This is a genomic window from Streptomyces sp. NPDC093568, assembly GCF_044764945.1.
Classification (GTDB): Bacteria; Actinomycetota; Actinomycetes; order Streptomycetales; family Streptomycetaceae; genus Streptomyces.
On the sequence record NZ_JBIWJD010000009.1, the window covers coordinates 240,995 to 353,532 of the forward strand.

The window sequence follows — 112,538 nt, forward strand, 5'->3', positions numbered from 1 at the left end:
GTAGGGCCGGTGCGGACCGACGAACAGCACGCCGCCCCGGCGGTGGTCGACTCGGGGGTCGGAGTACAGCAGGTAGGCGGAGCGGTGCAGGGCGACGACCGTCTTGCCGGTGCCCGGGCCGCCGTCGACGACGAGCGCGCCGCGGGAACCGGCCCGGATGACGGCGTCCTGGTCGGCCTGGATGGTGCCGAGCACGTCCCGCATCCGGGGCGAGCGGTTGCTGCCGAGGCTGGCGATGAACGCGGACTGGTCGTCGAGCGCGGCGTGCCCGGCGAAGGCGTCCGGGGCGAACACCTCGTCCCAGTAGTCGCTGATCCGGCCGCCGGTCCAGCGGTACCTGCGGCGGCTGGCCAGGCCCATCGGGTTGGCGTGGGTGGCCCCGAAGAACGGCTCGGCGGCGGGGGAGCGCCAGTCGACCAGCAGCCGGCGGCCCGTGCTGTCGGTCAGGCCGAGCCGTCCGACGTACACCGGCTCGGGGCTGTCCGTGCCGACCATGCGGCCCAGGCACAGGTCCAGGCCGAAGCGGCGCAGGGTGCGCAGACGGGCCGTCAGCTGATGGATCTCGATGTCCCGGTCCATCGCCTCCCGGCCCAGACCGCCCGGCGCCCTGCGCGCGGCCGCGAGCCGGTCGGACAGCTCGGCGATCGACTGCTCCAGGCACTCCGCGATGGCGGCGAAGCGCTCCTCGTCGGCGGCGATCAGGGTCGGGTCGGCCTTGGGGGAGAGGCGCTCGGGGAGGGCGAAAGCGCTGGTGGTGAGGGGGTTCACGGCATGACTCCGAAAGTCGGTCGGATACGACCAGGGGGTACGGCGAGGTGGTGCTGGTGCTGGTGCCGGTGTGTTGGTGCCGGTGTTGGGGCTGGGGCCGAACCGGCGCGGTTCACGCGGTCGTCACGGGCCGCTCGTCCCGGGCGATCGCCTCGAGCACCAGCCGCGCGGCCACGTCCGCCCCGTCGGTGCGGATGGTGCCCGCCACGGCCGTCGCACGCGTACGGGTCTCGGGGGTCAGAGCGGCGCGGAGCGCGGCCGACAGGGACTCGAAGGTCGGGGTCGGACCGTCGTGTGCCGCGCCGATGCCCAACTCGGCGACCCGCGCGGCCCACAGCGGCTGGTCCACGATCTGGGGGACCACCACCTGAGGCGCTCCGGCCAGGGCCGCCGCCGTCGTCGTGCCCGCGCCCCCGTGGTGCACCACGGCGGCCACCCGGCGGAACAGCTTGTGATGGTCGGCATCGCCGACGGTGAAGCAGTCGTCGTCACCGGTCGGGGCGAGGCCGGCCCAGCCGCGGGAGACCAGGACGCGGCGGCCCTGCGCACGGACGGCCTCGACGGCGATCCGGGCGATGTCCGGTGCGTCGCGCATCGGCATGCTGCCAAAGCCCACGTACACCGGCGGCTCGCCGGCCTCCAGGAAGGCCTCCAGCTCGGCCGGCAGCGGACGTTCGTCCTTGAAGATCCAGGCGCCGGTCTGCACGACGTCGATCTCCTCGGGCTCGTCCCACGGGGCGAGCACCGGGTCCGTCGCCAGCCACGGCCGGTCGGTGAAGACGTGGTCGCGGACGTTGTCCACCGGCGGCAGTCCGATCGCCGCCCGGTGGGAGTTGAGGGGCTCGCCGTACAGGGCGTTCACCTTCTCGGCGTCCAGCTTCCACAGCACCCGGTTGTCGGTCACCCCCGGCGGGAACGGCCGGCCCGGCCGCGGCAGCGGACGGCGGGCGGGCGACGGCAGGGTCCACGGCTGGAAGCACGCGCAGACGTAGGGGATGCCCCGCTTCTCGGCCACCGACCGCACACCGGCGGGCAGCAGTCCGCTCGCCACCACCGCGTCACAGTCCTCGGCCGCCGCGCCGACCGTCTCGAAGTGCGCGGCGACCAACTCTGCCGCGACCTCCGGCGCGCTCTTCGACGGGCGCTCGGCCGAGTTCACCAGCGCGCGCACCGACCGGCCGAACGGCACCATCGGCACACCGACACCGGCCAGCAGCCGGGCGAACTCCTCGTCCGGTGGGGCGCATACGCGGGCTTCGGCGCCGCGCTCCCGCAGCGCCACCGCGAGCGCCGCCATCGGTGCGACGTCCCCGCGCGATCCGTACGACATCAACAGCACACGCACGTTTATGACTCCCGTTTCCGCAGGTCTTCGGCTCAGGCCGGAGATTCTGCGGTACGACGGGGGCCTTGCCGCAAGCCCCCCGGTGCGCTATATGTTGAGAGTGGCAAGGAGGGGACGAACTCCTTGCCCTTGTTTTTTGCGCGTGTGCTTCCGCGCGACACGCGTCTTGCCTCGACTTCTCTCGACTTCTCGCGCTCGCATCCGCGAGGTCGGTCAGCCCTCCCCGCACGGGTCCGGAACCCGATCTTCACCCGTCACGGTGAGTGTTGTTCGCACATCCATGCGCGGTAACTCACCGTGTGCGAAAGCGACCTGAGCGTGTAAATGGGCCCGAGCGTACTCCTGTCCCGTGCCCCATTTCAGGTGCTTGCTGAATATGACATGGCGATGATCCGGTCGGACTAAGCTCGCCCGCAGCGCACCGAGTTGAGGCGTATTCGTGCGCTTGTTCCCAAACAAGCAGAAGATCCCGACATACCCATGACGTACCCCGCTGCAAGCTCCCCCTACACCCATCCGATCAGTTTCAGAGGGCCCACATGGTGAGCGTTCAATCCCCGCCCCGTCGCCGTGAACTGCCATATGCGCGCGTGCTGTTGCTGCCGGCCATAGTGATGGCCGCGGCGACCGGAGCCGCCGTCGCCGTGGTGGCGGAGCCGGCCCGGACGGCCGTCGGCGTGTGCGGAACCGTGGCCATCCTGCTCGTACTGGCCGCCGCGGCCGAAGCGGTGCGCCGCGGTCGCGCCCTGCGGGACCTGCGTGCCGAGTACGCCCGTGACACCGCGTACATGGAACAGCGCATCGCCGCCCATGAACAGGACATGGCCCGCCTCGCCACGGAGATCACGCCGGCCGCCATCCACCGGCTCCAGTGCGGCAATTCGCCCTATGAGGTGATTCGAGACCTCGGCAAGATCGACCCGTCCTACGCCCATCTCTCCCGTACGGAGATCGCGTTCGTGCAGTCGATGCTCGACATCGTCGACCACGAGGAAGCCCTCCGCGACTCCGCCCAGCGCTCGTTCGTCAACATCGCCCGCCGCGTCCAGGCCATCGTCCACCAACAGGCCGTGGAACTCCGGGAGATGGAGGAGGACCACGGGCGTAACCCCGAGGTCTTCGACGACCTGCTGCGCATCGACCACGGCACCATGCTGATCGGCCGCCTGGCCGACTCCATCTCCGTGCTCGGCGGCGGCCGCCCCGGCCGCCAGTGGCCCGAACCCGTTCCGCTGTACAGCGTGTTGCGCGGCGCCATGTCGCGCATCCTCGAGTACCGCCGCATCAGCCTGGACTCCATCGCCCAGGTCAACATCGCCGGCATCTCCGTGGAGCCGATCATCCACGCCGCGGCCGAACTCCTCGACAACGCGACGCGCTACTCGCCGCCGCAGACCAAGGTGCACGTCACCGCCACCGAGGTGCAGACCGGTATCGCGATCGAGATCGAGGACTCCGGCGTCAGCCTCAGCGAAGAGGCGCGCGCCCGGGTCGAGGGCATGCTCGAACGCGCCAAGCAGGGCACCGACCTCCAGGACCTGGGCGAGTCCCCGCGTCTCGGCCTGGCCGTCGTGGGCCGCCTGTGCACGGCGTTCAACATGCAGGTCTCGCTGCGGACTTCCGCGTACGGCGGTGTGCGCGCCGTCCTCGTGGTCCCGCGCGAGATGATGACCAACGACCCGGCGCCCGGACTCGCCCACGGCATCGGCGCCGCCGCGGCGCCCAAGGCCGACCCCGATGCCCTCGAGGGACCCAAGCGCGCCCCCAAGACGCGGCGTCCGACCAGCCCGAAGATCCCCGCCACGGTCACCATGGAGGACGACGTCCCCGTGGTCACCGAATGGACCGCGGGCGGACTGCCCCAGCGGCGCAGCCGGGTCAAGACCCCGCTCAGCAAGCGCATCGCCGAGCAGGCCGCCATCGAGGAGGCCGAACGGGAGGGCCGGCCGACCGTCTGGTCGACGCGCAGGGCCGAGCCCGAGCCGGAGCCGGAGAAGGACGACGAGCCCGCACCCGGAGCGTGGGTCGAGGCGTTCTGGAACGGACTCAAGGACAAGCCAGACCCCTACACACTCCAGCCGCGAACTCAACCGGCCCGCCCCGAGGCCGACGACGAGGGGGACACCAAGTGATCCAGCAGCGCGCCAACTTCGACTGGATGCTCAAGGAGCTCCACGACGGCGTACCGGGCATCGAGATGATCGTGGTGCTGTCGGCCGACGGGCTGCGCATCGCGCGCTACGGCGGTGACCCCGACACCGCCGACCGCGTCGCGGCCGCGTGCGCGGGGCTGCAGAGCCTGGCGAGCGCCGTCGCCACGGAGATCCCGAACAGCGACGGCACGATGAAGATGGTCCTGATCGAGATCAAGGGCGGCTACTTCTATCTGATGGCCGCCGGGGCCAACGCCTATCTCGCCGTGCTCTCCGACACGTTCGCCGAGCCCGGCCTGATGAGCAACCGCATGTGCGACCTCGTCGCCCGCATCGGCGCCCATCTCACCAGTCCGCCCCGGCGCAACGGGCAGACCGTATGACTCCTCCGCAACGCCAGCGGCGATTCCCCAAGGACAATCCCCCGTCACCACCCCCGGCCCCCGGGACCGGGAAGCAGAAGAACCCGGAGCGGCTCTTCGTGGTGGCCGGACCCGACGGCGGCAACCGTGACCGCGACCTCGACCTCGTCACCTTAATCGTGGCGCGCGCCGACCCTCCGCCTTCCCCCACGCCCGAGCAGTCGGCGCTGCTCCGGCTGTGCAGCACCCCCCTGTCCGTGGCCGAGCTGTCGGCCTATCTCAACCTGCCGTTCAGCGTGATGACGGTGCTGCTCACCGACATGCTGACGGCCGGCCTGGTGACGGCACGCAACCCGATCGTGCGCCGGACCGTCGCCGACCGGTCAATCCTCGAAGCGGTGATGCATGGACTTCAAAGGCTCTGACACCGTCCCCGGCCCACGGACCGAGGACCAGCTGCCGCACACGGCCGAGGCCGCGGTCAAGATCGTGATCGTGGGCGGCTTCGGTGTCGGCAAGACCACCATGGTCGGCTCGGTCAGCGAGATCAGGCCGCTGACCACCGAAGAGACCATGACGCAGGCGGGCATCGGCGTCGACGACAACTTCGGCTCGGACACCAAGACGGCCACCACCGTGGCGATGGACTTCGGCCGTATCAGCATCACCGAGCAGCTCGTGCTGTACCTCTTCGGCACGCCCGGCCAGGAGCGCTTCTGGTTCCTGTGGAACGGGTTGTTCGACGGAGCGCTGGGCGCGGTCGTACTGATCGACACCCGTCGCCTGGAGGTCAGTTTCGACGTCATGGGGCGGCTGGAGGAGCGGGGTGTGCCCTTCGTGGTCGCCGTCAACACCTTCCCGGACGCGCCCCGTTACCCCGTCTCCGAACTCCGCACGGCGCTGGATCTGCCCGAGGAGATCCCCATCATCGAGTGCGACGCGCGGCGGCGGGCGTCCAGTCGGGATGTGCTGATGACGTTGCTGCGGTTCCTGCACGCGCTGGCATTGGCGAAGGCGCCGGCTTGAGCCACCCCCACAACCCAATCCCCCCGTTTCTCTGTTCCGCCCATTCCCCCCTGACACCGGATTCACTTCAGCTTCGGAGCGACCATCGTGACGCCTGAATCCCTCTCAACGACCGGCATGGACGACCCTACGGTCACCCCACCTCCCGGCTGCCCGGCGCATGGCATCGGCCCTGGCGGGCTGCGTCGCTTGCACGGCCCTGAGGCAGAGGATCTGGGAGCCGTGTACGAGAAACTCCGTGCCGAGCACGGCCCTGTGGCTCCCGCACTCTTGCACGATGACGTGCCGGTCTGGGTGGTGCTAGGCCACACCGAGAACATGCACATGGTCCGCACGCCCTCGCAGTTCTGCCGTGACAGCCGACTGTGGACCGCCGTGCAGGACGGCACGTTGAAGCCCGACAACCCGCTCATGCCGCACATCGCCTGGCAGCCCATTTGCTGCCACGCCGAGGGTGATGAGCATGTGCGCTTGCGCGGTGCGGTCACCGACGCCATGGCGACCATCGACCACCGGGGTATCCGCCGCTATATCAACCGCGCGACCCAGCAGCTCGTCAACAAGTTCTGTGAGACAGGCAGAGCCGACCTGGTCAGCCAGTTCGCCGAGCACCTGCCCATGGTGGTCATGTGCGAGATCCTCGGCATGCCCGACGAGTACAACGATCGACTCGTGCAGGCGGCCCGCGACCTGCCCAAGGGCACCGAGACCGCAATCGCCAGCAACGCGTACGTCATGGACGTCCTGATGCGGCTCACCGTCAGCCGTCGGGCCCAGCCCAAGGACGACTTCACCAGCCGTCTCGTCAGCCACCCGGCGCGGCTCACCGACGAAGAGGTCGGCCAGCACCTGCGCGTCGTTTTGATGGCGGCGTACGAGGCAACCGCCAACCTCCTCGCCAACGTCCTGCGCGTGGTGCTCACCGACCCGCGGTTCCGCGCCCAGCTCAGCGGCGGTCAGATGACGGTGCCTCAGGCGGTCGAGCAGTCCCTCTGGGACGAGCCGCCGTTCAGCAGTGTCCTGTGCTACTACGCCAAGCAGGACACCGAGCTGGGTGCCCAGCGCATCCGCAAGGGTGACGGACTCCTCATGGGCATTGCGCCAGGCAACGTGGACCCGCGCGTCCGTCCCGACCTCAAGGCCAACATGAAGGGCAATCGCTCCCACCTTGCCTTCAGCGGAGGTCCCCACGAGTGTCCAGGGCAGGACATCGGCCGCGCCATCGCCGATGTGGGCGTGGACGCCTTGCTGAGCCGCCTCCCGGATGTCCAGCTGGCATGCGAGGAGCACGAACTGCAGTGGCAGGCGTCCATTTTCAACCGGCACCTGGTGGAACTACCAGTGAAGTTCGCGCCCAAGCCCCAGCAGGATGCCATGGCAGGACCCACGCACCCAGGGTCGCTCCATCGTCCCAGCAATAGCCAGGTCAGCGCGCCCCAATCGCATGCGGCGGCAACTCCGGAGTTGGTCGTTCCGGCCACGGATCCGACGCTGGTGCCGGAACCTGCCCCCCGACCGGGCATGTTCCGACGCCTGCTGCGCTGGTGGCGTGGCGAGTGAGCTGACCCGGCACGGTGCTATCCGGCCCACTCGTCGTACGACGACCAGGCCCGAAGCACACGCCGGCTGACGAAGCGGTGATCGCACCCCGTGATCGGATCGGTGAACTCCAAGACCCGCGCCAATAGTTGGAGGGGACGCCGGAAGTCACCGGCCGCCACGGGGTCGGTCACCACCGGGTAAAGGGGATCGCCAAGGATCGGCACCCCCAACGCGCTCATGTGGACCCGCAGTTGGTGCGTCTGCCCGGTATGCGGTACGAGACGGTACCGGGCACGCCCCGCCTGATGCTCCAGCAGCTCGACCCGGCTGACGGCGTTAGGCTCACCCTCGACCTCGCGGGCTGCCATCACCCCAGGCTCCTTGACGATCCGGCTGCGTACGGTGCGCGGCAGGTCCAGTGCGGGGTCGTACGGGGCCACGGCCTCGTATTCCTTGGCCACCCGCCGGTCGCGGAAAAGTGACTGGTAGGCGCCGCGCTCCTCGGGCCGCACGATGAACAGCATCACCCCCGCTGTCAGCCGGTCCAGACGGTGCGCGGCGCCCAGCGTCGGGAGGCTGAGCTGCTTCCGCAGCCGCGCCAGGGCCGTCTCGGCGACGTGGCTGCCGCGCGGGGTTGTGGCCAGAAAGTGCGGCTTGTCGGCCACCACCACGTGCTGGTCCCGATAGATGACGTCGACCTCGAACGGCACCCGCACCTCGTCGGGCAGGTCGCGGTGGAACCACACGTACATTCCCGGGACGTACGCCATGTCCCGCGGCACCGGATGCCCTGCTGCATCTACGATCTGCCCCGCGTCGAGCATCCCGTCGATCACTCCGGCCCCGGCCGCGAGCCGTGCTACGAGGTGATCCCGTACGGTCGCCCACGCGTCGCCGGCCGGCAACTTCACCCGCACCGGATCCACCCCGTCGCGCTGCGGCAGGGGAGAGGGCGGGGTTGGATTACGGCGTCTCATCACGATCAAGCCTACGAGGCGTTGACAGCGAGGCGACGAGGCGGCGCTCCTGGAGGGGTCGCGTGCTCCTTCCACTCTCTCGGCGGGATACCGAGGGCGCCCGGCCGTCCATGAGATGTTCCACGAATCGGAATCGGCTTCCAGTGCCCGAACCGACGGACGTGGTAGACATTGTGGCGTCTTGCGCGTTGCCGCTTTAGTCTTGATAGCCAATGCGAGAGTTTGCCGGTTCTTTGATGTTCCGGCATGAGAGCAAGGGCGCAGTGCCGTTTCAGCGGGGCGTATGGGGGCGAGGTGCTGCTAGGGCACGTCCCGTAGGGGCAGGTACAGCGTGCGACCCCCTTCAGGGGCGCGCGTCTTAGACGTGTACGCATCAGCGCCTGGAAGCGTGCGCCTTCCCCCGTGGGCCAGTGGCTGGCACAGTCGTAGAACTCGTCCAGATCGTACAAGCGGCCTCGGAGCGGTGTGCGCTTCCTCTAGGTCGGGCGTGTGGGGTGGTGCCTGTGGACGAGAATACAACTGCGGGACTGTCGCTGTCAGCGGAGCGACTTGGCCAACTGGCAGCCGAGATCGGCGCGTTTCTGGCGAAGGGGTGCGACGCGCGCGGGCATCTGAGCCCGGAACTGAGCGTGGTCGCGCCGACTCCTGCTCTCGGCGCTTGCGCAGGCGCGATGCCTTTCGTGGCGCTGGAAAACTTGGGGAGCGTGGCGCGGCGGCCGGTGCCCGTAGGCCTCAACGACAAGAGCGGCTCTTACGAGTCGACTGTCGGGGGCTGGACCGCGGACCTGGCAGGCCCGCTGGAGGGGGGCGACCCGAACCGCCGCCGCCTCTTCATCGTCACCGTGGCCATGCTGCGGACTGCTGCGCAGGTCGTCGTCGATGAGATGGTCGCCAACCATCATGCGGCCACCTCTGTCGCCGGCCGGTTCATCTTGGCGCAGGACCCCGCCGGGATAACTAGCCCTGATGCGCCGAACTCTCACGGCATCAGGCGCGAGGGCCAGCAGCCCGTCTCATCATCGCGGTGCCCGCGATCGAATCGACGAGGTCGTCGGCCAACGAAGCGAAAGGGCCACCCCGGCAACTCGAGGCCACCGCGCCGATCGCACCCCAGAGCGCGTCCCACGCGTGCCGACTAGCGAACATCACCACCGGAGGACGTCATGAGCGCACGCGGCAAGTGTGTCCTGCTCGCAGTGCGGGCCGCCCGCGGCTTCTGCTCCATCGCTGTCCGCGCCCTCCAGACCGTCTAGTAAGCGCTGGACCGTGAGGGTTCCCACCTCCTTGGCCACGAAGTCGTGCACAAGTACGTAAGTCGTTCAGGGGTTTGAAAAAGGAGGGTGCGATGTTCAGCTATGAACCAGGCAGCTCGTGCACCGACGCTCCCGTACCCGAGCATCCCCGTTCCTCAGGAGGGAAAGATGTCCCCGTTCCGCATACCCGACTTCGACATGCCGATCGCGCCAAGCGGTCTCTCACCTGCGATGGACGCGGTCGAACCCGACATGTGGGCATGGGCTGACGCCCATCATCTCGTGCACGGTGAAGCGATGCGCCGGCATCTGGCCCGCACCCGACCGCAGTGGGCCACCGCGATCTACCTGCCGGGCGCCGACGAAGAGCATCTGCGTGTACCGAACCGGTTCATGATCTGGGCCTTCATACTCGACGACAACCTCGACGACAGCATCAGCGAGGGACGTATCGAGCCCGTCACCTATCTGCTGGACGAACTCGTAGCCGTCTGCCGCAACCTGAACACCCCGATCACCAACGAAGGGCGGGCTCTCAAGGACGTCCTCGACGACCTGGCCCGAGGCCGCTCGAAGGTCTGGCGCAATGTTCTCGGCGAATCCGTGGTGCGCTGGCTGAACACCTTCCTGCCGGAGGCCCGTGCCAGCCGGGCGGGCCGCGTCATGACCATCGACGAATACCTGCCCCACCGCCGCAACGGAGTCTGCGAGTTCATTTTCGCCCACCTGCAGGAATACGTCCGTGACGTCGAACTGCCGGAGGGTGTGCGCAACCTGCCCGCGATGGAACAGGCCCGCAACCTTGCCTGCGAGTGGACCGGTCTCTACAACGACATCTACTCCGTCGAGAAGGAGGAGTCGGTCGGCTACCTCCACAACGCCGTTCTTGTCACTCGCACTCACCGCGGCTGTTCCACCCAGGAGGCCGTGGACATCGTCGCGGCAATCACCAACAGCCTCCTCCATCAATTCCTCGCCGCCTGCGAAGCGGCTCCCGCCCAGATCCGCGCCGCGGCCGACTACACCCCCACGGTCCTCGCACACGCCCGCGACGTGATCGCCGGTTACCGGGACCTTGTCCGCGCGAACTACGACTACCACCGCGGCGCCGCTCGCTACAACGACGTCGCCAAGTACATGCCGGAAGCCATCACCACGAGCGGATTACGACCTGACTGGAGCTGCACCCCCACCATCACCCACTCCTGACTCGGCTCCGGCACCAGGGTGTTGTGTCAACTTAGCGGGTGATCACAGCGAGCATGGGTCGAATGGGTTGTCTCGTTCCGCATCGGCACGTGGCTGCGGTGGGTTCGAGACCGTCGACAGGCAGAGACTCGCGATATATCGTGTCTCTTGACGGCTCCCGCCCACTCGCGATATGTTCGTCCACGGATATTCGTAAGCGAGGTGGACGTCATGGCCCTGAGGCGCCGCAAGCTCGGCAACCCGCTCGCGCTGGCCGTGCTGACGACGCTGTGGCAGAAGCCGATGCATCCGTACGAGATCGCTCAGACCCTGCGTCAGCAGGGCAAGGACGCCAGTACGAAGATCAACTACGGCTCGCTGTACACCGTCGTGCAGAACCTCCAGAAGCACGGCTTCGTCGAGGTGACGGAGGTGCAGCGGCAGGGGAACCGGCCCGAGCGCACCGTGTACGGGCTCACCGAGGCCGGTCGTGAGGAGATGACCGAGTGGTTGTCGGACCTCATGGCGGTGCCCGCCAAGGAGTACCCGATCTTCGAGACCGCGCTCTCCCTGATGGGCGCACTGCCGCCGGATGAGGTGGTGCGGTTGTTGGAGGAGCGGGTGAAGGCCCTGGAGGTGCAGGCCGCGAGCGGCCGGGGGGCGTTGCACAAGCTCTACGAGACGCTGCCTCGGCTCTTCCTGGTCGAGACCGAGTACCAGTTGCACATGGTCGAGGCGCAGGCCGAGTGGGTCCGCGGCTTCCTGGAGGAGATCAGGAAGGGCACCCTGCCGGGCGTGGACCCGTGGCGGCGGTATCACGAGACAGGGGAGATGCCACCCGAGTTCACCTAGCGACGTACAGGCCACCACGTACAGGCCGCGTCGTACAGGCCACGACGTGTAGGCCGCGTCGTACAGGCCACGACGTGTAGGCCGCCATGTACAGGCAATCGCGTACACGCCATCACGTACAGACGAAATCGACCCCGGCGGTGCTGTTGCAGCAGCCCCGCCAGGGTCTCGAACCCCGAACCGGCTCCGCCGTGGGGCGCAACCGGGCGATCGAGGTGCGGCACACCCAGGATAGCCCGGCCCTCCTCACGCGGAACGATCACGTATCCGCTCATCAGGAGAGCAACTGTCATGAGCAGTACCAGCCCTGGCACTCGTGCGCCCGCGGTCGAGGCGCGCCAACTGACCAAGACCTACGGCGAGGTCACCGCCCTGAACGGGATGGACATCACCGTCGAGCCCGGCACCGTCTTCGGCCTTCTCGGGCCCAACGGCGCCGGAAAGTCCACCACCGTCAAGATCCTCACCACCCTGGCCCGCCCCGACTCGGGCGCGGCCACCGTCGCAGGCCACGACGTGCTGCACCACCCGGACCGGGTGCGCCGCGCCATCGGCGTGGTCGCCCAGAACTCCGGCGCCGACCCGGTCGCCACCGGGCGGGAGAATCTGCGACTCCAGGGGCGGCTCCACGGCTTGAGCCGCGCCGAACTGGGCCGTCGTGTCGCCGAGTTGCTCGACCGCTTCCGGCTCACCGACGCCGCCGACCGTCCGGTCAAGGGCTACTCCGGCGGGATGCGCCGCCGGCTCGACGTGGCCCTCGGTCTGGTGCACCGGCCCGAGGTGCTCTTCCTGGACGAGCCCACCACCGGTCTCGACCCCGAGACCCGCGCCGCGATGTGGGACGAGATCGGGCGGCTGGCCGGCGAGGACGGCATGACCGTCCTGCTCACCACGCACTACCTGGAGGAGGCGGACCGGCTCGCCGAGCGCGTCGCGATCGTCGACCGCGGCCGGATCGTCGTCGCGGGCACCCCGGACGCCCTCAAGGGCGAACTCCGCGGTGACGCCGTGCATGTGGAACTGCGTCAGTCGGTCGGGGAGGCGGGGCGTACGCTCCTGGTCGGCGCGCTCGGCGGACTGCCGGGCGTGCACGAGGTGCTGGTCGACGGGCGCCGCGTCAGTGTGCGGGCCGACGAAGGTGCGGCGGCGATGCCCGCGCTCCTCGCCGCGCTGGAACGCGCCGGGGTCGGCGTCGCCACGGCGACCGTCGCCCGCCCGTCCCTCGACGACGTCTATCTCCGGTACGCGGGCCGTCGTTACGCCGAGGCCGAAGCCGACAGCTCCGACAACCTCGTCCTCGCCGGGGCCGGAGGGGCGCGATGAGCACCGCGATCTCCCAGACCTGGTACATGACGCAGCGCCAGCTCATGGTGTTCGTACGGCAGCCGGCCTACGCGATCATCACGCTGATCCAGCCGGTGATCTGGCTGTTCCTGTTCGGCAGTCTCTTCAAGAAGGTCGTCGAGCTCGGTGGCTTCGGCACCACCTCCTATCTCGATTACCTCGTGCCGGGCGTCGTCGTGATGAGCGCCCTCAGCTCCAACATGTGGGCCGGTATGAGCACGCTCGACGAGATCCAGCGGGGCACGCTCAACCGGTTCCTGACCACCCCGGTCAGCCGGGCCGCACTGATGAACGGCAATGTCGTCAACAACGGCCTGGTCACCGCTCTCCAGTCGGTCGTCATCGTGCTGCTCGGCCTGCTCGGAGGCGCGGACTACCCCGGCGGCGCCGTCGGCATCGCCGTCCTGGTCGTCGCCGCGGTCCTGCTCGGCACGATCTTCGGGGCGCTGTCCAACGCGCTGGGCATGCTGGTGCAGGAGCGTGAGTCGATCATCGGCATCAACACCTTCCTGCTGCTGCCGCTGACCTTCCTGTCCTCCGCCTTCATGGCGCCGTCGCAGATGCCGGGCTGGATGCGGCACATCGCCGACTTCAACCCGCTCAACTGGGCCATGGTCGCGGGGCGTTCGGCGATGTCCGACCACCCCGACTGGGGTGACGTCCTCACCCGGGGCGGCGGGCTGCTGGCGCTGGCCGTCGGCGCGGTGTGGCTGTCCATCCGGACGTTCCGCTCCTACCAGCGCTCGGTCTGACGGCAGGCGGAAGGGGCGGCACCCCGCGAGGGTGCCGCCCCTTTCCCACGTTCGCTGAAGAGCTACGCCGCCGGCGCCGCCCCCTCCTGCTCCGCCTCGATCCGCGCGTTCCAGTCCCGCTTGGACGCCTGCCAGCCGTCCTCGTTGTGGCCCAGGCGCCAGTAGCCGGAGATCGAGAGGTCCTCGCGGGGTACACCGTGATCCACCCGCAGCAGCCGGCGCAGCTGCTTCACGAAGTGTGCCTCGCCGTGGACGAACGCGTGCAGCCGGCCCTCCGGGAACTCCAGTGCGCGTACGGCCTCGACCAGTGCCTCGCCGACCGGGCGTGAGCCGCGGTGCAGCCAGATGACGTCCACGTCGGAGTCGATCTTCTGCTCCTCCCCGGGGCCGGCGATCTCCACGAAGGCGTACGCCGTGGCGCCGTCGGGCAGCGACTCCAGGGAGCGGGCGATGGCGGGCAGGGCGCTCTCGTCGCCCACGAGCAGATGCCAGTCGGCGTCCGGGTCGGGGGCGTAGGCGCCGCCGGGGCCCAGGAAGCGTACGGTCTCGCCGGGCTGGGCGCGCATCGCCCACGGGCCGGCCAGGCCCTCGTCGCCGTGCAGCACGAAGTCCAGCGTCAGCTCGCGGTGTTCCGGGTCCCACGCCCGCACGGTGTACGTCCGCGTCACGGGCCACTGCTCACGCGGCAGTTCCTCGCGGATGCGTTCGAGGTCGAAGGGTTCGGGGTAGTCCACACCGGACGGGGAGAACAGCATCTTGACGTAGTGGTCCGTGCAGGTGTCCGCAGTGAACTCGGCGAGTCCGTCACCGCCCAGCACCACACGCTGCATGTGCGGGGTCAGCCGTTCGGTACGGATGACCTGCGCGCAGTAGGGCTTCCGCGGCTTGCGGGCAGGGCGAAGCGCCATCACTGGCCTCCCTCGTTCCAAGCTTAGGTTTACCTAAGTTAGCACCTCCCCCCGATGAATGCCGCTATGAACGTTCATGAAATGGTGCATGTCGCTCACACAGGGAACGAATTCCCCGTGGCACGAGCCCCATGTGTGCAATCGGGACGCTGTTCGCGCCCTCGGTGCGCTCACGCCCCCAGCGTCACGAGCAGCCGCTGCAGCGACCCGCCGAGCCCCCAGCGCACGGCCAGCTCGTCCAGCCCCGCCGGATCCCGGGGCGTACGCGGCAGCGTCGTGTCCACGTCCGGCAGAGGTACATCGCCAGCCACTCGGACCACCTTCGGTGCGACGGACACGTACGGCCGCGACTCGTCCAGCCGCTTGCGCTGCGAGGGTGTGAGCTTCGCCTTCGGGTCGTCGACCGCCGCCATGATCCCGGCCAGGTCGCCGAACTCGGTCAGCAGCTTCGCGGCCGTCTTCTCGCCGATCCCCGGCACGCCCGGCAGGCCGTCGCTCGGGTCGCCGCGCAGCAGTGCCAGATCGGCGTAACCGCGGCCGTCGACGCCGTACTTCTCGCGCAGCCACGCCTCGTCGGTGAGCTGGAGGGTGCCGACGCCCTTGAGCGGGTACAGCACCCGCACCCCGCGCTCGTCGTCGACCAGCTGGTACAGGTCGCGGTCGCCCGTGACGATGTCGACCGGGCCCTTCGCGCGCGCCGTGAACGTGCCGATCACGTCGTCCGCCTCGTATCCCGCGACGCCCACGCGTGCGATGCCCAGTGCGTCCAGGACGGCCTCGATCACCGGCACCTGCGGCGACAGCGTGTCCGGCACCTCCTCCTCGTCCGGTCCGACCTCGCGCTCCTCGGCGACGCGGTGAGCCTTGTAGGAGGGGATCAGCTCGACCCGCCACTCGGGCCGCCAGTCGGCGTCCATGCAGGCCACCAGCGCGTCCGGGCGGTGGTCCTTGACCAGGCGGTCGATGAAGTCGAGAAGTCCGCGCACGGCGTTCACCGGCGTCCCGTCCGGGGCCTTCACGGAGTCCGGGACGCCGAAATAGGCGCGGAAGTAGAGCGAGGCGGTGTCGAGGAGCATCAGTCGTCCGGTCACGCCACGCATCATGCCGTACGGCACTGACATCGAGCCGTCATGCCGTACCGCACCGACAGCGACCCGCTCGGTGAGCGCCGCGTTGCGCTGCGTACCCGCCCTGTGGGCTGGCCCACTTGTGTGTTTGTGCCCGGGCAACCAGGGCAGGCGCCAGCCCGGAGCGATGCCCCCTGCGCAACTGTTGCGCCAGTCGCTCCCTTCATTTTGCCGTCGAGACAAGAGGTACCCGTGTCATCCAGGCTTGAGGCCGACCATCTCTACAAGGTGTTCGGCAGACGACCGGACGAGGCTGTCGAGCGGCTCCGCAAGGGAGCCGACCGGGAGGAGCTGCGCGCCGACGGCACCACCGCCGCCGTGATCGACGCCTCCTTCACCGTGGAACCCGGCCAGATCTTCGTCGTCATGGGCCTGTCCGGATCCGGCAAGTCCACCCTGCTGCGCATGCTCAACGGGCTGCTGGAGCCGACCGCGGGTCAGGTCCGCTTCGACGGCCAGGACCTGACCGCCATCGGCGACCGCGAGCTGCGCCAGGTCCGCGCCCAGAAGATCAGCATGGTCTTCCAGCACTTCGCGCTGTTCCCGCACCGCAGCGTGCTGGAGAACGCCGCCTACGGTCTCGCCGTGCAGGGCGTGCCCCGCGCCGAGCGCGAGAAGCGCGCCGCCGAGGCCCTTCAGCTGTGCGGTCTGGGCGGCTGGGAGAAGTCCTGGCCCGACGAGCTGTCCGGCGGTATGCAGCAGCGCGTGGGCCTCGCCCGCGCCCTCGCCACCGACGCCGACCTGCTCCTGATGGACGAGTCCTTCAGCGCGCTCGATCCGCTGATCCGGCGCGACATGCAGGACCAGCTGCTCCAGCTCCAGCAGACCCTGAAGAAGACGATCGTCTTCATCACCCACGACCTGAACGAGGCCATGCGCCTCGGCGACCGCATCGCGGTCATGCGCGACGGCCGGATCGTCCAGACCGGTCCGGCCGAGGACATCCTGCTGCGCCCCGCGGACGACTACGTCGCCTCCTTCATCCAGGACGTCGACCGCTCCCGCGTCCTGACCGCGGGCGCCCTCATGGACACCTCGGTCACCGCCGACGCCCCGCTGTGCACCTGCGAGACCGCGACCCGCGAGACCTCGTTCGTGGAACTGTGCGCGATCAGCGCCCGCCTGTCCCACCGCGTCACGGTCGTGGACGAGGACAACCGCGTCATCGGCGTCGTGCCGCGGCAGCGGCTGGTCGGCTTCCTCGGCGACGAGAGCGCCGGCCCCGCGCCCTGCGACAGCCCGGAGGGCAAGGTGATCGCCCATGCCTAGGCTCCCGCTCGGCGACTGGGTCGACTCCGGCGTGGACTGGCTCGTCGCCCACATGGGCTGGCTCTTCGACGCGATCAAGACGGTCGTCGAGGGCATGTACGACGGTGTCAACGCCGTCCTGACCGCACCCGAGGCGCTGCTCCTCGCGGGCATCTTCGCCGTGCTCGCCTGGTGGCTGCGCGGCGTCGTCGCGGGCGTCCTCGCCTTCGGCGGGTTCGCGCTGGTCGACTCGCTCGGCCTGTGGGACCGGGCCATGTCGACGCTGGCCCTCGTCCTGGTCGCCACCGTGATCGCGCTGGTGATCTCGATCCCGCTCGGCATCTGGGCGGCCCGCTCCAAGGCCGTCAGCGCGGCCGTACGACCCGTCCTGGACCTGCTCCAGACGATGCCGTCGATGGTGCTGCTGATCCCGGCCATCCTCTTCTTCGGGCTCGGTACCTCCGCCGGCGTCATCGCCACCCTGATCTTCGCGCTCGCCCCGGGCGTGCGGATGACCGAGCTCGGCATCCGGCAGGTCGACGCCGAGCTGGTGGAGGCCGCCGAGGCGTTCGGCACCACACCTCGCGACACCCTGCTGCGCGTCCAGCTGCCGCTCGCGCTGCCGACGATCATGGCGGGCGTCAACCAGGTGATCATGCTGAGCCTGTCGATGGTCGTCATCGCCGGCATGGTCGGCACCGGCGGCCTCGGCGGCGCCGTCAACGAGGCCATCGGCCAGCTCGACATCGGCTTCGGCTTCGAGGCGGGCGTCGGCATCGTCGTCCTCGCCATCTACCTGGACCGCGTCACCGGCGCGCTCGGCGCCCAGATCTCCCCGCTGGGCCGCCGCGCCGCCGCCAAGGCGCGTGCCGCCGGCGGCATCAAGGTCTGGAACCACCGCCCCCGCCCGGTCGTCGCCGTCGCCGGTGTGGCCGCCCTGGCCCTCGTCGCGGGTGGCATGGGCGTCTTCGGCCCCACCTCCGGCACCGCCGAGGCCTCCGCCACGAACGTCGGCAAGGGCAAGGAGATCAAGCTCGGCTACATCCCGTGGGACGAGGGCATCGCCTCCACGTACCTCTGGAAGGAACTGCTGGAGCGCCGCGGCTTCAAGGTCAGCACCACCCAGTACGCCGCGGGACCCCTGTACACGGGCCTCGCCACCGGCCAGATCGACTTCGAGACCGACTCCTGGCTGCCCACCACGCACGCCGAGTACTGGGAGAAGTACGGCAAGCAGCTGGATGACCTCGGCTCCTGGTACGGCCCCACCTCGCTGGAGCTCTCCGTCCCCTCGTACGTCAAGGGCGTGGACTCCCTGGAGGACCTCAAGAACAACGCGGCCGAGTTCAAGGGCAAGATCATCGGCATCGAGCCGAGCGCCGGGATGATGGGCATGCTCAAGGACAAGGTCCTCAAGGAGTACGGCCTGGAGGGCACGTACGAGGTCGTGGACGGCTCGACGCCCGCGATGCTCGCCGAGCTCAAGCGCGCCTACGCCAAGAAGGAGCCGGTCGTCGTCACGCTCTGGTCGCCGCACTGGGCGTACAGCGACTACGACCTGACGAAGCTCAAGGATCCCAAGGGCGCCTGGGGCAAGGGCGACGGCGTGCACACCCTCTCCCGCAAGGGCTTCGCCGAAGACAACCCCGAGGTCGGCGAGTGGCTGAAGAACTTCTCCATGACGGAGAAGCAGCTCACCGGCCTGGAGTCGCAGATCACCAAGGCCGGCAAGGGCAAGGAGCAGGACGCCGTGCGCACCTGGCTGAAGCAGAACCCGGGCCTGCTGGACAAGTGGGCCCCGCTCGCCGGCGCGGGCGACAAGAACCAGGCGGCCGGGTGACCTGACGGCCCCGGACCGCCACCCGAGGGGTGGGTCACGCCGTACGTTTTTCCCCTCCGTACGGCCGGCCCACCCCTCGTGGCGTCCGCGCATAGTCACCCGGCATGCCTACGGGAAGGATCCGGCCAACCACGCAGCGCTATCCCCCCACCTGAACCGGGGCCATCGAACTCCCCGCCGCCGACACCGACTTCCGCTCCGGGCGGATGGCCCGTCATCACCCCTCTGACCAGGCCCGCCACTCGAAGCGAAAAGGGGAACACGGGGGAGTGCCGGAACATTGAAGGGAACAGCGGCTCTCGCACGCTGAGCGGGAGTCAGGGCCGGCGCGGAGGCTCTCGGTACCCGCGGGAAGTTTTTCCGCTGGCGCGAACCAGTGGGTCGTACTCCCGCCGATGTGTCGTCGATGTGACGGCCGCATGAAACGGTTTGCCGAACATGCGTAGGGTGCAAGGAACTCAACAGAAGGTGTGCGCCGGGCGGCGGGCGCGAGGACAGTGGACCGACGAGCGAAGGAGGGAGCCGGAGCGATGGGCGACCACAAAGAACAGCCCCTTCGAGTGGGCGCGGCCGTACGGCGGCGGCGCCGTGCGCTGGACCTCACCCTCGCCGTCGTGGCCGAACGCAGCGGCCTGTCGGTGCCCTTCCTGAGCCAGGTCGAGAACGACCGGGCGCGCCCGAGCAGAAGCTCCCTCGAAAAGGTCGCCGACGCGCTGCGGACGACCGCCGTCGAGCTCCTCGCCGCGGCCGACCCGGCGTGCAGCGTCGACGTGGTGCGGGCCGACACCACCGAACTCGCGCCGGAACCACGCGCCCGCTCCCTGGTGCGCGGTCACCATCAGATGCATGCCTCGGAGTTCACCGGCGACCATGACGCGGGCCGTGAATTCCAGTACCGCAACGACCAGTTGATGTACGTCGCCGACGGTGCCGTGGAGATCGAGGCGGAGGGCCGCGCCTACCGGCTGGGCCGCGGCGACACCCTGTACCTCACCGGCGGGGTCCGCCACCGCTGGCGGGCGACCGTGCCGGACACGCGCGTGGTCGTCGTCGCCGTGGCCGAGCACATCGAGGCGGTCCGGGACCGGCCGGGGCGCTGATGCGGGTCGTCTCGCTGGTGCCGTCCCTGACGGAGGCCGTGGCCGTCTCGGCGCCCGGTGCCCTGGTCGGCGCCACGGACTGGTGCAGCCACCCCGCGGACCTCGCCGTCACCCGCGTCGGCGGCACCAAGAACCCGAAGACCGACCGCGTCCTCGGCCTCGCCCCCGACCTGGTGATCGCCAACGAGGAGGAGAACCGCGCCCCCGACCTCGACGCCCTGCGCGCGGCCGGCGTGGAGGTCCTGGTGACCGAGGTGCGGGACGTGCCGCAGGCCTTCGGCGAGCTGGCCCGCGTGCTGGACGCGTGCGGGGTGGGGTCCCGCCGCGATGGCTGGACGAGGCGGAGGAGAACTGGTCGTCGCCGCCGCTCCCCGAAGGCCGTACGACGGCTGTCGTCCCGATCTGGCGCCGCCCCTGGATGGTGCTCGGCCGTGACACCTTCGCCGGCGACGTACTGGCCCGCCTCGGCGTGGACCACCTGTACCGGACGCACGAGGACCGCTACCCCCGCATCCCCCTGGACGAGCTGCGGGCGGCGGCCCCGGACGTCGTGGTCCTCCCCGACGAGCCCTACCGCTTCACGGCGGACGACGGCCCGGAGGCTTTCCCCGGACTGCCCTGCGCCCTGGTCAGCGGACGGCACCTGACGTGGTACGGACCGTCGCTGGCCGAGGCGCCGGCAGTGCTGTCCGGGGCGCTGCGAGCAGCACGCCGCTGAGCAGACCCCGGACGGTGTGGAAGGCCGTCACGGCCCAGGCCCCGACGAGCACGGCGTAGAGCCCGACCGCGAGCCCCTCGTAGGCGACGAGCCCGGTGTGCCGGGCCAGCGCCGTGGCACCGGTGACACAGGTGCCGACCGGGAAGGTGAACGCCCACCAGGTCATCGCGAAGCCCATGCCGTGCCGCCGGGCACGCAGGACGTGGGCGGTCGCGAGCCCGAGCCACAGCAGCGCGAAGCCCATGACGGGCACGCCGTACAGCACGGCCAGAATCCCGAAGCCCTCGCTGTACGGCGCCGGGACCACACCCGGGGCGACGTCCGCGAAGCTGCCCACGGCGGTGGTGGACTGCCCGAGCGGGCCCAGCACCAGGAACAGCGTCGGGGTGAGGGCCAGGGGCAGCGGGCCGCCGGTGATCAGCCGGGCGAAGACGAGCGGCAGCATCAGCATGGTGGCGAGCAGACTGAGCCCGAACATCGCGACACAGGCGAGCAGCAGCGTCTCCCGGGCCTGCCCCGCCGGCAGATGGGGCACCAGCAGCGGACCGACCGCGGCGGCCACCATGGGCGCGACGAGCGGCAGCAGCCATACGGGCGTGGCCTGCGCCGGCTCGATCCGATGGCGTACGGCCATCAGGTACGGGACGGCGACGGCGGCCGCCAGCCCGACGGCCGTACCGGCGGTGAACAGCACGGCGTCGAGCGCGACCGCCGCGCCGGCACCGATCCAGTCCTCCCCGACGGTGACGGCACCGCCGCCGACGGCCAGCAGGGCCATGGACAGACAGCCGTAGAAGGGCGCCACCGAGGCGTCGAGGAGATGGGCGCGGGCCTGGTCGCGGTGGTGGGTCCAGTGCAGGGCACGGGCGGTGAGCAGGGTGACGAGCAGGACGAGGGAGAGCGCCCAGACGGCCGCGCAGGTCGTGCGCAGGCCGGGGACGCTCAGCGGCAGCCCGGCTCCGGCCGTGGCGACGGCGGCGGTGCCCATGACGGCGGCGTACCAGTTGGGTCCGAGGTGACGGACGGCGGTGAGCATGCGTTCAGGGTCGCGGCGGGGGTCGCCCACCACCAGGGAGTTCGCCTCTATGGCGACATAAACTGGGCTTATGACAGAGGCGGCGGAGGGACAGTTCCGCGCGGGATCCCTGGCGCACCGCGTACCGGAACTCGGTGCGCTGGAGTTGCTGCTGGCGGTGGCGCGGCTCGGGAGTCTCGGTGGGGCGGCGCGTGAGCTGGGGATCACCCAGCCCGCGGCGAGCAGCCGGATCCGGTCGATGGAACGCCAGCTGGGGGTGGCGCTCGTGGACCGGTCGCCGCGGGGCTCGCGGCTGACGGACGCCGGGGCGCTGGTGACGGACTGGGCGCGGCGGATCGTGGAGGCGGCGGAGGCGTTCGACGCGGGGGCGCAGGCCTTGCGGGACCGGCGCGACTCGCGGTTGCGGGTGGCGGCGAGCATGACGATCGCGGAGTACCTGCTGCCGGGGTGGCTGCTCGCGCTGCGGGCCCAGCGGCCGGACACGGCGGTGTCGTTGCTGGCGGGGAACTCCGCCGCGGTCGCCGAGCGGTTGCTGACGGACGAGGCGGACCTGGGGTTCGTGGAGGGGCTGTCGGTGCCGACGGGGCTGGACTCCGTGGTCATCGCCCACGACCGCCTGATCGTGGTGACGGCGCCGGGGCATCTCTGGTCGCGTCGGCGGCGGCCGCTGGAGGCGTCGGAGCTGGCCGGGACGCCGTTGATCCTGCGGGAGAAGGGGTCGGGGACGCGGCAGGTGCTGGACGCGGCGCTGGGGGGTCTGGCCCGGCCGCTGATCGAGCTGTCCTCGACCACGGCGGTCAAGGCGGCGGCGGTGAGCGGGGCAGGGCCGGCGGTGCTGAGCGAGTTGGCCGTGGGGGAGGAGCTGTCGATGCGGCGGCTGGTGAGTGTGCCGGTGGCGGGTGTGTCGCTGGCCCGGGATCTGCGGGCGGTGTGGCCTACGGGGCATCGGCCGGTGGGACCGGCGCGGGATCTGCTGGCGCTGACCCGGGGGTGAGTTTCCTCGCCCCCGCCGCCCCTACCCGCCCCGTCCCCTGGGGGCTGCCGCCCCCAGACCCCCGCTGTCGGCCCTGAACGGGCCTTGTCCTCAAGCGCCGGACGGGCTGGTTATCCGGCCGTCCCTACCCGTCCCGTCCCTTGGGGGCTGCCGCCCCCAGACCGCCGCTGTCGGCCCCGAATGGGCCTTGTCCTCAAGCGCCGGACGGGCTGGTTATCCGGCCGCCCGTACCAAACCCCGCACCACCCGCAAGTCCTCCCCCATCTCCGGATGCCACTGCACCCCCAGCACCCACCCGGCGGCCTTCGGCAGTTCCACCGCCTCCACCGTTCCGTCCGCCGCGTACGCCGACGCCACCAGGCCCTCGCCCAGTCGGTCCACGGCCTGGTGGTGATACGTCGGCACCGCCGTCTCGTCCGGCACGAGACCGGCGTAGAGACTTCCCGGCACCGGCTTCACCGTGTGGCTGCCGAAGGCGCCGACCACCTCCGCGTGGCCTTCGATGTGCTGGACGAGCGTGCCGCCGAGGGCGACGTTCAGGAGCTGCATGCCGCGGCAGATGCCCAGCAGCGGCACGCGGGCCGACAGCGCCGCGTCGATCAGGGCCAGCTCCCAGGCATCCCGTTCCCGGGCCGGCGGCCCGGTGCGCGGCTCGCGCTCGGCGCCGTAGTGGACCGGCTCGACGTCCGGACCGCCCGCGATCACCAGCCCGTCGAGCCGGGCCACGGTCTCCGCCGCGAGCGCCGGCTCGTCCGGCGGCAGCATCGCCGCCAGGCCGCCCGCCCGCTGGACCAGCCGTGGATAGCCGACCGGCAGCAGCGCCGCCTCCAGCTCCCACACGCCCCAGCGCGCACCGGACTCCAGATAGGTGCTGATCCCGATCAGCGGCCTGGTCACAGCGACTCCCTCTTCTTCATCTTGCTCTTGCTCGACTGCTCAGTCCCGTGCCAACTCTGCCTCGGCCGCCGCCAGCGCCGCGAACTCCTCCTCCGGCGCCTTCGCCACCAGGTGCCTGCGGCTGTAGAGGCCGAAGTAGGCGATCGCGACCACGTACACCACCAGCGCGATCACCGCCGCCGTCACATCCACCAGGAACGTCGCCACCAGCGCCGCACACGCCAGCACCAGGGCGACCGAGGACGTCAGCACGCCACCCGGCGTACGGTACGGCCGCGCCAGCTCCGGCTCCCGGCGGCGCAGCACGATGTGCGACAGGGACATGAGCGCGTAGGAGATGGTCGCGCCGAAGACCGCGACGTTCAGCAGCCGCGCCCCGTCGCCCGTCACCGCCGCCAGCAGGAAGCCGATCGTGCCGGGCACCAGCAGGCCCAGGTACGGCGCCTTGCGGCGGCTGGTGAGGGACAGGAAGCGGGGCAGATAGCCCGCGCGGGACAGGGCGAACAGCTGGCGCGAGCCCGCGTAGATCAGCGAGAAGAAGGACGCCACCAGGCCCGCAAGGCCCGCGTAGTTCACGATCCGGCTCAGGGCCGTGGCCTTCCCGTCCGGCTGGAGCGCCTCCACCAGCGGGTTGCCCGCCTCCTGGACCGCCGCCGAGCCGCGCGCGCCGGCCGCCGCGAAGAAGGTCATCACGGCCAGGACCACGAGGATGGCCATCGACCAGCGGATCGCCTTCGGCAGGGTACGGGCCGGCTCCTTGGTCTCCTCGGCGGCCAGCGGCACCCCCTCGACGCCCAGGAAGAACCACATGCCGAACGGGAACGCCGCCCAGATGCCGAGCAGGCCGAAGGGCAGCCAGGAGTTCGACCCGGCCGCCGAGGTGTCGACCGGGATGTCGTCCAGCGCACCGATGGAGAAGTCCGGCAGCGCCGCCAGCACGAACACGATCAGGGCCGCCACCGCGATGCCGGTGACGACGAAGCTGAAGCGCAGCGCCTCGCCCACGCCCCAGAGGTGGATGCCGAGGAAGATCGCGAAGCAGGCCAGGTACACCGGCCAGCCGGACTCCAGGCCGAACAGGCCCAGCGACTCGACGTAGTCCCCGATGAAGATGACGATGGCGGCCGGCGCGAGGACGTACTCGATGAGGATCGCCGTGCCGGTCAGGAAGCCGCCCCACGGGCCGAGGGCGCGGCGGGCGAAGCCGTAGCCGCCGCCCGCCGTGGGCAGGATCGAGGACAGCTCGGCCAGGGCGAAGACCATGCAGGCGTACATGGTGCCCATGAGGACCATGGCGATCGCCAGGCCGCCGAAGCCGCCTTCCGCCAGGCCGAAGTTCCAGCCGGAGTAGTCGCCGGAGACGACGTACGCGACGCCGAGTCCGGTCAGCAGCACCCAGCCGGCGCTGCCGCGGCGCAGGGCTCTGCGCTCCAGATAGTCGTCCGCCTCCGGGGCGGCGGGAGGTGTGTTCGTGGATTCCAGGGACATGGCCAACTCCCCACGTGCGGTGGACACCGGGCGTTTCCGGGCACGGTGGGGTGGTCGACCGGGCTCCGGTTCAATGGAATGGATGCATACCTTTGCCGGGCTGGTCGCCCGAGCGCAATACCCTTGCGTTAATCGCCGGTAAATCCACCCGCACCGGGGACCGGGCGCCGCTCAGCCGAGGAAGCCCCGCAGCAGTGCCGCCGTGCCCCCGCAGTGCTCGCGCATGATCTCCCGCGCGCACTCGGCGTTGCCCTCGATCACGGCCTCCACCAGCGCCGTGTGCTGGCGCTGCGAGTGCTCCAGGTTGCGCACCAGCAGCGGGATGCAGTCGAGCAGGTCGTTCACGGTCGCGCGCACGGCCGCGTACTGGGCGGTCAGGGTGGGGGAGCCGGACAGTTCGGCGAGGGTCAGATGGAGCAGGGTGTCCAGCCGGCGGTAGTCGGCGAGCGGGGCGTCGTGCGTGTGCGCCAGGGCCTCCCGCAGCCGGTTCGCCTGCTCCTCGTCCAGCCCGTGTGCCGCGCACAGCCCGGCCGCGCCCACCTCCAGCACCTCGCGGAAGCGCAGCGTGTCCTCGACGTCGACGTCCTTCAGGCGGCGGCGCAGCTCCTCCTCGCCGGGCGTGACGGAGCGCGGCAGCACGAACGTTCCGCCGTAGCGGCCGCGCCGCGACTCGACCAGACCCTGGTCCTGGAGCACCTTCAGCACCTCGCGCAGCGTCACCCGGCTGATCCCCAGCCGGTCCGCCAGCTCGCGCTCGGCGGGCAGCCGTTCGCCGCCCGGCACCAGGCCGAGCCGGACGACCTGGAGGATCTGCTCCAGGGCCTCCTCGAAGCCGTTGCCGGCCCGCACCGGCCGCAGCACCGACGTCAGCCGGTCGCCGGCCCCGGGCGCCCCGTGCTCCGTGTCCGCCTGCGACATATGGCCGGACCCCCTTCCCAATCAATGGTCCTTGGCAATACCTTATGGCTCCCGGCTGACCGAAGTAGCCGAATGGAGGCTCTCCCGTGGCAGACCGCACACCCCCGCTGAGCGTCGAGGAGCTGCACGCCCTCGTAGCGAGCGGTGAGATCGACACTGTCGTCCTGGCCTTCCCCGATATGCAAGGGCGGCTCCAGGGCAAGCGGTTCGCCGCCCGCTTCTTCCTGGACGAGGTCCTTCACCACGGCACCGAGGGCTGCAACTACCTCCTCGCCGTCGACACCGAGATGAACACCGTCGAGGGCTACGCCATGTCGTCCTGGGACCGCGGCTACGGCGACTTCGCCATGCACCCCGACCTGGCCACGCTGCGCCGCGTGCCCTGGAACGCGGGCACGGCCATGCTGATCGCCGACCTCGCCTGGAACGACGGCTCCCCGGTGGTGGCGGCCCCGCGCCAGATCCTGCGCCGCCAGCTGGAGCGCCTCGCCGAGCTCGGATACACGGCCAAGGTCGGCACCGAGCTGGAGTTCATCGTCTTCAAGGACACCTACGAGCAGGCCTGGGACGCGAACTACAGAGGGCTCACCCCCGCCAACCAGTACAACATCGACTACTCGGTGCTGGGGACCGGCCGGATCGAGCCTCTGCTGCGCCGCATCCGCAACGAGATGGCCGGAGCCGGCCTCACCGTCGAGTCCGCCAAGGGCGAGTGCAACCCCGGGCAGCACGAGATCGCGTTCAAGTACGACGACGCCCTGGTCACCTGCGACCAGCACGCCATCTACAAGACCGGCACCAAGGAGATCGCCGCCCAGGAGGGCGTCTCGATCACCTTCATGGCCAAGTACAACGAGCGCGAGGGCAACTCCTGCCACATCCACCTCTCGCTCGCGGACGCCGCCGGCGACAACGCCATGGCCGGTGACGGCGAGGGCGGCATGTCGGACGTCATGCGGCACTTCCTCGCCGGTCAGCTCGCCGCCCTGCGCGACTTCTCACTCCTGTACGCCCCCAACATCAACTCCTACAAGCGGTTCCAGCCGGGCTCCTTCGCGCCGACCGCCGTCGCCTGGGGATACGACAACCGCACCTGCTCCCTGCGCGTCGTCGGCCACGGCCGCTCGATGCGCTTCGAGAACCGGCTCCCCGGCGGCGACGTCAACCCGCACCTGGCCGTCGCGGGCCTGGTGGCCGCCGGCCTGTACGGCATCGAGCAGAAGCTGGAGCTGCCCGAGCCCTGTCCCGGCAACGCCTACGCCGCCGACTTCGAGCACGTCCCCACGACCCTGCGCGAGGCCGCCGAGCTCTGGGAGAACAGTCCCATCGCCAAGGCCGCCTTCGGCGACGAGGTCGTCGCCCACTACCGCAACATGGCGCGCGTCGAACTGGACGCCTTCGACGCCGCGGTCACCGACTGGGAGCTGCGCCGCTCCTTCGAACGCATGTGAGGCCATCCTTGTCCGACCAGCTCCAGGTACTGAACCCCGCCACCGAAGAGGTCGTCGCCACCGTCGCGGCCGCCACCGCGGCCGACGTGGACGCCGCGGTCGTACGGGCCACGAAGGCGCAGGCGGTGTGGTCGGCGCTCGCGCCCGGCGAACGCGCCCGACTGCTGCGCCGGTTCGCCGTCGCCGTCGACGAACACCTCGAAGAACTCGCCCGGTTGGAGGTCAGGGAAGCCGGGCACACCATCGGCAACGCCCGCTGGGAGGCGGGCAACGTCCGCGATCTGCTCGACTACGCGGCCGGGGGAGTGGAGCGGCTGACGGGCCATCAGATCCCGGTGTCCGGCGGCCTCAACGTCACGATCCTCGAACCGCTGGGCGTCGTCGGCGTCATCGCCCCCTGGAACTTCCCGATGCCGATCGCGGCCTGGGGTACGGCCCCGGCGCTCGCGGCCGGCAACGCGGTCCTCCTCAAGCCCGCCGAGACCACCCCGCTGACCGCTCTGCGGCTCGGGGAGCTGGCCCTGGAGGCCGGACTCCCCGAGGGCGTGTTCCAGGTCCTGCCCGGCCACGGCCCCGTCGCGGGCAACGCCCTCGTCGAGCACCCGGGCGTCGCGAAGATCGTCTTCACCGGCTCGACGGCCGTGGGCAAGCAGGTGCTGGCGAAGGGCTCCGCCCTGCTCAAGCGCGTCACCCTCGAACTCGGCGGCAAGAGCCCCAACATCGTCTTCGCCGACGCCGACCTCGAAGCCGCCGCGGCCGCCGCCCCCATGTCCTTCCTCGACAACTCCGGCCAGGACTGCTGCGCCCGCACCCGCATCCTCGTCCAGCGCTCCGCGTACGACCGCTTCCTGGAGCTGCTCAGCCCCGCGATCGAGGCGGTCACCGTCGGCGACCCGGCCGACGAGACGACCGACATGGGCCCGCTGATCTCCAAGACGCAGCTGGAACGGGTGCGTTCGTACGTCGACGCGGGCGCCGAGGGCATCCGCGGCAAGGCCCCCGAGGGCCCCGGCTTCTGGTTCCCGCCCACCGTCCTCACCGGCGTCGACCCGCACGCGCGCGTGGCCGTCGAGGAGGTCTTCGGCCCCGTCGCCGTGGTCCTCCCCTTCGAGGACGAGGCGGAGGCCGTCTCCCTCGCCAACGCCACCGACTACGGCCTCTCCGGCTCCATCTGGACCCGTGACGTCGGCCGCGCCCTGCGCGTCTCCCAGGCGGTCCGGGCCGGCAACCTGTCCGTCAACTCCCACTCCAGCGTCCGCTACTGGACCCCCTTCGGGGGCTTCAAGCAGTCCGGCATCGGCCGCGAGCTGGGCCCGGACGCCCTGACCGCCTTCACCGAAACCAAGAACGTCTTCATCAGCACGGAGGGTCCCGCACAGTGACCGAAGAGAACATCTGCAGGCGTCTCGTCGGCCGCACGGCCGTCATCACCGGCGCCGGCAGCGGCATCGGCCTCGCCACCGCCCGCCGCCTCGCCTCCGAGGGCGCCCACGTCGTCTGCGGCGACGTCGACGAGCAGCGCGGCAAGGCGGCCGCCGAGGAGGTCGGCGGGATCTTCGTGAAGGTCGACGTCACCGACCCCGAGCAGGTCGAGGCGCTGTTCAAGACGGCGTTCGACACCTACGGCAGCGTCGACATCGCCTTCAACAACGCGGGCATCTCACCGCCCGACGACGACTCCATCCTGGAGACCGGCCTGGAGGCCTGGAAGCGCGTCCAGGAGGTCAACCTCACCTCCGTCTACCTGTGCTGCAAGGCCGCCATCCCCTACATGCGGCAGCAGGGCAGGGGCTCCATCATCAACACGGCGTCGTTCGTGGCGAGGATGGGCGCCGCCACGTCCCAGATCTCGTACACGGCCTCCAAGGGCGGCGTCCTCGCCATGTCCCGCGAGCTCGGCGTGCAGTTCGCCCGCGACGGCATCCGGGTCAACGCCCTGTGCCCGGGGCCGGTCAACACCCCGCTGCTGCAGGAGCTGTTCGCCAAGGACCCGGAGCGCGCCGCGCGCCGGCTGGTGCACATCCCCGTGGGCCGCTTCGCCGAGGCCGAGGAGATCGCCGCCGCGGTCGCCTTCCTCGCCAGCGACGACTCCTCCTTCGTGAACGCCACCGACTTCCTGGTCGACGGCGGAATCTCGGGGGCGTACGTCACGCCGCTGTAGGCCGCCCTACAGTTGCCGGAATGAGCATGACGCCCCCGCCCGGCTGGTACCGCGACCCCTCCGCCCCGCACGTGGAGCGCTGGTGGGACGGAACGGCCTGGACCGAGCACCGGCGCGCCCCCGAGGCGACGGCACCACCGTCCCCGGCGCCGCCGGTGCCCGGTGCGCAGGGGTACGGCCCGCCGGTGTACGGGTCCGAGGGCCACGGGGCGCACATGACCGCGCCGATGACGCCCGGGCCACCGGCCGCCGCCGGTGCCTCCGGGCGGGCGCCCAGGATCGTGGCGCTCGTCGCCGCCGGAGCCGTCCTGCTCACGGCGATCGTCACGGGGGCGGTCGTCCTCGGCGACGACGGGGGCGCGGACGTGGACACCGCGCCGACGCTCGCGACCTCGGCGCCGGTGGACCGCGAACCGGCCTCCGACAGTCCCACCCCCTCGGACTCGGCCTCGGAACCCTCCGCCGACGACCCCGCCGTGGTGACGGACCAGCTCAACGGGATCACCCTGCCGCTGCTCGACGGCTGGGTCAGGCCGCGCAACGTCACCGAGGCCGACGTCCTCATGACGACGAGCGGCAGCTACGAGTGCCCCGGCGACTTCGGCTTCTGCCGGCACGGCAAGGTCAGCTCACGCACCGCGACCGCCGACGACGGATCGTCCCCCGAGGCGATCGCCAAGGCGGACGTCCAGGACGCGGCCGACGACGCCTACGACCGCGACCTCGTCGGACGGCGGCCCTTCGGCGGCGTCGAGTCCCACAAGGTCGTGGGGTCCGGCCCGGTCACGGTGGCGGGCAGCGCCGGCTACTTCGTGCGCTGGCGGGTCACGACGGCCGAGGGACCGGGCGGTTACGTCCAGTCCCTCGCCTTCCCCTCCCGCGTCGGCACCGGGTCGCCGGTCGTCGTGCGCTACGTCTTCGACGCGGGCGAGGACGGGCCCCCGCTGACCGACATGGACCGCTTCACCAAGGGCATCCGGTCCACGGCGGACTGAGCCAGGGGCCGCTCCGGAGGAACGTACGCAGCGAGAGGCCGCTCTAGAGGAACGTGTGGCCCTCGCCCCGGTACGTCGGCACGGTCGCCGTCACCGCGTCCCCCTCGACGAGATGCAGCGCGTCGAACCGCTCGCACATCTCACCGGCCTTGGCGTGCCGGAACCACACCTTGTCGCCGAGCAGCAGATCGTCGGCCGGCGCGCCCATCAGCGGCGTCTGCACCTCGCCGGGCCCCTCCTGGGGGTCGTAGCGCAGCCCTTCCGGCAGATACGGCACCGGCAGCCGGTCGCTCCCCGCCGCCCCGGAGGCCGGATACCCACCGCCGAGGACGGTCACGACCCCGACGCCGGGCCGGCGCACGACCGGCTGGGCGAACAGCGCGGCCGGACGCCCGCTGAAGGACGTGTAGTTGTCGAACAGCCGCGGTACGTACAGCCCCGACCCGGCGCCGATCTCGGTCACCGCGTCCTCGGCGGCCGTGAACTGCACACTGCCGGTCCCGCCGCCGTTGACGAACTCCAGCTCCGGCACGACGGCCCGGACCGCCCGCACCACCTCGGCCCGGCGCTCGGCGAGCTCCCGGCGGGCGGTGGCCTGCATCAGCCGTACGGCGCGCGACCGCAGCGGGCGCCCCGCCACGGAGTCCCCGACGCCGGCGATGTGCCCCTCGTACGCCATGATCCCGACGAGCTGGAACCCCGGCCGCCGGGCGACGGTCCGCGCCATGTCGGCGACCTGCGCGGGGGAGTGCAGGGGCGAACGCCGGGCGCCGACGCGCACCCGTCCCCCGAGCAGCTTCAGGGAGGTGTCCAACTCAAGGCAGACCCGGACCACTTCCCGGCCGCCGGCGCGCGCCCCGTCGATCAGCCGCAGCTGCGCCGGATCGTCGATCATCACGGTGACCGCGGACGCGAGCTTGGGATCGCCGGCCAGCTCGGCGAACCCGGCGCGGTCGGCGGACGGATAGGCGAGCAGGACGTCGTCGAACCCGGAGCGCGCCAGCCAGAGGGACTCGGCGAGGGTGAAGGACATGACACCCGCGAAGCCGTCCTTCGCGAGGACGCGTTCCAGCAGGGCCCGGCAGCGTACGGACTTGCTGGCGACACGGATGGGCTTTCCGCCGGCCCGGCGGCGCATGTCGTCCGCGTTGGCGTCGAAGGCGTCCAGGTCCACGATCGCGAATGGGGCTTCGAGATGGGCGGTGGCCCGGTCGTAACGGGCCCGGTCAGCGGCGCGCGCAGTCATGAACGAAGCCTGCCAGACGGGATTACCGCAGGGTAGGGGGACGTTCCGGGCAGATGTGCACGGGGTCGTGGACTGGTTCCCGTTCGCGCAGGTTCAACCCGTAGAGTGACGCGCACGCGCTCGCGCCGGGATGACGCTCCTTCGGTACGGGTATGCGTGCCTGGTCGGAGCAGTCCGCACCGGGTGGGGCAGACCGAACGACGGCCCGCGCACGAGGATCGGCCCGGGTACGAGGAAACGGGGGGTGCATGAGCACGGAAGCGCGTCGCGCCCCCATCCCCCCGCGCCCGCAGACCCCGCCCCCGCCCGCCGCCCCGCCCCGCCCGACGACACCGCCCAGACCCGCGGAGCCGCCGCGGAACGGCGACATCCGGGAAGAGCAGACGGACGTACCGACCGAGGGTGCGCGAACGGAGGGCTCGGTGCCTACGCCCGCAAACGGCGCGGACGTCCCCGCCCCGCGCCGCGACGCCGCAGGAGCCGCGCAGTCCCACCCGAGCACGCGCGTGCAGGCCCCTGGAGCCGGCACGGCCCCGCCCCCGCCACGAGCCTCGGCCCGCTTCCCGGACGCACCCCCGACGGCCGGCCGCGCGGATTCCGGCCGCACCGACTCCGGCCGCACCCACTCCGGTCAGGCGGCGCCTGCCGCGACGCCGCCCCGCCGTACCGAGCGCCCTTCGCCTCCCCGGCGTACGGGCGCCCCCGCCGAGACGGCGGCGGAGACCACCTTCCGCCTGCGCCCGATCCCCGCGGATCCGTCACCCGCCCCGGGCAACCGCCCCTCCACCGACCGGGAATCGGGCACCCCCGGCGCTGGTGGTACCGGCCAGGGCTCCGTCGGCACGCCGCCGCGCCCGAGTGCCACCCCGGCGCAGGCCCCGGCCCAGCCGCCCCGCGCCGGCGTTTCCGCCCCCCTGCCGCCCCTGCGCCCGGCGCCGCAGCCCCCTGTCGGCAGGACGGCGTCCGGGTACGCGGGGCCGACGCCCGCCGATCCCTCCCGGGGGATGCCGCATCCCACGCCGCCCGGCGCAGCCCCCGGCTCCTCCGCCGCCTTCTCCCCGGACCCCTCCCTCTCCTGGAGCGCCCCCATGGCGCCCGCTTCCGGGCGGCCCGTCGTGTCGTTCGGGGAGCCCGAGGGGTACGACGAGCAGGCCAGGCCGCGTCCGCTGGGGATGCGCCTCCGGCCCCGGATCGCGGTGGCCGCCGCCTGTGTCGTGCTCGGCGTCGGACTCATCGGCGGGGCGCTGACCGGCAGTTGGCTGGTCGGCGAGCCCGGTGACGGCGGTGCGCGGGACACCTTCGCCGCGGCCGGGAGCCTGTGGCACAGCGTGCCCGTCGACCGGCTCTTCCCGCCCACCGTGAGCGGCACGGGCGCCGGCCCCGGCGGCGCCGACCGCACCTGGACGCGGATCGCCGTCGCGCCCGACACCGGCTGCGCGGACGCCTTCGACCCGCTGCTGCGCAAGGCCCTCGCCCCCGTCGGCTGCCAGCGCCTGCTGCGTGCCACCTACATCGACGCCACCCAGAGCTACGTCACCACCGTCGGCCTGCTCTTCACCAAGGCCGACGCCACCGCGATGCGCTCGCTCGACGCCCGCTTCGCCAAGGAGGGCCTCGACCGCCGTACGGACCTCATGCCCCGCCCGTACGCCGCGAAGGGCACCCTGGCCGCCGGGTTCGGTGACGAGCAGCGCGCCTCCTGGACGGTCTCCGTGCTCACCGACGCCCCCGTCGTCGTCTTCGCCGTCTCCGGCTGGGCCGACGACCGCGGCGTCGACGATCCCCAGTCCGCCGAGGAGGCCATGGACGCCGGCGCCACCACGGCAGTCGCCCAGGCCGGCCTCGGCCACGAGGCGCAGGGTCTCGCCGACCGAGTCGAGCGCGCCCTGCGCAAGAACGTCGGCCCGTCCACGGAGCAGTCGTCATGAATCCCGGCACGAACGGCCGCCCGGACGGCGGCACCGACCCCGGCGTGCGCACCGGCCGCGGCACCGGTCTGAACGGCGGCGCGCCCGGCCCCGTGACCCGTACCGTGAAGACCTTCGTGACCCGCCGCACCACCCCCCTCGCCGTCCTCCTCGGCGCCGGCCTCGCCCTGCTGCCGCCCACCGCGGCGCACGCCGACTCCATACGGGCCCAGCAGTGGGCCCTGGAGGCCATGCACACGCAGGAGGCCTGGCAGACCACCAAGGGCGAGGGCGTCACCGTCGCGGTCCTGGACACCGGCGTCGAGGCCGACCACCCCGACCTCGTCGGCAACGTCCTCAAGGGCAAGGACATGGTCGGCTTCGGAGCCGAGCGCGGCGAGCGCGCCTGGGCCCGGCACGGCACCGCGATGGCCGGCATCATCGCCGGCCACGGACACGGCGCCGGGAACGGCGACGGCGTACTGGGCATCGCCCCCGAGGCCAAGATCCTCCCCGTCCGCGTCATCCTGGAGGACGGCGACCCGTCGCGCGCCAAGGCCCGCAGCACCCGCGGCAACGCCCTGGCCGAGGGCATCCGCTGGGCCGCCGACCACGGCGCCGACGTCATCAACCTCTCGCTCGGCGACGACTCCAAGTCCGCCCACCCCGAGGCCGGCGAGGACGAGGCCGTCCAGTACGCCCTGAACAAGGGCGCCGTCGTCGTAGCCTCCGCGGGCAACGGCGGCGAGAAGGGCGACCACATCTCCTACCCGGCCGCCTACCCGGGCGTCATCGCCGCGACCGCCGTCGACCGCTACGGCACCCGCGCCTCCTTCTCCACCCGCCGCTGGTACGCCACGGTCAGCGCCCCCGGCGACAAGGTCGTCATCGCGGACCCCGACCGCAAGTACTACGAGGGCTGGGGCACCAGCGCCGCGGCCGCCTTCGTCTCCGGTGCGGTGGCCCTGGTCAAGGCGGCCCACCCCGGCCTGAGCCCGGCCCAGATCAAGACGCTCCTGGAGGACACCGCCCGCAACGCCCCCGCCGACGGCCGCGACGACTCCCGCGGCTACGGCTTCGTCGACCCGGCCGCCGCGATCAAGAAGGCCGCCGGCATGAAACCCCGGGCCCTGAAGCCCGCCGCGTACGGCGAGGACTACTTCGGTCCGGGCCCGGACGCCGCCGCGTCGCAGGACAAGGCGACGAGCTGGACCGCCTGGCTCGCGGGCGGCGCCGGCGGGGCCCTGCTGGTGTCGGCCGTCCTGGTGTGGCGGGGACGCCGCGGACGCTTCGGCTTCTGACCGGGCCGGGTCGCCTGACAGCTACGACGAGACGGTGGCGGACGCCGAGACCGACGCCGACGCGGACACGTCCTCGCGGACGAACACCGACACCGCCGCCACAGCGGCCGCCTCCACCAGCGAGATCCCCCGCGCCTGCGTCGTGTTGTCGTCCGACAGCACGGCCACCAGGACGTCACGGCCGCCGGCCGTCACCCGCCCGACGCTGTTGATGTCCCACAGCCCGGTCGCCGTACGCGGCAGCCAGCCGTTCTTCAGCGCCCACGCGGAACCGTCGGCCGCCGCCGACACCCCCCACCGCTGATCCACGGCGATCCGCTCCATCAGACCGCGCAGATACGTCCGCGAGGCCTCGCTCAGCTCCGAGTCCGCCCCGAACACCTGCCGCAGCAGCCGCAGTTGATCGGCGGCGGTGGTCTGGGTCAGCCCCCACAGCATTCCGTCACCGCCCGAGGTCCCGGTGAGCCCGAAGCGCTTGTTCGCGGCGTTCAGCCCCTCGGCCGCGCCGATCGTGCGCCACAGCTCCGACGCGGAGGCGTTGTCGCTGTTCTCGATCATCGCGGTCGCGTACGACTTCTCCGCAGCCGTCAGCTCCCGCCCCTCGTCCTGCGCCTGGAGCAGCAGCGCGGCCAGGATGTCGACCTTCACGATGCTGGCGGTGTCGAAGGCGCCCTCGCCGTACGTGGCGCCCGAACCGGAGTCCAGGTCCAGCACGGCCACCGAGACCTCGGCCCCGTCCGGGACGTCCACCGCCTTCATGGCCGACGCCAGCAGCGCGTCGTAGTCCGTCGTCGGCCGCACCGCAGGTTCCACCGAGGCCTCCTCGCTCGCGGCCGCCGACGCAGACGCAGACGCCGACGGCGACGGTGACGGCGACGCGGTCGACGATACGGGCCGCATCCCGGAGTGCGCCCGCGCCTTCACATACGCCGTCCCCGCGGCCGTACTCCCGAGGACGACGGCGGTGGCGAGGGCGCCGTACAGCAGAGGACGGCTTCGGGGCGGGTGAGCGCGGCGGCCGCGGCAGGCTCTGGAGGACTCCATGCCCGCGATCGTCGGGCCCGTGCCTGTGCGTGCCGTTAGACGGACGTTAGATGTGTGTCAGAGAAACGGAGATCCCGGCCGGCCGTGTCACGGCGGGGTTTCCGGGGCCGCACAAGCGCAGCAGCATCCCCCCGATAGGGTCGGTGACCGTGGCGAACAAGAACATTCCCGACTCCCCCTTCTCCGACGACGACGGCACCGCCGACCCCCGGCTGAGCGCCGCGCTCGCGGCCTGGGCCGAGGACCGCACCGCCGAGGGCCCGGTGCTGGAGGCGCTCAAGGACGCCCGGCTGCTGGTGCCCGTCGTGGCCGTGCTCGGCGAGGTCGAGGAGGACGAGAACGGGCTGCGCCGCGAGAAGACCAGCGACATGGCCGTCCCCACCCTGAAGGCCGGCGATCGCACCGCCCTGCCCGCCTTCACGTCCACCGAGTCCCTCGCCCGCTGGGACCCGGCGGCCCGCCCCGTCGCCGTACCCCTGCACCAGGCCCTGCAGGCCGCGGCGCACGAGAAGGCCGACACGATCGTGCTGGACATGGCCGGTCCGGTGCCCTATGAGCTGACGGGGCGGGCGCTGCTCGCGCTCGCCGAGGGGCGCACCAGCTCCGACCCGCTGGCCGACCCGGCGGTCGTCGCGGCGGTGCGCGGCGCGGTCGCGGACGTGGGCGCGGTCCGGCGCGCGTATCTCGGCCCCGGCCGAGCGGACGGCACCCTCGCCCTGGTCTTCGAGCCCGCCGTACCGCGCGACGCCGGCGTGCACGCGGTCGCGCGGCGCCTCGCCGCCGACGAGACACTGAGGGCCCGCCTGGTGCGCGGCCTCGACCTGGCGGTACTCCCGGCCGAGGCGACGCCGCCGGGCGAGCCCCTGTACGTACGCGAGTGAACTAGCCGTAGACAGGACCCGTGTACTTCTCGCCCGGCCCCTGGCCCGGCTCGTCCGGGACGACCGACGCCTCGCGGAAGGCCAGCTGGAGCGACTTCAGGCCGTCGCGGAGCGGGGCGGCGTGGAAGGAGCTGATCTCGGTCGCGCTGCCGTCCAGGAGGCCGGCCAGGGCGTGGATCAGCTTGCGGGCCTCGTCCAGGTCCTTGTACTTGTCGCCCTCCTCGGTCAGACCGAGCTTGACGGCGGCGGCGCTCATCAGGTTGACGGCGACCGTCACGATCACCTCGACCGCGGGGACCTCGGCGATGTCGCGGGTCATCTCGTCGAAGCGGGGGGAATCAGCGGACTCAGGAGGGGTGTCACTCATGTCCCACACGATAGGGCCCGGTGCCGGCCGGTTCGCACCACCCCCGGGTAGCTGCTAACCTTGTGTGACGACCGGCTGGATACTCGAGTGTCCGGCCCACAAGTGGAGGCTCCGATCTCCCACCTGACCGTCCTCCGGGACGGCGGGTCACCCCGGTCAGGCGGCCACCATCGTTCCGTACGGACGATGGAGTCGCCCGAAAGCGCGCCCCGCGATCTCCGCGGCGGTGCTCCGGTAGTGCTTTGGAGCCCCGCCTGTGATCGTCCGGGGCATTTTTTGTGCTTCGGCGCGGTTAGGTCTTACGAACGAGACATACGCGGCTGTCCGCCAGACCGCCGTGTGGTGCTAACCGAGGAGGATCCATCAGCGCCGAGCCCCGCATCAACGACCGGATTCGCGTTCCCGAGGTGCGACTTGTCGGTCCCAGTGGCGAGCAGGTGGGCATTGTCCCGCTGGCCAAGGCACTGGAGCTTGCGCAGGAGTACGACCTGGACCTGGTCGAGGTCGCGGCGAACGCCCGTCCGCCCGTGTGCAAGCTCATGGACTACGGGAAGTTCAAGTACGAGTCGGCCATGAAGGCCCGTGAGGCGCGCAAGAACCAGGCGCACACGGTCATCAAGGAGATGAAGCTCCGGCCGAAGATCGACCCGCACGACTATGACACCAAGAAGGGTCACGTCGTCCGGTTCCTCAAGCAGGGCGACAAGGTCAAGATCACGATCATGTTCCGTGGTCGCGAGCAGTCCCGGCCGGAGCTCGGCTACCGACTGCTGCAGCGTCTCGCGGAGGACGTCCAGGAACTCGGTTTCGTCGAGTCGAACCCGAAGCAGGACGGCCGGAACATGATCATGGTTCTCGGTCCGCACAAGAAGAAGACCGAGGCGATGGCCGAGGCCCGCCAGGCGCAGGAAGCCCGCAAGGCAGAAGCGAAGGCCAACCCCGGCAAGTCGCAGAACGCCGCGGACTCCGAGACCGCCGAGGCCCCTGCCGAGGCTTCAGCCGAGGCGTGATCCCGGGGGACCCAGTCCCCAGGACGTAACCGATACAAGAGCGACGCTCCACCGTGCCCGGTTTCACGACCGGGCACCGGAGCGCCATCTACGAGGAGAGAACGGCGCTATGCCGAAGAACAAGTCGCACAGCGGTGCCAGCAAGCGCTTCAAGGTCACCGGCTCCGGCAAGGTGCTCCGTGAGCGCGCCGGCAAGCGCCACCTGCTCGAGCACAAGTCGTCCCGTCTGACGCGTCGCCTCACCGGCAACGCCGAGATGGCCCCGGGCGACGCCAAGAAGATCAAGAAGCTTCTCGGCAAGTGACGTACGCGGCGCCCGCTCCGCACGGAGCACCGAGCGCCGTACGTCTGGACCGGGACCCAATCGATACCGGGCCGTGTGAGTCCACCCACGGCCCCGCTACAAGGAGTTAAAAAGTGGCACGCGTCAAGCGGGCAGTGAACGCCCACAAGAAGCGCCGGGCGATCCTCGAGCAGGCCTCCGGCTACCGCGGTCAGCGTTCGCGCCTGTACCGCAAGGCCAAGGAGCAGGTCACCCACTCGCTGGTCTACAACTACAACGACCGCAAGAAGCGCAAGGGTGACTTCCGGCAGCTGTGGATCCAGCGCATCAACGCCGCTGCCCGCGCCAACGGCATCACGTACAACCGCTTCATCCAGGGTCTGAAGGCCGCGAACGTCGAGGTCGACCGCAAGATCCTGGCCGAGCTGGCCGTCAACGACGCCGGTGCGTTCGCGGCGCTGGTCGAGGTCGCGCAGAAGGCGCTGCCGGCGGACGTCAACGCCCCCAAGGCGGCGTGAAGCCCCGGCTGCTCTAGGCAGACGTGACTGAAGGGACCCGCAGGCCGAGGAGGTCTGCGGGTCCTGCTGTGTCCGTGAACTTCAGAACTGCAAGGTGAACCCATGCCTCCCGCCAGCCCCGAGCTGATCTCCCCCCGTTCCCCCCGCGTCTCCGCCGCCCGGCGGCTCGCCAAGCGGAACTTCCGGGGGAAGGAGCGGCTGTTCCTCGCGGAGGGGCCGCAGGCCGTACGGGAGGCCGCCGGGCACGCCGACACCCTGGTCGAGGTGTTCGCCACGGTCGACGCCGCCGAGCGCTACGCCGACATCATCGGCGAGGCCCGGGCCGTCGGAGCCCGGGTGCACCTCGCCGACGAGCAGGTGATCGCCGACATCTCGACCACCGTGACCCCGCAGGGGCTCGTCGGGATCTGCCGGTTCGTCGACACCCCGTTCGAGGAGATCCTCGCCGCCCGGCCGAAGCTCGTCGCCGTACTCGCGCACGTGCGTGACCCCGGGAACGCCGGGACCGTGCTGCGCTGCGCCGACGCCGCCGGGGCCGAGGCCGTCGTCCTCACCGACGCGTCGGTGGATCTGTACAACCCCAAGGCCGTGCGCGCCTCCGTCGGCTCCCTGTTCCACCTCCCGGTCGCCGTGGGCGTGCCCGTCGAGCGGGCCGTGGCCGCACTGGGGGACGCCGGGGTGCGGATCCTCGCCGCCGACGGCGCCGGTGACCGGGACCTCGACGACGAGCTCGACAAGGGCAGCATGGGCGGGCCGACCGCCTGGGTGTTCGGCAACGAGGCATGGGGGCTCCCGGAGGAGACCCGCGCGCTGGCCGACGCCGTCGTGCGCGTCCCCATCCACGGGAAGGCCGAGAGCCTGAACCTCGCCACCGCCGCGGCCGTATGTCTCTATGCGTCGGCCCGTGCACAGCGCGCCGCCGGAGGGTGCCGCAGCGTCACCGAAGGCTAGTAGGGTGACCAGCTCGGGGGCCCCTCAGCCGTCGTGAGAGGTGGGGTACGGGGATGAGTGTCGGCACGAGCAGCGCACCGGGGGCACGGGAGGTGCGGCGGCAGTCCGCGTCCCGGTCCGGTGACCCCGCCGAGCTCGGCTTCGATCCCGACGACCTGCCCGACGGCCTCGTCGTCGCCGACGAGCACGGTCACGTCGTCTGCTTCAACGCCGCCGCCGAGCGCATCACCTCCGTCCGCGCCGCCGACGCCCTCGGACAGCGGCTGGAGAAGGCCCTGCCGTTAGAGGACCTGGAGGGCCGGCGCTGGTGGCAGCTGACCGATCCCTACGGCGGGCTGGCCATCAGGAGCAGGCAGCCCGAGCGCAACCTCCTGCTGCCCGGCGGGCGCGAGGTACTCGTGTCCGCGCGCTACGTGCGCACCGAGCCCACCGGTCCGGTGCACCGCGTCGTCGTCTCCCTGCGGGACACCGAGGCCCGCCGCCGCACCGAGCGCAGCCACGCCGAGCTGATCGCGACCGTCGCCCACGAGCTGCGCTCGCCGCTCACCTCCGTCAAGGGCTTCACCGCCACGCTCCTCGCCAAATGGGAACGCTTCACCGACGACCAGAAGCGGCTCATGCTGGAGACCGTCGACGCCGACGCCGACCGCGTCACCCGGCTCATCGCCGAGCTGCTCGACATCTCACGGATCGACAGCGGGCGCCTTGAGGTGCGCCGCCAGCCCGTCGACATCGGTGCGGCCGTAGGGCGGCACATCCAGGCCTACGTCGCCGCCGGCCAGCCCGCCGACCGGTTCACGCTGCGCGTCGAGCAGCCGCTGCCCGCCCTCTGGGCCGACCCCGACAAGATCGACCAAGTGCTCAGCAACCTGATCGAAAATGCGGTGCGGCACGGCGACGGAACGGTCACCATTGACATCACGGCCACGGCGTCCCCCCGCGAGGGAGAGGACGTCGGCACGTCGGTCACGGTGAGCGACGAGGGGCCCGGCATCCCGGAGGAGTCCATGAACCGCGTCTTCACCCGCTTCTGGCGGGGCAGCAAGCGCGGCGGCACGGGCCTCGGGCTCTACATCGTCAAGGGAATCGTCGAGGCCCACGGCGGCGCCATCGAAGTCGGCCGTGCCCCCGGCGGCGGCGCGCAGTTCCGATTTACGTTGCCCGTGGCGGCACCGGCCTTCATGGCCTGAGGCACCACGGGCGCATTCGCGTTCCTCAACCCCGTTAGACTCGGCCTTTGGCACCTTTGTGTCCCAGGAACCAGGACGCTGTGTCCAAAAAACGCTGACGCACTGTCCACGGGTCGGTACGGGGACCATCCGCCAGCCAATCGGAAGCACGGGAAGAGATGTCGGCACCCAATAAGTCGTACGACCCTGTCGAGGTCGAGGCACTGAAACCGGAAGAGATCGAGCGCATGCGGGACGAGGCGCTCGCCGCCTTCGCCGCCGCGGACTCTCTCGACGCGCTCCAGGAGGCCAAGGTCGCCCACACCGGCGGCACCTCCCCGCTGGCCCTCGCCAACCGCGAGATCGGCGCCCTGCCCCCGCACGCCAAGGCCGAGGCCGGCAAGCGGGTAGGCCAGGCCCGGGGCGCGGTCAACAAGGGGCTCGCCGCCCGCCAGGCGGAGCTGGAGGCCGAGCGCGACCAGCGCGTGCTGGTCGAGGAGGCCGTGGACGTCACGCTGCCGTACGACCGCGTACCGGCCGGCGCCCGCCACCCGCTGACCACGCTCTCCGAGCGCATCGAGGACGTCTTCGTGGCCATGGGCTACGAGGTCGCCGAGGGCCCGCAGGTCGAGGCCGAGTGGTTCAACTTCGACGCCCTGAACATCGGCCCGGACCACCCCGCGCGCGGCGAGGCCGACACCTTCTTCGTGCAGGGCCCCGACGGCGGCACCGAGTCCGGTGTCGTGCTGCGCACGCACACCTCGCCCGTGCAGATCCGCTCCCTGCTCGACCGCGAGCTGCCGGTCTACGTGATCTGCCCCGGCCGCGTGTACCGCACCGACGAGCTGGACGCCACCCACACCCCGGTCTTCCACCAGGTCGAGCTGCTCGCCGTGGACGAGGGCCTCACCATGGCCGACCTCAAGGGCACCCTGGACCACATGGTGCAGTCCCTGTTCGGCGAGGGCATGAAGACCCGGCTGCGGCCCAACTTCTTCCCGTTCACCGAGCCGTCCGCCGAGATGGACATGGTGTGCTACGTCTGCCGCGGCGAGTCCGTCGGCAACCCCGACCGGCCCTGCCGTACCTGCTCCTCCGAGGGCTGGATCGAGCTCGGCGGCTGCGGCATGGTCAATCCGCGGGTCCTGACCGCCTGCGGCGTCGACCCGGAGAAGTACAGCGGCTTCGCCTTCGGGTTCGGCATCGAGCGGATGCTGATGTTCCGCCACAACGTCGAAGACATGCGAGACATGGTCGAGGGTGACGTCCGGTTCACCCGGCCGTTCGGGATGGAGATCTGATGCGGATCCCGCTTTCTTGGCTGCGGGAGTACGTCGACCTGCCGGCGACGGAGACCGGGCGCGACGTCCAGGCCAAGCTCATTTCCGCAGGCCTTGAGGTCGAGTCCGTCGAGCACCTCGGCGCCGACCTCAAGGGCCCGCTGGTCGTGGGCCAGGTGCTGACGATCGAGGAGCTGACGGAGTTCAAGAAGCCCATCCGCTTCTGCACCGTCGACGTCGGCCAGGCCAACGGCACCGGTGAGCCGCAGGAGATCGTCTGCGGCGCCCGGAACTTCCAGGTCGGCGACAAGGTCGTGGTCGTCCTCCCCGGCGCCACGCTGCCGGGCGGCTTCTCGATCTCCGCTCGCAAGACCTACGGCAAGACGTCCCACGGCATGATCTGCTCCAGCGACGAGCTGGGCATGGGCGACGACGGCACCAAGGGCATCATCGTGCTGCCGCCGGAGACCGAGGTCGGCAAGGACGCCATCGAGCTGCTCGAACTGGTCGACGAGGTCCTGGACATCGCCGTCACCGCCAACCGCGGCGACTGCCTGTCCATCCGCGGCGTCGCCCGCGAGACGGCCATCGCCTACGGCCTGCCGCTGCGCGACCCCGCGCTCCTCGACGTGCCCGGCCCGAACGCCTTCGGCTACCCCGTGCAGGTCTCGGACCCGATCGGCTGCGACCGCTTCACCGCACGCACGGTGACCGGCCTGAGCCCCGAGGCGCGCTCCCCGATCTGGCTGCGGCGCCGGCTGCAGAAGGTCGGCATGCGCCCGATCTCGCTCGCCGTCGACATCACCAACTACGTGATGATGGAGCTCGGCCAGCCGCTGCACGCCTACGACCGGGGCCTCGTCCAGGGCACCATCGGCGTGCGCCGGGCCGAGGAGGGCGAGAAGCTCGTCACCCTGGACGGCGTCGAGCGCAAGCTGCACGCCGAGGACCTGGTCATCACCGACGAGCGCGGCCCGATCGGCCTGGCCGGCGTGATGGGCGGCGCCAACACGGAGATCGCCGACCACGAGGACCTGGACAACGCCTCGACCGAGGTCGTCATCGAGGCCGCCCACTTCGACCAGGTCTCCATCGCGCGTACGGCCCGCCGCCACAAGCTGTCCACGGAGGCGTCCCGTCGCTTCGAGCGCGGTGTGGACCCGGCGGCCGCGGCCGCCGCCGCCCAGCGGACGGTGGACCTGCTGGTGCTGCTCGCGGGCGGCACCGCGGAAGGCGGTGTCACCGAGGTCATCACCCCGTCGGCGCCGCACACCATCACGGCTCCCGCCGACCACCCGGACAAGGTCGCCGGCGTCGAGTACGGCCGTGAGACCGTCGTACGGCGGCTGCAGGAGATCGGCTGCGACGTGTACGGGCAGGACGAGCTGATCGTCACCGTCCCGTCCTGGCGGCCCGACCTGCTCGAGCCGAACGACCTGGCCGAAGAGGTCATCCGCCTGGAGGGCTACGAGAACCTGCCCTCCACGCTGCCCAAGCTGCCCTCCGGCCGTGGCCTGACCCACCGTCAGCGGCTGCACCGCCGGGTGGGCCGCGCGCTGGCCGGGGCCGGCTTCGTCGAGGCGCCGAACTACCCCTTCGTCGCCGAGGGCGTCTTCGACCAGTTCGGCCTGGAGGCCGACGACCCGGCCCGCCGTGTCGTCAAGCTGGTCAACCCGCTCAACGACGAGGAGCCCGCACTGCGCACGTCGCTGCTGCCGGGTCTGCTCGGCGCGCTGCGGCGCAACGACGGGCGGGGCTCGCACGACCTGGCGCTGTTCGAGACGGGGCTGGTCTTCCACCCGCGTGCCGAGCAGGGCGCCGCGGGCCATCTGCCGGTCGACCGCCGTCCGACCGAGGAGGAGATCGCCGCGCTGAACGCCGTGCTGCCCGAGCAGCCGCGGCACGTGGCCGTCGTCCTCGCCGGTGCGCGCGAGCAGGCCGGCTGGTGGGGCAAGGGCCGTCCGGCCGACTGGGCCGACGCGGTCGAGGCCGCGCGGGTCGTGGCCCGTGAGGCCGGCGCCGAACTGGTCGTGCGGAGCGGGCAGTACGGGCCCTGGCACCCCGGCCGGTGCGCCGCGCTGGCGATCACCGTCGACGGCACCGAGCAGGTCATCGGCCACGCCGGTGAGCTGCACCCGCGGGTGCTGAAGGCCCTGGGTCTGCCCGCGCGCACCTGCGCGATGGAGCTGGATCTGGACGCGCTGGAGCAGGTCGGCGACGGCACGCCCCAGGCGCCGAGCATCTCCACGTTCCCCGTGGCCACGCAGGACGTCGCCCTCGTGGTGGACAAGCCGGTGCCGGCCGCCGAGGTCGAGGCCGCGCTGCGTGAGGGTGCGGGTGAACTCCTCGAAGGGATCCGGCTGTTCGACGTGTACGTCAACGACGAGCAGCTCGGCGACGGGAAGAAGTCGCTGGCGTACGCGCTGCGCTTCCGCGCGGGTGACCGGACGCTGACCGTCGACGAGGCGTCGGCCGCCCGGGATGCCGCGGTGGGCCTCGCGGGCGAGCGGACGGGAGCTGTCCTGAGGGGCTGATGGGGCGTTGCGGTCACCTCACTCAAAAGGGTGACTTCTCCGGGTGATCCGGTACTTCCGGGCTCTCCCTCGACAGAATCGGACCGGCCTTTCGGGGTCGGTCCGTCTGCGTTGTCAGGGCCTATTGGGGGGCCATCGGCATGTTCCGCATCAAGGGTCGGGTTCCCCGCAGGGTGAGCACGCTGGGGCTGCCCACCGCCTGGGGCGCGATGGCCGTCGCGTACAAGCTGTCCTGCCCGCTCGCCCAGGAGGACAGCCTCGGCGCCCGGGTCGTCACCAGTGCCGTCTTCTTCGCCGTGGGCACGGGGCTGATCATGCACGTCCGGCAGGCCCTGCTGCGCGAACTCCGGCAGGTCCGCAAGGTCGCCGGTGCCGCGCAGAGCGCGCTGCTGCGGCCGCTGCCCGCGCGCATCGACGGGCTGGACGTGGCCGCCGCCCAGCTCTCCGCGGATCGCAGCGCCTGTGTCGGCGGTGACCTGTACGAGGTCATCGCCACCGAACACGGCGTACGGGCGGTGATGGGCGACGTGCGCGGCCACGGCATCACCGCCATCGGCACGGTGGCCGCGGTCCTCGGCAGCTTCCGCGAGGCCGTGCACGACGAACCCGACCTCGGCGGGGTGCTGCACAGACTGGACCGGGCCCTGGCCCGCCATGTGCGCGAGACGTGCCGGGATCCGGACAGCCCGGCCGCCGAGGAGTTCGTCACGCTGCTGCTGCTGGAGATCGGGCCGGACGACGAGATCACCGTCCTCAACTGCGGTCATCCCTGGCCGTACCTGCTCAGCGGCGGCGGCGCCGAACCGCTCGCCCGCGCCGATCCGCTGCCACCCCTCGGCCTCTTCCCTCTCCCGGCGGAACCGACCCCCTTGCACTGCGGTTCCCTGCCGCCCGGCGACTGCCTGGTCCTGTACACGGACGGCGTCGAGGACGCGAGGGACGCGCGAGGCCGGTTCTTCTCCCTGCAGGCGGCGCTCGTCGGAGCCGTACGACAGGACCCGATCGCACCGCACCCCATCCTGCGCACCCTGTTCTCGGCCATCCTGCGCCACACCAGAGGAAGGCAGGCGGACGACATGGCGCTGCTCGTCCTGCGGAACGACCGAACGCCGGTTCAGTGCACGCCCCTGGGGGCGCGGGGAGCCGCGCGACAAGCCACGAACTAGTCGCAGCCGAACCACCACATCTGGCGCAACGGCGACCACGCATCTCACCGGTCTGGCCGGCGCGGCACGGCGTCGCCATCCGCCCAGCCACGGAGTGTCGGGCAGGCAGCTGGGCGGACGGCGCGGGTGCGGGCCGCCGCACTGTACGAGGGGGAGCCGACGGCCCGGCCGGCCTCTTGCGAGGCATTTCAGTCAACCGGTTGGAAACTCTCCGCGACAGCGCGCGCACCCTACGGATTCGAGCACTCCGTTCACACCCCGTGTGAAGCGGTTCGCACTACTCTGACGGCACCGAGCCACCGGGGGGCCACCATGCAGCCCAACACTCTGCTCGACGCGATCCTGGACGAGGCCGGGATCTCGCACGCGGGGCTGGCAGCGCACGTGAACCAGGCGGGGCGGGCGCGCGGGCTCGCGCTGAGATACGAACACACCGCCGTCGCGCGGTGGCTGAAGGGGCAGCGGCCGCGCGGTCAGGTGCCCGACCTGATCTGCGAGGTGCTGGCCGGCCGGCTGCACCGTACCGTCACGCTCGACGACATCGGCCTCGGCGTGCCCGGCGAGCCGAACTCCGCGCACACCACCTCGCTGTCCGGCTTCGTGGAGCGGGCCACCGCCCTGTGGCGCTCCGACGAGCAGCAGCGGCCCCACATCCTGGGCGCCCCCGCGGTCACCGGCACGCCCGCCGTGATGCCGGTGTGGGAGTGGGAGAACCCGCCGGAGGACGTGGACGTCTCGCGTGGGGGAAGACACCGGGTCACGCCCGCCGACCTCGACATGCTGCGGGCCGCCCGCACCCACTACGAGCAGATGTACCGCAAGGCGGGCGGCATAGCGACCCGCACCCGGATCGTCGGGTTCCTCAACGCCGAGGCCGCCCCGCTGCTGCGCGGCAGCTACACCGACGCGACGGGGCGTCAACTGCACCGGGCCACGGGCGGGCTGGTGGCGATCGCGGGGATCTGCGCGTACGACTCCGACGCGCACGGGCTCGCCCAGCGGTACTTCCACCAGGCGCTGCGGCTCGCGAAGGCCAGCGGGGACCGGGGACTTGGCGCGTATGTGATCGCGCTGCTGGTCAACCAGGCGTTGTTCATGCGGGAGTTCCGGCAGGCGGTCGCCTTCGCCGAGGCCGCGCTGCGGGCGGCCGGTAAGCACATCACCCCCGCGCTCGCCTCCGATCTGTACGCGATGCAGGCGAAGGCGTACGCCCACCTCGGCGACGGCACGAGCGCGCTGTCCTGCATCCGGCGTGCCGAGCAGGCCGCCGATCGTATCCACCGTGGATACGAACCGGACGAAACGGGCTATGTCCAGCCCGGACTCGTCAACGTCCAGGTGGCGGAGGCGCTGTTGAGCCTCGGAGAGCTGGCGGCCGCGGCGGAGCATGCCGCGGCGGCCGTGGACAACCCCGCCCACGACCGGGGCCGGGTGCACCGGCTGGCCATGCTCAGCACGATCGAGCTGCGTCAGGGCAACGCCGACAAAGCGGTGGCCACGGCGGTGCAGATGGCCGAGCAGGCGCGGGGAATGGAGTCCCAGCGCCTGCGCGACAGACTCCGGGCGGTGCGCGAACACCTGGTGCGAAGCGGCTGCGCGGGCACCGCCGAGGCCGCCGAACTCATCGACGGAGCACTGCGCGTACCGCTCTAGGCCGGTGCACGCGGGTACTCGAACACCGACACCTCATAGTCCCTGCTGCGATATTGCCACTTACTCGACGGAAGGTGGCAGAACCGTGCAGTGGACGAAACAGAACGAACAAACTGTGTATGAAAACCGCTGGTTCACCGTCAACCTGGCAGACGTGGAGCTGCCTGACGGCCGGCACCTGGATCACTTCCTGATACGGCTGCGGCCGGTCGCCGTGGCCACGGTGGTCAACGAGGCCAATGAAGTCCTCCTCCTGTGGCGCCACCGCTTCATCACCGACAGCTGGGGGTGGGAACTGGCGGCGGGCGTCGTCGAGGACGGTGAGGACATCGCCCGTGCGGCCGCCAGGGAACTGGAGGAGGAGACCGGCTGGCGGCCGGGACCCCTGCACCACCTGATGAGCGTGGAGCCGTCCAACGGGCTCACCGACGCCCGGCACCACATCTACTGGTCCGACGAGGGCGAGTACATCGGTCATCCCGTGGACGACTTCGAGTCGGACCGCCGCGAATGGGTCCCGCTCAAGCTCGTCCCCGACATGGTCGCCCGTGGGGAGGTCCCGGCCGCCAACATGGCGGCCGCGTTACTGATGCTGCACCATCTCAGGTTCGGCTAGTGCCCCACGGCCTGCCAGATCGCCACGACGAGAGCACCCACGGCGGTGAGGGCGGCGACCGCGGGCAGCGGCCAGCGCGTGTGTTCCAGTGTGTGGATCCGGGTGTTGAGGTCGTCGAGTTCCTTGGCGGTCTCCTCGGTGCGGTGCGTGAGCAGAGTCAGCCCGCCCTCCACGCGGGCGTAGGCGACGTCCAGGCGGCGTCGTAACTCTGCGAGTTCTCCAGATACGACTGGATGCTCGGGATCGGCGGTCACGTGTCCGCTCCTTTCCGTAGTCGTCTCGAATCCCTGGCATGCGCAGGGAAAGTGAACTCGCCTGGTGGGCGCCTGGGGAGAGTGTGCGAGGGGCATATGCGGGCCCGGAGCGCACACGGTGTGTGAATGGCGCGGGCCCGGCACCTTCTCGGTGCCGGGCCCGTGTACTTGGCCGGAATCTGACCGACCGTAATCAGCCGTGCGGAGATCAGCCGTACGTGTAGAAGCCGGAGCCGGTCTTGCGGCCCAGCCGGCCGGCGTCGACCATGCGCTGGAGCAGCGGGGGAGCGGCGTAGAGCGGCTCCTTGAACTCGTCGTACATGCTCTGCGCCACCGAGGCGACCGTGTCCAGGCCGATGAGGTCGGACAGCTTCAGCGGGCCCATCGGGTGGGCGCAGCCGAGCTCCATGCCGTTGTCGATGTCCTCCCGGCTGGCGATGCCCGTCTCGAACATCCGGATCGCGGAGAGGAGGTAGGGGATCAGCAGCGCGTTCACCACGAACCCGGAGCGGTCCTGGGCGCGGATGGCGTGCTTGCCCAGCAGCTTCTCGGCGAAGCTCTCGGCGCGGGCGATCGTGCCCTCGGAGGTGGTGAGCGCCGGGATCAGCTCGACCAGCTTCTGCACCGGGGCCGGGTTGAAGAAGTGGATGCCGATGACCTGGTCGGGGCGCGAGGTGGCGACCGCCAGCTTCACCAGCGGGATCGAGGAGGTGTTGGAGGCCAGGATCGCGTCCGGCCGGGTCACCACCTGGTCGAGCACCTGGAAGATCTCGGTCTTCACCTGCTCGTTCTCGACGACGGCCTCGATCACCAGGTCACGGTCGGCGAACTCGCCGAGATCGGTGGTGAACGACAGCCGTGCCAGCGTGGCGTCCCGCTCCTCCTCGCTGATCTTGCCGCGCTCGGCGGCCTTGGACAGGGAGTTGTACAGCCGGGTGCGGCCGATCTCCAGGGCCTCGCCGGTGGTCTCGGCGACCTTCACGTCCAGTCCGGCGCGGGCGCACACCTCGGCGATGCCCGCTCCCATCTGGCCGCAGCCCACCACGCCGACGCGTGCAATATCTCCCGAGATGCCGGTCACATCTGCCCCTTCGCTGATCCACGACTGCGACAGGTCCGCCGTTGTTCGGCGCCTGCTCCAAACCTGCACGTTACCTTCGGCGAAGCTTGATCGATCGTTCGGGTGCCGCATGAAAGGCTGACGCCGGGCCGGGTCCGGAACGCGCGGATCTGTCCCGGGGTGGGGCCCTTGACCACGGCACACGGAGGTACGGAGACGATGCTGCACCGGAAGTCGCGGATGTCACGTCGGGCGTTCACGGTGACCGCCCTGTCGGCAGTCGCGGCGGCGAGCGGGGCGATGGCGGCGGGCGCCGCGACGGGCGGTAAGGACCGGCACCGGCGGTACGGAACCCGTGAGATGCGCGGCGTGTGGATCGCGTCCGTGGCGAACCGGGACTGGCCCTCCAAGCCGGGGCTGACCGCCGGCCGGCAGCGCGCCGAACTGATCGCCCACCTGGACACGGCCGTGCGTCGTCGGCTGAACACGGTGGTCCTCCAGGTGCGGCCCACCGCCGACGCGCTGTGGCCCTCGCCGCACGAGCCGTGGTCGCTGGTGCTCACCGGGACGCAGGGCCGGGACCCCGGCTGGGACCCGCTCGGCACGGCCGTGGAGGAGGCGCACGCCCGCGGTCTCCAGTTGCACGCCTGGTTCAACCCGTACCGCATCGCCAACCACACCGACCTCGGCCGGCTCGCCGGGAATCACCCCGCCCGCGCGCACCCGGACTGGGTGGTGGCGTACGCCGGCAAGCTCTACTACAACCCCGGGCTGCCCGACGTCCGGGCGTTCGTGCGGCGGGCGATGCTGGACGCGGTGGAGAGGTACCCGGTCGACGCGGTCCACTTCGACGACTACTTCTACCCCTACCCGGTGGCGGGCCAGACCTTCGACGACGACGAGGCCTACGACACCCACGGCGGTGACTTCGAGGTCCGGGCCGACTGGCGGCGGGACAACATCGACAAGCTGGTCGAGGAGATGGCGGAGGGCATCCGGCGGATCAGGCCCACCACGCGGTTCGGGATCAGCCCGTTCGGGGTGTGGCGCAACGCGAGCACCGACCCGCTCGGCTCGGACACCCGCGGCGGTGTCCAGACGTACGACGATCTGTACGCGGACACCCGCAAGTGGGTCCGGGAGGGCTGGATCGACTACATCTGCCCGCAGCTGTACTGGAACATCGGCTTCGCCGCCGCCGACTACGCCAAGCTCCTGCCGTGGTGGGCCGAGGTCGCGCGGGGCAGCAGGACCAACCTCTTCATCGGGGAGGCCCTGTACAAGGCGGGCGACTCGGCGCAGCCCGCCGCCTGGCAGGATCCGGCCGAGCTGTCCCGGCACCTCACGCTCGCCAAGAAGCACCCGGAGGCGCGCGGACACATCTACTTCGCCGCGAAGGACGTCGCGGCGGACCGGATCGGGGCCATGGCGCGGGTGGTCGCCGACCACTACCAGCAGCCGGCGATCACCCCGCGTTGATCCGTCACCCGGTTCCTCGGCCCGGCAGCCTCGCCGGGCCGGTGGGACGGGTTACCTCGTGGTGTTCCTGTGCCGGATCTCGGTGTCGGGGCCGGGGGAGCACAGGCCCTCGTGCCCGTCCTCGAAGCGGACGCGGTACGGAGGGTTGCCCTCGTGGCCCAGGACTTCGACGATCTCGCCGACCTTGTCGTGTTGTCCGACCACCCTGCCGTGCTGGACAAGTTGGTCGCCCACGGTTGCACGCATCTGTCGGTCCTCCTCACCAGGTGTGGGAGCAGCGGTCCGTGGCCTTGAGTCTACGGCGCGGAGCGGTGGTGGGAAGTGGGTCGTCAGGGCCCGCTCAGCCTCGCGCCCGCTGGGTCACGGCGATGCACACAAGCACTGCCGCGGCCGTCAGCGGGGCGGCCACTGTCAGGTGCTCGCCCAGCAGCAGCACCGACCACACCAGTGTGAGCAGGGGCTGGGCCAACTGCAACTGGCTGGCCTTCGGGATGCCGATGGCCGCCATGCCCCGGTACCAGACGACCAGGCCCAGGAACTGCGAGCCCGCCGCGACCCACAGCAGTCCGCTCACGCCGTGCCAGGTCAGCCGGACGGGTTCGTACGACAGGGCGACCGCGGCGCCCGCGGCGGCGAGCGGCAGGCACAGCACCAGCGCCCAGCCGATCACCTGCCAGCCCGGCATGACCCGGGCCAGCCGGCCGCCCTCGGTGTATCCGGCGGCGCACACCAGCAGGGCCGCGAACAGGTACAGGTCGGCGGTGGTCAGGGCGCCGCCGCTCTGCTGCACGGTGAAGGCGACCACCGCGGCCGCTCCCACCAGAGCCGCCGTCCAGAAGGTGCGCGACGGGCGGGTGCCGACGCGAAGGGCGGAGAACAGCGCGGTCGTCAGCGGGAGGAGGCCGACCACGACGGCCGCGTGCGCGGTCGTGGAGGTCTGCAGGGCCAGCGTGCTGAACAGGGGGAAGCCGACGACCACCCCGGCCGCGACGACGGCGAGGCCGGCCCAGTGCCGGCGCTCGGGGAGGGGGATCCGCAGGGTGAGCAGACAGCCGCCCGCGATCAGCGCGGCGAGGACACAGCGCACGGCGACCAGGGACCAGGGCCCGAAGCCCTCCAGGCCCCAGGCGGTGGCGGGGAAGGTGAGGGAGAAGGCGGCGACGCCGAGCGCGGCCTGCAGGGTGCCGCCGACGGTCGCCGTCGCCGGGACGGCCGGGGTGGTGACTGCTATCGAGCTCGGGGCGGTAGCGCTACTCTTGGTCCTCATGCAAGAGCGTAGCAGTGTCGGCGAACTGGCGAATCTGTTGCGACGCGAACTCGACCGCTACTCACCGGGTGGAAAGCTCCCGTCGAGTCGTGCGCTGGTCGAGCGGTTCCGGGTGAGCCCGGTGACCGTCTCCCGAGCCCTGGCCCAGCTGGCCGCGGAGGGTCTCGTGGTCACCCGGCCCGGCGCCGGGGCGTTCCGGGCGGAGCAGCACGCGCGGGCCGCCGCCGTGGGGGACACCTCCTGGCAGGAGGTCACGCTCAGCGCGGACGGGGCGGCGGAGCTGGTGCCGCGCTCGGTCGACGCCTCTGGGGTGCTGGTCTCGCTCACCGCACCCGGGCCCGGCGTGATCGAGTTCAACGGCGGCTATCTGCACCAGTCGTTGCAGCCGGAGCGCGCGATGGCGGCCGCGCTGTCCCGGGCGGGCCGACGGCCCGGGGCGTGGGGAAGGCCGCCCATGGACGGGCTGCCGGAGCTGCGGGAGTGGTTCGCGCGCAGCATCGGCGGGCCGGGCGGCGCGGTCACGGCCGCCGAGGTGCTGATCACCGCGGGCGGCCAGTCGGCCCTGACGATCGCGCTCAGGGCGCTGGCGCCGCCGGGTGCGCCGGTGCTGGTGGAGTCGCCCACGTATCCGGGCATGCTGGCCATCGCCCGCGCGGCCGGCCTGCGCCCGGTCCCGGTCCCGGTCGACGCGGACGGTGTACGGCCGTCCCTGCTCGCCGACGCCTTCAAGGCGACCGATGCCCGGGTCTTCGTCTGCCAGCCGCTGTTCCAGAACCCGACCGGCGCGGTGCTCGCCCCCGACCGGCGCGGCGAGGTGCTGCGCATCGCGCGCGAGGCCGGCGCCTTCGTCGTCGAGGACGACTTCGTACGGCGGCTGGTGCACGAGGACGCGGGGCCGCTGCCGCGGCCGCTGGCCGCCGACGATCCCGACGGGGTCGTCGTGCACGTCTGCTCGCTGACCAAGGCGACCTCGCCGAGCTTCCGGGTGAGCGCGCTCGCCGCCCGCGGGCCGGTCCTGGAGCGGCTGCGCGCCATCCAGGTCGTCGACACCTTCTTCGTACCGCGACCGCTGCAGGAAGCGGCCGTCGAGCTGGTCGGCTCGCCCGCCTGGCCGCGTCATCTGCGGGCGATCTCGGCCGAGTTGAAGGCCCGCCGGGACACGATGACGGCCGCCCTGCGCCTGGACCTCCCCGGTCTCGCCCTCCCGTACATCCCGTCCGGCGGCTACCACCTGTGGCTGCGTCTGCCCGACGGCGCCGACGAGTCGGCCCTCACCTCCGCCGCCCTGCGCGCGGGCGTCGCGATCACGCCCGGCCGCCCGTACTTCAGCGCGGAACCTCCGGCCGGCCACGTCCGGTTGAGCTTCGCGGCGGTGGCGGGGACGGGGGAGATCACGGAGGGGGTGCGGCGGCTGCGGGTGGCGGGGGACGAGGTGCTCTAGGCGCGCGTCGGCCACATACCGCGCCCCTCGCCCAAGGAGATCCCCTCGATGCCGGGGCCCAAGGAGATCCCTTCGATGCCGGCGCCCAGGGAGATCCCTTCGATGCCGGCGCCCAAGGGGATCCCTTCGACGAGCGAGGAAATCCCTCGACGCCCGCGCCCCGTCCTGCGAGGCTCGCCGCATGACCGACACCCCGCCTCTCGCCGAGGGCTACGAGATCTCCGACGACCGGGACCGCGTCGACCGGGAGCTGGTGCACCGGTGGCTGTCCACCGACGCGTACTGGGCCCTCGGAAGGGCGCGCGAGCGGCAGGACCGGGCCATCGACGGGTCGTTGAACTTCGGGGTCTACGAGATCGTCTCGGGGGATCAGGTGGCGTATGCCCGGGTTGTCACCGACCGGGTGGCCTTCGCGTGGCTCTGCGATGTGTACGTGGACCCGTCGGTGCGCGGCAAGGGGATCGGGACGGCGCTCGTCGGGGCCGTACGCGAGCAGGTGCGGTCGTACGGCGTGAAGCGGATGCTGCTCGCCACGCACGACGCGCACGGGGTCTACGAGAAGCTGGGGTTCGCGCCGCTGGAGAGGCCTGATCAGTGGATGGCGCTTTCCTTCCAGGGTGCTTGAACCTTACAACTCCCCGATTTCCGGCGACTTGTCCGGCTGATCCTGACCCCGCGGTAAGGAAGCGCCAACCCTCGGTGACACCTGCACAACCACTCTTGACCTGGGCACTTCCGCGTCACACCATCGCCGCATGCCACTTCGTGTCACGTTCGTCGCCGCCGCGCGCAGCTCCTCGCTGCTCGGCGAGCGGTTCGAGGACGACCGGCCGCTGGACCAGGCCGGCTGGGACGAGGTACAGAGCGTCGCGCACAGCCTGTTGCCGCTGGCCGCGGCCGAGCTGCGCTACTGCTCGCCGACCCCGCGCAGCCGCGCCACCGGTGACGCCCTCGGCTACGCGCCGCTGGTGCAACTCGCCCTGCGTGACTGTGACATGGGCCGCTGGCGCGGGCTCACGCTCGGCGAGGCGATGGCCCGTGAGCCGGAGGCGGTGGACGCCTGGCTGGCGGACCCGCGCGGCACACCGCACGGCGGCGAGTCCCTGATCGCGTTCATCTCCCGGGTGGGCGGCTGGCTCGACACCCGGCCGGTGGACGACAGCGGCCGTATCGTCGCCGTGGCCGAGCCGTCGGTGATCCGCGCCGCGCTCGTCTACGCGCTCAAGGCGCCCCCCTCGACGTACTGGAACATCGACGTACGTCCCCTGTCGACGACCACCGTCACCGGCCGCGGCGGTCGCTGGAACCTCCGCCTCGACGGGGTGCCGGCTCAGTCCTCGCGCGTGTAGTCGGTGGTGAGGACCAGGTCCTTGACCGGGCCGCGCACCCGCCACACGCTCCGCCAGTGGTCCGCGTCGAGGACGGTGAACTCACCCCGGTAGAGGTCGGCCGCGCAGGGGTGGTCGGCGATGTGGTGGCCGGACGCCAGGTCCAGGTCATGGAAGGGCCGGCCGTCGGAGAAGCGCACATCCGCCGTTCCCGGTGAGGCCCCGGGCAGAAAGCGCAGCGTCCGCTCGGCCGGGCGCGGGACGCCCCGCCAGACGAAGACGCCGGCCTCGTGGTGCAGCAGTCCGCCGCCCTCCAGCGGGTCGAAGACCGTGATGCCGGAGAACTCGCCCGTCTCCTCGCTCGCGAGGTCCCGTACGGACCGCACGGCCCGCCAGCTCCCGGCCAGATACGTCAGCGCATCCCGTACCGGCCAGAACTCGCCCATCCGTTCCACCGTCCCGACCCTTCCGGCCCTTCCGACACTTTCGAAACCCCGCGCGACCCGTTGACGCTCCGATTCCCCCTCCCTATCTTGCCGTTCGAAGTGCTGATCAATGTCTGATATTTCGAACATCGAGCCGCGGAGTATCCATGTCACGCACGCGCCGGAGATACGGCACAGCCGCGACCGCCTTCCTGCTGGCGGCCTGCCTCGTCCCCACCACCGCCCACGCCGAGGACGTCACCGACTACTCCCTCACCGTCGACCCGTCCGCCCAGGGCGCGAAGATCGACGACACGATGTACGGCGTCTTCTTCGAGGACATCAACCGGGCCGCGGACGGCGGTCTGTACGCCGAGCTCGTGCAGAACCGGTCCTTCGAGTACTCCACCGCCGACAACGGCTCCTACACGCCGCTCACCTCCTGGAGTGTCGACGGCACCGCACAGGTCGTGAACGACTCCGGCCGCCTCAACGAGCGCAACCGCAACTACCTCTCCCTGGGCGCGGGTTCGGCCGTCACGAACGCCGGTTACAACACCGGCATCCGCGTCGAGCAGGGCAAGCGGTACGACTTCTCCGTGTGGGCGCGTGCCGAGCGCGGCACCACGCTGAGCGTCACCCTCAAGGACGCCGCCGGCGCGCTGGCGACCGCCCGCCAGGTGGCCGACAAGGGCGGCTGGGCCCAGTACAGGGCCACGTTCACCGCGACCCGCACCAGCAACCGCGGGCGCCTCGCCGTCGCCGTCACCGACGCGGCGGCCCTCGACATGGTGTCGCTGTTCCCGCGGGACACCTACAAGAACCAGCCGGGCGGCCTGCGCAAGGACCTCGCCGAGAAGATCGCCGCCCTGCACCCGGGCTTCGTGCGCTTCCCCGGCGGCTGCCTGGTCAACACCGGCTCCATGGCGGACTACAGCGAGGCCTCCGGCTGGCAGCGCAAGCGGTCCTACCAGTGGAAGGACACCGTGGGCCCCGTCGAACAGCGCGCCACCAACGCCAACTTCTGGGGCTACAACCAGAGCTACGGCCTCGGCTACTACGAGTACTTCCGCTTCTCCGAGGACATCGGCGCCATGCCGCTGCCCGTCGTCCCGGCCCTGGTGACCGGCTGCGGCCAGAACAAGGCCGTCGACGACGAGGCGCTGCTGAAGCGGCACATCCAGGACACCCTCGACCTCATCGAGTTCGCGAACGGACCGGCGACCTCCGAGTGGGGCAGGGTACGCGCCCGGATGGGCCACCCGAAGCCCTTCCACCTCACGCACATCGAGGTCGGCAACGAGGAGAACCTCCCGAACGAGTTCTTCGCCCGCTTCCAGCGGTTCCGCGCCGCGATCGAGGCCGCGCACCCCGGCATCACGGTCATCTCCAACTCCGGCCCGGACGACAGCGGCACGACCTTCGACACCGCCTGGAAGCTCAACCGCGAGGCGAACGTCGCGATGGTCGACGAGCACTACTACAACAGCCCCGACTGGTTCCTCCAGAACAACGACCGCTACGACTCCTACGACCGTGGCGGCCCGAAGGTCTTCCTCGGCGAGTACGCCTCCCAGGGCAACGCCTGGAGGAACGGTCTGTCGGAGGCCGCGTTCATGACCGGCCTGGAGCGCAACGCGGACGTCGTCAAGCTCGCCTCGTACGCCCCGCTGCTCGCCAACGAGGACTACGTGCAGTGGCGGCCGGACCTGATCTGGTTCAACAACCGCGCCTCCTGGAACTCCGCGAACTACGAGGTCCAAAAGCTCTTCATGAACAACGTCGGCGACCGTGTCGTCCCCTCGAAGGCCACCACCACGCCGGACGTCAGCGGCCCGATCGCCGGTGCCGTCGGCCTCTCCACCTGGGCGACCAGTGCCGCGTACGACGACGTGAGGGTCACCGCGGCGGACGGCTCGACGCTGCTGAGCGACGACTTCTCCGGCGACGCCTCGAAGTGGACGCACACGGGCGCGGGCAGCTGGAGCGTCCAGGACGGCCAGTACGTCCAGACGGACGCGGCGGCGGAGAACACCATGGTCTCGGCCGGCGACCCGTCGTGGCACGACTACGACCTGCATGTGAAGGCCACCAAGAAGTCCGGCAAGGAGGGCTTCCTCGTCGCTTTCGGCGTCAAGGACACCGGCAACTACTACTGGTGGAACCTCGGCGGCTGGAACAACACCCAGTCCGCCGTCGAGCAGGCCGTGGACGGCGGCAAGGGGACGCTGCTCACCAAGGCCGGGTCGATCGAGACGGGCCGCTCCTACGACATCGACGTCAAGGTGCGCGGCCGCCAGGTCACGCTGTACCTCGACGGCCAGGAGTGGGGCAGCTTCACCGACGACAAGCCGGCCGAGCCCTTCCGCCAGGTCGTCACCCGGGACGCCGCGACCGGTGACCTGATCGTGAAGGTCGTCAACGCACAGGCGTCGGCCGCCCGCACCGCCGTCGACCTGGGCGGCGCCAAGGTCGCCTCCCGGGCCCGGGTCACCACCCTGGCCGCCGACCGGGACGCGGTGAACACCGAGACGGACGCGCCGGTCACGCCCGTGACGTCGACCTTCACGGGGGTCGCCGACAGGTTCACGTACACCTTCCCGGCGAACTCGGTGACGTTCCTGCGGATCAGGCAGCGGTAGTTTCCGGGGGCCGGCTCGGAGCGGTGGCCTCGGCGGGCCCGGGTCCGGCCCGCAGGCCGTCGGCCGGCGTCGCTTGGGACGCATGAGCGGCGGGCCGGGGAGGTACTGGAAGAGGCGCGGCGGGCCCGCCCCGGCCGAAGGTGTGGGCGGGGCGGGCCCATCGGCCCTCGGTTGGGCCGGGTGGCCCAAGGCGGGGCGCCCGCCGTGGCTGCACGGTAGCGAGTACGCCCGTGCGGGAGTAAGCGTGTGAGGGGCGGCGCCTGCGCGGAGGTGCCGTCGCCCGATCGCCGGCCCGCCCGGCGGCACCGCCCGATGACCTGAATCGACGACGCCGGAGTCCTTCCATGTCCAAGGTCGACCACCGCAACGCCACCGCTCTCCACGACGACGAAGTGCGCACCCTGGACGCCCACTGGCGGGCCGCCAACTACCTGGCCGCGGGCCAGATCTACCTGATGTCGAACCCGCTGCTGACCGAGCCGCTCGCGCCCGAGCACATCAAGCCGCGGCTGCTCGGCCACTGGGGCACCTCGCCCGGCCTGAACCTCGTGTACACCCACCTCAACCGGGTGATCAGGGCGCGTGACCTCGACGCGCTGTGCGTATGGGGCCCGGGGCACGGCGGGCCGTCCGTGCTCGCCGGCTCGTGGCTGGACGGCAGCTACAGCGAGATCTACCCGGACGTCTCGCGGGACGCGCCGGGGATGGAGCTGCTGTTCCGGCAGTTCTCGTTCCCGGGCGGGGTGCCCAGCCATGTCGCGCCGGAGGTGCCGGGGTCCATCCATGAGGGCGGTGAGCTCGGCTATTCGCTGGCCCATGCCTACGGCGCCGCGTTCGACAACCCGGACCTGCTGGTCGCCTGCGTGATCGGGGACGGTGAGGCGGAGACCGGTCCGCTGGCCGCGTCCTGGCACTCGAACAAGTTCCTCGACCCCGTCCACGACGGAGCCGTCCTGCCGATCCTGCACCTCAACGGCTACAAGATCGCCAACCCGACCGTGCTGTCCCGGCTCCCCGAGGCCGAACTCGACGACCTGCTGCGCGGCTACGGCCACGAACCGATCCATGTCTCCGGCGACGACCCCGCCACCGTCCACCGGGCCATGGCCCGGGCCCTGGACGACGCGCTGGACCGGATCGCGCTGCTCCAGCGCACCGCACGCGAGGAGGGGATCGGCGAGCGCGCGCACTGGCCAGTGATCGTGCTGCGCACGCCGAAGGGCTGGACCGGTCCCGCCGAGGTCGACGGCCTCCCGGTCGAGGGCACCTGGCGCTCCCACCAGGTCCCGCTGCCCGGCGTACGGGAGAACCCGGAGCATCTGCGGCAGCTGGAGGCGTGGCTGCGCTCCTACCGGCCCGAGGAGCTCTTCCACCCGGACGGCCGGCCCGTGGCGGACGTGCTCGCCTGCGTCCCCGAGGGCACCCGGCGCCTGGGGGCCACCCGGCGCGCCAACGGCGGTCTCCTGCTGCGCGAGCTGCCCCTGCGGTCCCTGGACTCCTTCGCCGTACCCGTCGACAAGCCGGGCACGACCCTGCACGAGCCGACCCGGATCCTCGGCGCCCTGCTGGAACAGGTCATGAAGGACACCGGGGCACGCCGGGACTTCCGCCTCGTCGGTCCGGACGAGACCGCCTCCAACCGGCTCGAGGCCGTCTTCGACGCCAGCGGCAAGGCCTGGCAGGCCGAGACCCTTCCCGTGGACGAGCACCTGGACCGGCACGGCCGGGTGATGGAGATCCTCTCCGAACACCTCTGCCAGGGCTGGCTGGAGGGCTACCTGCTGACCGGCCGGCACGGGCTGTTCTCCTGTTACGAGGCGTTCGTGCACATCGTCGACTCGATGGTCAACCAGCACATCAAGTGGCTCAGGACGTCCAGGCAGCTGCCGTGGCGTGCGCCCATCGCGTCCCTCAACTACCTGCTGACCTCTCACGTGTGGCGGCAGGACCACAACGGCTTCTCCCACCAGGACCCCGGCTTCGTCGACCACGTCCTCAACAAGAGTCCCGAGGTCGTCCGGGTGTATCTGCCGCCGGACGCCAACACACTGCTGTCGGTCGCCGACCACGTCCTGCGCAGCCGCGACTACGTCAATGTGATCGTGGCCGGAAAGCAGCCCTGCTTCGACTGGCTGTCCATGGACGCCGCCCGCGCCCACTGCGCGCGCGGAGCCGGTATCTGGGACTGGGCCGGCACGGAGAACGGCACCGAACCGGACGTCGTCCTCGCCTGCGCCGGCGACGTCCCCACCCAGGAGATCCTGGCCGCCGCCCTCCTGCTGCGCCGCCACCTGCCGGAGCTGGCGGTCCGCGTGGTCAACGTCGTCGACATGACCCGCCTGATGCCGCGTGAAGAGCACCCGCACGGCATGACCGACTTCGAGTACGACGGCCTGTTCACGAAGGACAAGCCGGTGATCTTCGCCTACCACGGCTACCCGTGGCTGATCCACCGGCTCGCCTACAGCCGCACCGGCCACAAGAACCTGCATGTGCGCGGCTACCAGGAGTCCGGCTCCACGACCACGCCCTTCGACATGGTCGTCCGCAACGACCTCGACCGCTACCGCCTGGTCATGGACGTCATCGACCGCGTCCCCGGCCTCGCGGTGCGCGCGGCGGCCGTACGGCAGTCGATGGCCGACGCCCGGACCCGGCACCACGACTGGATCCGCGAGCACGGCACCGACCTGCCCGAGGTCGCCGAATGGACCTGGAACGCCTGACCGGCGAACGTCCTCGCACACGGGCGGAGCGACACCGCGGGGGATCGGTGCCGCTCCTGCCTCCACTCTCCCCCCGGCCACGGGTCTTGCCAAGGGACCACAGGTCCTCCGCACAGTTGGTTGCACGGCTGCCCGCCGACCGTCGATCCTCGTCAGGGCGTGATCGGCAGGGCGTGATCGGCCATCGCGACGCGTCCGAAATCCGATTGCATAAAACTGCGGCGAAACGTATAGTCATGCCGTCTAGGAGGAGGATCCCATGGCGGTACGTGCGGCAGTGGCCGGAGCGAGTGGATACGCGGGCGGGGAACTGCTGCGTCTGCTCCTGGCGCACCCCGAGGTCGAGATCGGCGCCCTGACGGGCAACTCGAACGCGGGACAGCGGCTCGGCGGCCTGCAGCCGCATCTGCCGCCCCTCGCCGACCGCGTGCTCCAGGAGACCACGGCCGAGGTGCTGGCCGGGCATGACGTCGTCTTCCTCGCTCTGCCGCACGGCCAGTCCGCGGCGGTCGCGGAGCAGCTCGGCCCGCAGACGCTGGTCGTCGACATGGGGGCCGACTTCCGGCTGAAGGACGCGGGCGACTGGGAGAGGTTCTACGGCTCCCCGCACGCCGGCACCTGGCCGTACGGCCTCCCCGAGCTGCCGGGTGGCCGCGCCGCGCTGGAAGGGGCCAAGCGCATCGCGGTACCCGGCTGCTACCCCACGGCCGTCTCCCTCGCCCTCTTCCCGGCCTACGCCGCCGGCCTCGCCGAGCCCGAGGCCGTGATCGTCGCCGCCTCCGGCACTTCGGGCGCCGGCAAGGCGCCCAAGCCGCATCTGCTGGGCAGCGAGGTCATGGGCTCCATGACGCCGTACGGCGTCGGCGGCGGTCACCGGCACACGCCCGAGATGATCCAGAACCTCAGCGCGGCCGCGGGCGAGCGGGTCTCCGTCTCCTTCACGCCGACCCTCGCCCCCATGCCGCGCGGCATCCTCGCCACCTGCACCGCGTCCGCCAGGACGGGGGTGACCGGCGAGTCCGTCCGCACCGCCTACGAGAAGGCCTTCGCCGACGAACCCTTCGTCCAGCTCCTCCCCGAGGGCCAGTGGCCGGCCACGGCGTCCGTCTACGGTTCGAACGCCGTTCAGGTGCAGGTCGCATTCGACGCCGCCGCGAACCGCATCATCGCGATCAGCGCCATCGACAACCTGACCAAGGGCACCGCCGGCGGCGCCGTCCAGAGCATGAACCTCGCCCTCGGGTTTCACGAGAACACCGGGCTTTCCACGATCGGAGTCGCACCGTGAGTGTCACGGCAGCCAAGGGATTCACGGCGGCGGGCATCGCCGCCGGGATCAAGGAGAACGGCAATCCGGACCTGGCCCTCGTGGTCAACACCGGGCCGCGCCGCGCCGCCGCGGGCGTCTTCACCTCCAACCGGGTCAAGGCCGCCCCGGTCCTGTGGTCCGAGCAGGTCCTCAAGAGCGGCCAGATCTCGGCCGTCGTCCTGAACTCCGGCGGCGCCAACGCCTGTACGGGCCCCAAGGGCTTCCAGGACACCCACGCCACCGCCGAGAAGGCCGCCGAGGTGCTCGGGCGCGGCGCCATCGAGATCGCCGTCTGCTCGACCGGCCTGATCGGCGTCCTGCTGCCCATGGACAAGCTGCTCCCCGGCGTCGAGGCCGCCGCCGCCCAGCTCTCCGAGCACGGCGGTGAGAAGGCCGCCATCGCCATCAAGACCACCGACACCGTCCACAAGACGTCCGTCGTGACCAAGGACGGCTGGACCGTCGGCGGCATGGCCAAGGGCGCCGGCATGCTCGCCCCGGGCCTCGCCACGATGCTCGTCGTGCTCACCACCGACGCCGACCTGGACGACGAGACGCTGGACAAGGCGCTGCGCGCGGCCACCCGCACCACCTTCGACCGCGTCGACTCCGACGGCTGCATGTCCACCAACGACACCGTGCTGCTGCTCTCCTCGGGCGTCTCGGGGATCACCCCCGGGTACGACGAGTTCGCCGAGGCGGTACGGCAGGTCTGCGACGACCTCGGTCAGCAGCTGATCCGGGACGCCGAGGGCGCCAGCAAGGACATCAAGGTCGAGGTGATCAACGCCGCGACCGAGGACGACGCCGTCGAGGTGGGCCGCTCCATCGCCCGCAACAACCTCCTCAAGTGCGCCATCCACGGCGAGGACCCCAACTGGGGCCGCGTCCTGTCCGCGATCGGCACGACGGCCGCCGCCTTCGAGCCCGACCAGCTCAACGTCGCCATCAACGGCGTCTGGGTGTGCAAGAACGGCGGTGTCGGCGAGGACCGCGAGAAGGTCGACATGCGCTACCGCGAGGTGCACATCGTCGCCGACCTAGCCGCGGGGTCGCAGAGCGCGACCATCTGGACCAACGACCTCACCGCCGACTACGTCCACGAGAACAGCGCCTACTCCTCATGAGCAACGCACCCGCGCGCAAGCACACCGCGCTTCCCAAGGCCCAGATCCTCATCGAGGCGCTGCCCTGGCTGGTCCGCCACAACGGCAAGACCGTCGTCATCAAGTTCGGCGGCAACGCCATGGTGAACGAGGACCTCAAGGCCGCGTTCGCCCAGGACGTCGTGTTCCTGCACCACGCCGGCCTCAAGCCGGTCGTCGTGCACGGCGGCGGCCCGCAGATCAGCGCCGCCCTCGACAAGCACGGCATCGTCAGCGAGTTCAAGGCCGGCCTGCGCGTCACCACCGAGGACGCCATGGACGTCGTACGCATGGTGCTCGCCGGACAGGTGCAGCGCGAGCTGGTCGGACTGCTCAACCAGCACGGCCCCCTCGCCGTCGGCCTGACCGGCGAGGACGCGCACACCATCACCGCCACCCGCCACCAGCCCGAGATCGACGGCGAGTTGGTCGACATCGGGCGGGTCGGCGAGATCACCGACATCGACACGGGCGCGATCGAGGCCCTGCTGGCCGACGGCCGGATCCCGGTCGTCTCGTCGATCGCCCGGAGCCAGGACGACCACCATGTCTACAACGTCAATGCTGATACGGCGGCTGCGGCACTCGCTGCCGCGCTGGGCGCCGAGACCCTCATGGTCCTCACGGACGTCGAGGGCCTCTACGAGGACTGGCCCCACAGCGACGAGGTGATCAGCCGCCTGACCGCTTCCCAACTGGAGAAGCTGCTGCCGGAGTTGAGCTCCGGCATGGTGCCGAAGATGGAGGGCTGCCTGCACGCGGTGCGCAACGGGGTGACCACCGCCCGCGTCATCGACGGCCGGGTCCAGCACTCGATCCTGCTGGAAATCTTCACCGACGAGGGAATCGGCACGATGGTCGTGCCGGACGCGCCAGAGGGGGACGCCGCATGACCGCCAATCAGGAGTACGCCGAGCGGTGGCAGGGCTCGCTGATGAACAACTACGGCACCCCGCGCCTCCCTCTCGTGCGCGGGGAGGGCCTGAAGGTCTGGGACGCCGACGGCAAGCGGTACCTCGACTTCGTCGGCGGCATCGCGACCAACGCGCTCGGCCACGCCCACCCGGCGATCGTCGAGGCCGTGAGCACCCAGATCGCCTCCCTCGGCCACATCTCCAACTTCTTCATGGCCGAGCCGACCCTCGCCCTCGCCGAGCGGCTGCTCCAGCTCTTCGGCCGCGACGGCAAGGTCTTCTTCTGCAACTCCGGCGCCGAGGCCAACGAGGCCGCCTTCAAGCTCGGCCGGCTCACCGGGCGGACCCACGTCGTCGCCACCGAGGGCGGCTTCCACGGCCGCACGATGGGCGCCCTCGCGCTCACCGGCCAGCCCGCCAAGCAGGACCCGTTCCGGCCGCTGCCCGCAGACGTCACGCATGTGCCGTACGGCGACGCGCAGGCGCTGGCCGCGGCCGTGACGGAAGAGACGGCTCTGGTGATCATCGAGCCGGTCCAGGGCGAGAACGGCGTCGTGGTCCCTCCGGCCGGCTACCTCAAGGCGGCGCGGGCGATCACCGCGGCCACCGGGGCCCTGCTGGTCCTCGACGAGGTGCAGACCGGCGTCGGCCGGACCGGGCACTGGTTCGCCTACCAGGCCCACGAGGGCGTTCTGCCGGACGTCGTCACCCTCGCCAAGCAGCTCGGCGGCGGACTGCCGCTCGGCGCGACGGTCGCGTTCGGGCGGGCGGCGGAGCTGCTCCAGCCCGGCCACCACGGGACGACCTTCGGTGGAAACCCGGTCGCCTGTGCCGCGGGACTGGCCGTCCTCGACACCATCGCGAACGAGGGGTTGCTGGAGAACGTCAAGCGGCAGAGCGAGAAGTTGCGCGACGGAATCGACGCCCTTGACCACCCGCTGATCGATTATGTCCGGGGCGCGGGCCTGCTCCTGGGTATCGTGCTCACCGAGCCGCTCGCCGCCCAGGTGCAGCAGGCGGCTCAGGACGCCGGTTTCCTGGTGAACGCGCCCGCCCCCGATGTCGTACGGCTCATGCCGCCGCTGAACCTCGCGGACGATGAAGTGGAGGCGCTTCTTCAGGGGCTGCCCGGCATCCTTGACGTGGCCAACGGGGACGGATGATCCGGGGATGAGACGACGATGAGTCAGGCGCAGGACGACGGGCACAACGGAGCCGGGCCTGCCGTGCCGCAGACCCGCACCGCACGCCACCGCCGGATCGTGGACATCCTCAACCGGCAGCCGGTGCGGTCACAGAGTCAGCTGGCGAAGCTCCTCGCGGACGACGGGCTGAGCGTCACCCAGGCGACGCTCTCCCGCGATCTGGACGAGCTGAACGCGGTGAAGATCCGCAACAACGACGGTGACCTGATCTACGCGGTGCCGAGCGAGGGCGGGTTCCGTACGCCTCGGGCGCCGCTCGGGGAGTCGGCCAAGGAAGAGCGGATGCGACGGCTGTCGCAGGAGTTGCTGATCTCCGCGGAGGCCTCCGCGAACCTCGTCGTCCTGCGCACCCCTCCGGGGGCGGCGCAGTTCCTGGCCTCGGCCATCGACCAGGCCGAGCTGCAGGACATTCTGGGCACCATCGCCGGTGACGACACGCTGCTGCTGATCAGCCGGAACCCCACCGGGGGGCAGGCTCTCGCCGATCACTTGCTGAGGCTGGCTCAGAACGGGCACTGAGCGGGGCGGCGGACGCGCCGCCGCCCCGCCCAGTGCCCGTGGGCGGGCGCACTCACCCGAGCCGAGCCGCCAGGCCCCCCGTGCATCGCACCTCGTCGCCCGCCGTGATCAGCAGAGCCTCCACGTCCGGCAGGGACTCCAGCCAGGTCAGGCCCTGACGTGAGCCCATGGCGAAGGCCGCCGTCGCCCAGCAGTCGGCCCAGGTGAGGCGAGGGCTCACCACGGTCACGGCCACCAGGTCCGTCACCGCGGAGCGGCCCGTGCGCGGGTCGACGATGTGGGCGCCGCGTTCGGCCGTGCCGGAGGTGGCCACCGCCAGTTCGGTGAGGCCGGCGGCGGAGATCACCGCCGCCAGCCCGCCGGGGCGCAGGGGGTCGGACACGCCCACACGCCAGGGGCGTTGGGGGCCCGGTGCGCCCAGGAGCTGCACATCCCCGCCACCGTTGACGCTGACGCCGCTCACGCCGGGGACCTCCGCGATGCGGCGGGCCGCCCGTTCGACCGACCAGCCCTTCACGATGCCCGTCGGGTCGAAGCGGCCCTCGTACGACGTGCTGAACCAGCCTTCGCTCAGCCGCTCCGCCTCGGCGCCCAGGTCGAGGACCTCGGTGACCTCCGGGTCGCACTCTTCGATGGTCAGCTCGCCGCGCGCCAGCCGGGAGATCTGGCTGTCGTCGCGGTAGGTGCTGAACACCTCGTCGACCCGGTGCAGCCCGGCGACCGCCTCTTCCAGCGCCGACTGCACGGCACCGGAGTCCCCGCCGCGGACGTCGAAGGAGACGACCGTCCCCATGACCTCCTCCGCCCGACGTACCGCGGCGGGAGCCTGTGTCGGTTCCGCCACCGTGTCAGCCACCGGCCTGGTCCAGCGCCGACTGGAGGGATTCCTTGTAGCCGGCGCTGGTGTAGGTGGCTCCGGAGACGGCGTCGATGTCGGCGCTGCCGGCTGCCACGGCGGCCTGGTTGAGCTTGGGTACGGCGTTGGCTGTGATCTGGTCGCTCTGGCCGCCCTTGGGTGCCTGGACCGTCTCGGCCTTGGTGATCTTCCCGCCGGAGACGGTGACGCGGACCTGGACCGGCCCGTACTGGGTCTGCGCGACGCTGCCGGTGACGGTCTTGGCCTGAGCGGCGCCCGAGCCCTGCGCACCGGAGCCCTGCGCCGCGCCGCCCCCGCCCGCCTTCGCCTTGTCGATCGCCGACTGGAGGGATTCCTTGTAGCCGGCGCTGGTGTAGGTGGCTCCGGAGACGGCGTCGATGTCGGCGCTGCCGGCTGCCACGGCGGCCTGGTTGAGCTTGGGTACGGCGTTGGCTGTGATCTGGTCGCTCTGGCCGCCCTTGGGTGCCTGGACCGTCTCGGCCTTGGTGATCTTCCCGCCGCTGACGGTGATGCGGACCTGGACCGCGCCGTACTGGGTCTGGACGGCCTCGCCGGTGACGGTGGCGGCCTGGGCGGCGCCCGAACCCTGCGAACCGGCGCTCGCCTTCGCCTTGTCGATCGCCGACTGGAGGGACTTCTTGTAGCCGGCGCTGGTGTACGTCGCTCCGGACACCGCGTCGATGTCGGCGCTCTGCGCGGCGACGACCGCCTGGTTGAGCTTGGGTACGGCGTTGGCGGTGATCTGGTCGCTCTGGCCGCCCTTGGGCGCCTGGACGGCCTCGGCCTTGGTGATCTTCCCGTTGCTCACGGTCAGCCGGACCTGCACGGCGCCGTACTGGGTCTGCGCCGCGTCGCCGGTGACCGTGCCGGACCCGGCCGCCTCGGCGCCACCCTGGGCCGAGGCCGCCGGCGGTGCCCCGACGCCCGCCGCCTGCGCGGAACCCGGGTCGGACGCCGGCTTCAGCGACAGCAGCAGCACGATCCCGGAGACCGTGGCCGCGCCGGCCAGCACGACCCGCCGGATGGGGTGACTCTTCCTCATGGCTTCTACAGCTCCCGAAGTCTTGAAGTCCCGTCGCTCACATCTCGAACGACTCGTGATGGATGCGGCGGGCGGGCACACCCGCGCCGCGCAGTGCTTCGTAGACGGACTGCGCGAAGCCGGCCGGCCCGCACATGAAAACGTCGTGCTGGTCGATGTCGGGCAGCTTCTGCTGCAACCGCTCCGCCGAGATGTCCGGCCGCTCGCCGTCGGGGCTGTTGACCGCGTACATCAGCCGGGCGCCGCGCTCGTCGGCGATCTTCGCCAGCTCGTCCCACAGCGCCAGGTCCTGGGTGCTGTTGGCCCGGTAGAGCAGGGTTATGTCACCGGAGGCGCCCGGCAGCGTCTCGAACAGGGCCCGCATCGGCGTGATGCCGACACCGCCCGCCACCAGCAGCACCTTGCCCCGGCTGCGCCGCTGGGCGGTCATGGCGCCGTACGGGCCCTCGGCCCACACCTTGGTGCCGGGCTTCAGGTCGCGCAGCCGGGACGTGTGGTCACCGATCGCCTTGACCGTGATCCGCAGCATGTCGGGGCGGGGCGCCGCCGACAGCGAGTAGGGGTGCGAACTGAACCGCATGCCGGGCGCCTTGAACCGCCAGCGGAAGAACTGGCCGGCCTGCGCGCCCATCCGGTGCAGCTTGCGCCCGCCGATCAGCACCGACACGATGCCCGGCGTCTCCTCGATGACCGCCTCGACGTACATCCGGTGCCGCAGGTTGAGGCGGATCGGCGTGATGATCCGGTACCAGACCACGGCCGCGGTCACCGCCCCGTACAGCCCGTACCAGAAGGTCTTCGCGGTGGGCTCCACGGCGAACTCGTTGCCGGTGGTGATCTGGTGCCAGAACGTCAGGAACACGGCCGCGTACGTCAGCAGGTGCACGTGGTACCAGGTGTCGTACGGGATCCGGCGGCGGATGCCCCCGATCGAGATGAACGCGATGAGGAACAGCAGCCCGGTGCCGATCGCCGCCTTGCCCATGTCCGGCAGCGTGTTGACCGAGTCGATCGTCTGCTGCGCGATGCCGCCGAGCGTCTTGCCGGCCTGGCGCGCGTACCCCCACATGATGAGGAAGACGTGCGCGATGACCAGGCAGACCGTGTACCGGCCGCTCATCGCGTGCCAGCGGGCGACCCGGTCCGAGCCGACCCGGCGCTCCAGCGCGGGCACCCGCGCCATCTGGAGCACCACGAGCGCCATCAGATAGCCGGCGAGCAGACCGGTGATCCGGCCCGCGGCGATGATCTTCGCCGTGTCGTCCGCGAGGGACGGGGTGTTGTCCCACCACAGCCACAGCACGGCCGCCGCGCCCGCCCATAGGGCGATCACCAGCGGTACGGCCGGGGAGCGGCGCGGACGGATGCGGCGCATCGTCTGGCGTCGGGCGGCACGGCCGCCCGCGAGCGTGGTGGTCACGGTTCCTCCGGGGACGGGAGCAAGGGGGGTGCGTGATGGGCGTGGTCCCTTGGCCCAGAGATACGTGCGGGGAGGTCCGTGTGTTCAGTGGTGCTCGATCAGTACCGGGTGATCGCCGTGGGCCCCTTCGCCGTGCCGATGGCGATGTGCGGCCTGCGCCCCGGTTCGGCCCACGTGAGGATCCGTTTCATCGCGTCCGCGGGGACCGACACACAACCGGCCGTCGCGCCGCGCCCCTTGACGTGGAGGAAGATCCCGGCGCCGCGCCGCTTCACCGGACGCTCGTAGTTGAAGCCGATGACCAGCGCGTGCGCGTACAGGGCGCCGTACGAGACCAGGTGCTCGGACTCGGTGCGCCGGCAGTCCCGGGCCAGGGGCTCCGACCACCGGTTGTAGGCGCGCGAGTCGTTGTCCTGGCACCACCAGGAGTCCTGGTGGACCCGGCGGTACTTGTACGTCGTCCCGCGCGGCGCCGCTTTGCTGCCGAAGGCGTACGGCAGTCCGTACAGCCCCGTCGGTGTCGTGTTGGTGCCCTGCTTGCGCCGGGCCCCCTCGACGAGCCCCTTCGCGCCGAAGCGGGCCGGCGCCGAACCGGTCCTCACCCAGCGTCCGCCGACCCGGTCCCACCAGGTGACCGTCCCGCGCGTAGAGCGGGCGTTCGGGGCCACGGCGGTGATCAGCTGGCTGCCGCCCCCGGTGTCGGCCAGCCGCGCGGGCAGCGGCCGAGGGGGCCCGCCGCCCGGCGCGGCGCCGAGCACGAGGAGGGACGCGGACGCGAGGGCGATCACACCGGGGCGCATGCCTCAGACGCTAGAGGGAGGCAGCGGCAACGGCAGCCCGGGCAGACCGTCCAGGCTGCTCGCGATGTACTCCTTCCGGGCGAAGTACGCGCTGAGCGAGTCGTCGTCCTCGCGGGCGAAGCGCTTGCCGTGCAGATCGCGGTCCTCGTCGTACGTCATCAGGGGGACCGCGTATCCGCAGGAGTCGCGGATGTGCTCGGCCCGCACGAGGACGATCGCCCGCAGGCCGTGAGGGGAGGGGTCGATGTCGGGGAAGTGCCCGAGCAGTTCCTCGAACCTCGGGTCGTCGCGGAAGACCGCCTCGCCGCGGCCGTGCACCCGCACGATGTTGGGCGGGCCCTGGAAGGCGCACCACATCAGGGTGATCCGGCCGTTCTCCCGCAGATGCGCGATGGTCTCGGCGTTGGAGCCGGCGAAGTCGAGGTAGGCCAGTGTGAGTTCGTCGAGGATGACGAACGAGCCCTTGAGGCCCTTGGGGGAGAGATTGACCGTGCCGTCGGCCGACAGGGGCGCGGTCGCGGTGAAGAACAGGGGCTGCTCCTCGATGAACGTGCGCAGCCTGCCGTCTATGCGTTCATAAGTTTTTCCCACGTCAACCGAGTATGGACGGGGGTCGTTCGGCTGTCTAAGGAATTGCGGGGTCCGATTGCCGCGTCCGTGGCCGCCCCGGCCGGCGTTCAGCGGGGCGGCCACAGCACCTGTCACCTCACTTGGTGAGCGTGCAGGCGGCCAGGGAGTTGAGGCCCTGCGGCTTCGCCGCCGTACGGCCGATCGAGATGGCGATGCGGTCGACCGTCGCCACCCGCTTGTCCTTCAGGGGGCCGAGGATGGCGTTCTGGACGAAGTTCGGTCCGCCCTGGCCCACGGTGTCGACCAGTCGCTTGTTGGCCTCCTGGATCTGGGTGTTCAGGAGGGCGAGGTTGCGGTCGACCTCGGCCTTCGCGGTCGCGGGGACCGCCGGGAGCTTCGACCTCACGTCCGGGCACGAGATCTTGCCGACGGCGTTGGTGTTGCCCGAGTTACCCGCATTCCCGGTGTTCCCGGTGTTGCCGCCGGCCTGCTTGGTCGGCGTCGCCTTCGGGGTCGCGGCGGTCCCGTTCCCGCCCGCGTTCAGGGTGCATGCCGCCAGCGCGTCCAGGCCCTGCGGTCTGGCGGCCGTACGCCCGATGGCCGTCGCGATGCGGTTGACCGTCGCCACCCGCTTGTCCTTCAGGGGGCCGAGGATGGCGTTCTGGACGAAGTTCGGGCCGCCCTGGCCCACGGTGTCGACCAGTCGCTTGTTGGCCTCCTGGATCTGGGTGTTCAGGAGGGCGAGGTTGCGGTCGACCTCGGCCTTCGCGGTCGCGGGGACCGCCGGGAGCTTCGACCTCACGTCGGGGCACGAGATGGTGCCGGGTCCGGCCAGGGTCCGGGCGTTCGTGCCGCCGCTCCCGGACGTTTCCCCGGCCAGGGCGAAGCCGGCGATCACCGTGCCGGACAGCGCCACCGCGGCGGCGCCGCCGATGAACGTGACACGGCGCTTGTTGTACTTCGGAAGAGCCCTGGACATGCGGATGCCTCACTCGGGTTCGGGGGTCGTCGTTTACAAACGCGGCGCCTGCGTTCGGCGAGAGGTACGGGTAAGCGGTTTCCCGCGTTCAACGAGAGGCGGGAATTTCCGCCGGGTTCGACCCAGATTGACGAACCATGCAGAGCTCTGCATACTCATGCACGTCATGTGTGGCGAGTGCGTGGGGTGACCGCGCACTAGCCTGACGACCGCCTCCCCGTTCACGCCACGGGGAGGCGGTGCCACACCCAGACCTCCCGAGGAGCACAGCGAGTGAGCAGCAACAGCGGTGACGTACGGCTCTGGGGCGGCCGTTTCGCCGACGGTCCCGCCGAGGCCCTGGCCAAGCTGTCCGCGTCCGTCCACTTCGACTGGCGGCTCGCGCCCTACGACATCGCCGGTTCGCGCGCCCACGCGCGCGTGCTGCACAAGGCGGGCCTGCTCACCGAGGACGAACTGCGGCGCATGATCGTCGGCCTGGACCAGCTGGAGGCCGACGTGGCCGCCGGCGACTTCGTGGGCACCATCGCCGACGAGGACGTGCACACCGCCCTGGAGCGCGGCCTGCTGGAGCGCCTCGGCCCCGACCTCGGCGGCAAGCTGCGCGCGGGACGGTCGAGGAACGACCAGGTCGCGACCCTCTTCCGGATGTACCTGCGGGACCACGCCCGCGTCATCGGCGGCCTGATCGCCGACCTCCAGGACGCGCTGATCGGCCTGGCCGAGGCCCACCCGGACGTGGCCATGCCCGGCCGGACCCATCTCCAGCACGCCCAGCCGGTGCTCTTCGCCCACCATGTCCTGGCGCACGTGCAGTCGCTGTCGCGGGACGCCGAGCGGCTGCGTCAGTGGGACGAGCGCACGGCCGTGTCGCCGTACGGCTCGGGCGCCCTCGCGGGCAGCAGCCTCGGCCTGGACCCGGAGGCGGTCGCGAAGGACCTCGGCTTCGAGCACGGCTCCGCCGCCAACTCGATCGACGGCACGGCCTCGCGCGACTTCGTCGCCGAGTTCGCCTTCATCACCGCCATGATCGGGGTGAACCTCTCCCGGATCGCCGAGGAGATCATCATCTGGAACACGAAGGAATTCTCCTTCGTGACCCTGCACGACGCGTTCTCCACGGGCTCGTCGATCATGCCGCAGAAGAAGAACCCGGACATCGCGGAGCTGGCGCGCGGAAAGTCCGGCCGTCTGATCGGCAACCTGACGGGTCTCCTCGCCACCTTGAAGGCGCTGCCCCTCGCCTACAACCGCGACCTCCAGGAGGACAAGGAGCCGGTCTTCGACTCCTGCGACCAGCTGGAGGTCCTGCTCCCCGCCTTCACCGGCATGATGGCCACCCTCACCGTCAACCGCGAGCGCATGGAGGAACTGGCCCCGGCCGGCTTCTCCCTCGCCACCGACATCGCCGAATGGCTGGTCAAGCAGGGCGTCCCCTTCCGCGTCGCGCACGAGGTCGCCGGTGAGTGCGTCAAGGTCGCCGAGGCGGAGGGCAAGGAGCTGGACGAGCTGACGGACGAGCAGTTCGCGAAGATCTCGGCCCATCTGACGCCGGAGGTGCGCACGGTGCTGAACGTGCCCGGCGCTCTCGCCTCCCGCAACGGCCGGGGCGGAACGGCCCCGAGCGCGGTGGCCGTACAGCTGACCGAGGTCAAGGCGAACGTGGCGGCACAGCACCAGTGGGCGGAGGCGAAGGGCCGGTAGCGGCTCGGGAGCCCGACCTCGGAGGCGAAGGTCATCACGGGTTAGGTTGGTCGGAAGCCGAAACGGATCCGACCGAACGGAGCCCGCGATGCCCTTCGCCCGACTGGCAACAGCAACGACCCCCACCTGCCACATCGGACTCGGCCTCGCCGCCGTCGGCCGCCCCGGCTACATCAACCTCGGCCGGGACGAGGACCTCGGGGAGAACCGCGGCGTCGAAACGCTGCGCGCCCGCACCCACGAACTCCTCGACGCCGCCTACGCCCAGGGCGTCCGCTACTTCGACGCCGCCCGTTCCTACGGCCGCTCCGAGGAGTTCCTCGCGGACTGGCTGCGGGCCCGCCCCGGCCTCGACGACATCGTCGTAGGCAGCAAATGGGGCTACACCTACACCGCCGACTGGACGACGGACGCCGAGAAGCACGAGGTCAAGGACCACAGCCTCGCGGTCTACGAACGTCAGCGCGCCGAGTCCGACGCCCTCCTCGGCGACCGTCTCGACCTCTACCAGATCCACTCGGTGACCCCGGACAGCCCCGCCCTCACCGACAAGGACCTGCACGCCCGGCTGGCCGAGGCCGCGGCCGGCGGCCTCACTATCGGCTTCTCCACCAGCGGCCCCGCCCAGGCCGACGCCATCCGCGCGGCCCTCGCGGTGACCGTCGACGGCGAGCCCCTCTTCCGTACCGTCCAGTCGACGTACAACGCCCTGGAGACCTCGGCCGGCCCCGCCCTCGCCGAGGCCCACGACGCCGGGCTCACGGTGATCGTCAAGGAGGGCATGGCCAACGGGCGGCTCGCGGACCCGCACGCCCCGGACGCGCTGAAGGCCGTGGCCGCGGAGACGTCCCTGGGCTGTGACGCCGTCGCCCTCGCGCTGATCCTGCGCCGGCCGTGGGCCGGCGTGGTCCTATCCGGCGCCGCGACCACCGTGCAGCTCGCGTCCAATCTGCACGCCGCGGTGGTGGACCTCGAGGAGGATCAGCTGGAGCGGCTGGCCACGCTGGTGGAGGAGCCGGGTGCCTACTGGGAGCGGCGCGGCCGGCTGCCCTGGCACTGATCCGCACCCCCGTTGATCAGCGGTAATGAGTCACGCACGTCCATTGTGAGACATTCATGTCTCACATGCGCTATTCTTGTCTCATGGCCGTAGATCGTGACCACGTCCTGCGCACCGCCGCAGCCCTGCTGACCCGAAAAGCCACCGCGACCATGGACGAAGTCGCCAAGGCGGCCGGCATCAGCCGGGCCACGCTGCACCGGCACTTCGCCGGGCGCGACGCCCTGGTCCGCGCGCTGGAGTCGCTCGGCATCGAGGAGTGCGAGGCCGCGCTCGACGCGGCCCGGCTGGACGAAGGCCCGGCGCGCGACGCCGTGCACCGGCTGGTCCGCGAGATCGAGCCCTCGGCCGGACTGCTCGCCTTCCTCTACACGGAGAACCAGCTCTTCGAGGGCGAGCAGCAGAACGCGGGCTGGGCGCGCATCGACGACCGCATCGCCGCGCTGTTCCGACGCGGCCAGCAGAGCGGCGAGTTCCGTATCGACCTCAGCCCGGTCTGGCTCACCGAGGCGCTCTACGGCCTGCTCGGCTCAGGCGCCTGGGCGGTCGCGGAGGGCCGGGTCGCCCGCAACGACTTCACCCACATGATCGTCGAGCTGCTGCTCGGCGGCGCACTGCGGCACCACGCACCAGAGCACCACGCAGCACAGCACCACGCAGCACAGCACCCCGCACCACAGCACTCCGCACCACAGAGAGAGGAATCATGACCAGCACCCTGCAGTCGACGGGTACGACCGAGGCGGTGACGAAGCGTCCGGGCCGTTGGCTGGCGCTGTCCGTCCTCGTGCTCGCCGTGCTGCTGGTGGCCGTCGACGCGACCGTCCTCGGCCTCGCGACCCCCTACATCAGCGAGGACCTGAAGCCCTCCGGCACCCAGCTCCTGTGGATCGGCGACGTCTACTCCTTCGTGATCGCCGGCCTGCTCGTATCGATGGGCAGCCTCGGCGACCGAATAGGCCGCAAGCGGATCCTGCTCGTCGGCGCCACGGCGTTCGGCGCGGTGTCCGTCCTCAACGCCTACGCGACGACACCCGAGATGATGATCGTCGCCCGGGCGCTGCTCGGTGTCGCGGGCGCGACCCTGATGCCGGCGACCCTCGCCCTGATCCGCAACCTCTTCCACGACCCGCGCGAACGCAGCCTCGCCATCGGCATCTGGGGCGCGACCGCCTCCGCAGGCACCGCCGTCGGCCCGATCGTCGGCGGCTTCCTGCTCGAACACTTCTGGTGGGGTTCGGCCTTTCTGATCAACCTGCCGGTGATGGCGGTCCTCGTCCTCGTCGGCATCAAGCTGCTGCCCGAATCCCGGAACCCGAGTCCCGGTCCGTGGGACCTGCTCAGCGTCGCGCTGTCGCTCGTCGGCATGATCGGCGTCGTGTACGCCATCAAGGAGGCCGCCGCCCACGGCTTCGCGTGGACGACGCTCGCCGCGGGCCTGCTGGGTGCGGCCGCGCTGTACGGCTTCGTACGCCGCCAGCTCACGCTCCCCGCCCCGCTGCTGGACATGCGGCTCTTTAGGCACCGCGGCTTCAGCAGCGCGGTACTGGCCGACCTGCTGACCATCCTCGGCCTGTCCGGGCTGGTGTTCTTCCTCTCCCAGTTCCTGCAACTCGTGCAGGGCCGGGGCCCGCTGGAGGCCGGCCTGGCCGAACTGCCCGCCGCGATCGGCGCGGTGGTCGCCGGTCTGATCGCCGGCCGTGCGGCCCGTCGCTTCTCGGTCCGGGCCGTCGTCTCCGGCGGCCTCGCGGCGATCGGCCTCGCCCTGGCCGTGCTCACGGTGATCGACCGCTCGACCGGCTACCCCCTGCTGGGCGCGGCCCTGCTGGTGGTCGGCGTCGGCGCGGGCTTCTCCTTCACGGTGACGTCCGACGTGATCCTGTCCTCCGTGCCGAAGGAACAGGCGGGCGCGGCGTCGGCGGTGTCGGAGACGGCGTACGAACTGGGCGCGGCGATGGGCATCGCCGTACTGGGTTCGATCGTGACCGGTGTGTACCGGGACTTCACAGGCCCTGCGGGCACTCCGGCGGAGGCGCACGAGTCGCTGGGCGTTGCGGTGGAGGCCGCGGCAGGCATGCCGGCGGACTCGGCCCGGGCCATGCTGTCCTCGGCTCAGGACGCCTTCGTCGACGGCCTCGCGATCGCGGCGGGCGCGGGCGCGGCGGTCCTGCTGGCGGCGGCGGTCGCGGCTTGGTTCCTGCTGCGCGGCCAGCGGTTGGACAACGCCGGGTAAGGGGAGCCGCGTCGGTGCGCGGCTCCGCCGTGGCCACGAACCCTCGGCGGGGCTACGCCGCCTCTTTGGCCTTGCTCGCGTACATGTCCACGTACTCCTGCCCCGACAGCCGCATGACCTCCGCCATCACGGAGTCGGTCACGGCCCGCAGCACGTAGCGGTCCCGGTCCATGCCCTCGTACCGGGAGAACTCCATGGCCTCACCGAACCGCACCGTCACCTTCCGGGGGCGCGGCATCCCCGCGCCGCCCGGCTGGATCTTGTCCGTGCCGATCATGGCGAAGGGCACGACCGGCGCGCCCGTCATCAGCGTCAGGCGGGCGATGCCGGTGCGGCCCCGGTACAGCCGTCCGTCGGGCGAGCGCGTGCCCTCGGGGTAGATGCCGAAGACCTTGCCCTCCTCCAGGATCCGGCGCCCGGTCATCAGCGCGGCGACGCCGCCGCGGCCGCCGTCCCGGTCGACCGGGATCATGCCGACGCCGGTGAAGAACCACGCCATCAGGCGGCCCTTGAGGCCCTTGCCGGTGACGTACTCGTCCTTGCCGATGAAGAGGACCTGACGGTCGCAGACCAGCGGGAGGATCATCGAGTCGATGAACGTGAGGTGGTTGCCGGCCAGGATGACCGGGCCGTCGCCCGGGATGTGCTCCGCGCCCTCCACCTGTGGGCGGAACATCAGGCGCATGATCGGTCCGAGCACTGCCTTGATGAGCGCGAAGCGGGACAACGGGCCCTCCGGTGTCAAGGGATTCGTATAAGTCTGTGCAGGTGAGGACGATACTCGCGGTCCCGGGGATCCCGCACATCGGGTGGGCCGACTTCACTCAGGTCTTACTCGCCATTGACCTGCGTTTACCTGCGGTGACACGTCATGGACCGTCCGTAACGTGCCCGCAACGATGTGACGGACATCGCTCGGGGATGCACCGGGACGGGTGCCCCGCCCGGGCGGGGTGAATCCGACGGACCGTCACCTCGTCGTTCGAACACGACATCCGGCGCTTCCCGTGAGTTCCGCCCCGGGTCTCCCACCTGTCATGGACGCGCACCTACGATCGGCCCGCATCGATGAGGAGAAGGCAGGAAGGGCGCTCATGGGAACCCAGGAGAACGAGCAGACGGCCGGGACCGCACGACGGAGGCTTCTCGGCGCGGCCGTGCTCGGCGCGGGCGGCGCGGTCCTCGGGCTGTCCGGTACGGCGAGGGCCGCGGAGGCCCGGCACGGAGGCGGTGGCGTGAAGAGCCTGCCCAAGCCGACGATCATCGGCCATCGCGGTGCCAGCGGCTACCGGCCGGAGCACACCCTGGGCTCCTACCAGCTTGCCCTCGACATGGGCGCCGACATCGTCGAGGCCGGCGACCTGGTCCCCACCAAGGACGGTCACCTCGTCTGCCGGCACGAGCCGGAGATCGGCGGCACGACCGACGTCGCGGACCACCCCGAGTTCGCCGACCGCAAGAAGACGAAGTCCCTCGACGGCGTCGCCGTCACCGGCTGGTTCACCGAGGACTTCACGCTCGCCGAGCTGAAGACGCTGCGCGCCACCGAGCGCATTCCGGCCAACCGCCCGCACAACACCCTCTACAACGGCCGCTGGGAGATCCCGACCTTCGAAGAGGTCCTGCGCTGGCAGGAGGAGCAGACCCGCAAGCGTGGCAAGCAGGTCTGGATCTACCCCGAGCTCAAGCACCCCACCTACTTCCGCAAGCAGGGCCTCGCCCTGGAGGAGCGGATCGCGAAGGTGCTGCACAAGTACGGCCGGGACAAGCGGAACTCGCCCGTCATCATCCAGTCCTTCGAGCCGACCAGCATCCAGCGTCTGAACAAGCTGGTCGACAACCCGCTGGTGGTCCTGCTCTCCGGCGCGGCGAGCCGCCCCTGGGACTTCGTCGAGACGGGTGACCCGCGCACCGTCGCCGACCTGGTCAAGCCGGCCGGCCTGAGGGAGATCGCCTCCTACGCGCAGGGCATCGGCCCCACCCTGGACCTGATCATCCCGAAGGACGCGAACGGCAACCTCACCCAGCCCACCACGCTGGTCGCCGACGCCCACAAGGTCGGTCTGATCCTGCACCCCTACACGATGCGCAACGAGAACCCCTTCCTGCCCGCGAGCTTCCGCAAGGGCACGGACGCGGACGCCTACGGCGACGTCTTCGGCGCCTACCGGACGTACTTCGCCACCGGCATCGACGGTGTCTTCACCGACAACCCCGACACCGGTCTGCTGGCCCGCGAGGACTTCGTCAACGGCTGAGCCCTCCGCCCCGATTGGGGTGACCGTCGGCCGCCCGGGCAACCTCCCGCCCGGGCGGCCGCGTCGTGCCGTACATGACGGACGACCTGGTTGCCACCCTGCGTCCCCTGCTCATCGCGGAGGCCCGCGCCGAGGCGCCGGCCTCCGGAGCGGAGCCGGGCGACCTGGAACAGGCGGTCTGGCTCCGCCTCCTGGAACGCCTCGACTCCGACGGCCCGCCCCCGGACCCGCCCGGCTGGCTGCGCAGGGCCGTGCGCTCCGAGGCCCGCCGCAGCCGTCGTACGACGCGGCTCGAACGGCCGTATGAGAACGAGCCGGCGGACGAGAACGCCGGCGATCCCGAGCACCTCGCCCTGGCCGCCGCCCGCCACCGGGCCCTGCGTGAGGCGGTCCGCCGTCTCCCCGGTCGCTGCCCCCGGCTCGTGGAGGCACTGCTCGCCCCGCACGACCCGACATACCGGGAAATCGCGGGGGAGTTGGGTATCTCACAGGGCAGTCTCGGCCCGGAACGTTCCAGATGCCTGGGATGTCTGCGCCGATTGCTCACACCGGAGGTTGCGGCCCGAGGAGCGCGGGGATAGGAGTGAGGGACGACAGGCGATCAGGTGAGCGGGAGGCGTGCGCACATGGGCATGAGTGTGACCATTTCTGCGGCGACCGAGCAGGACTCGGAGCAGATCTTCAGGCTTCAGTACCTGTGCTTCCAGAGCGAGGCGGCGCTGTACGGGAACTACCGCATCGACCCGCTCGTCCAAACCCTGGACTCGGTCCGGGAGGAAGTCGCCGCGGACTGCGTCTTCGTGGCCCGGCTGGGCGAGGAGGTGGTCGGCTCCGTGCGCGGCCGCGTCACCGAGGACGGCTCGGCCGCCATCGGCAAGCTCTGCGTCCACCCCCGCCTCCAGGGCCACGGCATCGGCGCGCGGCTGCTGCGCGCGGCGGAAGCGGCCCTGACCGAGCAGCGCGGAGCCAAGCGCTTCCGCCTCGAAGCGGGCCACCGCAGCGAGGGCAACCTCCGTCTGTACCGCAAGGTGGGCTACGAGGCCGTGGGCACGTCCAAGGGCGCCGACGGGGTCCCGATGATCGTCCTGGAGAAGCAGGTCGGCGCTTTCGTCGCTACGGCTTGAGGGTTCGCGCCCTGCGCAGCCAGTAGATGGCCGACAGCGGCAGCAGCACGGGGATGAACAGATATCCCATGCCGTAGTCGGACCACACCGTCGCGTCCGGGAACGCCGAGGGTTCCACCAGGGTCCAGGTGCCGACGACCAGCACGCCCGCGAGCTCGGCGGCGCAGCACACCAGCGCCGCCCTGCGGGCCTTTTCGCCGCCCCTGACGAGCGTGTACGTGATGAAGCCGTACACGAGACCCGCCAGCGCGGAGAGCGAGTAGGCGAGCGGCGCCCGGTCGAACTCCGTCGCGATCTGGTACACCGACCGCGACACGGCGCCGACGACCATCACGCCGTACAACCACACCAGCAGCACCCCGGGCCCGCTGATCAGCCGCGTCGGCCTGTCCTCGGTCACGGGCACCTCAGCCTCCCCAGATGTCATAGAGCCGCACCTCCAGCACGGCCAGCACCACACCGCCGGCGGCGACCGTCACCGAACCCCACTTGCTCCGCTCGGCCAGCGACATGAAGCCCGCGGCCGGAATGCACGCGAACGACCCCAGCAGATACGCCACGAAGATCGTCGTGCCCTGCTCCGGCTTCTCGCCCCGCGCCAGCTGCACGATCCCGACCACCAGCTGCACCAGGGCCAGTACCGTCACCACGGCCATGCCGATGAAGTGCCAGTCCTTGGTCGGCTGGTCACGGTAGGCCGCCCAGCCGCACCAGGCGGCGAGCAAGAGCGCGGCGACCCCGGTCACCAGCGTCAGGGCATCAAACATGTGGCGAGCCTATTACGGCCCAAAAGGCCTGATGCGGCCGCCCCCGGAGCGCACCGTAGGGTCGAGGGCATGAAGATCCGTGCACAAGCCCTCCTGTTCGACAACGACGGCACTCTCGTCTCCTCCCTCGACTCCGTGGACCGCTGCTGGGCCCGGTGGGCCGCGGAGTACGGGATCACGGAGGAGTTCGCCAGGGTCGAGCTGCACGGACGTCCGGCCGTCGAGATAGTCGCCGAACTGCTGCCCGCCGACGTCGTGCCGGAGGCCCTCGCCCGGATCGAGACGCTGGAGGTCGAGGACGTACCGAACGGTGGCGTGCACCTGCTGCCCGGCACCAAGCACTTCCTCGACTCGCTGCCCGCCGACCGCTGGGCCGTCGTCACCTCCGCCACCCGCCGGCTCGCCGAGGCCCGGCTCGACGCCGTCGGCATCCTCCCCAAGACCATGGTCACCGCCGACGACATCACCCGCGGCAAGCCCGACCCCGAGCCCTACCTCCTCGCCGCCCGCGAACTGGGCGTCGACCCGGCCGACTGCGTCGTCTTCGAGGACGCCCCCGCCGGTCTCGCGGCCGGTCGCGCCGCCGGAATGACCACCGTGGCGTTGACCACAACCCACCAGGCCCACGAGGTCGAGGCCGATCTGGTCGTCAAGGACCTGTCGGCCCTGTCCGCGCTGGTCAACGACGGGGCGGTGGAGATCACCGTCCGAGGCTGAGGACTGTCCACCGCTGTCCGCAATGCGGACAGCGGTTCTTGGTCACCGCTATACGTCTGATTTACTGATCGCATGACCACGACGAGCTGCCGCACCTTTGCGACCGAGGCGACCATGACGCCCGGTGCTCGTTGTATGTGTCCCATGCGCCGAATGTGCGCCTTCTAGAGGGCCCCCGCACCACTTACTGAGCCTCGCGCCCCGAAGCGAGCCGCCGTGGCATGTCCGTTCGCCTCATCGCGTACGTGACCGAGTTGCCCGCGCATGACTTCCCTCCCGTACCAGGGCACACCCACGCCCGCGTACTCGACAGTGACGGAAACCCCCAGTGATCACCACAACGGGCCTCACCAAGGTCTACCGCTCACGCGGCCGCGAGGTCACCGCCCTCGACGGCGTCGACTTGCACGTCCGCGAAGGCGAGGTGTACGGCGTCATCGGCCAGTCCGGCGCCGGCAAGTCCTCGCTCATCCGCTGCGTCAACCTGCTGGAGCGCCCCACCGCCGGCACGGTCACCGTCGCCGGGCAGGACCTCACCGCCCTGGCCGGACGCGGTCCCCGGGCCGGCAGGGAACTGCGGCAGGCACGCAGCCGTATCGGCATGGTCTTCCAGCACTTCAACCTGCTGTCCTCCCGGACGGTCCAGGACAACGTCGAGCTCCCGCTGGAGATCCTCGGCAGGTCGGGCCGGGAACGCTCCCGCAAGGCGCTCGAACTGCTCGACCTGGTCGGGCTCGCGGACAAGGCGAAGTCCTACCCCGCCCAGCTCTCCGGCGGTCAGAAGCAGCGCGTCGGCATCGCCCGCGCGCTGGCCGGCGACCCCAAGGTGCTGCTGTCCGACGAGGCCACCAGCGCCCTCGACCCGGAGACCACCCGCTCCATCCTCCAGCTGCTGCGTGACCTGAACCGGCAGCTGGGCCTGACCGTCCTGCTCATCACGCACGAGATGGACGTCGTGAAGTCGATCTGCGACTCCGCCGCGCTGATGGAGAAGGGCCGCATCGTCGAGTCCGGCACGGTCAGCGAGCTGCTCGCGACCCCCGGCTCCGAACTCGCCGCCGCGCTCTTCCCGGTGGGCGGCGAGGCCTCCGCCGACGACCGCACCGTCGTCGACGTGACCTTCCACGGCGAGGCCGCCACCCAGCCGGTCATCTCGCAGCTCTCGCGCACCTACAACATCGACATCTCGATCCTCGGCGCCGCCATCGACACCGTCGGCGGCCTCCAGGTCGGCCGGATGCGCATCGAACTGCCCGGCCGCTACGAGGACAACGTCGTGCCGATCGGCTTCCTGCGCGAACAGGGCCTGCAGATCGACGTACTGGGCCAGGAGCCCGTTCTGCTCAAGGAAGGTGCCCAGCTGTGACCTGGTCCGAGATGCAGCCCCTGCTGGAGCAGGCGTGTTGGGACACCCTCTACATGGTCGGCTGGTCCACCCTCATCGCCGTCGTCGGCGGCCTCCCGCTCGGCGTCCTCCTCGTCCTCACCGACCGGGGCGGCCTGCTCCAGAACGTCCTGGCCAACAAGGTCATCGGGCAGCTCGTGAACGTCGCCCGGTCGATGCCGTTCATCATCCTGATCGTCGCGCTGATGAGCTTCACGCGCTGGGTCACCGGCACGACCATCGGCCGCGAGGCCGCCATCGTGCCGCTCGCCATCGGCGCGATCCCGTTCTTCGCGCGTCTCGTCGAGACGGCTGTCCGCGAAGTGGACGGCGGGCTCGTGGAGGCCGTGCAGTCGATGGGCGGCAACACCTGGACGATCGTGCGCAAGGTCCTCGTACCCGAGTCCCTGCCGTCCGTCATCGCCAGCACCACGACCACGATCGTCGCCCTGATCGGCTACTCCGCCATGGCCGGCACGGTCGGCGCAGGCGGCCTCGGCGACATCGCCATCCGCTACGGCTACCAGCGCTTCGAGACCGAACTGATGTGGATCACCGTCGCGATCCTCGCCGTGGTCATCTCCCTCATCCAGTTCGCCGGCGACTACGCGGCCCGCTCCCTGCACCGCCGCGGCGGCCAGTCGGGCCCCGCGCCGAAGCTGCGGCTGCTCAAGGCGTCGACGGCGACGAGCAAGACGGTCTGAGCCCGTCTGAGCCCCCAGAACTCCCCGTGGCACCCATCACGGGGTCGCACCACCCATAAGGAAAGGCACTTTTCGTGCGTAACACCGCCAAGATCACCACTGCCGTCCTCGCCGCCGGAGCCCTCACCCTCGGGCTCGGCGCCTGCGGCTCGGACAAGGACTCCGGCTCCGACGCGAGCGCCCCGCTGAAGGTCGCCGCCACGCCCACCCCGCAGGGCGAGATCCTCACCTACATCAAGGACAAGCTCGCGAAGAAGGCCGGTCTCGAACTCGAGATCAAGGAGTTCACCGACTACACGCTGCCGAACACGGCCGTGCAGCAGGGTGAGGTCGACGCCAACTACTTCCAGCACCAGCCGTACCTGGACGACTTCAACAAGAAGAACGGCACCGACATCGTCGCCGTGCCGAACGCCACGGTGCACCTGGAGCCGCTCGGCGTGTACTCCCAGGGCGTCAAGAAGCTGACGGACCTGAAGAAGGGCGCCACGATCGCCCTGCCGAACGACACCACCAACGAGGCCCGGGCGCTGAAGCTGCTGGAGGCGGGCGGTGTGATCAAGCTCAAGGCGGGCGTCGGCTTCGAGGCGACCCCCAAGGACGTCGTCTCCAACCCGAAGAACATCGAGTTCAAGGAGCTGGAGGCGGCCCAGCTGCCGCGCTCCCTCGGTGACGTCGACGCCGCGGTCATCAACGGCAACTACGCGCTGGAGGCCGACCTCAGCCCGGCCAAGGACGCCGTCGCCGCCGAGTCGCCCACGGACAACCCGTACGGCAACTTCCTCGCCGTGAAGAAGGGCAACGAGGGCGACCCGCGCGTGGAGAAGCTGGCGAAGCTGCTCACCTCGCCCGAGGTGAAGAAGTTCATCGAGGACAAGTACGACGGCGCCGTCGTGCCGGCGTTCTGAGAGGTCAACCATTAACTGACGGTGCGTTTACCGCGTATCGCCACGCACGGGGTCCACTCCTTCACCTGGTGTGGACCCCGTGGTGCGGTTCAGTGCTTTCATGCTGCATGCTGGGCAGTTCAGCAGCCCTTGAACATTTTTCGAAGGTTACGGAGCGGCGCATGACTAGCACCTTCCCCAACATCTCCATCAGCACGGAGCGGTTGGTGCTGCGTCCCTTCGAGGATCTGGACATCGAGTCGTTCGCCGAGATGATGAACGACGAACTCGTCACCGCCTGGACCTCCGTGCCGCACCCCTACACCGAGGCCGACGCCCGCGCCTGGATCACCGAACTCGCCCCCGCCGAACGCACCGAGGGACGCGGCATCGTCCTCGCCGTCACCGAGTTCCTCACCCAGCGCCTGGTCGGCATCGTGCACCTGCAGCACACCGACTGGCGGGTGCGCTCCAGCGAGATCTCCTACGTCATCGCCCCCTGGGCGCGCGGCGAGGGCTATGCCTGTGAAGCGGCCCTCGCCACCGCGCAGTGGCTCTTCCACGACCAGAAGTTCGAGCGGCTGGAGCTGCGCACCGCCGCCGACAACACCGCCTCCCAGCAGGTGGCGCAGAAGATCGGCTGTATCAGCGAGGGGGTGCTGCGCGGCGCCTGGATAGCCCGGGCCCGGACGGACAGCGGCGCGTGGACCGACGTCCGCACCGACCTCATCGTCTGGAGCCTGCTGCCCGAAGACCTGGAAGGCGTGGGCGACCAGGGCGGCGAAGGCTTCACGTCGTTCGGCGACTGGAACTGACACCGGGTACCCTCACGGAGCGCGCCCCTCGGGCGACCCCACGACGACCTGCGCAAACCCAGGAGACTGACGACGATGGCCGACCGGGTCACGGTGATCGGCTGGGACGGCTCGCCGCTGACCGCCGCGGCACGCTCCGCCCTCGGTGCCGCCACGCTCGTGGCCGGTGCCGCGCACCACCTGGCGCTGGCCGAGGTCCCGCCCGCCGCCGAACGCATCCGCCTGGGCAGCGTCGCCCTCGCCGCACGCCGCATCGCCGGCCACCGCGGCACCGCGGTGGTGTTCGCCGACGGAGATCCCGGCTTCTTCGGCGTCGTACGGACCCTGCGCGCACCCGAGTTCGGCCTGGAGGTCGAGGTCGTCCCCGCCGTCTCCTCGGTCGCCGCGGCCTTCGCCCGCGCGGGCATGCCCTGGGACGACGCACAGGTGGTCGTCGCACACCGTCGCACCTTGCGACGCGCGGTGAACGTGTGCCGCGCCCACACCAAGGTCGCCGTCCTCACCTCACCCGGCGCCGGCCCCGCCGAGCTCGGCCTGCTCCTGGAGGGCGTCCACCGCACCTTCGTCATCTGCGAGGAACTGGGCACCGAGCGCGAGCAGGTCACCGTCGTCACCTCCGACAAGGCCGCCGACCACAGCTGGCGCGACCCGAACGTCGTCATCGTCATCGGCGGCGCGATCGCCGCTGCGGAGGGCGGCGGATGGATCGCCGGCCGCGACCCGGCCGCCGCGCCGCGCGGCTGGACCCTGCCCGCCGAGGCCTACGGCGGCCTCATGGGCGAGAGCGAACTGGAACCGCTGCGCGCCGCCCAACTCGCCCGGCTCGGCCCGCGCGTCGGCGACCTGGTGTGGGACATCGGCTGCGCCAGCGGCGCCTTCGCCACCGAGGCAGCACGGGCCGGCGCCGCCGTCATCGCCGTCGACCGCGACCCGCAGGCCTGCGCCCGCACCGAGGCCAACGCCCGCGCCTTCGGCGTCCAGCTCCAGATCGTCCACGGCACCGCCCCGCACGTCCTGGAGAACCTCCCCGAGCCGGACGTCGTGCGTGTCGGCGGCGGGGGAGCGGCCGTCGTCTCCGCCGTCGCCGACCGGCGCCCGCAGCGCATCGTCGCGCACGCCGCGACCCGCGACGACGCCGAACTCATCGGCCGCGACCTCACCGAACACGGCTACGACGTCCAGTGCGCCCTCCTGCAGTCCGTCGAACTCGACACGCGGGCCTGGACGGAGCGGGAGCGGAGCGTCGCGTTCCTGCTCAGCGGGGTACTGCCCGATCGCACGGCGTGATCGCGTACCCGTCCCCGTGATCCGGTTGTCGTACCGCGCGCGGTAGGCTGGCCGATCGTTGTACCGCACTCGGTCGCCCGGCTATTCGTCGGTCAATGTCCGGAAAAACACGCCCCGTTTGGGGTGAGTGTGGTACGGCGAAACCGGAGGACGCGCAACGTGGCGCAGTCCACAGCGGCCTGTCGCGGATCTACCTGTCGCGACGGCCGAACGGCCAGGACAATGCCACTCAATGGCTTTGTCGCCTTTTTGGCGCGGGTCGTTCGTGCCGCTGGGCACGGACGCTCGTTCTTCACTGCGGGGGCGGTCGGTGCGCCGTTCCCGGTGAGCTGGTCGTATAAGCACTAACCGATGGGCGAGGGGTACGCATGACCGACACCGGCCAGGTCCCGGGCGAAGGATTGCCGGAGAGCGCAGGCGTGGTGGAGCAGCCGGGCGTCCCCGAGGCGCACGGTGCGTACGGCTACCTCTCCGAGAGCCCCGCCGAGGACGAGGACCTGCTGATGCCCGGCACTCAAGGTGCCTGGGGCAACGAGGTGGCCCCGCCCGCGCCGGAGCCGATCGTCGAGGCCGTCCACCAGCCCGGCCCGCACGAGGTCTCCGGCCGTGACAGCGGATCGGTCGACCTGAGTGGCGTCCGCCTCCCGGGTCCGACGACCCCCACGGCGCCCACGGCGCCCACGGTGCCGATCCCGCCGATCACCCCCCGGCGCCCCCTGCATCTCGGTCCGCCCACCCCGGACGCCTCGGCCAGCCCGGTCCGCTCCCTCGCCGACCGCGGCGCGGTGGGAGCGCCGGTCCGCCAGCCCGGCCCCGAGTACCTGGACGCCCCGGCGGCTCCCCAGCCGACCACGCCGTGGCCCGCCCCGGCCCCCGTGCCGGTGGCCGCGGAGGCGCAGGCTGCCGAAACGGTTGTCCCGGCCGAACAGCCCGCGGGCGTGGCCCAGGCGGTCGTGGCGCGTGTCGCCCACGAGGCCGGAGCCACGGTGGGGGTGGCTCAGGAGGCCGAGCCCGTTGAGGCACCCACCGCGCAGGAGGGTGGGTACGGCGGCCAGGAGCCGTCCGGTGGTGACGCTGACGCCGGGGCCGGGCAGGACGCGGTCGTCACCGGCGGAGGTGCTGAGGCAGTAGACGTCGCCGAGGCCGGCCCGGGTGATGGGGTGCCGGTGGTTGAGGCCGCTCCGGTCGCCGGGGTGCCGGTGGTCGAGGTCGGTCAGGTCGCCGAGGGCCCGGTGGCTGAGGGTGCTCAGGCTCCCGAGGCTCCCGAAGCGCCCGTCGCCGAGTCCGTGACCGAGCCGGTCGCCGAGCCTGTTGCCGAGGCCGTGGCCGAGCCCGGCTCCGAGGTGGCCGGCGATGGCGTCGGCCCGGTGGTGGAGCAGGTCGCCGCCGAGGCCGGTCAGGTCGCCGACGGCTCCGCCCCCGAGAGCGAGCCGCTTCCCGAGGCCGTACAAGTTCCGGACGCCCCCGCCCCCGAAGCGGTACAGGTTCCGGACGCCCCCGCCCCGGAGGCCGTCGAGGTCGTTGAGGTCGTCGCGCCCGAGCCTCCCGAGCAGTTCCCCGAAGACCTCGTCACCTACGCCGCCGCCCAGGCCACTTCCGAGGCGGTGCCAGTGCCGTCGGCAGCGGATGCCGAGCAGGCCCCGCAGCTCGCGCAGGCCGAGCCGGTCGTGGCGGCTCCGCAGCCGACCGAGGTCGACAGCGCCCCTGTCGCTGTGGCCCCCGAGCCGGCCCCGCTTCCCGTGGACGCCGAACAGGCCACCCCGCAGCAGAACGAGCCCCTTCCTCCGGCCGAGCAGCCCGTCCAGGCTCCGGAAGCCGTTCCGGACCCGCACTTCGCGCAGGACGCCGCCGCCGAAGCACAGCCCGTGGCCGTGAGCACGCCCGCCCCGATGGAGGACCCGGCTGCCCCCGTGGCGGAGCCGGAAGCCCAGCTCCCGGACACCCCACCGACCCAGGACGTCCCCGCAGAGCCGGCCGCCCCCGCCCAGCCGCTCGCCGCAGCCCCAGCCGCCGAGGAAGCCGCCGAGCCCACCCCCGCGGAAGCCGCCCCCGTCGAGGTAGCCGCGGAGACCCCCGTCCCCTTCGTCGCCGAGCCCGCCGGCCCGCAGCTCCGGCTCGCCCCCGCCGACGACGCCCAGGCCCAGACGCCCCTCCCGGCCGGTGAGTCCGGCGAGGGCGAGGCCGTACCGCCGGCGACCGGTGTCCCCGAGGGGCCCGCGCCCGCGCAGCCCATGGGGCAGTTCGTGCCGGTCGAGGGCTCGGTGCCGACCACCCCGCACCTCGCCCCGACCCCGCCGCAGCCGATCCTGCTGCCCGTGGCGGAGGGGCCGGGCCCGCTCCCCACCGTCCCGGCGCCCCGCGAGGGCGACCCCGAACTCGTACAGCACGCGGAGGACCTGGACACCCGGGCCGCCGAACAGGAAGACCACCAGGCAGAAGAGAGCACGGCCGTGGTCGAAGAAGCACGCCAGTCCGCCGGCCCCGCCGCGCCCGCCTACGACGACGCCGAACGCGAGGCCGTCCTCAAGGTCATGCGCGAACGCCGGGACATCCGCAACGGCTTCCGCAGCGACCCCATCCCGCACGAGGTCCTGCTCCGCGTCCTGGAGGCCGCCCACACCGCGCCCTCCGTCGGACACTCCCAGCCCTGGGACTTCGTCGTCATCCGCTCCGCGGACACCCGGCAGACCATGCACGAACTGGCCATGCGCCAGCGCGAGGCGTACGCGAAGTCGCTGCCCAAGGGCCGGGCGAAGCAGTTCAAGGAACTGAAGATCGAGGCCATCCTCGACACCCCGGTGAACATCGTCGTCACCGCCGACCCGACCCGCGGCGGCCGCCACACTCTCGGCCGGCACACCCAGCCGCAGATGGCGCCGTACTCCGCCGCCCTCGCGGTCGAGAACCTCTGGCTCGCCGCCCGCGCCGAGGGCCTCGGCGTCGGCTGGGTCAGCTTCTTCGACGAGCGCGAGATGGTCCGCGCCCTCGGCCTGCCCGAGCACCTGGAGGTCATCGCCTACCTGTGCGTCGGATACGTCGACGAGTTCCCGGACGAGCCCGAGCTGATGCAGGCCGGCTGGTCCAAGCGCCGCCCGCTGTCGTGGGTCGTGCACGAGGAGACGTACGGCCGTCGCGCTCTGCCCGGCGAGGAGCCGCACGACCTGCTCGCCGAGACCGTCGCGCAGATCCGCCCGCTGGACGCCAAGGCGCTCGGCGAGGCCTGGGAGCGGCAGAAGCGGATGACCAAGCCGGCCGGCGCGCTGGGCATGCTGGAGATCATCTCCGCGCAGCTGTCCGGGCTGTCCCGCCAGTGCCCGCCGCCGATCCCGGAGCCCGCGGCCGTCGCGATCTTCGCCGGTGACCACGGCGTGCACGCGCAGGGAGTCACCCCCTGGCCCCAGGAGGTGACGGCCCAGATGGTCGCCAACTTCCTCGGCGGCGGCGCGGTCTGCAACGCCTTCGCGGGCCAGGTGGGCGCCGAGGTGTGCGTGGTGGACGTCGGCGTCGCGGCCGACCTCCCCGCCACCCCCGGCCTGCTGCCCCGCAAGGTCCGCGCGGGCACCTCCGACATGACGACCGGGCCCGCGATGACCCGCGAGGAGGCCAAGCAGGCCATCGAGGTCGGCATCGAGACGGCCCGCGACCTGGTGGCGGCCGGCAACAAGGCGCTGCTGACCGGCGAGATGGGCATCGCCAACACCACGGCGTCGGCCGCGCTCATCTCCGTCTACACGGGCGCCGAGCCCGCCGAGGTCACCGGCCGCGGCACCGGCATCAACGACGAGACCCTCGCCCGCAAGACCGAGGTCGTCCGCCGTGCCATCGAGCTCCACCAGCCCGACCCGGCCGACCCCATCGGCGTCCTCGCGGCGATCGGCGGCTTCGAGCACGCCGCGATCGTCGGCCTCCTGCTGGGCGGCGCGTCCCTTCGCACCCCGGTGATCCTGGACGGCGTCAGCGCCGGCGCGGCCGCCCTGGTCGCCCGCGCCATCGCCCCCGAGGTCCTCGCCGCCTGCATCGCGGGTCACCGCAGCGCCGAGCCCGGCCATGTGGCCGCCCTCAACAAGCTGGGCCTGCGCCCCCTGGTCGACCTCGACCTGCGCCTCGGCGAGGGCACGGGCGCGCTGCTCGCCCTTCCGCTGGTGCAGAGCACGGCGCGGGCGATGCACGAGGTGGCGACGTTCGACTCGGCGGGGGTCACCGAGAAGTAGGTGGGTCACGGGGGACCCGGGGAGCACAGGCCCCGGGTCCCCTGTCACGTCGCCGGTGGTCGCCCAGCCACCGGACGCCCGAACCGTCACCAGCGCCCGCAGCATAAAATCCGCACGTCAGGGCATCGCACCGCCGCCGCAAAAGGGAGCCGCACCCTCATGGCCGAAAACCCCGCCTACCCCGTAGGCCTCCGCCTCTCCGGCCGCAAAGTGGTCGTCCTCGGCGGTGGCCAGGTCGCGCAGCGCCGCCTCCCGGCGCTCATCGCGGCGGGCGCCGACATCGTCCTCGTATCGCCCGAGGCGACCCCCTCGGTCGAGGCGATGGCGGACGCGGGCGAGATCACCTGGCACCGGCGCCCCTACGCGGACGGCGACCTCGCGGACGCCTGGTACGCACTGATCGCCACCGGCGACAAGGACGCCAACGCGCGCGCCTCGGCCGAGGCGGAGCGTCACCGCGTCTGGTGCGTCCGCTCCGACGACGCCGACCAGGCGACGGCCTGGACCCCCGCCACCGGCCACAGCGAGGGCGTCACCGTCGCCGTCCTCACCACCCGGGCGCAGGGCCGCGACCCCCGCCACACCGCCGCCATCCGCGACGCGGTCGTCGAGGGCCTGCGCGACGGCACGCTCGTCGCCCCGCACCACCGCACCCGCACCCCCGGCGTCGCCCTGGTCGGCGGCGGCCCCGGCGACCCGGACCTCATCACCGTGCGCGGCCGCCGCCTGCTCGCGGAGGCCGATGTCGTCATCACCGACCACCTCGGCCCGCGCGACCTGCTCGCGGAACTCCCGCCGAGCGTCGAGGTGATCGACGCGGCGAAGCTGCCGTACGGCCGGTTCATGGCCCAGGAGGCCATCAACAACGCGCTGATCGAGCACGCCAAGCAGGGCAAGTCGGTCGTCCGTCTCAAGGGCGGCGACCCCTTCGTCTACGGCCGTGGCATGGAGGAGGTGCAGGCGCTGGCCGAGGCCGGCGTCCCGTGCACGGTCGTGCCCGGCATCTCCAGCTCGATCTCCGTCCCGGGAGCCGCCGGCATCCCGGTCACCCACCGGGGCGTGGCCCACGAGTTCACGGTGGTCAGCGGCCACATCGCACCCGACGACGAGCGCTCGCTCGTCGACTGGCCTGCCCTGGCCAGGCTCACCGGCACGCTGGTGATCCTCATGGGCGTCAGCACGCTCGGGAAGGTCGCCGAGACGCTCATCGCCAACGGCAAGTCCCCGGACACCCCGGTCGCCCTGGTCCAGGAGGGCACGACGGCCGCCCAGCGCCGGGTCGACGCGACCCTCGCCACGGCCGCCGAGGCGGTGGTCGAACACGAGGTGAAGCCGCCGGCGGTCATCGTCATCGGCGAGGTCGTGAGGGTGGGACCGACCCCTTCCGCGTAACCGCGGGTAACGCAACCCGTCTCGAACCGTTGGCACCGCACCCAGGACAAGGCAGTATCACTCTGTGGCCGATCTCATCACCGTCGATGACCCCACCGACCCGCGCCTGCGCGACTACACGGGCCTGACCGACGTCGAACTGCGCCGCAAGCGCGAACCGGCCGAGGGCCTGTTCATCGCCGAGGGCGAGAAGGTCATCAGACGCGCGAAGGACGCGGGTTACGAGATGCGGTCGATGCTGCTGTCGGCGAAGTGGGTCGACGTCATGCGCGACGTCATCGACGAACTCCCGGCTCCCGTGTACGCGGTCAGCCCCGAGCTCGCCGAGCAGGTCACCGGCTATCACGTGCACCGGGGCGCGCTCGCGTCGATGCAGCGCAAACCGCTGCCCACGGCCACCGAACTGCTGCGGAGCGCCCGCCGCGTGGTGGTCATGGAGTCGGTCAACGACCACACCAACATCGGCGCCATCTTCCGCTCCGCCGCCGCCCTCGGCATGGACGCGGTGCTGCTCTCACCGGACTGCGCGGACCCCCTGTACCGCCGTAGCGTCAAGGTCTCCATGGGCGCGGTCTTCTCCGTGCCCTACGCCCGTCTGGACACCTGGCCCAAGGGCCTGGAGTCGGTCCGCGAGGCGGGCTTCACTCTCCTCGCCCTGACCCCCGACGAGAAGGCCAAGAGCCTTGACGAGGCGGCCCCGCAGCGCATGGACAGGGTCGCCCTGATGCTCGGCGCCGAGGGCGACGGCCTCTCCACCCAGGCCCTGGTGGCCGCCGACGAGTGGGTACGCATCCCGATGTCCCACGGCGTCGACTCCCTCAACGTCGGTGCGGCGGCAGCGGTCGCCTTCTACGCGGTGGCCACCGGCCGACCGCGGCCCTAGAGCAATTTCAGTGGAGACCTGGTCAAGCTGATGACAAGGTGACGGTCATGCCGTCGCCCGTGGTCGAACAACTGCTCCGTGAACTGCACACCTCACTCACCCTGCGCAGGCGTCCTGAGCGCCCTGCTGAGGCTCCCGAGAACGGAGAACATCCCTGACGTGGAAGCCCCGCTCCCCGACCCATGGCTTGCGTACTTCGCCGACCGCGGGCACACGGGGGTCCGCCGTATCGGCGCTGGCGTCGAGGGCGTTGTCTACAGGCTGAGCGAGGGCCGGGTCGCCAAGGTGTGGAGCGGCCGGCCGCCCGCTGATCTCGATCTCACCCGGCAGGTGTACGCGGACATCGCGCGGCACCCGCTGCCGTTCTCCACCCCCGAGATCCTCGATGTAGAGGACCACGAGGGCGTCCTGGTGACGTACGAGCGCGAGCTGCCCGGAGTCTCGATGCGGGTCGACTCCGCACACGCGGCCCCTGGACCCGAGCTCACCACCGAGCAGCGCGACACGCTGCTCACTGTCCTGCGTGGTCTGGCCTCCGTGCCGGCCACCGACGTCATGCGTCAGTTGACCGTCCAGGGAGACGACCGTCCCCTCTGGCGGGATCACGACTGCTTCCGCGACGCGCTCGCGGCCCTGGTGGCGCGGGCCGCAGCCCGGCACGGTGACGCCCTGGCCGCCCACGTGCCGGACTTCGAAGCGGGAGTCGAACGGACGCAAGAGGCGCTGCGCTCGCTCCCCGACGTCCCGGTGACAGTGATCCATGGCGACCTGGTCCCGCCCAACGTCCACATGGACGCGGCCGGCCGGCCCGTCGCGGTACTCGACTTCGGCTTCTACACGACCGCGGGCGACCCGGCCTTCGAGGCCGCCGTCACCGCCGCCGTCTGGGACATGTACGGGCCGCACGCCGAGGAGCACACGGCGGCGCTCACCAGGCTCTTCGCCCACGAGTTCGGGTACGCGCCGACCACCCTCACCGCCTATCAGGCCGCCTACGCCCTCACCACCTACGACCTCTTCGGCCTGGACGACGGCGACGGGCACTTCCGGTGGTGCGCGCAGCAGCTACGCCGCAACGCCGTGTTCACCGCACAGGTTCGAGCCGCGGCGACTCCCCGCGCTGCCCGTACGCCTGGGACATGAGATCCCCGTCCGGCTATGCGGACCCCGAATCGACCTGCCCCTGCTGCGGTCGTACGACCTCGCCCGCGCCGCCGAGACCGCGGTCGGGCCCCTGGCAGCCCTGGGCCGCCGCGATCCCGAGCGCGACGAGCAGCGTCACCACGACGAACACGAACAGCCGCTGCCGGAGCAGCTGGGGGTTGGCGGGCCGGCGGCCCGTCCCCGTGGGCCGGGGAGCCGGACGACCGTTGCCGCCGCGCTGGGCGGGCCTGCCGCCGTTGCCCGGGCGGGGGATGTTCCGCGAGGCGGACGCCGGTGGCCGGGCGCCGGACCGGGACGACGCCGTACCGCTGTGGGGAGCGCTGCCGCCCCTCGACGGGGCCGCGTCACGGGCGGGGCCGGGTACGCGCGGGGTGCCGTTGCCCCGGGGCAGGCCGGCGCCGCGGGGCGGGGGAGCGCCCTGCGCGCGGCGCTGGGCCCGCTGCTGGTCGGCGTAGGTGTCGGCGAGCCGCCCGGTCGGCCGGTCGGCGTCCCCGGAACGCGGCGCCGGCGGTCGTACGTCCGCGAATCCCTGCGCCTCCCGGGCCGCGATCTCCTTCAGGCGCAGCGACAGCTGCAGCGTGCTCGGCCGGTCCTCCGGATCCTTCGCCAGGCACGCCCGCACGAGCGGGGCCAGGGCGTCCGGTACGCCGTGCAGCTGGGGTTCCTCGTGGACGACGCGGTACAGCATCACCTCCGAACTGCCGTGTCCGAAGGGCGAGTCACCCATCGACGCGTACGCGAGCGTGGCGCCGAGGGAGAACACGTCCGTGGCCGGGGTGACGGCCGCGCCGCGCACCTGCTCGGGGGCGAGGAACCCGGGCGAGCCGACCGCCGTGCCGACGTGGGTGAGCGTCGAGGCACCCGTCGCCCAGGCGATGCCGAAGTCGATGATCCTCGGGCCCTTGGGGGACAGGAGGATGTTGGAGGGCTTGAGATCCCGGTGCACGACCCCGGCCTCGTGGACGGCGACCAGCCCCTCGGACAGGGCGGCCCCCACGGCGGCGACCTCGGCGGCGCCGAGCGCGCCCCCGTCGACGACCTTGTCGTGCAGGGACGGGCCGGGCACGTACTGGGTGGCGAACCAGGGACGCTCCGCCTCGAGGTCGGCGGCCACGAGCCGTGCCGTGCACCCGCCGCGAATCCGCCGGGCCGCCGAGACCTCCCGCGCGAACCGCGAACGGAACTCCTGGTCCTCCGCCAGATCGGGCCGGATCACCTTGAGCGCGACCCGCTGCCCCTTCTTGTCGGAGCCCAGGTAGACGACGCCCATTCCGCCCGCGCCAAGCCGTCTGTGAAGCCTGAACGAGCCGACGACGCGCGGGTCCTCGCGCCTCAGGCGCATCATCGCCATGTTCATCCCCGCTGCCCGGTCCGTGTGACGAGCCACAGCTTACGTTTCCGCGGGCCGCCGTGCGCAGAGGCCGCGCCCTCTCGCCGTGATGGATTGTCAGTGGTGGGTGGGAGACTTGAAGGGTGGTCAGAGGGCGGGTGAGCAGGGCGACTTAGCAGCCGAGGTGCCCCCAACCGCCCGTGGCAGAAGGGGGATTGAGCCCGTGAAGGGTGATCGCGTGGAGATAGTCGTGGACGCCGGGGACACGACGCGCACGTACGAGGTGGTGGCGAGCAGGGCGGGCCGCAGGGTGGAGACGGCGGTGCGTCGAGGTGTCGTGGAAGTGAGCGAAGTCACCCGAAGCGGATCCGTGGTGCGTACGGCCCGCTTCATGGCGAACCGGGTCCTTGCGCTGGTTGAGCAGCCGATCCCGCGGGAGGACAGCTCGGAGAAGAGTCGTGACAAAGCGGGGCACACCGGGCGTCCCCTCGGGGAAGACCCCGAGACCTAGGACCTCGTCTCCACCCTGGGGAGTACGTCGCAGGTGGTGGCTCATCCTCCGGGAGGCCCGGCAATCGGTACGAGGGCATGACGTCCTGGCGGGGCCGCGCGCCTAGATTTGAGGTCAAGCGGCGGGTGCAGCACTCGTCCCCCGAGGTCAGACACCCGCCGCTGCCAACGACAACTGACACAGGTCAGGAGAGGGACCATGGCCCAGACGGCACCGCGGACACTGATCCGCACACAGGAGCGCATGATGCTGCGCTCGCGCCGCCAGGGCCGCCGCCACCCCCTGGTGGCGACGCTCATGGCCCTTCCCCTGGCGGCCCTTCTCCTCCTCGTCTTCGACGGCTGGGAGACAGTGGCCACACAGGCGTCGTCCGTGGGCGTGATGCTGGGGCGCTGAGCGGCGACCCCAGGCCCGGAAGAGCGGTCCGGGCGGGGACATCCACCCATGAAACCCCGTGGGGACGGGGGTGCGGCGGACGGCACAAATGCCGGCGCAGCTGGGGAGCTGCGCCGGCATTGCTTTTGTCCGGCACTTTTCCTGCTGCTCGCATCCCCCTCAGCCGCCGTCGCCACCCCGCGTACTCTCGGCCCAGACCACTCGCCGACCAGGGACGCCCGTGACGCCGAAGAACCCGCTCCTGTCCGACCTCGCGATGCGTGTCAGAGCCGAGGCCCACTCACGCACGTCCGCGTCCGTCTGCCCCTGCGGAGCGACCGTCACCCTCGCCGACCGCCCCGACGCCACCGTCGTCCGGCACGCCGGCACCGTCGGCAAGGCGCACGCCCCCGACCTCACCCCCACCGACCTGACCCCCCGCCTCACCGCCGCCGCCCACCTCCCCGACCTCTTCCTGCCCCCGCTCACCCCGACGCCCGTCGACCTGCACACCCGGCTCGTGAGCTTCTGGCCCTACGGCGTCCCGGTGGACCCGGAAGATCCCGACGCGGCCCCTTGGGAGGCGGCGGCGGGGCTGCTCGCACGGCTGCACCGCACCCCCGCGCCCACCCCGCTGCCCGCCATGCGCGGACCGGTCAAGGCCGCGCTCGCCCTGTCCCGGCTCCGCGCCGCCACCGACGGCGGCCCCGCCGCCGACGCCGTCCTCCGTGCCTGGGGCACCCTCCCCGTCTGGGCCCGCGCCGAGGCCCCGCAGCCCGACACCACCACGCTCTGCCACGGCGATCTCCATCTCGGCCAGCTCGTCCGGCACCCGGCCCCCGACGGCCCGTGGCGGCTCATAGACGTCGACGACCTCGGCGTGGGCGTCCCGGCCTGGGATCTCGGGCGGCCGGCCGCGTGGTACGCCTGTGGCCTGCTCCCGCCCGAGGAATGGCGCCGGTTCCTGGCCGCCTACCGCGCCGCCGGTGGCACGGCCGTCCCCGCCGACGGCGACCCGTGGCCCGCGCTGGACGTCCCGGCCCGCGCTCTCACCGCGCAGACCGCCGCCCGCGCGATCACCAAGGCCCTGGCCGAGGGGCGCGGCCTGGACGAGGTCGAGCAGGCGCTGGTCGACGCCTGTGACCGAATGGCTTCCGTCCCCCCACAGTTGGTCCACGAAGCCGCGAAGTAGTGTGCAACCGACCGCAGCCGGACAGAGTCTGTCCTGGCGATACGCGAAGCAGGACCGACCGGCGAGGAGTTGAGCCGACCATGCAGTGTCCGAAGTGCCATGCACCGATGCACACGTACAACCGCAACGGCGTTCAGATCGAGCAGTGCAGTGGCTGCCGCGGGATCTTTCTCGACTACGGCGAGTTGGAGGCGCTGACCCGCCTGGAGTCCCAGTGGACCCAGCCGGCCCCGCCGCCCCCGGCCGCTCCGCAGGCCTACCCGGCCGCCGCCCCGCAGGCCCCCGCCTGGGGCGCCCCGCACGGTGGCCACCACGGCGGTCACTACGGCCACAAGCGTCACAAGAGCTTCGGCCACATGCTGTTCTCCAGCTGAGGCTCACCGGGCCACGAAGAAGCCCCCGGTCGCATGACCGGGGGCTTCGGTGTGTGGACGATACTGGGATTGAACCAGTGACCTCTTCCGTGTCAGGGAAGCGCTCTCCCGCTGAGCTAATCGTCCTCGGGACCAGGACCGTGACTCCAAGGAGCCGATCTTGGGCACTGCGTGCGCGATACTGGGATTGAACCAGTGACCTCTTCCGTGTCAGGGAAGCGCTCTCCCGCTGAGCTAATCGCGCGGGGGATCCGGAGATCCAGTGGACGATACTGGGATTGAACCAGTGACCTCTTCCGTGTCAGGGAAGCGCTCTCCCGCTGAGCTAATCGTCCTTGGAGGTGGAGACGGGATTTGAACCCGTGTAGACGGCTTTGCAGGCCGTTGCCTCGCCTCTCGGCCACTCCACCAGGAGTGTAGGGGTTCGGGAAGATCCCCTGTTCCTTCGAGCGGACGACGAGGCTCGAACTCGCGACCTCAACCTTGGCAAGGTTGCGCTCTACCAACTGAGCTACGTCCGCTTGTCGTTTCGTTCCGCTCCCGCGGCCCGGCGACGTGTTGAACTCTAGCGGATTCCGGGGCCAGTACAAAAACGCGTTTGTGCAGCGTGCTGCGCTGCACCTGCTCAGGGACCCCGTGGTGCCCACCGAAGGGACATGGCCAGGTCATCCGCAGGACACCCGCCATAGACTCGACTGCGTGCCCGACCTCCCTCCTCTCGCCCGCTTCGGCGACCGCGTCGCCACCGGCCTCCTCGACGTCACCAGCGATCCCGCGGCCCTGGACTCCAGTGGTTTCTGGGCCGTCCGCGCCGACTTCGAGGGCGGTCTGACCTGCGCCCGCTTCCGCGACGTGCGCGAGGAGCCCGTCCCCGCGCCGGTGCCGGGGCAGTGGCACGGCCCGTCGGTCGGTGACTGGACGTCCTCGCTCGACCGCGCCGCGTACACGGCGGGCGTACGGCGCATCCGTGAGTACATCGCGGCCGGCGAGGTCTATCAGGCCAACCTGTGCCGGGTGCTGAGCGCGCCCGTCGCGCCCGGCGCCGACGTGGACGCGCTGACCGCCCTGTTGGCGCGCGGCAACCCGGCGCCGTACGCAGGAACGATCCGGCTGCCGGAGCACGGGGTGGAGATAGCCACCGCGTCACCCGAGCTTTTTCTGCGGCGCGCGGGGCGTGTCGTCGAGTCCGGGCCGATCAAGGGGACCGGACGCACCGAGGCGGACCTGCTGGAGAAGGACTTCGCCGAGAACGTGATGATCGTGGACCTGGTCCGCAACGACATCGGCCGCGTCTGCGCCACCGGAACCGTGACCGTGCCCGATCTGTGCGCCGTGGAGAAGCATCCGGGGCTCGTGCATCTGGTCTCCACCGTGCGCGGTGAGCTGGACGAGGGCGCCGGCTGGCCCGAGCTGCTCGACGCCGCCTTCCCACCCGGCTCGGTCACGGGCGCGCCCAAGTCGAGTGCGCTGCGGATCATCGACGCGCTGGAGACGGCTCCCCGTGGCCCGTACTGCGGTGGCATCGGATGGGTCGACGCCGACCGGGGTGTCGGTGAGCTGGCCGTCGGTATCCGTACGTTCTGGATCGACCGGGAGGCGGGCATGCTGCGGTTCGGCACCGGCGCCGGGATCACCTGGGGGTCGGACCCCGAGGGGGAGTGGCGGGAGACCGAGCTCAAGGCTTCCCGGCTGCTCGCGGTAGCGTCGGGGACGTACGAGGTGAGTGGAGAGGGACTGACGTGAAGATCTGGCTCGACGGCGGACTGCAGGACATCGAGTCCGCCCGTGTCTCCGTCTTCGACCACGGGCTGACCGTGGGCGACGGCATCTTCGAGACCGTGAAGGCGGTGGACGGCCGTCCGTTCGCGCTGACCCGGCACCTCGACCGGCTGACGCGCTCGGCCCTCGGACTCGGCCTGCCCGAGCCCGACCACGACGAGGTGCGCCGCGCCTGCGCCGCCGTCCTCGAGGCCAACCCGATGCCGCTCGGCCGGCTGCGCATCACCTACACCGGCGGCCACGGCCCCCTCGGCTCCGACCGCGGCGAACACGGCCCCACCCTCGTCGTCGCCCTCGGCGAGACCACCCGGCGCCCCGACTCCACGGCCGTGATCACGGTTCCCTGGACGCGCAACGAGCGCGGCGCGCTCACCGGCCTGAAGACCACCTCGTACGCCGAGAACGTCGTCGCCCTGGCCCGCGCCCATGAACACGGCGCGACGGAAGCCCTGTTCGCGAACACGGTCGGCCAACTCTGCGAGGGCACCGGCTCGAACGTCTTCGTCGTCCTCGACGGCGAGATCCACACCCCGCCGCTCGCCTCCGGCTGCCTCGCGGGCATCACGCGTCGGCTCACGATCGACTGGACCGGGGCCAGGGAGACCGACCTGCCGCTGGACGCGCTGGAGCGGGCGGAGGAGGTCTTCCTCACCTCCACCCTGCGGGACGTCCAGGCCGTGCACAGCGTCGACGACCGCGAACTGCCGGGCGCGCCGGGCCCGGTGACCGCCAAGGCCATGCGGATCTTCGACGAGCGGGCCGGGGACGACCTGGATCCGTGAGGGCACCGGATGCCGATCCGCGAAGGACGCGGATAATCGGCTGACCTCGGGCGTCCTGACGGGTAGAACACCCCTGATGACCACGACCCTGCGGCCGACCGAGCCGCTTCAGCACAACGACGACGGGACGCGTTCGCGCCGCTATCAGGTGTGCGTGAACGGCCGTCCCGTCGGGATCCTCCACCTCGGGACGCACCCCGTCTTCGGTGACGCGGTGGCCCGGATATCGCAGCTGCGGATCGAGGAGCCCGACCGGCGCCGCGGCCGGGGCACGGTGGCCGCCCTCGCCGCCGAGGAGGTGGCCCGCGGCTGGGGCTGCCGGCGCATCGAGGTGAGCGTCCCCGGCGACGCCGGACCGGCACTGCGGCTGGCCGGGGCCCTCGGCTACGTCGTACGCAACCGCGGCATGGAGAAGGCGCTCGGCGCCACCCCGCCCGACCTGCCCCCGGGCAGCAGGGCGCGGCCCATGACGGAGGCGGAGTACGAGGCCTGGCTCGACAAGAGCCACGAGGGTTACATGCGCAGCTGGGTCGAGCGCGGGGTCCCCGAGACAGAGGCCCGGGCCAAGTCCGAACGGGACCACGCGGCACTGCTGCCGGAGGGCCTGCGCACCCCCGACGTGTTCCTCAGCGTCCTCGAACACAAGGGAACGCGGGTGGGCACCCTGTGGGTGGGCACGCGCGAGGGCGGTGCCTTCGTCTACGACGTCGAGACCGACGCGTCCCACCGCGGCGAGGGACACGGCCGCACCCTGATGCTGGTGGCCGAGGTCCAGGCGATCGTCAACGGACACCGCACCATCGGCCTCAACGTCTTCGCGGGCAACACCCCGGCCGAGCGGCTCTACGAGTCCCTCGGCTACGAGACGACGATCCGCGCGCTGTACAAGGCGCTGTTGTAGGGGGCGGTCGGGCGAGGCTTGTGGTCTGCCGTTGCTGGTGTGGGTGGTCGGGCGAGGCTTGTGCTGGGCCGCTGGTCTTGGGGCCGGCCTAGCGTGGTTTGCCCCGGCCGTTGCTGCTGTGGCTGGTCGCGCGAGGCTGGTGCTGGGCCGCTGGTGTCGCGGCTGGTCGGGCGTGAGCCTGCCCCCGGCCGTTGCTGTAGCGGCCAGTCGGTGACGCTTGTGCCCGGCGTTGCTGTTGGGGCCGGCCGGACGGAGCTTGTGCGTGGCCGGCCAGGGGTGGGCCCGCCCTCAGCCCCTGCTGTTGTACCGGTCGGTGACGCTTGTGCTCGGCGTTGCTGTTGGGGCCGGCCGGACGAAACTTGTGCCGTGGCCGGCCAGGGGTGGGCCCGCCCTCAGCCCCTGCTGTTGTACCCGTCGGTGACGCCTGGGCTCGGCGTTGCTGTTGGGGTTGACCGGCGAGGCTTGTCCTGAGCCGCTGGCGCCCTGGCCGGTCAGGCGCGGGCGTGACCCCAGCCGCCGCTGTAGCAGCCGGTCGGCGCCCCCTGCGCTCGGCCGTCGCTGTTGTGGCCGGTCGGGCGACGCCCGAGCTCGGCCGCTGGCGTCCCGGCCGATCAGGCAACGGCCCACCCCGAGAGCCCGCCCCCTCCCGCCGCTACAGCAACCGTTCAGACACCCGGCTATTCGCCCAGCAGCCGGTCCGCGATCTCCTCGATGCGCTCGCGCAGCCCCTCCTGGCTCTTGCCGCCGTCGAGGCGCTCGCCGTCGATCACATACGTCGGCGTGCCGGTCACGCCGATCGCCTTGCCCTCGGCCTGGTCGGCGTCGACGATCAGGATGTGCCGGCCGTCGATCAGCGCGGTGTCGAACTCCTCGGCGTCCAGGCCGAGTTCCCGGGCCACCTCGACCAGGAAGGGTTCGCCCCTACGGTCCAGCTCCTCGACCCGGCCCAGCACGGCCTCGACGTACGACCACCCCTGCCCCTGCTCAAGAGCCTCCTCCGCGGCCTGCGCCGCCGCGAAGGCGTGCTTGTGCTTCTCCAGCGGGAAGTGCCGCAGCCGCAGCTCCAGCCGGTCGCCGTAGCGGGCCCGCAGGGCGTGAAGGTCGTCCAGGGCGCTGCGGCAGTCGGGGCACTGGAGCTCGCACCAGACGTCGAGGACGGGCGCGGCGGGACGGTCGGGGGAGGAGTCGCTCATGGCCCCAGTCTCCCAGCACCGGCCCCGGCGACCCAATCCGACCTGGGGCGACGGTCCGGACCGGCCCGGCGGTACGGCCCCGACCGGCACCTGCGGAGGAGATGACCCGGAGATGTCCCTGATGTCGGGCCGAGGCATGGCCGGGCGGGGTGGCCACGGTGCAGGATGGAAGGGACGAAGTGCCCTGACCCGACCCGGCACGCCTGGAGGCCCGGATGATTGCCGAGACCGTCTGTTCAGCCGTGGCCGCGGCCGGCCTGGGCATCGCGGCGGTCACGGCGTACCGCAAGCGTTTCCTCGCGGCCACGCGCATCGCCGCGTACTCCCTGGTGCCCCTCGGCCTGGTCATGACCGGAGTCGTCGACTGGCTGGCGGACACCGCCTTCAGCCCGACGGCCTGGGCGGGCTTCGGAGTCCTCGGTCTGTCCTGGGTGCTGTTCACGACCACCCGTGCGGTGGAGCGCCGCCGCGGCGGTACGCGCAAGGAGCGCAAGGAGGCCCGTGCCTCCGCACAGCGGGACGCGGTGGCGCCGGCCGCCTCCGCGCCCTCCCTCGGCGCGGGCACCCGTCAGTCGACGAAGTCCGCGACCGCACCCCGGTCGGACGCATCGGAGGACTTCAGCGACATCGAGGCCATCCTCAAGAAGCACGGCATCTGACGTCCGCACTCCGGGACTGAAACGACACAGTGGGTCGCCGACCCGGCCGTAAGCGATCACGACCCGAACCGGACATCACGGAATTCGGCGAACTCCCGCTCATTCCGGGCGTGTTGATCGCGCGGCGGGGTGCAACTGCGTCATCATCGCCCGCGAGATGCTGGACACGACACAGAGCGAGGCCGCGCCACCTCAGGACGAGCCTCGCGGGTGCCTCTTCGCCCTTTCCCAGCCACCGCTGATGATCTTCCTTGCGGTGATCGGGTGTCTGCTGCTCATGGCTGCGCTGCACGATCTGCTGCTGCTCTGAGCCGTACCCGCGGCCCCCGGCGCCACCCGCCGGGGCCCGCGTCGACACCGCGGGCCGCAGCCGCGGATCAGCCGGCCGCTTCCTTGCGGCGGGCCCGGTAGGCGGCCACGTGCAGACGGTTTCCGCAGGTACGGCTGTCGCAGTACCGGCGGGAGCGGTTGCGGGAGAGGTCCACGAAGGCGTGCCGGCAGTCCGGTGCCTCGCAGCGCCGCAGTCGCTCCTCCTCCCCGGCGACCACGAAGAACGCCAGCGCCATGCCGCAGTCCGCCGCCAGGTGGTCGGCGACGGAGGCGCCGGGGGCGAAGTAGTGCACATGCCAGTCGTAGCCGTCGTGGTCGGTGAGCCGCGGGGTGGTGCCGGCGGCGGCGACCAGTTCGTTGATCAGGGACGCTGCCGTCCGGGCGTCCGGCGCCGCGAAGATCGCGGCGAACCGCCCGCGCACCTTGCGCACCGCGGACAGATCGAACTCCGACAGCACCCCGACATCACTGAATTCGTGCTTTCGTACGAAGTCTTCGAGGGCCGCGACGTCCGGCAGCCCCTCCGGGGACTCGTCGCCCTCCGGTGCGGTGTTCACCAGGTCCACCACGGCATCGAGTGCACACCGGGTGTCATGGGTGATCAGCACGTTTCGCTCCCTGGCCTGGTGGGTCGGGCGGAGTGCCCGCCGATGCTGGCCGATCGTAGTGGCTCGCGCGGCCCGCCCAAGGGTCGTACTCGCACACGTCTCCGATTACAACGCCACGGCGACGCTGACGGTTCCCGTCACCCACAAGCACACCAGCGCCGCCCCCGCGGAGCGGAGACGGCGCTGCTGCGTGCCGTATGCGGTTGTCTAGGCCCGAGCCGTCACCCCGAGTCGACGGCGCCGGGCGGCTTCGTGGGGCGGTCTCGCCCTAACTCTCCGCCAGGATGTGTGAGAGCTCCTGATCGAGATCGAAATGCCGATGCTCCGTGCCGGGAGGCACGGCGGCATCCGTCCGCTTCAGGAACGACTCCAGAGCCCGCGCGGGCGCCTCCAGCAGCGCCTCGCCCTCCGGAGAGCTCAGCGCGATGCAGACGACGCCCTGACCGTGACTGCGCGACGGCCAGACGCGGACGTCGCCGGTGCCGGTGGGCCGATGCAGCCCCTCCGCGAGGAGGTCACGGGCGAACACCCACTCGACGGTCTCTTCTGCTCCGGTGTGGAAGGTGGCGTGCACGGCGTAGGGGTCGGCCGTGTCGTACCGCAGGCCTGCGGGGACAGGCAGGGAGGACTCGCTCGACACAACGAGGCGCAGGTGCAGCTCGCAGCTGACCGTGGTGTTCATAAGCGCCAGGGCCTTTCGCTCAGTGTGCGCTCGGGGATTCGCACGTCGGCGAAATCGACATGCCACCTACGGTGCCGTTGTAAACCCCTCTGAGTGTTTTGCGTGCCTTTACGTAACTCTTCCGGCCGAGAACCTGTTCGCGAGGTACGACCATTCCGGTGACTCGTTTCGGTCCGGTAGGGTTTGGCCGTATGAATACGGGGAGTAACGAGCCGGGCGAAGTTGCCGTGGCTACCGACGAGACCGAAGTGGACGGTGTGAAGGACGACAGCGAGCAGGGGCTCGGCTCGCGAGCGCCGGAGTTCATCAAGGCGCGTAGAGCGCTGCATCTGAGCTGGCAGGTCGGCGTCTTCATCATCGGCCTGGCGATAGTCGTCACCGGCATCATCCTGCTGCCCTTGCCGGGGCCCGGCTGGGTGATCATCTTCGGCGGCATGGCCGTCTGGGCGACCGAGTTCGTGTGGGCCCAGCTCGTCCTGCGCTGGACCAAGCGCAAGGTCACCGAGGCGGCCCAGCGGGCCCTTGATCCGAAGGTGCGGCGTCGCAACATCATCCTGACGACGATCGGCCTCGTCATCGTGGGCGCGATACTCGGCTTCTACCTGTGGAAGTTCGGCATCGTCATGCCCTGGAACATCAAGGACCAGTGATCCACGAGGGGGTGCGGACGTCGTCCGGTGCGGGTTCGCGCTGGTCACGCGCACCCCCTGACATGGGGTAATGTTCTTCCTGCGTCCGGGCGATTAGCTCAGTGGGAGAGCGCTTCGTTCACACCGAAGAGGTCACTGGTTCGAACCCAGTATCGCCCACCCGGATCCGGCGGCCCGCCTGCGACTGTGCAGGCGGGCCGCCGGCGTTTCCGCCCCCGCATGCTGCTCCGGGGTGCGGGTCGGACGCCCGGCCGGCTCCCGTTTCCGCTCCGGCTCCGGGCAACTCACCGGCGACCGGACCGCATTCGGCCGACCGGGCCCCCGCGTGGCACCGCACCCCTGTTCGGCCCGTCTGTCGCACGCCCTTGACCTGCGGCATCGCGCTTCCGGGCTCGTCGGCCCGACCTCACACACCGTCAACTCGCCCCGTATGCCCGCGAAGAAATTCCTGTCCGAATCATTGACGCACCCCGAGGCCCTCCGTACCTTGTGCCAGCAAGCGCTTACTTGAAACGATTCATGCAGGCGGCAACGACGCTGCGGGGAGGGCCCGACTGTGGGAACCAACAGGAATGTCGACCGGCGCACGATCCTGAAGGCGGCAGGTGCCACGGCTGCCACGCTCGGGCTGGCCTCGACCACGGCGTGCGGCGGCGACGGGGGAGCCGCCGCCGACGGGACGGTGACGATCCGTTACGCGTGGTGGGGGGCCGAGGACCGCGCTCAGCGGATCAACAAGACCATCGCGCTCTTCGAGAAGAAGTACCCGAAGATCAAGGTCAAGACGGACTTTCAGCCGTACACCGACTTCTGGAAGAAGTTCAACACCCAGGCCTCCGGCGGGAATCCGCCGGACGTGTTCCAGAATGCCATTGGATTCCTGCGCAAATACGACGCGAAGAATGTACTTCTCGATCTCGGCGAGCAGGTCGAGGCGGGCAACCTCTCGATGGACGGCTTCCGCGCGGGCCTGGACAAGTTCGGCGAGATAGACGGAAAGCTCCTCGGTGTCCCGGTCGGCTCCAACTCGATGGCCCTCGTGATCGACAAGCCCGTCTACACCAAGGCGGGCGTCAAACCGGAGCAAGGCTGGACCTGGGACGACTTCGAGGCGGCGATGAAGAGGATCCGTGACCGGACCGGACGCGCCGGCGACAGCGGCATGTACGGCGTCATGTACCTCTACGACCTCTACCTCCGTCAGAACGGCAAGGCGTTCTTCACCGAGGACGGACTCGGCTTCACCGAGGCGGACCTGACGGACTGGTGGACCAAGGCCGAGAAGGGCGTCGAGGAGGGCCTCTACGCCGACGCCAAGAAGGTCGCCCAGATCAAGCCCAAGTCGGCGGTCTCCGCCGAACTCGCCGGCGGCGAGTTCACCTGGGACAACTTCACCGTCCGCTACACCTCCGAGGGCAAGAGCGAGTACGGCCTCGCGCCCATCCCGACGACGGACGGCAAGAAGACCGGCCAGTACCTCGGCTCCCTGATGCTCAGCGCCTCCAAGCGCACCGAGCACCCGAAGGAGGTCGCCCAGTTCATCGACTTCATGGTGCACGACCCCGAGGTCGCCAAGATCATGGGCTACGACCGGGGCGTGCCCGCCACCCAGGCCCAGTTCGACGCGTTCCAGCCGACGGACGAGGTCAACAAGGGGATCGCCGCCTACGAGACCTCCCTCGTAGAGGCCGGTGTCCTGGAGCCGATCACCCCGCACCCGAACGGCGCGGACATCTGTGAGGCCGCGTTCCTGCGCATCGCCGAGGAACTCGCGCTCGGCAAGCGCTCGGTCGACGAGGCCGTCGAGCAGTTCTTCACCGAGTCGAAGACGGCTCTCGTCGTCTGATGGGGACGACCGTGACACACGCCCCTGCGGCGGAGGGCCTGACCGAGGACTGCGAGCCGCGGCAGCGACCGGTGAAGCCCGAGCGACCCGCCGCCCTCAAGCGGCGGATCCGCCGGGAGAACCTGGCCGGCTATCTCTTCATGTCCCCGTGGATCGCCGGGTTCCTGCTGCTCACCGCGGGCCCGATGGCCGCCTCGCTCTACTTCGCCTTCACCGACTACAACCTCTTCGACGCGCCCCGATGGATCGGCCTCGACAACTTCTCCGAGATGTTCGCCGACCCGCGCTGGCGCCACTCGGTGCAGGTGACGCTCTGGTACGTCGTCGTCGGCACGCCGCTCAAGCTGCTCGCGGCCCTCGGCGTGGCGCTCCTGCTCGCACAGAAGCGACGCGGCCAGGCCTTCTACCGGGCCGCCTTCTACGCCCCGTCGCTGATCGGCGCGAGCGTCTCGGTGGCGATTGTGTGGAAGGCGATCTTCTCGGACGACGCGATCGTCGATCGTACGCAGAAGCTCTTCGGGATCGGCGTCGGCGGCTGGACCGGTGACCCGGACCTGATCATCTACAGCCTGGTGGCGCTCACCATCTGGCAGTTCGGCGCCCCCATGGTCATCTTCCTCGCCGGCCTCAAGCAGGTCCCGCGCGAGCTGTACGAGGCGGCCGAGGTCGACGGGGCGGGCAAGCTGCGGCGGTTCTGGAACATCACCCTGCCGATGATCTCCCCCGTCCTCTTCTTCAACGTCCTGCTGGAGACCATCCACTCCTTCCAGATCTTCAGCTCGGCCTACATCGTCGGCGGCGGCGCCGGGGGCAACGCCTGCGGTCCGGCCGACGGTTCGATGGTCTACACCTGCTACCTCTACGTCCAGGGCTTCGAGAACAGCCGTATGGGCCTGGCCTCCGCCATGGCCTGGATGCTGCTCGTCGCCGTCGCCCTGGTCACGGCGGTGCTGTTCTGGTCCCAGAAGCGCTGGGTGCACTACGAGGAGGGCGCCCGATGAGCACCCACGATCTTCCGACCGCGCGGGCCGGGGCGCTGCGCCGCAGGCTGCCGGGTTCCGTCGCCTGGCACATCGGGTCCCTGCTCGTCCTCGCGGTGATCCTCTACCCGGTGATCTGGGTCATCGGCGGCTCCTTCAAGAACAGCGAGGACATCGTCGGCAGCCTGGACCTCCTGCCGGCCGACCCGGTCCTGTCCAACTACACGAGCCTCGCCGACGGCATCGCCGACATCTCCATCTCCACCTTCTTCTTCAACTCGCTCTTCCTCGCGGTCGGCTCGGTGATCGGGATCGTGGTGTCCTGCTCGCTGACCGCCTACGCCTTCGCGAGGATCAGGTTCGCCGGGCGGAATCTGCTCTTCACGCTGATGATCGGCACGCTCCTGCTGCCGTACCACGTGCTGCTGATCCCGCAGTACGTGCTGTTCCGCAACATGGAGATGATCAACACCTACACCCCGCTGCTGCTGGGGAAGTACCTCGCCACGGAGGCGTTCTTCGTCTTCCTGATGGTGCAGTTCATGCGGAACCTGCCCAAGGAACTCGACGAGGCGGCCCGCCTCGACGGCTGCGGGCACCTCCGGATCTACTGGTCGATCATGCTGCCGCTGTGCAGGCCGGCCCTGATCACCAGCGCGATCTTCACCTTCATCAACTCCTGGAACGACTTCATGGGCCCGCTGATCTATCTCAACGAGCCCGACAAGTACACGGTCTCCCTGGGCCTGAAGATGTTCGTCGACCAGGAAGGGCTGGCGAACTACGGCGGCATGATCGCCATGTCGCTCGTCGCCCTGCTGCCGGTCCTCGCCTTCTTCCTGGCCTTCCAGCGGTATCTGATCGACGGCATGGCGACGTCCGGACTCAAGGGCTGAGGGGGCGGACGCGATGGCCCAAGCGCGTGTGAAGGCTCGTACGGCCGGTGGAGAGTCGGCCTTCGCCATTGGGGCCTCCCCTGCTCGAGCGGAGTCGAGAGCTTGGGGAAGGTTCGGGGTGTTCGCCGAGTGTCTGCTCACCGGCGTGTGGATCGCCGTGGCCTCCCTCGGGCTGGTCACCTGGCCGGCCGCCTTCGCCGCCGGGGCCCGGCATCTGCGGCGTCGTCTCGCACACGAGGGCGGTGGCCTGCGGGAGTTCGTCGCCGACTTCCGGGTCGCCGTGCGCGGCGGGTGGGCCGTCGGGCTCGCCGGGTGGGGCGTGGTGGCCGCGGTCGGGGTGGACGTCCAGGCCGCGCGCGCCGGGATTCCCGGCGGGCCGGTCGTCGGGGCGATCGGCGTGTGCGCGCTGATCGGCGCCTTCGTGGCCGTGCTGCGGGCGGCGGCCGGGTGGACGCCGGGCGCCGGCTGGTGGGCGCTGCTCGCCGGGGCCGGGCGGCGTACCGTGCTCGATCCCGCCGGGTCCTTCCTGGTCGTCGGCGGGCTGGCCGTCGTCGCCGCCTCCGCCTGGTTCGCCGCGCCGCTGGCTGTCCCTGTCCTGGGGGCCGTCGCCGCGGCGGCCGTCGCCGTGGAGGAGCGGTACCGGCACCGCTGACGGGCGGTGCCTTTCCCAAGGTCGGTGCCCTGAGCGCCGTATCTCTCTCTGTCATGCCCCTGATCAACCTGCCACTCGCACTCGCACTCGCGCACGGAAAGGAAAGGCCATGTCCCCTATCCCTCGCAGGTCCCTCCTCAAGGCGGCCGCGGTCGCCGGAGCGGCGGCGCAGTTCAGCTGGGCGCTGGGCGCGAAGGACGCGCAGGCCGCACCCGAGGCCGCCGGCGCGGACCCCGTGACCCTGGACTGGCTGGAGGACGGCGGCCTGGGCGCGGCCCCCGGCTCCACCGTCGGCGTCCCCTGGCCGAAGGGCGCGTATCAGGCGGACCAGACGTTCGCGCTGACGGACGCCGCCGGCAAGGCCGTGCCCGTGCAGTCGTGGCCGATCGCCTACTGGCCCGACGGATCCCTCAAGTGGACGGCGCACGCGGTCGGTTCGGGCGACGGCAAGCTCACACTCACCGCCGGGGACCCCGCGGCCCCCGCCAAGAAGGTCACCGTCGACAAGAGCGGCGGCACGATCGACGTCTCGACCGGTGTCATCACGGCGCGGATCGGCAAGTCCGGCGCGACCCTCGTCAAGTCGGTCACCCGCGGCTCCACGGAGATCGCCAGGAACGGCCGGCTCGTACTGATCCGCCAGCCCGAGATCGAGGACGAGGACCTGGGCGCGGTCAGGACCGAGCGCTTCGAGGGAGCCATCTCCGAGGTCACCGTCGAGCAGGAGGGACCCGTCCGCGCGGTCGTCCGCGTCGACGGCAAGCACCGCAAGGGGAACCGGAGTTGGCTCCCGTTCTCCCTCCGCCTCTACTTCTACGCGGGCGCCGACTCCTTCCGCATGGTGCACACCATCACGTTCGACGGCACGCAGGAGCCGGGCCGGGCGAGCGGTGACTTCATCCGGGGCATCGGGGTGCGCTTCACCGTGCCGATGCGCGACGAGTCGTACGACCGTCACATCCGCGTCGCCGGCGAGGGCACCGGCATGCTCCGCGAGGCCGTCAAGGGCATCACCGGGCTGCGCCGCGACCCGGGGGCGGCCGTACAGGCGGCGCAGTTCGCGGGGGAGAAGCTGCCCGACCCCGCCACCTGGGACCAGCGGGTCACCACCCGTCTGCAATACATCCCCGAGTGGGGCGACTACACCCTCTCCCAGCTCTCCGCCGACGGCTTCACGCTGCGCAAGCGGACCAAGAAGGGTCACGGCTGGATCGGCGCCGGTGGCGGCAGGCGGGCCTCCGGATTCGCCTACGTCGGGGGTGTCAGCGGCGGCCTCTCCTTCGGGCTGCGGGACTTCTGGGAGAAGTTCCCCGCCCAGCTCGACATCCGCCACGCCCACACCGACGCGGCCGAGGTCACCCTGTGGCTCTGGTCGCCCGAGGCGCAGCCCATGGACCTGCGCTTCTACCACGACGGCATGGGCCAGGACACCTACGCCGAGCAACTCGAGGGCCTCAACATCACCTACGAGGACTACGAGCCGGAGTTCGGAACGCCGTACGGCATCGCCCGCACCTCCGAACTCCTCTTCTGGGCCAACGAGTCCACGCCCTCGGCGGACGCTCTCGCCCGCCAGGTCGAGGCCGTACGGGTGCTGCCGCAGCTCGCCGCCCCGCCCAAGCACCTCATCAAGGCCAAGGTCTTCGGCCCCGGCCTGTACTCCGAGCCGGACCGCTCCACCCCCGCCAAGGCGAAGATCGAGGACCACCTCGACTTTCTCTTCACCTACTACAAGGACCAGGTGGAGCAACGTCGTTGGTACGGATTCTGGGACTACGGCGACATCATGCACACCTACGACACCGTCAGACACCAGTGGCGGTACGACATCGGCGGCTACGCCTGGGACAACTCCGAGCTGTCGCCCGACCTCTGGCTCTGGTTCGCGTATCTGCGGTCGGGCCGCGCGGACATCTTCCGGTTCGCGGAAGCCATGACCCGGCACACGGGTGAGGTCGACGTCTATCACCTGGGGAAGTGGGCGGGTCTCGGCACCCGGCACGGTGTGCAGCACTACGCCGACAGCGCCAAGCAGCAGCGCATCGCCAACACCACGTACCGGCGCTACTACTACTTCCTCACCGCCGACGAGCGGGTCGGCGATCTCATGCACGCCAACGTCGACTCCGACGAGACGTTCCTCGTGCTCGACCCGATCCGCAAGATCCGCACCGAGCCGTACACCCCCGACCGGCACGCGCTGTCGATCGGCTTCGGCACGGACTGGAGCGGGTTGGTCTCGGCCTGGCTGACCGAATGGGAGCGCAAGGGACCCAAGTGGGAGAAGGCCAAGGCGCGGGTGCTGTCGACGATGGAGACGATCGCCGCCCAGCCGAACGGGTTCGTGCAGGGGAGCGGGCTGTACGACCTCGACACGGGCAGGTTCGCGATCGCCTCGCAGCCGGTGGTCGGGGTATCGCACCTCTCTGCGGTGTTC

The 112,538-nt window shown here is 71.1% G+C and carries 102 protein-coding genes, 6 tRNA genes and 2 pseudogenes (2 of these 110 running past the window's edge); 75 read left to right on the forward strand and 35 right to left on the reverse strand.

Features of this window, described 5'->3' with window-relative positions; genetic code table 11:
• Window positions 1-768, reverse strand: the start of a protein-coding gene (gene helR, locus ACIRD7_RS32410; protein ID WP_403459186.1) for an RNA polymerase recycling motor ATPase HelR. Its footprint begins 1,419 nt before the window's first position; the window shows 768 of its 2,187 coding nt (coding positions 1-768); the start codon lies at window positions 766-768; its stop codon lies off the left edge, out of view.
• A 112-nt stretch (window positions 769-880) separates the two neighbouring features.
• The gene (locus ACIRD7_RS32415; protein ID WP_403459187.1) at window positions 881-2,113 is read right to left on the reverse strand and encodes a glycosyltransferase; all 1,233 of its coding nucleotides are present in this window, start codon (window positions 2,111-2,113) and stop codon (window positions 881-883) included.
• Between the two features lie 539 nt (window positions 2,114-2,652).
• Between ACIRD7_RS32415 and ACIRD7_RS32420 the strand changes: the two genes are divergently transcribed.
• The 5 genes from ACIRD7_RS32420 (at window position 2,653) to ACIRD7_RS32440 (ending at window position 7,214) form a co-directional block, all read left to right on the forward strand.
• Window positions 2,653-4,245 carry a sensor histidine kinase gene (locus ACIRD7_RS32420; RefSeq protein ID WP_403459189.1) on the forward strand — a complete coding sequence of 531 codons (1,593 nt, stop codon included), beginning with the start codon at window positions 2,653-2,655 and terminating at the stop codon, window positions 4,243-4,245.
• Window positions 4,242-4,649: a roadblock/LC7 domain-containing protein gene (locus tag ACIRD7_RS32425; protein WP_383418538.1), complete on the forward strand. Its 408-nt coding sequence runs from the start codon at window positions 4,242-4,244 to the stop codon at window positions 4,647-4,649. The genes ACIRD7_RS32420 and ACIRD7_RS32425 overlap by 4 nt, the downstream gene beginning before the upstream one ends.
• Window positions 4,646-5,053, forward strand: a complete 408-nt coding sequence (locus tag ACIRD7_RS32430) for a DUF742 domain-containing protein (protein ID WP_403459191.1) — start codon at window positions 4,646-4,648, stop codon at window positions 5,051-5,053. The genes ACIRD7_RS32425 and ACIRD7_RS32430 overlap by 4 nt, the downstream gene beginning before the upstream one ends.
• Window positions 5,034-5,654 (forward strand): GTP-binding protein, encoded by a 621-nt coding sequence (locus tag ACIRD7_RS32435; protein ID WP_403459192.1) that lies wholly within the window; start codon window positions 5,034-5,036, stop codon window positions 5,652-5,654. The genes ACIRD7_RS32430 and ACIRD7_RS32435 overlap by 20 nt, the downstream gene beginning before the upstream one ends.
• Window positions 5,655-5,741: 87 nt before the next feature.
• Window positions 5,742-7,214 carry a cytochrome P450 gene (locus ACIRD7_RS32440; RefSeq protein WP_403459193.1) on the forward strand — a complete coding sequence of 491 codons (1,473 nt, stop codon included), beginning with the start codon at window positions 5,742-5,744 and terminating at the stop codon, window positions 7,212-7,214.
• Between the two features lie 17 nt (window positions 7,215-7,231).
• On the opposite strand, the gene ACIRD7_RS32445 is transcribed toward ACIRD7_RS32440, so the two are convergent.
• Window positions 7,232-8,173, reverse strand: coding sequence for an RluA family pseudouridine synthase (locus ACIRD7_RS32445; protein ID WP_403459194.1), 942 nt, complete (start codon window positions 8,171-8,173; stop codon window positions 7,232-7,234).
• Between the two features lie 1,421 nt (window positions 8,174-9,594).
• On the opposite strand from ACIRD7_RS32445, the gene ACIRD7_RS32450 reads away from it, so the two are divergent.
• The 4 genes from ACIRD7_RS32450 (at window position 9,595) to ACIRD7_RS32465 (ending at window position 13,562) form a co-directional block, all read left to right on the forward strand.
• Window positions 9,595-10,635: a terpene synthase family protein gene (locus tag ACIRD7_RS32450; RefSeq protein WP_403459195.1), complete on the forward strand. Its 1,041-nt coding sequence runs from the start codon at window positions 9,595-9,597 to the stop codon at window positions 10,633-10,635.
• A gap of 210 nt (window positions 10,636-10,845) precedes the next feature.
• Entirely contained in the window at window positions 10,846-11,466 is a 621-nt protein-coding gene (locus ACIRD7_RS32455; protein WP_403459196.1) for a helix-turn-helix transcriptional regulator, read from the forward strand.
• Between the two features lie 291 nt (window positions 11,467-11,757).
• Window positions 11,758-12,789, forward strand: a complete 1,032-nt coding sequence (locus ACIRD7_RS32460; protein WP_403459197.1) for an ATP-binding cassette domain-containing protein — start codon at window positions 11,758-11,760, stop codon at window positions 12,787-12,789.
• On the forward strand, window positions 12,786-13,562 hold the full coding sequence (locus tag ACIRD7_RS32465) for an ABC transporter permease (RefSeq protein ID WP_403459200.1): 777 nt from the start codon (window positions 12,786-12,788) through the stop codon (window positions 13,560-13,562). The genes ACIRD7_RS32460 and ACIRD7_RS32465 overlap by 4 nt, the downstream gene beginning before the upstream one ends.
• Window positions 13,563-13,624: 62 nt before the next feature.
• Here ACIRD7_RS32465 and ACIRD7_RS32470 read toward each other — a convergent pair whose 3' ends face one another.
• Both ACIRD7_RS32470 and ACIRD7_RS32475 read right to left on the reverse strand, forming a co-directional pair.
• Window positions 13,625-14,470, reverse strand: a complete 846-nt coding sequence (locus ACIRD7_RS32470; protein ID WP_403459202.1) for a siderophore-interacting protein — start codon at window positions 14,468-14,470, stop codon at window positions 13,625-13,627.
• Between the two features lie 170 nt (window positions 14,471-14,640).
• On the reverse strand, window positions 14,641-15,591 hold the full coding sequence (locus tag ACIRD7_RS32475) for a 5'-3' exonuclease H3TH domain-containing protein (protein WP_403459204.1): 951 nt from the start codon (window positions 15,589-15,591) through the stop codon (window positions 14,641-14,643).
• A 198-nt stretch (window positions 15,592-15,789) separates the two neighbouring features.
• On the opposite strand from ACIRD7_RS32475, the gene ACIRD7_RS32480 reads away from it, so the two are divergent.
• From ACIRD7_RS32480 to ACIRD7_RS32495, 4 genes and pseudogenes are all read left to right on the forward strand, one after another.
• Window positions 15,790-16,866: a glycine betaine/L-proline ABC transporter ATP-binding protein gene (locus ACIRD7_RS32480; protein WP_403459205.1), complete on the forward strand. Its 1,077-nt coding sequence runs from the start codon at window positions 15,790-15,792 to the stop codon at window positions 16,864-16,866.
• The gene (locus ACIRD7_RS32485; protein ID WP_403459207.1) at window positions 16,859-18,685 is read left to right on the forward strand and encodes an ABC transporter permease/substrate binding protein; all 1,827 of its coding nucleotides are present in this window, start codon (window positions 16,859-16,861) and stop codon (window positions 18,683-18,685) included. Before ACIRD7_RS32480 ends, ACIRD7_RS32485 begins: the two co-directional genes overlap by 8 nt.
• 530 nt (window positions 18,686-19,215) lie before the next feature.
• Window positions 19,216-19,785: a helix-turn-helix domain-containing protein gene (locus ACIRD7_RS32490; RefSeq protein WP_380854374.1), complete on the forward strand. Its 570-nt coding sequence runs from the start codon at window positions 19,216-19,218 to the stop codon at window positions 19,783-19,785.
• Window positions 19,785-20,503 (forward strand): annotated as a pseudogene (locus ACIRD7_RS32495) (helical backbone metal receptor). Before ACIRD7_RS32490 ends, ACIRD7_RS32495 begins: the two are co-directional and overlap by 1 nt.
• Here the strand turns inward: ACIRD7_RS32495 and ACIRD7_RS32500 are convergent.
• A complete protein-coding gene (locus tag ACIRD7_RS32500; RefSeq protein WP_403459208.1) occupies window positions 20,415-21,539 on the reverse strand; it encodes a TDT family transporter in 1,125 nt (374 codons plus the stop codon). The pseudogene ACIRD7_RS32495 and the gene ACIRD7_RS32500 overlap by 89 nt on opposite strands.
• A gap of 70 nt (window positions 21,540-21,609) precedes the next feature.
• Here ACIRD7_RS32500 and ACIRD7_RS32505 point away from each other — a divergent pair, with 70 nt between their 5' ends.
• Window positions 21,610-22,533 (forward strand): LysR family transcriptional regulator, encoded by a 924-nt coding sequence (locus tag ACIRD7_RS32505; protein ID WP_403459209.1) that lies wholly within the window; start codon window positions 21,610-21,612, stop codon window positions 22,531-22,533.
• Between the two features lie 213 nt (window positions 22,534-22,746).
• Here ACIRD7_RS32505 and ACIRD7_RS32510 read toward each other — a convergent pair whose 3' ends face one another.
• From ACIRD7_RS32510 to ACIRD7_RS32520, 3 genes are all read right to left on the reverse strand, one after another.
• A complete protein-coding gene (locus tag ACIRD7_RS32510) occupies window positions 22,747-23,418 on the reverse strand; it encodes a gamma-glutamyl-gamma-aminobutyrate hydrolase family protein (RefSeq protein WP_403459383.1) in 672 nt (223 codons plus the stop codon).
• 51 nt (window positions 23,419-23,469) lie between these two features.
• Complete coding sequence (eat, locus tag ACIRD7_RS32515) at window positions 23,470-24,918, reverse strand: ethanolamine permease (RefSeq protein WP_403459210.1); 1,449 nt, start codon at window positions 24,916-24,918, stop codon at window positions 23,470-23,472.
• Window positions 24,919-25,089: 171 nt separating this feature from the next.
• Window positions 25,090-25,836: a FadR/GntR family transcriptional regulator gene (locus ACIRD7_RS32520; protein WP_403459211.1), complete on the reverse strand. Its 747-nt coding sequence runs from the start codon at window positions 25,834-25,836 to the stop codon at window positions 25,090-25,092.
• A gap of 86 nt (window positions 25,837-25,922) precedes the next feature.
• Here ACIRD7_RS32520 and ACIRD7_RS32525 point away from each other — a divergent pair, with 86 nt between their 5' ends.
• The 4 genes from ACIRD7_RS32525 to ACIRD7_RS32540 are packed head-to-tail and all read left to right on the forward strand — an operon-like array spanning window position 25,923 to window position 30,443.
• A complete protein-coding gene (locus tag ACIRD7_RS32525; RefSeq protein WP_403459213.1) occupies window positions 25,923-27,287 on the forward strand; it encodes a glutamine synthetase family protein in 1,365 nt (454 codons plus the stop codon).
• 8 nt (window positions 27,288-27,295) lie between these two features.
• Entirely contained in the window at window positions 27,296-28,669 is a 1,374-nt protein-coding gene (locus ACIRD7_RS32530; protein ID WP_403459214.1) for an aldehyde dehydrogenase family protein, read from the forward strand.
• A complete protein-coding gene (locus ACIRD7_RS32535) occupies window positions 28,666-29,448 on the forward strand; it encodes a 3-oxoacyl-ACP reductase (protein ID WP_403459216.1) in 783 nt (260 codons plus the stop codon). Before ACIRD7_RS32530 ends, ACIRD7_RS32535 begins: the two co-directional genes overlap by 4 nt.
• Window positions 29,449-29,474: 26 nt before the next feature.
• Window positions 29,475-30,443, forward strand: coding sequence for a DUF2510 domain-containing protein (locus ACIRD7_RS32540; protein WP_403459385.1), 969 nt, complete (start codon window positions 29,475-29,477; stop codon window positions 30,441-30,443).
• Between the two features lie 43 nt (window positions 30,444-30,486).
• On the opposite strand, the gene ACIRD7_RS32545 is transcribed toward ACIRD7_RS32540, so the two are convergent.
• Complete coding sequence (locus ACIRD7_RS32545; RefSeq protein WP_403459217.1) at window positions 30,487-31,689, reverse strand: amino acid deaminase/aldolase; 1,203 nt, start codon at window positions 31,687-31,689, stop codon at window positions 30,487-30,489.
• Window positions 31,690-32,111: 422 nt separating this feature from the next.
• Here ACIRD7_RS32545 and ACIRD7_RS32550 point away from each other — a divergent pair, with 422 nt between their 5' ends.
• Window positions 32,112-33,617, forward strand: a complete 1,506-nt coding sequence (locus ACIRD7_RS32550) for a hypothetical protein (protein ID WP_403459218.1) — start codon at window positions 32,112-32,114, stop codon at window positions 33,615-33,617.
• Window positions 33,614-34,897, forward strand: coding sequence for a type VII secretion-associated serine protease mycosin (gene mycP, locus ACIRD7_RS32555; RefSeq protein WP_403459219.1), 1,284 nt, complete (start codon window positions 33,614-33,616; stop codon window positions 34,895-34,897). Before ACIRD7_RS32550 ends, mycP begins: the two co-directional genes overlap by 4 nt.
• A 21-nt stretch (window positions 34,898-34,918) precedes the next feature.
• On the opposite strand, the gene ACIRD7_RS32560 is transcribed toward mycP, so the two are convergent.
• Window positions 34,919-35,941 carry a serine hydrolase gene (locus ACIRD7_RS32560; protein WP_403459221.1) on the reverse strand — a complete coding sequence of 341 codons (1,023 nt, stop codon included), beginning with the start codon at window positions 35,939-35,941 and terminating at the stop codon, window positions 34,919-34,921.
• A gap of 149 nt (window positions 35,942-36,090) precedes the next feature.
• On the opposite strand from ACIRD7_RS32560, the gene ACIRD7_RS32565 reads away from it, so the two are divergent.
• The gene (locus tag ACIRD7_RS32565; protein ID WP_403459222.1) at window positions 36,091-36,822 is read left to right on the forward strand and encodes an SseB family protein; all 732 of its coding nucleotides are present in this window, start codon (window positions 36,091-36,093) and stop codon (window positions 36,820-36,822) included.
• Between the two features lies 1 nt (window position 36,823).
• Here the strand turns inward: ACIRD7_RS32565 and ACIRD7_RS32570 are convergent, their stop codons facing one another.
• Entirely contained in the window at window positions 36,824-37,189 is a 366-nt protein-coding gene (locus tag ACIRD7_RS32570; protein ID WP_403459223.1) for a DUF1844 domain-containing protein, read from the reverse strand.
• 337 nt (window positions 37,190-37,526) lie between these two features.
• Between ACIRD7_RS32570 and infC the strand changes: the two are divergent.
• From infC to ACIRD7_RS32620, 10 genes and pseudogenes are all read left to right on the forward strand, one after another.
• Window positions 37,527-38,199 (forward strand): annotated as a pseudogene (gene infC / locus ACIRD7_RS32575) (translation initiation factor IF-3).
• Window positions 38,200-38,308: 109 nt separating this feature from the next.
• Window positions 38,309-38,503, forward strand: a complete 195-nt coding sequence (rpmI, locus tag ACIRD7_RS32580) for a 50S ribosomal protein L35 (protein ID WP_007829094.1) — start codon at window positions 38,309-38,311, stop codon at window positions 38,501-38,503.
• Window positions 38,504-38,616: 113 nt separating this feature from the next.
• Entirely contained in the window at window positions 38,617-39,000 is a 384-nt protein-coding gene (gene rplT / locus ACIRD7_RS32585) for a 50S ribosomal protein L20 (RefSeq protein WP_055492778.1), read from the forward strand.
• Window positions 39,001-39,102: 102 nt separating this feature from the next.
• A complete protein-coding gene (locus ACIRD7_RS32590) occupies window positions 39,103-39,951 on the forward strand; it encodes a TrmH family RNA methyltransferase (RefSeq protein ID WP_403459224.1) in 849 nt (282 codons plus the stop codon).
• Between the two features lie 53 nt (window positions 39,952-40,004).
• Window positions 40,005-41,141 carry an ATP-binding protein gene (locus ACIRD7_RS32595; protein ID WP_403459225.1) on the forward strand — a complete coding sequence of 379 codons (1,137 nt, stop codon included), beginning with the start codon at window positions 40,005-40,007 and terminating at the stop codon, window positions 41,139-41,141.
• A 158-nt stretch (window positions 41,142-41,299) separates the two neighbouring features.
• Entirely contained in the window at window positions 41,300-42,421 is a 1,122-nt protein-coding gene (gene pheS, locus ACIRD7_RS32600; protein WP_403459226.1) for a phenylalanine--tRNA ligase subunit alpha, read from the forward strand.
• Window positions 42,421-44,934, forward strand: a complete 2,514-nt coding sequence (gene pheT / locus ACIRD7_RS32605) for a phenylalanine--tRNA ligase subunit beta (protein ID WP_403459227.1) — start codon at window positions 42,421-42,423, stop codon at window positions 44,932-44,934. The genes pheS and pheT overlap by 1 nt, the downstream gene beginning before the upstream one ends.
• Before the next feature lie 140 nt (window positions 44,935-45,074).
• Entirely contained in the window at window positions 45,075-46,100 is a 1,026-nt protein-coding gene (locus tag ACIRD7_RS32610; RefSeq protein WP_403459228.1) for a PP2C family protein-serine/threonine phosphatase, read from the forward strand.
• Window positions 46,101-46,412: 312 nt separating this feature from the next.
• The gene (locus ACIRD7_RS32615) at window positions 46,413-47,753 is read left to right on the forward strand and encodes a transcriptional regulator (protein ID WP_403459229.1); all 1,341 of its coding nucleotides are present in this window, start codon (window positions 46,413-46,415) and stop codon (window positions 47,751-47,753) included.
• Window positions 47,754-47,838: 85 nt separating this feature from the next.
• A complete protein-coding gene (locus ACIRD7_RS32620; RefSeq protein WP_403459230.1) occupies window positions 47,839-48,369 on the forward strand; it encodes an NUDIX hydrolase in 531 nt (176 codons plus the stop codon).
• Here the strand turns inward: ACIRD7_RS32620 and ACIRD7_RS32625 are convergent.
• Both ACIRD7_RS32625 and ACIRD7_RS32630 read right to left on the reverse strand, forming a co-directional pair.
• A complete protein-coding gene (locus ACIRD7_RS32625; protein ID WP_030952282.1) occupies window positions 48,366-48,623 on the reverse strand; it encodes a hypothetical protein in 258 nt (85 codons plus the stop codon). The genes ACIRD7_RS32620 and ACIRD7_RS32625 overlap by 4 nt on opposite strands.
• A gap of 208 nt (window positions 48,624-48,831) precedes the next feature.
• Window positions 48,832-49,704: a 3-hydroxybutyryl-CoA dehydrogenase gene (locus tag ACIRD7_RS32630; RefSeq protein ID WP_403459232.1), complete on the reverse strand. Its 873-nt coding sequence runs from the start codon at window positions 49,702-49,704 to the stop codon at window positions 48,832-48,834.
• Between the two features lie 198 nt (window positions 49,705-49,902).
• On the opposite strand from ACIRD7_RS32630, the gene ACIRD7_RS32635 reads away from it, so the two are divergent.
• On the forward strand, window positions 49,903-51,162 hold the full coding sequence (locus ACIRD7_RS32635) for a glycoside hydrolase family 10 protein (protein WP_403459387.1): 1,260 nt from the start codon (window positions 49,903-49,905) through the stop codon (window positions 51,160-51,162).
• 51 nt (window positions 51,163-51,213) lie between these two features.
• Here ACIRD7_RS32635 and ACIRD7_RS32640 read toward each other — a convergent pair whose 3' ends face one another.
• Both ACIRD7_RS32640 and ACIRD7_RS32645 read right to left on the reverse strand, forming a co-directional pair.
• Window positions 51,214-51,408, reverse strand: coding sequence for a DUF1918 domain-containing protein (locus tag ACIRD7_RS32640; RefSeq protein ID WP_403459234.1), 195 nt, complete (start codon window positions 51,406-51,408; stop codon window positions 51,214-51,216).
• 94 nt (window positions 51,409-51,502) lie between these two features.
• Complete coding sequence (locus tag ACIRD7_RS32645) at window positions 51,503-52,429, reverse strand: DMT family transporter (RefSeq protein WP_403459236.1); 927 nt, start codon at window positions 52,427-52,429, stop codon at window positions 51,503-51,505.
• On the opposite strand from ACIRD7_RS32645, the gene ACIRD7_RS32650 reads away from it, so the two are divergent.
• The 3 genes from ACIRD7_RS32650 to ACIRD7_RS32660 all read left to right on the forward strand — a co-directional run bounded on the left by ACIRD7_RS32650 (window position 52,428) and on the right by ACIRD7_RS32660 (window position 55,219).
• Window positions 52,428-53,870 (forward strand): PLP-dependent aminotransferase family protein, encoded by a 1,443-nt coding sequence (locus tag ACIRD7_RS32650; RefSeq protein WP_403459237.1) that lies wholly within the window; start codon window positions 52,428-52,430, stop codon window positions 53,868-53,870. The genes ACIRD7_RS32645 and ACIRD7_RS32650 overlap by 2 nt on opposite strands.
• Before the next feature lie 181 nt (window positions 53,871-54,051).
• Entirely contained in the window at window positions 54,052-54,495 is a 444-nt protein-coding gene (locus ACIRD7_RS32655) for a GNAT family N-acetyltransferase (RefSeq protein WP_403459239.1), read from the forward strand.
• Between the two features lie 130 nt (window positions 54,496-54,625).
• Window positions 54,626-55,219: a histidine phosphatase family protein gene (locus ACIRD7_RS32660; RefSeq protein ID WP_403459240.1), complete on the forward strand. Its 594-nt coding sequence runs from the start codon at window positions 54,626-54,628 to the stop codon at window positions 55,217-55,219.
• Here the strand turns inward: ACIRD7_RS32660 and ACIRD7_RS32665 are convergent.
• A complete protein-coding gene (locus tag ACIRD7_RS32665; protein ID WP_403459241.1) occupies window positions 55,201-55,644 on the reverse strand; it encodes a DUF6314 family protein in 444 nt (147 codons plus the stop codon). The genes ACIRD7_RS32660 and ACIRD7_RS32665 overlap by 19 nt on opposite strands.
• Before the next feature lie 146 nt (window positions 55,645-55,790).
• On the opposite strand from ACIRD7_RS32665, the gene ACIRD7_RS32670 reads away from it, so the two are divergent.
• The 7 genes from ACIRD7_RS32670 (at window position 55,791) to ACIRD7_RS32700 (ending at window position 66,083) form a co-directional block, all read left to right on the forward strand.
• A complete protein-coding gene (locus ACIRD7_RS32670) occupies window positions 55,791-58,265 on the forward strand; it encodes an alpha-L-arabinofuranosidase C-terminal domain-containing protein (RefSeq protein ID WP_403459242.1) in 2,475 nt (824 codons plus the stop codon).
• 344 nt (window positions 58,266-58,609) lie between these two features.
• A complete protein-coding gene (locus ACIRD7_RS32675) occupies window positions 58,610-60,991 on the forward strand; it encodes a phosphoketolase (RefSeq protein WP_403459243.1) in 2,382 nt (793 codons plus the stop codon).
• A 259-nt stretch (window positions 60,992-61,250) separates the two neighbouring features.
• On the forward strand, window positions 61,251-62,279 hold the full coding sequence (argC, locus tag ACIRD7_RS32680) for an N-acetyl-gamma-glutamyl-phosphate reductase (RefSeq protein ID WP_403459244.1): 1,029 nt from the start codon (window positions 61,251-61,253) through the stop codon (window positions 62,277-62,279).
• A complete protein-coding gene (gene argJ, locus ACIRD7_RS32685) occupies window positions 62,276-63,427 on the forward strand; it encodes a bifunctional glutamate N-acetyltransferase/amino-acid acetyltransferase ArgJ (protein WP_403459246.1) in 1,152 nt (383 codons plus the stop codon). Before argC ends, argJ begins: the two co-directional genes overlap by 4 nt.
• Window positions 63,424-64,338 carry an acetylglutamate kinase gene (gene argB, locus ACIRD7_RS32690; RefSeq protein ID WP_403459247.1) on the forward strand — a complete coding sequence of 305 codons (915 nt, stop codon included), beginning with the start codon at window positions 63,424-63,426 and terminating at the stop codon, window positions 64,336-64,338. Before argJ ends, argB begins: the two co-directional genes overlap by 4 nt.
• The gene (locus ACIRD7_RS32695) at window positions 64,335-65,522 is read left to right on the forward strand and encodes an acetylornithine transaminase (protein ID WP_403459248.1); all 1,188 of its coding nucleotides are present in this window, start codon (window positions 64,335-64,337) and stop codon (window positions 65,520-65,522) included. The genes argB and ACIRD7_RS32695 overlap by 4 nt, the downstream gene beginning before the upstream one ends.
• 18 nt (window positions 65,523-65,540) lie before the next feature.
• Window positions 65,541-66,083, forward strand: a complete 543-nt coding sequence (locus tag ACIRD7_RS32700; RefSeq protein ID WP_403459249.1) for an arginine repressor — start codon at window positions 65,541-65,543, stop codon at window positions 66,081-66,083.
• A gap of 52 nt (window positions 66,084-66,135) precedes the next feature.
• Here the strand turns inward: ACIRD7_RS32700 and ACIRD7_RS32705 are convergent, their stop codons facing one another.
• The 6 genes from ACIRD7_RS32705 to ACIRD7_RS32730 form a co-directional block, all read right to left on the reverse strand.
• The gene (locus ACIRD7_RS32705) at window positions 66,136-66,876 is read right to left on the reverse strand and encodes an FAD:protein FMN transferase (RefSeq protein WP_403459250.1); all 741 of its coding nucleotides are present in this window, start codon (window positions 66,874-66,876) and stop codon (window positions 66,136-66,138) included.
• A 55-nt stretch (window positions 66,877-66,931) separates the two neighbouring features.
• Window positions 66,932-68,002, reverse strand: a complete 1,071-nt coding sequence (locus tag ACIRD7_RS32710; RefSeq protein WP_403459252.1) for an FMN-binding protein — start codon at window positions 68,000-68,002, stop codon at window positions 66,932-66,934.
• 37 nt (window positions 68,003-68,039) lie between these two features.
• Window positions 68,040-69,422 carry a ferric reductase-like transmembrane domain-containing protein gene (locus ACIRD7_RS32715; RefSeq protein WP_403459254.1) on the reverse strand — a complete coding sequence of 461 codons (1,383 nt, stop codon included), beginning with the start codon at window positions 69,420-69,422 and terminating at the stop codon, window positions 68,040-68,042.
• Window positions 69,423-69,520: 98 nt separating this feature from the next.
• The gene (locus ACIRD7_RS32720; RefSeq protein ID WP_403459255.1) at window positions 69,521-70,222 is read right to left on the reverse strand and encodes a L,D-transpeptidase; all 702 of its coding nucleotides are present in this window, start codon (window positions 70,220-70,222) and stop codon (window positions 69,521-69,523) included.
• 3 nt (window positions 70,223-70,225) lie between these two features.
• Window positions 70,226-70,813, reverse strand: coding sequence for a pyridoxamine 5'-phosphate oxidase family protein (locus tag ACIRD7_RS32725; protein ID WP_403459256.1), 588 nt, complete (start codon window positions 70,811-70,813; stop codon window positions 70,226-70,228).
• A 115-nt stretch (window positions 70,814-70,928) separates the two neighbouring features.
• Window positions 70,929-71,771 (reverse strand): hypothetical protein, encoded by an 843-nt coding sequence (locus tag ACIRD7_RS32730; protein WP_403459257.1) that lies wholly within the window; start codon window positions 71,769-71,771, stop codon window positions 70,929-70,931.
• Between the two features lie 273 nt (window positions 71,772-72,044).
• Here ACIRD7_RS32730 and argH point away from each other — a divergent pair, with 273 nt between their 5' ends.
• From argH to ACIRD7_RS32750, 4 genes are all read left to right on the forward strand, one after another.
• Complete coding sequence (argH, locus tag ACIRD7_RS32735) at window positions 72,045-73,475, forward strand: argininosuccinate lyase (RefSeq protein ID WP_403459259.1); 1,431 nt, start codon at window positions 72,045-72,047, stop codon at window positions 73,473-73,475.
• An 88-nt stretch (window positions 73,476-73,563) separates the two neighbouring features.
• Window positions 73,564-74,535, forward strand: a complete 972-nt coding sequence (locus ACIRD7_RS32740; protein WP_403459260.1) for an aldo/keto reductase — start codon at window positions 73,564-73,566, stop codon at window positions 74,533-74,535.
• Window positions 74,536-74,618: 83 nt separating this feature from the next.
• Complete coding sequence (locus ACIRD7_RS32745; protein WP_403459261.1) at window positions 74,619-75,245, forward strand: TetR/AcrR family transcriptional regulator; 627 nt, start codon at window positions 74,619-74,621, stop codon at window positions 75,243-75,245.
• Window positions 75,242-76,768, forward strand: a complete 1,527-nt coding sequence (locus ACIRD7_RS32750) for an MFS transporter (protein WP_403459262.1) — start codon at window positions 75,242-75,244, stop codon at window positions 76,766-76,768. The genes ACIRD7_RS32745 and ACIRD7_RS32750 overlap by 4 nt, the downstream gene beginning before the upstream one ends.
• A gap of 52 nt (window positions 76,769-76,820) precedes the next feature.
• Here the strand turns inward: ACIRD7_RS32750 and ACIRD7_RS32755 are convergent, their stop codons facing one another.
• Window positions 76,821-77,495, reverse strand: coding sequence for a 1-acyl-sn-glycerol-3-phosphate acyltransferase (locus ACIRD7_RS32755; protein WP_274237642.1), 675 nt, complete (start codon window positions 77,493-77,495; stop codon window positions 76,821-76,823).
• A gap of 367 nt (window positions 77,496-77,862) precedes the next feature.
• Between ACIRD7_RS32755 and ACIRD7_RS32760 the strand changes: the two genes are divergently transcribed.
• The 3 genes from ACIRD7_RS32760 to ACIRD7_RS32770 all read left to right on the forward strand — a co-directional run bounded on the left by ACIRD7_RS32760 (window position 77,863) and on the right by ACIRD7_RS32770 (window position 80,150).
• Window positions 77,863-79,026, forward strand: a complete 1,164-nt coding sequence (locus ACIRD7_RS32760) for a glycerophosphodiester phosphodiesterase (protein ID WP_403459264.1) — start codon at window positions 77,863-77,865, stop codon at window positions 79,024-79,026.
• Between the two features lie 74 nt (window positions 79,027-79,100).
• Entirely contained in the window at window positions 79,101-79,607 is a 507-nt protein-coding gene (locus ACIRD7_RS32765) for a sigma-70 family RNA polymerase sigma factor (RefSeq protein ID WP_403459265.1), read from the forward strand.
• A 45-nt stretch (window positions 79,608-79,652) separates the two neighbouring features.
• A complete protein-coding gene (locus ACIRD7_RS32770; RefSeq protein WP_403459266.1) occupies window positions 79,653-80,150 on the forward strand; it encodes a GNAT family N-acetyltransferase in 498 nt (165 codons plus the stop codon).
• Here the strand turns inward: ACIRD7_RS32770 and ACIRD7_RS32775 are convergent.
• Together ACIRD7_RS32775 and ACIRD7_RS32780 are read right to left on the reverse strand one after the other, a co-directional pair.
• Complete coding sequence (locus ACIRD7_RS32775) at window positions 80,140-80,577, reverse strand: hypothetical protein (RefSeq protein WP_403459267.1); 438 nt, start codon at window positions 80,575-80,577, stop codon at window positions 80,140-80,142. The genes ACIRD7_RS32770 and ACIRD7_RS32775 overlap by 11 nt on opposite strands.
• On the reverse strand, window positions 80,558-80,917 hold the full coding sequence (locus tag ACIRD7_RS32780) for a hypothetical protein (RefSeq protein ID WP_272114697.1): 360 nt from the start codon (window positions 80,915-80,917) through the stop codon (window positions 80,558-80,560). Before ACIRD7_RS32780 ends, ACIRD7_RS32775 begins: the two co-directional genes overlap by 20 nt.
• Before the next feature lie 69 nt (window positions 80,918-80,986).
• Between ACIRD7_RS32780 and ACIRD7_RS32785 the strand changes: the two genes are divergently transcribed.
• From ACIRD7_RS32785 to ACIRD7_RS32830, 10 genes are all read left to right on the forward strand, one after another.
• A complete protein-coding gene (locus tag ACIRD7_RS32785) occupies window positions 80,987-81,634 on the forward strand; it encodes an HAD-IA family hydrolase (protein WP_403459268.1) in 648 nt (215 codons plus the stop codon).
• Between the two features lie 328 nt (window positions 81,635-81,962).
• Window positions 81,963-83,000 carry a methionine ABC transporter ATP-binding protein gene (locus tag ACIRD7_RS32790; protein ID WP_403459269.1) on the forward strand — a complete coding sequence of 346 codons (1,038 nt, stop codon included), beginning with the start codon at window positions 81,963-81,965 and terminating at the stop codon, window positions 82,998-83,000.
• Entirely contained in the window at window positions 82,997-83,722 is a 726-nt protein-coding gene (locus ACIRD7_RS32795; RefSeq protein ID WP_403459270.1) for a methionine ABC transporter permease, read from the forward strand. Before ACIRD7_RS32790 ends, ACIRD7_RS32795 begins: the two co-directional genes overlap by 4 nt.
• 74 nt (window positions 83,723-83,796) lie before the next feature.
• Entirely contained in the window at window positions 83,797-84,630 is an 834-nt protein-coding gene (locus ACIRD7_RS32800; RefSeq protein ID WP_403459271.1) for a MetQ/NlpA family ABC transporter substrate-binding protein, read from the forward strand.
• A 161-nt stretch (window positions 84,631-84,791) separates the two neighbouring features.
• On the forward strand, window positions 84,792-85,424 hold the full coding sequence (locus ACIRD7_RS32805; protein WP_403459272.1) for a GNAT family N-acetyltransferase: 633 nt from the start codon (window positions 84,792-84,794) through the stop codon (window positions 85,422-85,424).
• Between the two features lie 75 nt (window positions 85,425-85,499).
• Entirely contained in the window at window positions 85,500-86,711 is a 1,212-nt protein-coding gene (gene cbiE, locus ACIRD7_RS32810) for a precorrin-6y C5,15-methyltransferase (decarboxylating) subunit CbiE (RefSeq protein WP_403459273.1), read from the forward strand.
• A gap of 368 nt (window positions 86,712-87,079) precedes the next feature.
• A complete protein-coding gene (gene cobT, locus ACIRD7_RS32815; protein ID WP_403459274.1) occupies window positions 87,080-90,922 on the forward strand; it encodes a nicotinate-nucleotide--dimethylbenzimidazole phosphoribosyltransferase in 3,843 nt (1,280 codons plus the stop codon).
• A 159-nt stretch (window positions 90,923-91,081) separates the two neighbouring features.
• Window positions 91,082-92,314: a uroporphyrinogen-III C-methyltransferase gene (gene cobA, locus ACIRD7_RS32820; RefSeq protein ID WP_403459276.1), complete on the forward strand. Its 1,233-nt coding sequence runs from the start codon at window positions 91,082-91,084 to the stop codon at window positions 92,312-92,314.
• A 64-nt stretch (window positions 92,315-92,378) separates the two neighbouring features.
• The gene (locus tag ACIRD7_RS32825; protein ID WP_403459277.1) at window positions 92,379-93,197 is read left to right on the forward strand and encodes a TrmH family RNA methyltransferase; all 819 of its coding nucleotides are present in this window, start codon (window positions 92,379-92,381) and stop codon (window positions 93,195-93,197) included.
• A gap of 159 nt (window positions 93,198-93,356) precedes the next feature.
• Entirely contained in the window at window positions 93,357-94,340 is a 984-nt protein-coding gene (locus ACIRD7_RS32830) for a phosphotransferase family protein (protein WP_403459278.1), read from the forward strand.
• A 13-nt stretch (window positions 94,341-94,353) separates the two neighbouring features.
• Here the strand turns inward: ACIRD7_RS32830 and ACIRD7_RS32835 are convergent, their stop codons facing one another.
• Entirely contained in the window at window positions 94,354-95,718 is a 1,365-nt protein-coding gene (locus tag ACIRD7_RS32835; RefSeq protein ID WP_403459390.1) for a protein kinase, read from the reverse strand.
• 196 nt (window positions 95,719-95,914) lie between these two features.
• Between ACIRD7_RS32835 and ACIRD7_RS32840 the strand changes: the two genes are divergently transcribed.
• The 4 genes from ACIRD7_RS32840 (at window position 95,915) to ACIRD7_RS32855 (ending at window position 98,143) form a co-directional block, all read left to right on the forward strand.
• Complete coding sequence (locus tag ACIRD7_RS32840; RefSeq protein WP_403459279.1) at window positions 95,915-96,202, forward strand: hypothetical protein; 288 nt, start codon at window positions 95,915-95,917, stop codon at window positions 96,200-96,202.
• 198 nt (window positions 96,203-96,400) lie between these two features.
• Window positions 96,401-96,598, forward strand: coding sequence for a hypothetical protein (locus tag ACIRD7_RS32845; protein WP_403459280.1), 198 nt, complete (start codon window positions 96,401-96,403; stop codon window positions 96,596-96,598).
• 256 nt (window positions 96,599-96,854) lie between these two features.
• Window positions 96,855-97,769 carry a phosphotransferase family protein gene (locus tag ACIRD7_RS32850; RefSeq protein ID WP_403459391.1) on the forward strand — a complete coding sequence of 305 codons (915 nt, stop codon included), beginning with the start codon at window positions 96,855-96,857 and terminating at the stop codon, window positions 97,767-97,769.
• Window positions 97,770-97,849: 80 nt separating this feature from the next.
• Complete coding sequence (locus ACIRD7_RS32855) at window positions 97,850-98,143, forward strand: zf-TFIIB domain-containing protein (RefSeq protein ID WP_403459281.1); 294 nt, start codon at window positions 97,850-97,852, stop codon at window positions 98,141-98,143.
• Between the two features lie 54 nt (window positions 98,144-98,197).
• Here ACIRD7_RS32855 and ACIRD7_RS32860 read toward each other — a convergent pair.
• The 5 genes from ACIRD7_RS32860 to ACIRD7_RS32880 form a co-directional block, all read right to left on the reverse strand.
• Window positions 98,198-98,269: transfer RNA gene (locus ACIRD7_RS32860), tRNA-Val, on the reverse strand.
• A 46-nt stretch (window positions 98,270-98,315) separates the two neighbouring features.
• A tRNA-Val gene (locus ACIRD7_RS32865) sits at window positions 98,316-98,387 on the reverse strand.
• A gap of 19 nt (window positions 98,388-98,406) precedes the next feature.
• A tRNA-Val gene (locus ACIRD7_RS32870) sits at window positions 98,407-98,478 on the reverse strand.
• A gap of 1 nt (window position 98,479) precedes the next feature.
• A tRNA-Cys gene (locus ACIRD7_RS32875) sits at window positions 98,480-98,553 on the reverse strand.
• A 38-nt stretch (window positions 98,554-98,591) separates the two neighbouring features.
• Window positions 98,592-98,664: transfer RNA gene (locus ACIRD7_RS32880), tRNA-Gly, on the reverse strand.
• Between the two features lie 178 nt (window positions 98,665-98,842).
• Between ACIRD7_RS32880 and ACIRD7_RS32885 the strand changes: the two genes are divergently transcribed.
• From ACIRD7_RS32885 to ACIRD7_RS32895, 3 genes are all read left to right on the forward strand, one after another.
• The gene (locus ACIRD7_RS32885) at window positions 98,843-99,886 is read left to right on the forward strand and encodes a chorismate-binding protein (RefSeq protein ID WP_403459282.1); all 1,044 of its coding nucleotides are present in this window, start codon (window positions 98,843-98,845) and stop codon (window positions 99,884-99,886) included.
• Window positions 99,883-100,704, forward strand: coding sequence for an aminotransferase class IV (locus tag ACIRD7_RS32890; protein ID WP_403459283.1), 822 nt, complete (start codon window positions 99,883-99,885; stop codon window positions 100,702-100,704). Before ACIRD7_RS32885 ends, ACIRD7_RS32890 begins: the two co-directional genes overlap by 4 nt.
• A gap of 76 nt (window positions 100,705-100,780) precedes the next feature.
• Window positions 100,781-101,605 (forward strand): GNAT family N-acetyltransferase, encoded by an 825-nt coding sequence (locus ACIRD7_RS32895; protein WP_403459284.1) that lies wholly within the window; start codon window positions 100,781-100,783, stop codon window positions 101,603-101,605.
• Window positions 101,606-102,282: 677 nt separating this feature from the next.
• Here the strand turns inward: ACIRD7_RS32895 and ACIRD7_RS32900 are convergent.
• The gene (locus ACIRD7_RS32900; RefSeq protein WP_403459285.1) at window positions 102,283-102,798 is read right to left on the reverse strand and encodes a DsbA family protein; all 516 of its coding nucleotides are present in this window, start codon (window positions 102,796-102,798) and stop codon (window positions 102,283-102,285) included.
• Between the two features lie 215 nt (window positions 102,799-103,013).
• On the opposite strand from ACIRD7_RS32900, the gene ACIRD7_RS32905 reads away from it, so the two are divergent.
• Window positions 103,014-103,457 carry a hypothetical protein gene (locus ACIRD7_RS32905; RefSeq protein WP_403459286.1) on the forward strand — a complete coding sequence of 148 codons (444 nt, stop codon included), beginning with the start codon at window positions 103,014-103,016 and terminating at the stop codon, window positions 103,455-103,457.
• Between the two features lie 157 nt (window positions 103,458-103,614).
• Window positions 103,615-103,767, forward strand: coding sequence for a hypothetical protein (locus tag ACIRD7_RS32910; protein ID WP_004002639.1), 153 nt, complete (start codon window positions 103,615-103,617; stop codon window positions 103,765-103,767).
• Window positions 103,768-103,834: 67 nt separating this feature from the next.
• Here the strand turns inward: ACIRD7_RS32910 and ACIRD7_RS32915 are convergent, their stop codons facing one another.
• Complete coding sequence (locus ACIRD7_RS32915; protein WP_403459287.1) at window positions 103,835-104,395, reverse strand: CGNR zinc finger domain-containing protein; 561 nt, start codon at window positions 104,393-104,395, stop codon at window positions 103,835-103,837.
• Between the two features lie 268 nt (window positions 104,396-104,663).
• Window positions 104,664-105,077 carry an SsgA family sporulation/cell division regulator gene (locus ACIRD7_RS32920; protein ID WP_004002642.1) on the reverse strand — a complete coding sequence of 138 codons (414 nt, stop codon included), beginning with the start codon at window positions 105,075-105,077 and terminating at the stop codon, window positions 104,664-104,666.
• Window positions 105,078-105,268: 191 nt separating this feature from the next.
• On the opposite strand from ACIRD7_RS32920, the gene ACIRD7_RS32925 reads away from it, so the two are divergent.
• The 7 genes from ACIRD7_RS32925 to ACIRD7_RS32955 all read left to right on the forward strand — a co-directional run.
• A complete protein-coding gene (locus ACIRD7_RS32925; RefSeq protein WP_403459289.1) occupies window positions 105,269-105,727 on the forward strand; it encodes a TIGR02611 family protein in 459 nt (152 codons plus the stop codon).
• A gap of 87 nt (window positions 105,728-105,814) precedes the next feature.
• Window positions 105,815-105,886 (forward strand) — tRNA-Val (locus ACIRD7_RS32930).
• Window positions 105,887-106,283: 397 nt separating this feature from the next.
• On the forward strand, window positions 106,284-107,573 hold the full coding sequence (locus ACIRD7_RS32935; protein ID WP_403459290.1) for an ABC transporter substrate-binding protein: 1,290 nt from the start codon (window positions 106,284-106,286) through the stop codon (window positions 107,571-107,573).
• Window positions 107,573-108,574: a carbohydrate ABC transporter permease gene (locus ACIRD7_RS32940; protein WP_403459292.1), complete on the forward strand. Its 1,002-nt coding sequence runs from the start codon at window positions 107,573-107,575 to the stop codon at window positions 108,572-108,574. The genes ACIRD7_RS32935 and ACIRD7_RS32940 overlap by 1 nt, the downstream gene beginning before the upstream one ends.
• A complete protein-coding gene (locus ACIRD7_RS32945) occupies window positions 108,571-109,449 on the forward strand; it encodes a carbohydrate ABC transporter permease (RefSeq protein WP_403459295.1) in 879 nt (292 codons plus the stop codon). The genes ACIRD7_RS32940 and ACIRD7_RS32945 overlap by 4 nt, the downstream gene beginning before the upstream one ends.
• A 13-nt stretch (window positions 109,450-109,462) precedes the next feature.
• The gene (locus ACIRD7_RS32950) at window positions 109,463-110,101 is read left to right on the forward strand and encodes a hypothetical protein (RefSeq protein ID WP_403459297.1); all 639 of its coding nucleotides are present in this window, start codon (window positions 109,463-109,465) and stop codon (window positions 110,099-110,101) included.
• A gap of 109 nt (window positions 110,102-110,210) precedes the next feature.
• On the forward strand, window positions 110,211-112,538 hold the 5' portion of the coding sequence (locus ACIRD7_RS32955) for a Tat pathway signal sequence domain protein (RefSeq protein ID WP_403459299.1). The gene runs 402 nt beyond the window's last position; only the first 2,328 of its 2,730 coding nucleotides appear in the window; its start codon is at window positions 110,211-110,213; its stop codon lies beyond the right edge, outside the window.

Excerpts from the sequence above, each read along its gene's own strand:
- ACIRD7_RS32420 (WP_403459189.1), top strand. The coding sequence starts at position 2,653 with ATGGTGAGCGTTCAATCCCCGCCCCGTCGCCGTGAACTGCCATATGCG.
- ACIRD7_RS32430 (WP_403459191.1), top strand. The coding sequence starts at position 4,646 with ATGACTCCTCCGCAACGCCAGCGGCGATTCCCCAAGGACAATCCCCCG.
- ACIRD7_RS32435 (WP_403459192.1), top strand. The coding sequence starts at position 5,034 with ATGGACTTCAAAGGCTCTGACACCGTCCCCGGCCCACGGACCGAGGAC.
- ACIRD7_RS32445 (WP_403459194.1), bottom strand. The coding sequence starts at position 8,173 with ATGAGACGCCGTAATCCAACCCCGCCCTCTCCCCTGCCGCAGCGCGAC.
- ACIRD7_RS32450 (WP_403459195.1), top strand. The coding sequence starts at position 9,595 with ATGTCCCCGTTCCGCATACCCGACTTCGACATGCCGATCGCGCCAAGC.
- ACIRD7_RS32455 (WP_403459196.1), top strand. The coding sequence starts at position 10,846 with ATGGCCCTGAGGCGCCGCAAGCTCGGCAACCCGCTCGCGCTGGCCGTG.
- ACIRD7_RS32460 (WP_403459197.1), top strand. The coding sequence starts at position 11,758 with ATGAGCAGTACCAGCCCTGGCACTCGTGCGCCCGCGGTCGAGGCGCGC.
- ACIRD7_RS32465 (WP_403459200.1), top strand. The coding sequence starts at position 12,786 with ATGAGCACCGCGATCTCCCAGACCTGGTACATGACGCAGCGCCAGCTC.
- ACIRD7_RS32470 (WP_403459202.1), bottom strand. The coding sequence starts at position 14,470 with ATGGCGCTTCGCCCTGCCCGCAAGCCGCGGAAGCCCTACTGCGCGCAG.
- ACIRD7_RS32475 (WP_403459204.1), bottom strand. The coding sequence starts at position 15,591 with ATGTCAGTGCCGTACGGCATGATGCGTGGCGTGACCGGACGACTGATG.
- ACIRD7_RS32485 (WP_403459207.1), top strand. The coding sequence starts at position 16,859 with ATGCCTAGGCTCCCGCTCGGCGACTGGGTCGACTCCGGCGTGGACTGG.
- ACIRD7_RS32490 (WP_380854374.1), top strand. The coding sequence starts at position 19,216 with ATGGGCGACCACAAAGAACAGCCCCTTCGAGTGGGCGCGGCCGTACGG.
- ACIRD7_RS32500 (WP_403459208.1), bottom strand. The coding sequence starts at position 21,539 with ATGCTCACCGCCGTCCGTCACCTCGGACCCAACTGGTACGCCGCCGTC.
- ACIRD7_RS32505 (WP_403459209.1), top strand. The coding sequence starts at position 21,610 with ATGACAGAGGCGGCGGAGGGACAGTTCCGCGCGGGATCCCTGGCGCAC.
- eat (WP_403459210.1), bottom strand. The coding sequence starts at position 24,918 with ATGTCCCTGGAATCCACGAACACACCTCCCGCCGCCCCGGAGGCGGAC.
- ACIRD7_RS32520 (WP_403459211.1), bottom strand. The coding sequence starts at position 25,836 with ATGTCGCAGGCGGACACGGAGCACGGGGCGCCCGGGGCCGGCGACCGG.
- ACIRD7_RS32540 (WP_403459385.1), top strand. The coding sequence starts at position 29,475 with ATGACGCCCCCGCCCGGCTGGTACCGCGACCCCTCCGCCCCGCACGTG.
- ACIRD7_RS32545 (WP_403459217.1), bottom strand. The coding sequence starts at position 31,689 with ATGACTGCGCGCGCCGCTGACCGGGCCCGTTACGACCGGGCCACCGCC.
- mycP (WP_403459219.1), top strand. The coding sequence starts at position 33,614 with ATGAATCCCGGCACGAACGGCCGCCCGGACGGCGGCACCGACCCCGGC.
- ACIRD7_RS32560 (WP_403459221.1), bottom strand. The coding sequence starts at position 35,941 with ATGGAGTCCTCCAGAGCCTGCCGCGGCCGCCGCGCTCACCCGCCCCGA.
- ACIRD7_RS32570 (WP_403459223.1), bottom strand. The coding sequence starts at position 37,189 with ATGAGTGACACCCCTCCTGAGTCCGCTGATTCCCCCCGCTTCGACGAG.
- rpmI (WP_007829094.1), top strand. The coding sequence starts at position 38,309 with ATGCCGAAGAACAAGTCGCACAGCGGTGCCAGCAAGCGCTTCAAGGTC.
- ACIRD7_RS32590 (WP_403459224.1), top strand. The coding sequence starts at position 39,103 with ATGCCTCCCGCCAGCCCCGAGCTGATCTCCCCCCGTTCCCCCCGCGTC.
- ACIRD7_RS32595 (WP_403459225.1), top strand. The coding sequence starts at position 40,005 with ATGAGTGTCGGCACGAGCAGCGCACCGGGGGCACGGGAGGTGCGGCGG.
- pheS (WP_403459226.1), top strand. The coding sequence starts at position 41,300 with ATGTCGGCACCCAATAAGTCGTACGACCCTGTCGAGGTCGAGGCACTG.
- pheT (WP_403459227.1), top strand. The coding sequence starts at position 42,421 with ATGCGGATCCCGCTTTCTTGGCTGCGGGAGTACGTCGACCTGCCGGCG.
- ACIRD7_RS32610 (WP_403459228.1), top strand. The coding sequence starts at position 45,075 with ATGTTCCGCATCAAGGGTCGGGTTCCCCGCAGGGTGAGCACGCTGGGG.
- ACIRD7_RS32615 (WP_403459229.1), top strand. The coding sequence starts at position 46,413 with ATGCAGCCCAACACTCTGCTCGACGCGATCCTGGACGAGGCCGGGATC.
- ACIRD7_RS32635 (WP_403459387.1), top strand. The coding sequence starts at position 49,903 with ATGCTGCACCGGAAGTCGCGGATGTCACGTCGGGCGTTCACGGTGACC.
- ACIRD7_RS32640 (WP_403459234.1), bottom strand. The coding sequence starts at position 51,408 with ATGCGTGCAACCGTGGGCGACCAACTTGTCCAGCACGGCAGGGTGGTC.
- ACIRD7_RS32650 (WP_403459237.1), top strand. The coding sequence starts at position 52,428 with ATGCAAGAGCGTAGCAGTGTCGGCGAACTGGCGAATCTGTTGCGACGC.
- ACIRD7_RS32645 (WP_403459236.1), bottom strand. The coding sequence starts at position 52,429 with ATGAGGACCAAGAGTAGCGCTACCGCCCCGAGCTCGATAGCAGTCACC.
- ACIRD7_RS32655 (WP_403459239.1), top strand. The coding sequence starts at position 54,052 with ATGACCGACACCCCGCCTCTCGCCGAGGGCTACGAGATCTCCGACGAC.
- ACIRD7_RS32660 (WP_403459240.1), top strand. The coding sequence starts at position 54,626 with ATGCCACTTCGTGTCACGTTCGTCGCCGCCGCGCGCAGCTCCTCGCTG.
- ACIRD7_RS32665 (WP_403459241.1), bottom strand. The coding sequence starts at position 55,644 with ATGGGCGAGTTCTGGCCGGTACGGGATGCGCTGACGTATCTGGCCGGG.
- ACIRD7_RS32670 (WP_403459242.1), top strand. The coding sequence starts at position 55,791 with ATGTCACGCACGCGCCGGAGATACGGCACAGCCGCGACCGCCTTCCTG.
- ACIRD7_RS32675 (WP_403459243.1), top strand. The coding sequence starts at position 58,610 with ATGTCCAAGGTCGACCACCGCAACGCCACCGCTCTCCACGACGACGAA.
- argC (WP_403459244.1), top strand. The coding sequence starts at position 61,251 with ATGGCGGTACGTGCGGCAGTGGCCGGAGCGAGTGGATACGCGGGCGGG.
- argB (WP_403459247.1), top strand. The coding sequence starts at position 63,424 with ATGAGCAACGCACCCGCGCGCAAGCACACCGCGCTTCCCAAGGCCCAG.
- ACIRD7_RS32695 (WP_403459248.1), top strand. The coding sequence starts at position 64,335 with ATGACCGCCAATCAGGAGTACGCCGAGCGGTGGCAGGGCTCGCTGATG.
- ACIRD7_RS32700 (WP_403459249.1), top strand. The coding sequence starts at position 65,541 with ATGAGTCAGGCGCAGGACGACGGGCACAACGGAGCCGGGCCTGCCGTG.
- ACIRD7_RS32705 (WP_403459250.1), bottom strand. The coding sequence starts at position 66,876 with ATGGGGACGGTCGTCTCCTTCGACGTCCGCGGCGGGGACTCCGGTGCC.
- ACIRD7_RS32710 (WP_403459252.1), bottom strand. The coding sequence starts at position 68,002 with ATGAGGAAGAGTCACCCCATCCGGCGGGTCGTGCTGGCCGGCGCGGCC.
- ACIRD7_RS32720 (WP_403459255.1), bottom strand. The coding sequence starts at position 70,222 with ATGCGCCCCGGTGTGATCGCCCTCGCGTCCGCGTCCCTCCTCGTGCTC.
- ACIRD7_RS32730 (WP_403459257.1), bottom strand. The coding sequence starts at position 71,771 with ATGTCCAGGGCTCTTCCGAAGTACAACAAGCGCCGTGTCACGTTCATC.
- ACIRD7_RS32740 (WP_403459260.1), top strand. The coding sequence starts at position 73,564 with ATGCCCTTCGCCCGACTGGCAACAGCAACGACCCCCACCTGCCACATC.
- ACIRD7_RS32745 (WP_403459261.1), top strand. The coding sequence starts at position 74,619 with ATGGCCGTAGATCGTGACCACGTCCTGCGCACCGCCGCAGCCCTGCTG.
- ACIRD7_RS32750 (WP_403459262.1), top strand. The coding sequence starts at position 75,242 with ATGACCAGCACCCTGCAGTCGACGGGTACGACCGAGGCGGTGACGAAG.
- ACIRD7_RS32760 (WP_403459264.1), top strand. The coding sequence starts at position 77,863 with ATGGGAACCCAGGAGAACGAGCAGACGGCCGGGACCGCACGACGGAGG.
- ACIRD7_RS32765 (WP_403459265.1), top strand. The coding sequence starts at position 79,101 with ATGACGGACGACCTGGTTGCCACCCTGCGTCCCCTGCTCATCGCGGAG.
- ACIRD7_RS32770 (WP_403459266.1), top strand. The coding sequence starts at position 79,653 with ATGGGCATGAGTGTGACCATTTCTGCGGCGACCGAGCAGGACTCGGAG.
- ACIRD7_RS32775 (WP_403459267.1), bottom strand. The coding sequence starts at position 80,577 with ATGACATCTGGGGAGGCTGAGGTGCCCGTGACCGAGGACAGGCCGACG.
- ACIRD7_RS32780 (WP_272114697.1), bottom strand. The coding sequence starts at position 80,917 with ATGTTTGATGCCCTGACGCTGGTGACCGGGGTCGCCGCGCTCTTGCTC.
- ACIRD7_RS32785 (WP_403459268.1), top strand. The coding sequence starts at position 80,987 with ATGAAGATCCGTGCACAAGCCCTCCTGTTCGACAACGACGGCACTCTC.
- ACIRD7_RS32805 (WP_403459272.1), top strand. The coding sequence starts at position 84,792 with ATGACTAGCACCTTCCCCAACATCTCCATCAGCACGGAGCGGTTGGTG.
- cbiE (WP_403459273.1), top strand. The coding sequence starts at position 85,500 with ATGGCCGACCGGGTCACGGTGATCGGCTGGGACGGCTCGCCGCTGACC.
- cobT (WP_403459274.1), top strand. The coding sequence starts at position 87,080 with ATGACCGACACCGGCCAGGTCCCGGGCGAAGGATTGCCGGAGAGCGCA.
- cobA (WP_403459276.1), top strand. The coding sequence starts at position 91,082 with ATGGCCGAAAACCCCGCCTACCCCGTAGGCCTCCGCCTCTCCGGCCGC.
- ACIRD7_RS32835 (WP_403459390.1), bottom strand. The coding sequence starts at position 95,718 with ATGAACATGGCGATGATGCGCCTGAGGCGCGAGGACCCGCGCGTCGTC.
- ACIRD7_RS32845 (WP_403459280.1), top strand. The coding sequence starts at position 96,401 with ATGGCCCAGACGGCACCGCGGACACTGATCCGCACACAGGAGCGCATG.
- ACIRD7_RS32850 (WP_403459391.1), top strand. The coding sequence starts at position 96,855 with ATGCGTGTCAGAGCCGAGGCCCACTCACGCACGTCCGCGTCCGTCTGC.
- ACIRD7_RS32855 (WP_403459281.1), top strand. The coding sequence starts at position 97,850 with ATGCAGTGTCCGAAGTGCCATGCACCGATGCACACGTACAACCGCAAC.
- ACIRD7_RS32895 (WP_403459284.1), top strand. The coding sequence starts at position 100,781 with ATGACCACGACCCTGCGGCCGACCGAGCCGCTTCAGCACAACGACGAC.
- ACIRD7_RS32900 (WP_403459285.1), bottom strand. The coding sequence starts at position 102,798 with ATGAGCGACTCCTCCCCCGACCGTCCCGCCGCGCCCGTCCTCGACGTC.
- ACIRD7_RS32905 (WP_403459286.1), top strand. The coding sequence starts at position 103,014 with ATGATTGCCGAGACCGTCTGTTCAGCCGTGGCCGCGGCCGGCCTGGGC.
- ACIRD7_RS32910 (WP_004002639.1), top strand. The coding sequence starts at position 103,615 with ATGCTGGACACGACACAGAGCGAGGCCGCGCCACCTCAGGACGAGCCT.
- ACIRD7_RS32920 (WP_004002642.1), bottom strand. The coding sequence starts at position 105,077 with ATGAACACCACGGTCAGCTGCGAGCTGCACCTGCGCCTCGTTGTGTCG.
- ACIRD7_RS32925 (WP_403459289.1), top strand. The coding sequence starts at position 105,269 with ATGAATACGGGGAGTAACGAGCCGGGCGAAGTTGCCGTGGCTACCGAC.
- ACIRD7_RS32940 (WP_403459292.1), top strand. The coding sequence starts at position 107,573 with ATGGGGACGACCGTGACACACGCCCCTGCGGCGGAGGGCCTGACCGAG.
- ACIRD7_RS32945 (WP_403459295.1), top strand. The coding sequence starts at position 108,571 with ATGAGCACCCACGATCTTCCGACCGCGCGGGCCGGGGCGCTGCGCCGC.
- ACIRD7_RS32950 (WP_403459297.1), top strand. The coding sequence starts at position 109,463 with ATGGCCCAAGCGCGTGTGAAGGCTCGTACGGCCGGTGGAGAGTCGGCC.